This is a genomic window from Brevundimonas diminuta 3F5N (assembly GCF_900163625.1).
GTDB lineage: Bacteria > Pseudomonadota > Alphaproteobacteria > Caulobacterales > Caulobacteraceae > Brevundimonas > Brevundimonas diminuta_A.
Window position 1 is genome coordinate 1 of record NZ_FUIE01000036.1, and the last position, 107,911, is coordinate 107,911.

The window sequence follows — 107,911 nt, forward strand, 5'->3', positions numbered from 1 at the left end:
CAGGTGGAGGGCGAAGAAGGCTGGATCCTGGGGGTCTGAGTCTTCCTTCTCCCCTTGAGGGAGAAGGTGGGCGCCGGAGGCGCTCGGATGAGGGGTGTCAGCGTATCGGTTGTGAAAACCGCGCCGACGCCCGCTCACCAAACTTAGAGTAGACGGAGTCAGCACCCCTCATCCGTCAGGCTCCGCCTGCCACCTTCTCCCTCAGGGGAGAAGGATGGGATCAGCCGATCAGCACTCTCGCCGCCGCCCGCGCTTCATCGGTGATCTCGGCGCCCGACAGCATCCGCGCGATCTCTTCCTGACGGGGGCCTTCCTCCAGCACATCGATGGAGGTGCGGGTGTGGCCTTCAACGTCGGCCTTGCGGACCTTCCAGTGGGCGTGGCCGCGCGCCGCGACCTGCGGGCTGTGCGTCACCACCAGCACCTGAGCGCCGCGCGACAGGCGTTGCAGGCGCCCGCCCACGGCCTCGGCCACGGCGCCGCCGACGCCCTGATCCACCTCGTCGAAGATCATGACCGGCTGGCGCTGGTCCTCGCGGCTGGCCAGCGCCGCCTTCATCGCCAGCGCAAAGCGCGCCAGTTCGCCGCCCGAGGCCACCGTATCCAGCGGCCCGAAGGCGGTTCCGGCGTTGGTCGCCACCTCGAACCGCACCGTCTCGACGCCCAGCGGACCGCGACGGCCCTCGACCGGCTCCAGCGTCACGCGGAACCGGGCGCGTTCCAGTTTCAACGGACCAAGCTCGTCCATGACGGCGGCGACCAGACGGTCCCCCGCCGCTTCACGCGCCGAGGTCAGCAAAAGGGCGGCGACGTCATAGGCCTCCATCGCGACGGCGACGTCGCGGCGGGCCTTGGTCAGCGCCTCTTCGCCGTCTTCGATCAGGCGCAGTTGCTCACGCAGGCGCACCCGCAGCGCCGGCAGCGCCTCGACCGTCGTGTTGAGCTTGCGGGCGGTGGCGCGCAGGGCGAACAGCCGCTCCTCCGCCTTGTCCAGACGGCCCGGCTCGAAATCGAAGGCGTCAGCGGCGGCGTCGACGCAGGCCACGGCCTCGGTCGCCTCGACCAGGGCGCGGTCCACCGCCTCGGTGGCCAGACCCAGTTTGGCGATGATGGGGTTTTCGCCCTCGGCCCCGGCCTGCACGGCCCGCTGGCGCGCGTGCTCCACCGCGCGCAGGGCCGAGGCCAGACGCTGGCTCAGCTTGTCGCCGCCCAGCAGGTTGCGGGCGTCCGCCAGGTCGGCCACCGCCTTTTCCGCCGCGCCGAGAAGGGCGCGCTCGCCGGCCAGTTCGGTCTCTTCGTCGGGCTTGGGGTCCAGCGCGTCGAGGTCGGCCAGGTTCTGTGCGATTTCCTCGGCCTTGGTCGCAGCCTCGGCGGCCGAAGCCTCCAACGCGTCCAGATGCAGCTGCGCCGCCTTCAACCGCTCGGCCGCCGCGGCCACGCCCGACAGTTGCGGCTGCAGTCCGCCATAGTTGTCCAGCAACGCGCGGTGCGTCTTCCAGTCCAGCAGGCCGACCGTCTCATGCTGGCCGTGCACCTCGACCAGCAGGGCGCCGATCTCGCGCAGGGCCGTCACCCCGGCGGGCTGGTCGTTGACATAGGCGCGGCTGCGACCGTCGGCCGACACGACGCGGCGCAGGATCAGCTCCTCGCCCGGCGCCACCTCGAAGCCGCGTTCGGACAGCAGGGCGATCAGGGCTTCATCATCAGGCGCGGTGAAGACGGCCGTAGCCGAGGCCTGTTTGGCGCCGTTCCGCACCAGACCGGCGTCAGAGCGTGCGCCCAACGCCAGCCCCAGCGCGTCGAGGATGATGGACTTGCCCGCCCCCGTCTCGCCGGTCAGCACGGTCAGACCGTCCCCGACCTCCAGGTCAAGGGCGTCGACAAGGACGACGTCACGGATCGAAAGGGTGGTCAGCATGGGCGATCTGATTCGATGTTTCGCCGCATCCTAGCCGGAAACAGAACAGGAACGCAGCGCCTTAATCGCGCCGCGCCCTGCGTTCTGCGACCGGATCAGGCGCCGCCGGGGATCAGGCGTTGCAACCAGGATTCGCGCTTGCCTTCAGGCGGGACGGCCGGGTTTTCACCGCGCTCGCGCAGCAGGGCGAAGGCCTCGGCGTACCAGGGGCTGCCCGGATAGTTGTGTCCCAGAACGGCGGCGTTGCGGGTCGCCTCTTCCGTCAGGCCCAGGCTCAGATTGACCTCGACCAGACGGTACAGGGCCTCAGGCGTGTGCGAGGTGCGCTGGAAGTCGGGGTTGTTGATGACCGCCTTGTAGCGGTTCAACGCGCCCAGCGGCTGGTTGGCGCGCTGATAATAGCGGCCCACGGTCATTTCCTTGCCCGCCAGCTGGTCGTTGACCATGTCGATCTTGACCCGTGCGTCAGTGGCGTAGGTCGACCCGGGATAGCGGCGCACCACGTCGCGCAGGCCCGCCAGGGCGGCCTCGGCGTAGCCCTGGTCCCGGCCCACGTCGACGATCTGCTCGAAGTTGCAGACGGCCTTCATGTAGAAGGCGTAGCCTGCCGACGGATTGCCGGGGAACAGGGCGATGAAGCGGTCAGCCGCCGCGATCGCGTCCTGATAGTTGTTGTTCTGATAGTAGGCGTAGACCTGCATCAGAATCGCGCGACGGGCCCACTCCGAATAGGGGTGCTGACGCTCCACCTCCTGGAAATAGTCGACGGCGTCCATCCAGCGCTTGGACTGCAGGCGCTGGTAGCCGGTGTTGTAGAGGGCCTCGACCGGACGCTCCTCATAGGCCAGCTTCTGGCGCGGCTTGTTGCCTGCGCAGGCGGATAGCGACAGGGCCGCCACAGCGACCGTCAATAGGGCCAGGCCGGAACGAGACTTCGAAGCGAGCAAGAGCGACCTCATCAAGATGCCTTCGGGACGCGGACACGCGCGGCGCCCTCGTTAGCAGGATGCGTCCTCTATAACAGCGCTTGCGCCCAAGCCAATCGGCTGAAATCGAAGATACGACCGGAACACGGCTGGACGCCGCACCGTTCGCCGCCTAGAGAGCGCGTCCAGAAACGCACCCGCAACTATTGGCGGAGCGATGACGGCGAAAGGATGACCGGTCAATGAAGCTGCTTGCTGGCAATTCGAACCGGAGCTTGGCCCAGGCCATCGCTGCTCACCTGGACATGCCGCTGACCAAGGCTCAGGTGAAGCGCTTCGCGGACAATGAGGTGTTCGCCGTCGTCGAGGAGAACGTGCGCGGCGAGGATGTCTTCATCATCCAGTCGACCTCCTATCCGGCTAACGACAATCTGATGGAGCTGCTGATCATGACCGACGCGCTGGTGCGCGCCTCGGCCAAGCGGATCACAGCCGTCATGCCCTACTTCGGCTACGCCCGACAGGACCGCAAGACCGGCGGCCGCACGCCGATCTCGGCCAAGCTGGTCGCCAATCTGATCACCCGCGCCGGCGCCGACCGCGTCCTGACCATGGACCTGCACGCGGGTCAGATTCAGGGCTTCTTCGACATCCCGACCGACAATCTGGTGGCGACGCCCGTCCTGGCCCAGGACATCAAGGACAACTATCCGAAGGGCGACGACCTGATGATCGTCTCGCCCGACGTCGGCGGCGTGGTGCGCGCCCGCTCGCTGGCCAGCCGCCTGAATGCGGACCTCGCCATCGTCGACAAGCGCCGCCCCAAGGCGGGCGAGAGCGAAGTCATGAACATCATCGGCGACGTCGAAGGCCGCCGCTGCATCCTGTTCGACGACATCGTCGATTCGGGCGGCACCCTGGTGAACGCGGCCAAGGCGCTGATCGACCGCGGCGCGACCGAGGTCTCGGCCTACATCAGCCACGGCGTCCTGTCAGGTCCGGCGGTCGACCGCGTCGCCAACGGCCCGCTGAAGGAGCTGGTGATCACCGACTCCATCGAACAGCCTGACGAAGTTTTGAACTGCTCGAAGATCCGCCGCGTGCCCGTGGCGCCGCTGATGGGCGAGGCGATTCGGCGCATCGCCAACGAAGAGTCGGTCTCAAAGCTGTTCGATTAAGGTTCGGCTAACCATTCCCTCCGCGATATAAGGGACATGTCGTTCGGTAGGCGCCTCGCGCCTCCGACACCCCTCCAAGTGCGTATCGCTTAAAAACAAGGGAAGATCGCCGATGCCCCAGGCCTTCTTGCGTCGCGGCCTCTCCGTCGCCGCTGTCGCCGCCGCCGCCGTCCTGGCCAGCTGCTCTACGCCTGAGCCGGAAGCGCCGCCCCCTGCGCCGCCCCCGCCGCCGCCGCCTGCCCTGGCGCTGAACCAGAGCGTGGCCGAGGCCGCGTCCGTCTATGTCGCCTTCGTGCGCGAAGTGGGGTCGATCCAGGCCGGCTTCCCCGACGCCGAATCCATTCAGGCCGCCGTCCGCAAGGGCGCCGCCGTCGAGGCGGGGCAGTTGTCGCGCGGCATGATCGCCTACGGCGCCATCCTGGCCCTGCAATCGCCTGAGTACGTCGCCGGCGTGCGCCAATTCGCCTCCGATCCGGCCCAGCGTCAGCAGATGGTGTCGCGAATCGTCGCCGACCCGGCCTACGCGGCCACCCTGCCCGGCGCGGAAGCCGCCGCCGGTCTGATCGCCAGCACCATGGGACGCGACGCCGAGGTCATGGCCGCCCTGGCTGAAGCGGTCGAAACCGATGCCTACACCATCCAGGGGCGCAGCGACCCGCGTCGTCGCTGGGCCACTCAGCCCGTCGCGGACCGCGTCGGCCGACTGGAAGGGGCCAAGTCCCTGTCGGCCGTGCCGCGCCTGCCCTCGGCCGAGGACAGCGCCCGTCTGTTCGCCGCCGCCAACAGCGGCTCGGGCCTGAACCTGACCGCCGCCCAGCGCGGCGCGCCGTTCACGCCCGCCATCGTCAACTCCCTGGCCATCGCGGCCCTGGCGGCCCTGGGCGCCGCGGGCGAGGACGCCAAGGCGAACACCGACGCCCTGACGACCGAATCGAACAATGAGTTCTGCCTCAATCTGTCGAAGCTGATGCTGTTCCAGTGTCTGGCGGCGGCCAAGCCGAACTATGAGGACATCTTCTGCGCCGGTCGTCACGTCGTCCGCGACCTGGCCCAGTGCACCTCGCAGTACACGGGACCTATGCCCACCATCACCGTGGCCGTGCCGCCTGCGGGCGCGCCCACGCCGATGGCCCAGGCCGAGAACCAGCCCGCCACCCCAAACGGCTAGGGCTGATTATCGCTGCGGGCAGAGCCGGGGCGGTTGCGTCCGCCCCGTGTTCCGTGTAATAGCCCGCGCTCTTGAATTCGAAGGGTTCATGACCCCGCCGCGCGGGACACGGTTCTGCGCAGGCGTTTACTTGTATTGAAGGCGAGCCCGATGGCTGAGATCATTCTGAACGTTGATGTCCGCGAAAACGTGGGCACCGGCGGCGCCCGCGCCGCGCGCCGCGAAGGCGCCGTCCCCGGCGTGCTGTACGGCGGCGACAAGGCCCCGGTGGCCATCTCCGTGAACGAACGCGAGTTCCGCAAGTCGCTGTACACCGGCAAGCTGATCGGTCACCTGGTGACCCTGAAGTACGGCAAGGAAACCCAGCCGGTCATCGCCAAGGACATCCAGTTCGATCCGGTTTCCGATCGCCCGATGCACTTCGACCTGATGCGCGTCGGCGCCAAGGAAGAGATCAAGATCGAAATCCCGGTCGCCTTCGTCAACGCTGACGAAGCCCCCTACACCCGCCAGGGCGGCATGCTGGAAGTCGTCCGTCACACGGTCGAAATCCTGGTCCGCGCCGACCGTATCCCGGCTGAACTGGTCGTCGACCTGAAGGGCCGCGAAATCGGCGAGAACATCCGCATCTCGGACATCCAACTGCCGGAAGGCGCCTCGGCCACCATCACCGACCGCGACTTCATGATCGCCGCGATCAAGAACTCGGCCGCTGGTCAGTCGGACGCCGGCGACACCACGGCCGAAGCCGAAGCCGAAGAAGCCTGATCGGCTTCATGCGTCCCCTAGGGCCCTGCGTACGGCGCAGGGCTGCTTGAGGGGGATCAGGAAATCAGCCCCGCCAGGTTCGCCCGGCGGGGCTTTTCTTTGTCTGAAGCACGGGGCATGAGGACCGCATGATCATCATCGCCGGCCTGGGCAATCCCGGCCCCAAATACGAAAAGAACCGCCACAACATCGGCTTCATGGCCGTGGACGAGATCGCCAGCCGCTGGCGCTTCGGCCCCTCGCGCGCCAAGTTCCAGTCGATCGTCGCCGACGGGGAGGTCGAGGGGACAAAGGTCCTGCTGATGAAGCCACAGACCTATATGAACGAGAGCGGCCGCGCCGTCGGCGAGGCGGCGCGCTTCTACAAGGTGAAGCCCGAGCACGTCATCGTCTTCCACGACGAGATCGACCTGGCCCCCGGCCGTTTCCGCATGAAGAAGGGCGGCGGCGCGGCGGGTCAGAACGGCGTCCGCAGCCTGATCAGCCACCTGGGCGCCGACTTCCGACGCGCCCGCATGGGCATCGGCCACCCTGGCGAGCCGCAATTGGTCATGCACCACGTCCTGGGCGACTTCCACAAGGCAGATCTGCCTTGGCTGGACCCGATGCTGCAGGCCTGCGCCGACGCCCTGCCCTTCGCCGTGGCGGGCGACGACGAACGCTATCAGGGCGAAGTCATGCGCCTGGCCCCGGCGTCGAAGTTCAGCCCGAGGCAGGCGGCCAAAGGCGAATAACACAACGCCTCTCCCTCCCCGTCCCGGGGAGGGTGGCTGAGCCGAAGGCGAGGCCGGGTGGGGGCGGCTCGGCTATTCAGACGCAGAGGGCCGATCACCAAGCCCCCACCCGGTCGCTACGCGACCACCCTCCCCGGGACGGGGAGGGAGAATCACAGCCTCAATCCGTCGTCGTCCACGCGGCCGTCAACGTCGCCGCGCCGTTCGCGGGCACGCTCAGCGTCCAGACCGGATAGCCGGTGTCGTCCACCCGGCTGCGCACCGACTGGCTGCGGATGTGGAAGCCGCGCTGCATGGCGGCCGCGGCGACCAGTTCGACCGTCACCGGCTCGGATCGGGCGTTGGTGACGGTGGTCTCGACTTCGGTGCGTTCAGTCGTGACGGCGCCGCGCGTCGAACTGCCGGACTTCACCAGCCGTGTCTGCACACGCACATCCGGCGATTCGCCAAAGGCCAGCCGCACCGGCAGACCCACGCCCTTGTCCTCGAACCGGTCCTGACCAGCCAGCAGCACGCCGCCCGCCCCGTCCGGCTGCATCACCGCCACCGAGCCGCCCGGCAGAGCCACGCCCAGCCCGGCGCGCGCCTCGTTGCGCAGCTTCATGACGATGGCCGTGGGGCGAGACTCCTCGTCCGGGTTCAGCACCCCGCCCCGATAGACCCGCTCATAGGCCACGCCCTCGCGCTCCAGAAAACGCACCTGCTTGGTCTGGCGCGCCGCGACGGTCGTCGGCTCCGGCAGGGTGTAGATCTTGTAGTCGCCCAGCTCGCCCTGTTCGGCCAGCTTCGGAGCGCGGGCCATGCGGCTGCCGGTGACGACGACATCAGCCGCCTCCATCACCGCTGGCCTCGGCGGCGCCGGAGGCGGCGGAGGCGGTGGCGCCCCGCCATAGCCCGCGAACTGCCCCGAACCGAACGTCGTCGTCCCCTGCGGCCAGCACTGGTTCTGCTGATAGCGGACCAGCGGCTCGACCGGCGTGGTGCCTGCGTCCTTCCTCAGCGTGCCCGCCACCACCTGCACCGGCGCGTCGGGGAAGCCCGTGCCGCCGAAGTTGGCCAGCGTCACCCAACCGGTCAGGTCCAGCGTCCCGTCCGTCGGGTCCAGCCGCGCCACATAGTCGGCCGACCACTGCAGCCCCGTGGTCAGATAGGCCAACGTCACCGTGTGCCGCCCCGCCCGCTCGGCGCGCGTGCGCACAGACAGGGTCGGCTGGTCTCCCAGCCCCTCGGGTACGCGGTCGAAGACGACCCGCTCGGTCTGGCCCGAGCAGTCCAGCGCCTCGAACCGGCCGTCGATCTCCAGCACGGTCCCTTGCACGCCCGCGCGGATGACAGCGGCTTTCTCGACCTGTTCGCCGGTCGCGGGATTGGTGCGGACGACGCGCACCACCTCGCCGATGGACTTCTCCATCAGGCTGGCGGGCGACAGCAGGTCGAAGTCGGCGTTGCGCTCGACCACATGGGCGGGCAGGCCCTCCAGCACGGCGCTTTGCGGCACGACGCCGGTGGCCAGTCCGCGAAAACGGATGATCCCCTCGCCCGCCGGAAGATCGACCGTGCGCGTCTCGACGATCAGGGCCAGCCCCTGACGGTCCAGACGGCTCCACGGCTGGCGCGACTGCGCCATCAGTTGGACCGTATCGACTGGCTGATCACGATAGATCACCACCGTCGCCCCGTCAGGACGCGCGGAAACGCTTTCCGTCTGCGCCCATGCCGCAGGCGCCAGAAGGCTCAACGCAGTGGTGATCGCCAGAAGGCGTCGCATGAGATCAGCCGCCCGTGGTGATGGTCGCGGTCAGCTTCGTCTCGCCATTGGCGGGCACCGGCACGCGCCAGACGACGGTACGCGCGTCGCGCATCTCGCCCGTGATGCTCTGGTCCGTCAGCTCCGTGTCGCGACCCAGACCGCGCTGGCGCACCTCGACCGTCACCGGCTCCGATCGGGCGTTGCGGACCGTGTACTCCATCGCATAGCGGGTGCGGAAATAGTCGACCAACCGCTTGGACACCCGCTCGGACGACACCAGACGCGGCTGCACCGTCACATCGAAAGCGTCACCGGTCGTCACCACGATCTCGGATCCGGCAGGCGAGTGATCGACCTGGCTTTCGCCGATGAAGCGCGGCTCGCCCGCCTCATCCTTCACATAGACGCGGATCACCCCCGCCGGCAGGGCGCGCGCGGCGGCGCCCGATCCGTTGGCGAAGATGACGCCGACTTCGGCCGCGATTGGCTCCTCGGCGCTGTAGAAGCCGTCGACGACCCGTAGATAGCGCTTGGTCGCCGGCACGCCCGCCGCGTCGATCAGGCCGACCTGCTTGGTCTGATTGTTGGCGACGGTGACGGCCTCGGGCAGCGGATAGACATAGACGTCGGCCAGCGCGCCCTCGCCGCCCGACTGGGTTCCATTGCCCCGCACGCCGCCGCCACGCATGGGCTGTCGCGGATTATAGCCGCCCTCATTGATCAGATTGACGTCGCCCGCCACCACTCGCGTCTGGGCGTTGCTGAAGGTCGCGCCCGAGTTATTGGTCAGCGTCACCCAGCCCGTCAGGTCCAGCTTGCCCGCCTTCTCGTCGAAACGGGCGACATAGTCCGCCTTCCACGTCAAACCGCTGGTCAAATAGGAGAGCGTCGTCTCACGGCGCCCGGCCCCTTCGGCGTCCAGGGTGACGCTGAGCGTCGGGCGCGGGCGCAGGTTCTGCGGCACCCGGTCGAAGATGACGCGCGTGGGTACGCCGTCGTCGCGCAACACCTCGATGCGGTTGCCGATCTGCAGCACCACGCCCTGATTCGCCGCCAGAACGCGGGCGCGTTCCGTCGTCTGCGCGCCCGATCCGGGGTTGGTGCGGACGATGCCGATCTCATTGCCGACGGCGCTTTCCATCAGCTTGCCCGGCGTCAGCAGGTCATAGTCGAAGTTCTGCTCCACCACCGACAGGCCGCGCCCCGACAGGCCGACCGTTTCGGGCCGGATGCTGGCCGAAACGCCCGGAAACTCCTGACGCGAGCGCCCGGCGGGCACGTTCAGGTTCCGCACGTCCTCCACCAGGGCGATGTTCTGATTATAGACCGTCAGGGACACGCGGTCGGGACCGCCCGGCCCCTCCTCCACCTGTTGCGCGGCGGCAGGCGCGGCAAGAAGCAGGGCGAGAGCGAAGGGTCCGATGGCGCGGATCATGCGTATCCTCGATGACTGTCCAAGCGTCACGCTGCACCGCGAAGGCGGTCTTGTCGAGGCCGCGCGCGACGCCGCGTCGCCCCTTGCCGGTCTAGCTTCCCCGCCTGGGAAGGTTTAAGCCCTGCCCCGTGACCCGCTCCCAGGCTGAAAACTGGTCGACCTGGCGCTCGCTGGCCTTCCTGGCCGCGACGTTCGCCATCGTGATCGGCAGCCTGATGCCGTTCGCGGCGCTGGCGGCCTCCACGCCCGGCCAGCCCATCGTCATCTGCTCGGCCGACGGCCCCCAGACCATCCAGTCCGGCGGCGTCGACGGCCCGATCAAGGCTGAGATGGGCGCCAAATGCGCCGCCTGCGTCATGCCTCTGCTGGCCGCCCTGCCCGCGCCCGCCGCGCCCGCCGTCGCGCGCTCCGCCTCACGCCTGAAAACCAGACCCATCGACGCCGCGCGCCTGCTGAAGGCCTGCGCGGCCGCACATCTGTTTTCAGGATACAAGTTCCATGTCTCTCAAGACCGCTGCGGCGCCGTGCGCCCTGCTCATCGGCGCCTGCCTGGCGCCGTCCATCGCCCATGCCTACGACCTGTCGAAGGCTGACAGCCCCACCGTCGTCGACAGCATCATCGTCACCGGCCGTCGCAACGCCGAAGACCCGACCGTCGTGGCCGAGGCTCGTGACCGTCTCAGCCGCACCCCCGGCGCCGTCGCCGTGGTGTCGGCCGAAAGCTATTCCGACCGCTTCGTCCAGGGCTTTTCAGACACCCTGCGCAACGTCCCCGGCGTGCTGGCGCAAAAGCGGTTCGGCGAGGAAAGCCGCCTGTCCATCCGCGGCTCGGGCATCGCCCAAGGCTTCCACCAGCGCGGCGTCCTGTTCGCCCAGGACGGCGTGCCCTTCGCCGACGCCGACGGCTTTTCCGACTTCCAGAGCGTCGATTCCCTCAGCGCCCGCTATGTCGAGGTGTGGAAGGGCGCCAACACCCTGCGCTTCGGCGGGGCGCAACTGGGCGGGGCCATCAACCTCGTCACCCCGACCGGCCGCACCGCCCGCCAGCGCGCCCTGATGCAGATCGAGGGCGGCAGTTACGGCTTCGTGCGCGCCCACGGCGCCGTCGCCGAAACCTATGGCGACTGGGATGTCTATGCCGCCGCCACCGCCATGCAGGGCGACGGCTGGCGCGACCACAGCAAACAGTCACAAGGCCGCCTAACCGTCAATGCGGGCCGTTCCTTCGGCGAGGACCGCGAGGTGCGCCTGATCGCCCAGGCCGCCGACATCAAGCAGGACATGCCCGGCGCCCTGACGCTGGACGATGCGCTGAACAAGCCGCGCAAGGCCTCGAACGGCGCCCTGTCCGGCGATCAGGCACGCGACCTGACGGTCAAGCGGCTGACGCTGCAGACCCGCTGGCGCTTCAATGAATCCACCCTGTTCGAGGGCGCCGTCTGGGGCTGGGAGAAGTCGCTGTATCACCCGATCTTTCAGGTGATGGATCAGGACAGCGCCACGCGCGGCGCCTTCGCCCGCATCGACTGGACGGGCGACATCGGCGGCCTGCGCGCCGACGCCTTCTACGGCTTCTCGTGGCGCGAGGGAGAGGTCGAGGCCCTGCGCTATCTGAATCTGGCGGGCCAACGCGGCGCCAAGACCGCCGATGCGCGTCAGGACGCCTCCGGTCAGGACGTCTTCGCCGAGGGGCGGCTGTTCGTCACCGAACAACTGGCCCTGGTCGCGGGCGGCTCATGGGGGCGCGCCACGCGTGACTATCTGGACCGCATGACCCCGGCCAACGACGCCAGCCGGGACTATGAGTGGTTCTCGCCACGCATGGGCCTGTTGTGGGAAGCGGAAAGCGGCGCCCAGGTGTTCGCCAACCTGACCCGCTCGGTCGAACCGCCGACCTATGGCGCCCTGGTGCAGGCGCCGTTGACCGGCTTCACCCCGGTCGAGGTTCAGGACGCCTGGACCGGCGAGATCGGCACGCGCGGCCGTCATGGCCCTCTGGCCTGGGATCTGGTCGCCTATCGCAGCCGGATCGAGGGCGAGATGCTGAACTTCATCACCAGCCCCGACATTCCCGCCGCCACCTTCAACGCCAAGAAGACCATCCACCAGGGCATCGAGGCTGGGCTGGACTGGACCCTGCCGCTCGAACCGGCGGACGGGTCGCTGATGCTGCGTCAGGTCTATAACTGGAGCGACTTCCGCTTCGACGGCGACGCGCGCTGGGGCGACAACCGCCTGCCGGTCGTGCCGCAGCATCAGTATCGCGCCGAGCTGACCTGGCGCCACCCGACGGGCGTCTTCGTCACCCCGTCGGTCGAGTGGCGGCTGTCCAGCCCCTACGTCGACTACGCCAACACCATGAAGGCGCCGGACTACGCCGTGCTGGGCCTGACGGGCGGTTTCAACATCAACGCCAGAACCTCGGTCTACATCGACGCGCGCAACCTGACCGACAAGCGTTACGTCGGCGAGTTCTCGGCCGTGACCGACGCCAGCAAGGCGCAAACCGGCGTCTTCTTCCCCGGCGAGGGCCGTTCGGTCTCCGTCGGCCTTCGGCTGGCCTATTGATGGGCCGTTCCGCCTCAACACAGGCCAAGGCGCCGGACGTGATGTCCGGCGCCTATCGGGCCGTCTGGCGCTGGCACTTCTACGCCGGGGTGCTGGTCATGCCGTTCCTGATGCTGCTGACGCTGACGGGCGGCCTCTATCTGTTCAAGGATGAGATCGACCACGCCGTCTATCGCTCCATAATCGAGGTTCCGGCCAGCGCCCAGCAGGCTGATCCCGATCAGTGGCTGGCCGCCGCCGCCCAAGCGGGCGAAGGCCGGGCAGCGAACGTTCTGGTGCCTGACCGCGCCGATCAGGCCGTGCGCGTCCGCGTCGACCAAGCTGACGGCGCCCAGCGCACCGTCTTCGTCGATCCACACACGGCCAAGGTCACCGGCGTGACCGCCTATGGCGGCGTGACCGAGACGATCAAGAAGCTGCACTCCCTCAGCCTGTTCGGCGGCCCCATCGGCACGGCGCTGAACATTCTGGTCGAGATCGTCGCGGGCTGGGCCATCATCCTGTGCGCCACCGGCCTCTACCTGTGGTGGCCCCGCCGTCGCGTCGGCGCCGTGCTGAAGCCCAGCGAGACCGACGCCAGCCGCCGCCCCTTCTGGCGCGATATCCACGCCCTGACCGGCTTCTACGTCGGCGGAGTGATCATCTTCCTCTCGGTCACGGGGATGCCCTGGTCGGCCGTCTGGGGCGATCAGTTCATGGGCGTTATGCGCGGCACGGGACTGGGCCGTCCGCCCGCGCCCGCCGCCGCCAGCCCCTGGAGCCACGCCAAGCCCCACGACGCCCCGGCGGGCGTGGGCTGGACGCTGGAGAACGCCGTCCTGCCCGCCCATGATTACGGCGTCGCCAGTCTAACGCGCGTTCTTGATACCGCGCAGACGCAGGACCTGCCCCGCCCCTTCACCGTCAGCATCCCGCAGTCGTCCGATCTGGCCTGGACCGTCGCCCGCCAGACCCGCAAGGCCGAGGACGCCCGCAGTCTCTATGTCGACGGCGCCAGCGGGGCGGTGAAGGCCGATCTGCGCTGGAGCCAGTTCGGCGTCATGGCCAAGGGCTTTGAATGGGGCATCGCCGTCCATCAGGGGATGCAGTACGGCTGGATCAACCGCATCGTCATGCTCATCGGCTGCATCGCCGTGTGGCTGCTGGCGATCAGCGGCCTGATCATGTGGTGGAAGCGCCGCCCGCCCAGTCTGTCGCGCCGCCGCTCCGGCGCTCCGACGGCGCCGCCCGGCCCGCGCGCAAGTATCGCCGTGCTGTGCATCGTCATCCCCCTGTCCATCCTCTATCCCTTGACGGGACTGAGCCTTGTGGCCGCCCTGCTGCTCGACCGAGTGGTGCGGATGCTCACCGGGTCCAAGCCCGTCGCAGCCTCTTGATAAGGAGCTTCAACTTGAAACGTCTGTTCGCCCTGACCGCCCTGTCGGCCGCCGCCCTCACCCTCGCCGCCTGCGGCCAGCCCGCCGAGAAGTCAGCGGAAGCCGCCAAGGACGCCACGGTCGCGCCCGGCACGGTCCAGGTCGCCGACGCCTGGTGCCGCCCCACGCCCAACGGCGCCAAGGCCGGGGGCTGCTATCTGACCCTGACGGCAGGCTCCGACGACCGTCTGGTCAGCGTCTCGACCGCTCTGGCCCAGTCGGCCCAGGTGCATGAGATGAAGATGGAGAACGGGGTCATGAGCATGGCCCATCTAGCCGACGGCCTGCCTCTGCCCGCCGGAACGCCGGTCGAGCTGAAGCCGGGCGGAAACCACATCATGCTGATGGGCCTGCGCGATCCGTTGGTCGACGGCAGCGTGGCCTCCTTCACCCTGACGTTCGAGAAGGCCGGCCCCATCGGCGTCCACGCGGCTATCAAGCAGCCGCCGGTGGTGGATTCGGAGGAGTAAGAGGCTCTCTTAATGGCGCGAGCCTGACAAACCGGCCCGAACCGGCTAAAGGCTCGCGCTCACGAGGAATACCATGGCCCTGAAAGTCGCGATCGTCGGCTTGCCCAACGTCGGCAAGTCCACCCTGTTCAACGCCCTGACCAAGACGGCGGCGGCCCAAGCGGCCAACTATCCGTTCTGCACCATCGAGCCGAACACCGGCGACGTGGCCGTGCCGGAACCGCGCCTGAACGTCCTGGCGAGCATCGCCGGGTCCAAGGAGATCATCCCCTCGCGGATCACCTTCGTGGACATCGCTGGTCTGGTGCGAGGTGCCTCCAAGGGCGAAGGCCTGGGCAACCAGTTCCTGGCCAACATCCGCGACTGCGACGCCATCGCCTTCGTCGCCCGCTGCTTCGTCGACGACGACATCACCCACGTCGAGAACCGCATCGACCCGATCTCGGACCTCGAGATCATTGAGACCGAGCTGATGCTGGCCGACCTCGAGAGCCTGGAACGCCGCCGCGTCCAGATCGAGAAGCGCGCCAAGGGCGGCGACAAGGAATCCCAGCTGAACCTCAAGCTGATCGACGCCGCGCTTGAAAAGCTGCGCGACGGCAAGCCCGCGCGCCTGGCCGAGGTGTCCAAGGAGGACAAGAAGGCCTGGGACATGCTGCAGTTGCTGACCGCCCTGCCCGCCCTCTACGTCGCCAACGTCGAGGAATCCTCGGCCGACAAGGGCAATGAGCTGTCCGACCTGGTGGCCAAGCGCGCCGCCGAGGACAACGCCAACTCAGTCGTCATCTCGGCCCAGATCGAGTCCGAGATCGCCGTCCTGGACGACGAGGAGCAAAAGGAGTTCCTCGAGACCCTGGGTCTGGAAGAGCCCGGCCTGAACCGCCTGATCCGCGAGGCCTACAAGCTGCTGGGCCTGCAGACCTACTTCACCGTCGGCCCGAAGGAAGCCCGCGCCTGGACCATCCCTGTCGGCGCCACCGCGCCGCAGGCGGCGGGCGTGATCCACACCGACTTCGAAAAGGGCTTCATCCGCGGCGAAACCATCGCCTTCGACGATTACGTCGCGCTGAAGGGCGAAGCGGGCGCCAAGGAAGCGGGCAAGATGCGCGCCGAAGGCAAGGCCTATATCGTCAAGGACGGGGATGTGATGCATTTCCTGTTCAACAACTAGGCTACTTCCTCAGGGCGGTTAGAAAATCTGACCGCCCTGATAGAATTACTGAAATTCCATACCCTTGCAGGTATCGCCAAAGCCCTGGATGAATCAGCTCAATTGACGCTGAAAATTCTCCAGGGACGCCATGAAGTTCGATACCCTCGCCGTGCACGCCGGTTATTCGCCGGACCCGACCACCAAGTCGGTCGCCGTGCCCATCTACCAGACCACCAGCTACGCCTTCGACGACACCCAGCACGGGGCGGATCTGTTCGACCTGAAGGTGGCGGGCAACATCTACACCCGCATCATGAACCCGACGTCCGACGTGCTGGAGCAGCGCCTCGCGGCGCTGGAGGGCGGCATCGCGGCGCTGACCGTGGCCTCGGGTCAGGCGGCGATCACCTATGCGATCCTGACCATCGCCGGGGCGGGCGACAACATCATCGCCACCTCGACCCTGTATGGCGGCACCTACAATCTGTTCGCCCACACCCTGCCGCAATACGGCATCACGGTGCGCTTCATCGACGCCGCCGATCCGGCCACCATCGCCGCCAATACGGATGAGCGCACCAAGGCGGTCTTCTGCGAATCCATCGGCAACCCGCTGGGCAATGTCGTGGACTTCGGCGCCCTGGCCGACGCGGCGCACGCACAAGGGTTGCCGCTGATCGTCGACAACACTGTGCCGACCCCCTACCTGACCCGCCCGATCGAGCATGGGGCGGACATCGTCGTCCACTCCCTGACCAAATACATCGGCGGCCACGGCACCAGCATCGGCGGCGCCATCGTGGACAGCGGCAACTTCCCCTGGGCCGAACACAAGGCGCGCTTCCGCCGCCTAAACGAGCCGGAGGTCAGCTATCACGGCGTCGTCTACACCGAGGCGCTTGGCCCGGCGGCCTTCATCGGCCGGGTGCGCACGGTTCTGCTGCGGAACACCGGCGCGGCCATCTCGCCGTTCAACAGCTTCCTGATCCTGCAGGGGCTCGAGACGCTGGGTCTGCGCATGGACCGTCACGTCGCGAACGCCACCGCCGTCGCCCAATGGCTGAAGGCCCATCCCAAGGTGGAATGGGTCAACTACGCCGGGCTGGAAGATCATCCGTCCAACCCGCTGATTAAGAAGTATTTCGGCGGCAAGGCGTCGGGCCTGCTGACCTTCGGCGTGAAGGGCGGTCGTGAGGCGGGCGCCCGCTTCCAGGACGCGGTGAAGATCTTCACCCGTCTGGTCAACATCGGCGACGCCAAGTCGCTGGTCTGCCACCCGGCCTCGACCACCCACCGCCAGCTGTCGCCGGACGAACTGAACAAGGCGGGCGTGACCGAGGACACCGTGCGCCTGTCGGTCGGCATCGAACACATCGACGACCTGATCGCCGATCTGGACCAGGCCCTGGCCGCCGTCTGATTTTCCGACCTGTCCCAGCCAGGCGCCACCGACGCGGCGCTTGGCTGTCGACACTCGCGATCCGGCTCACTACGGTCCCGCCATCGAATTCTCCGAGGGGTGAGACTGTATGCGTATTTCATCTTCCATCGCCGTCCTGGCGTTCGCCGCGGCCCTGGCCGGCGGCGCGGCCGCCCAGGCCCAGACCGCTCAGGCCCAGACCGCGCCCGCCTTCGACGCCGCGCGCATTTCCGAGGACATCCGCGTCCTGTCGGACGACAGCTTCGAGGGTCGCGGCATCGCCACCCCGGCCGAGCAAAAGGTCATCGACTACCTGAGCCGTCAGTATGCGGCCGCAGGCTTCGCCCCCGGCGGCGAGAACGGCGGCTGGACCCAGGCCGTGGGCCTGAACCGTTTCAGCGTCTCCAACGTCTCGGGCCAGTTGAAACTGGGCGACTGGAGTCAGTCGCTGACGCAGGGTCAGGAAGTCACCATGACCACTCGCCTGCCCGGCGCGACGGTCGACCTGAAGGACAAGCCGCTGGTCTTCGTCGGCTACGGCATCAGCGCGCCCGAGCGCCAGTGGAACGACTTCAAGACCGACGTGCGCGGCAAGGTGATCGTCGTCCTGGTCAATGACGCCGATTTCGAAGACCCGTCGCTGAACACCTTCGGCGGCGAAGCCATGACCTACTACGGCCGCTGGACCTACAAGTTCGAAGAGGCAGCGCGTCAGGGCGCCGCGGGCGTGCTGATCGTGCATGAGACCAAGCCCGCCTCCTACGGCTGGACCACGGTCGCCAACTCCTGGGGCGTGCCGCAGTTCGACATCGTGCGCGCCGATCCGTCGGCCGAACGCGTGGCGATGGAAGGCTGGATCCAGCGTGATCTGGCCGTCGACCTGTTCCGCCGCGCGGGCCTCGACTTCGAGCAGGAGAAGATCAAGGCGCGCAGCCGCGACTTCCAGCCCGTCGAACTGACCGGCGCGACGCTGGACGCCAAGTTCGACGTGAAGTCCGAGCGCATCGTCACACACAACATCGTGGCCAAGCTGGAAGGCACGACCCACCCGGACGAGACCATCCTCTACACCGGCCACTGGGACCACATCGGCATGGGCGAGCCGGACGCCAACGGCGACCGCATCTTCAACGGCGCCATCGACAACGCTTCGGGCACGGCGGCCCTGCTGGAAATGTCGCGCCAATGGTCGGCCGGACCGCGGCCTGAACGCACCATCGTCATGATCAGCTTCACCGGCGAGGAAAGCGGCCTGCTGGGTTCGGAATTCTACGCCGCCAACCCGCTGTATCCGGTGGAGAAGACCGTCGGCGGCTTCAATATCGACTCGGCCGCCGTCTTCGGTCGGATGAACAAGCTGGGTGTGACCGGCTACGGCCATTCGGAACTGGACGAGCCGGTGATCGCGGCGGCGGCGGCGCAAGGGCGCGGCTTCGTCGGTGACGCCGGGGCGGCGGCGGGCATCTACTTCCGCTCGGACCACTTCCCGCTCGCCAAGAAGGGCGTGCCGATGGCCTATCTGTCCTCGACGGGCGAGTTCATCGACGCTCCGATCGAGCCGCGCCTGGCGCGCGCCGCCGACTACCGCGCCAACCGCTACCATCAGGCGGCGGACGAGTGGGAAGCCGATTGGGACTATTCGGGCATGCTCCAGGACCTGGAGGTCATGTTCAAGGTCGGTCAGGATCTGGCCAACAGCCGCGACTGGCCGGAATGGAAGTCCGGCTCGGAATTCGGCCCGGAACGCGCCAAGAGCGCCGCTCAGCGCCGCTGATCCGACCTCTCGGTCGAACATGACGAAAATGTAAGGGGCGGCCTCGCAAGGGGCCGCCCTAAGACTATGAGGAACGGCCTCCTGGGGAAGGTCGAAGGAAACGCCATGCACCACCGCTTCATTCGCGGCGTCGCCGCCGCCGCCCTGATCCTCGTCGCGGGCGCCGCCTCGGCCCAGGACTTCTCGGCCCAGCGCCTGTCCGACGACATCCGCGTCATCAGCGCCGACGACTTCCAGGGCCGCTATCCCGGCACGGAGGGTGAGAAGAAGACGCTGGACTGGCTCCAGGCCCAGTATGAAGCCATGGGCCTGGAGCCCGGCGGCCCGAACGGCCAGTGGCTGCAGGTCATCGACCTGAAGCGTCTGACGCCTAGGGGCGAGCCCGCCCTGATCTGGGCCGGAACGACTTCCGGCGGCCGCGCCCTGACGGCTGGCGCCGACTTCACCCTGCGCGCCATGAACGACGCGGCCAGGGGCCAGGTGATCGACGCCCCCGTCGTCTTCGCCGGTTACGGCATCCATGCGCCCGAACGGGGCTGGGACGACTACGGCGACCTGGACGTGACCGGCGCGGTCGTCCTGGTCCTAGAGGGAGAGCCCGACGGCGAACTGTTCAACGGCCCCTACGCCACCACCTACCAATCCGACGCCTACAAGGCCGACGAAGCCAAGCGGCGCGGCGCCCTGGCCGTTCTGACGGTCGTCGACGGAGGCGCAGGCGCCGCCGCCTGGCGACGCGAGACCTCAGGGGCCGACCGCACCCGCACCCTGACGCCCGGCTCGGCCGAGCTGAGCCTCAGCGGCGCCGTAAACCGCGACGTGGCCGCCGAAATGGGCGTGAACCTGGAGACGCTGAAGCCCCGCCTCGAGACCGGCGACTTCCGCGCCTTCCCGCTGGAGGCGCGCATCACCGCCTCGGCCGAGGAATCGGTCGAGATCCTGCGCACCCACAATCTGCTGGCCCGCATCACCGGCAAGGAGCGCCCGAACGAGGTCGTCATCTATTCCGCCCACTGGGACCACGTCGGCGTCAATGAACACGCGGCGGGCGACGACAAGGTGTTCAACGGCGCCTGGGACAACGCCTCGGGCACCATCGGCGTGGTCGAGATGGCCCGCCAGATGAAGGCCGCCCCGACGCCGAAGCGCACCCTCGTCTTCGCCCATATGGCGGCCGAGGAGATGGGCCTCCTGGGCGCCTACGCTTACGTCGCCGATCCAGTCTATCCGTTGGAGACGACGGTGGCCGACATCAACATCGACATGCTGCCCCTGAGCGGCCCGACCCGCGACGTCCCCATCTTCGGCAAGGGCCAGAACAGCCTCGAGGACGACCTTCAGGCCCTGGCCGAACAGAAAGGCCGCTATGTCTCCGATGACGGTCAGCCGGAACAGAATTTCTACTATCGCTCCGACCACTTCCCCTTCGCTCGCGCGGGCGTGCCGGCCCTGATGCCCTGGCACGGCGTGGATTGGGTCGAGGGCGGCCGCGAGGCGGGCCTGGCCGCGTGGAAGGCCAAGTTCGGCGCCGACTATCATCGCCCCAGCGACGAGTGGTCCGCCGACTGGGATCTGCGCTCGGCGGTCGAGAACCTGACCCTGCTCTATCGTCTGGGCCTGGACCTGGCCAACGGCGACCAGTGGCCCACCTGGAAGCCGACCTCCGAGTTCGGTCAGGTCCGCGATCGCAGCGAAGCCGCGCGACGTTGAACCCTCAAAAGGCAAGGGCGGCAACGCCCTCGCCGTCCAGGGCGTTGAGGCAGGGATGATCCGTCTCTCGTCTTCATTGCTCGCCGCGCTGGCGATCCTGCTAGGGGCCTGCGAACCGCCTCGGCCGGTCAATCCGCCGACCGAACCGGCTCAACCCATTCAGGGTCCGGGAACCTCAGCGCCGCCGCCCCAGCGCCCGCCGGGCATGGAACCGCTGCTGCGCGGCGCAGGCGCGACCAGCTTCATCGGCCGCTGGGCCGCCACAGCCGATTCCTGCGCCCAGGTGGGCGATCAGGTCGCGCTGGAAATCACCACGGCAGATCTGCATGGGCGCGGCCTGCGTTGCGCCATCGAAACCATCAACGAGCGCGGCCAGGGCTACGACGCCCTCCTCGCCTGCGAGACGGCTGCCGGCCGGACCGAGCGGCACGCCCGCTTCGAGGCTACGGACGACACCTTGCGTCTGATGTGGCTGGGCCAGCCATCTGAGCAGCCCATGCGCCTGATCCGTTGCACCAGTCTGGCGCGCTGACGCGCAGAACGCCGCCCACGAAAAAACCCGCCGGATCGCTCCGGCGGGTCGTTTCGTCTGCGAGGACAAAGCGCCTTAGTGGGCGACGCCCTTCCAGATGCGGCGATAGCTGGCGTAGGTCACGCCCGCAAAGGCCAGCAGGAAGATGATGACGCCGAAGCCCATCTGCTTACGCTCGACCATCTTCGGCTCGGACGTCCAGGCGATGAAGGCGGCGACGTCCTTGGACATCTGGTCCACGGTCGCCTCGGTGCCGTCGTCATAGGTGACCTGACCGGCGGTCAGCGGCGCCGGCATGGCGATGAAGCCGCCTTCCGGCACATGGCCCTCGCCTTCCCAGAACGGGGTCATGTCGCCCGCCATATAGGGGTTGTAGTGCTGGCCCGGCGCCATCTTCAGGCCCGCCGGCGGGGTCGAATAGCCCGACAGCAGCGAATAGATGTAGTTGGCGCCGTCGTGACGGGCCTTAGCCATGACCGACAGGTCCGGCGGCATGGCGCCGCCGTTGGCCGCAGCGGCCGCCGTCGGGTTCGGATAGGGGTTGGGGAAGCGGTCCGCCGTGGTGGCGTCGCGGCGCAGGTCTTCACCCGTTTCCGAGTCGATGTCGGCGACCTGGATTTCCTTGGCCAGCGCCTTCACGACCGGGTTGTCGTTCGGGTTCGGATACTTGGGATTCCAGAACGGCCCGTGCTTGTCGCCCAGGTTGCGGAAGTGCACCAGGTCCATGCCGTGGCAGGAGGCGCAGACCTCACGATAGACCTTGTAGCCGCGCTGCAGCTGGCCCTGATCGAAGGTGCCGAATGGCCCGGCGAAGCTGAAGCCGCCGTCGCGCGGATGCTTGGCGCCCCCGGCGGCCATCGCCGGAGCGGCGATGGCGACCAGGCCGACAGCGGCCGTCACGGAGACAAGGATCTTGCGGAAGGACACGGTCTTTTTCTCGTTGCTCATCATCGCGCTCAGGCCTTCTCGGCTGCGGTCGACGGGAGCACGGGCTCCGAGATCGTCGCCGGGATCGGCAGCGGCTTCTCACGCAGGCCGATGACCGGCATCAGCACCAGGAAGAAGACGAAGTAGTACGCCGTCAGCAGACGCGTCAGCCACAGGTAGGAGTTCAGCTGGCCGTCGATCAGGTTGAAGCTGGGCATGCCCGGCACGACCGGCGCGTCCGGCAGCTGAGCGCCGCACCAGCCGAGGCCGAAGCAGACGAACAGGAAGATGATGAAGAAGGTCTTCATCGTCGGGCGGTAGCGCATGGAGCGCACCTTGGACGTATCCAGCCACGGCAGGACGAACAGGACGCCGATCGCCGCGAACATGGCCACCACGCCGCCGAACTTGTCGGGGATGGCGCGCAGGATCGCGTAGAAGGGCAGCATGTACCACTCAGGCACGATGTGCGCCGGGGTCTGCAGCGGGTTTGCCGGGATGTAGTTGTCGGCGTGGCCCAGAGCGCCCGGGTTGTAGAAGACGAACACCGCGAACAGGATCAGGAACAGGATGATCGCAAAGCCGTCCTTGACCGTGAAGTACGGGTGGAAGGGCAGCATGTCCTTCTTCGCGCGGTCCTTCGGGATCAGGATGCCGACCGGGTTGTTCTGACCAGCGGCGTGCAGCGCCCACAGGTGCAGCACCACACAACCGGCGATGACGAACGGCAGCAGGTAGTGCAGCGAGAAGAAGCGGTTCAGCGTCGCGTTGTCGATCGCCGGGCCGCCACGCAGCCAGACCAGGATCGGCTCGCCGACGACCGGAATGGCGCCGATCAGGTTGGTGATGACCTCAGCGCCCCAGAAGGACATCTGGCCCCACGGCAGGACGTAGCCGAGGAAGGCGGTGGCGATCATCAGGAAGAAGATCACGCAGCCGACGATCCAGATCATCTCGCGCGGCGCCTTGTAGGAGCCGTAGTACAGGCCCCGCAGCATGTGCAGGTAGACGGCGATGAAGAACATCGACGCGCCGTTGGCGTGCACATAGCGGATCAGCCAGCCGCCGTTCACGTCGCGCATGATGCGCTCGACCGAGGCGAAGGCCATGTCGACGTGCGGGGTGTAGTGCATGGCCAGGACGATGCCGGTGATGATCTGAGTCATCAGGCAGATCGCCAGAATGCCGCCGAAGGTCCACCAGTAGTTCAGGTTCTTCGGGGTCGGCAGGTTCGCATAGTCCATACCGAAACGGATGATCGGCAGGCGCGTGTCCATCCACCGCTCGACGGCGGTTTTCGGGACGTAAGTGGATTCGTGATCGCTCATGGTTCCTCTGTCCGTCCTCAGCCGATCTTCACGCGGGTGTCGGACATGTATTCGTAGTTCGGCACGATCAGGTTCAGCGGCGCCGGGCCCTTACGAATACGCCCCGAGGCGTCGTAGTGCGAACCGTGGCACGGGCAGAACCAGCCGCCGTACTCGCCGGCGTTGAAGGTCGGCACGCAACCCAGGTGGGTGCACGAACCGATGACCACGAGGTACTTTTCGTGACCAGCCTTGGTGCGCTCGGCGTCGGTCTGAGCGGGGCTGCCCACGGCGCCTTCGTCGATGACCTTCTTCAGCTCGGCCGGAGTGCGATAGCGCACGAAGACCGGCTTGCCCTGCCACTTGATGACGACCTGCTGGCCTTCCTGGACCTTCGTCAGATCGAATTCGATCGACGCCAGGGCCAGGGTGTCGGCCGCCGGGTTCATCTGATTGATGAGCGGCCAGGCCACCATCACGCCAGCGCCGGCCGCAGCCGCGCCCGCAGCAATGTGGATGAAGTCGCGGCGAGTGGCGTCGCCACCCCCGTGTTGGCCGTCAGGCCCGTCAGCATTCACGACCGATTCGGCCACGCGTTTCACCTCTGCATCGCCGGTCGCCCGCCCCAAGATGGGACGTCAACCGAATGGAACCCTATCATGCGATGGCAAATCCCTGCCCGTCCGGCCTTGGTTTCAACTGTTCCTGACAAGTCGCGGAAGCGATTTGCGAAACAGTCGCAACAAAAGCCGCGACAAGGCCCCGCCCCGCGCGTATGAGGGCCTTAGAATGCGTCTCGCCCTTTTTCAACCTGACATCCCCCATAATGTCGGCGCCTGCATCCGACTGAGCGCCTGTTTCGGCGTGGAATTGCACGTCATCGAGCCCACGAGCTTCAATTTCGACGACCGCGCGATGAAGCGGGCGGCCCTGGATTATGGGCCTCTGTCCCATATGACGCGCCATTCCGACTGGGACGCCTTCCAGCGCGAGCGGGCGCCGGGGCGGCTGGTGCTGTTCACCACGCGCGCGGCCGAACCTCTGACCGATTTCGTTTTCCGGCCCGATGACGTTCTGTTGTTCGGCAAGGAGAGCGCCGGGGCTCCCGACTACGTCCATGCTGCGGCGGATGCGCGAATCTATATTCCGATCCGCCCGGAGACCCGGTCGCTGAACCTCTCGGTCAGCGCCGGAATCGGCCTGCACGAGGCGTTGAGGCAGATGAACGAACTGCCTATGCGAAACGCGGATTAACTAAACCCGTTCAAATCACGCCAATCCATAGACGCGTAACATCGATCCATGATGTCGGAGACGATGATGCAATCCCTGTGGCTTAAGCTTACCACCCCTGACCAACTACCCTTGCTCCTGGCCTTCGCCCTTCTGGCGGGTTTTCTAATCGGGTGGAGCGCGGCGCAGGCAAGGAAACGCCACGGGCGACGTCAAGCCAAGCCGTCGACGCCCCTAATCAAGGTCGTAGCCGCGCCTCGAAACCTCGCCACCGATCAGCTGGCGACAGTCATGAAGGCCGAGTTTCACGCCAAACGGCTCATGTCGCGAGAGGAAGCACGCCTATTCTACGCCGTAGAGCGAGGCTTGGCTAAGCACGCGCTCGGCTGGCGCGTCATGGCTCAGGTCTCTCTCGGCGAGGTTCTAGGATCGGCCGATACGGCCGCCTTCCAGGCTGTGAACAGCAAAAGGGTCGACATGCTGATCATCGCCAAGGACGGCCTGCCTATCGCGGCGGTCGAATACCAAGGCTCAGGTCACTACCAAGGTACGGCAGCCGCGCGCGACGCCGTGAAACGTGAAGCTCTCCGGCGCGCCGGCATCGAGTTCCTAGAGTTTCGTTCGGGGCACGCACCCGAAGAGCTAACCTTCGAAATCGACCGGCTCGTCCGGCGCAGAACGCCTGCCGACGAGCCGGCCTGATCGACTCTCCCCTAGCCTGAGCCTTACTCCGGCGCGCCGTCGTTCGGCAGCTTGGCCAGGCTCGGCCGCTCGGCGCTCTTCGAGGCCGCCACGCGCTCCACCGCGCGCATGACGCGCAGTAGGTTCTCGCCCGAGATCTTGCGGATGTCGGCCTCGCTCCAGCCGCGGCGCATCAGTTCGGCCAGCAGGCGCGGATAGCCGTCCACGCCCTCCAGGCCGACCGGCAGGCTGTCCACGCCGTCATAGTCGCCGCCCAGGCCCACGTGGTCGATTCCCGCCACGTCGCGGACGTGCTGGATGTGGGCGATGACGTCCTCCATCGTCGCCTTGGGCGCCGGGTTGGCGGCGTTCCAAGCGTCCATGCCCGCCTTGACCGCAGCGGGATCGCCGGGGTTGAGGGCCGTCAGCCGCGTCATCTCCGCGCCGCGCGCCGCGCCCGAGGCCCTCACCGCCTCGCTGACGAAGCCCGGCACGAAGGTCACCATGACGATGCCGCCGTTGCCCGCCATCTGGCGCAGCACGGTATCGGGCACGTTGCGCGGATGGGCCGTCACCGCCCGCGCCGAGGAGTGGGAGAAGATCACCGGAGCCTCGGACACGCGGATGGCGTCAACCATGGTGGCCTCGGACACGTGGCTGAGGTCGACCATCATGCCCAGACGGTTCATCTCACGGACCACGTCTTCGCCGAAAGCGTTCAGCCCGTTCCATTTCGGCGCATCCGTGCCGCTGTCGGCCCAGGTCGTGCTCTTGGAGTGGGTTAGCGTCATGTAGCGCGCGCCCGAATCGTAGAACTCGCGCAGCAGGCCCAGGGAGTCGTCGATCGAATAGCCGCCCTCCATGCCGATCAGGCTGGCGATCTTGCCCGCGCGGTGGATGCGGACCAGATCGTCGGCCGTGGTGGCGATCTCGAAGGTTTCGGGGTGAGCCGCGACGATGCGCTTGACCATGTCGATCTGCTCGAAGGTGGCCTTGGCGGCGTCGACCGGCGCCATGCTGGCGGGAACATAGACCGACCAGAACTGACCGCCCACCCCCCCGGCGCGCAGACGCGGGATATCCGTATGCAGACGCGTCGAAGTCGACAGATTCGCATTCAGATCAACGCCGTGCGGATCATTCCCGAAGCCCTGGCGCAGAGCCCACGGCAGGTCGTTGTGCCCATCAATCAGGGGCGTGCGCTTCAGAATCTGCATCACGCGCGCCTCTTGAGGTTGAGCCGTTTGAGCCAGGGTCGGTCCCGCCAGAACGGCGACGGAGACGGCGGCCAGCAGGCTGGCGCGCAAGGCGATGCGGATCATGATTTCCCCCTCTAAACTACAGACCCGCCCGGTCGCCCCACGGCGCCGCTTTGCGGGCGCCGCACGCTGACACAAGCGCGACGCTGAGGGAACCGTCCGTATACCGCCTCACGACAGCCCTCTTGTGATCTGGATCAAGGCCTCCTCGCCCGCGCTAAGGCATCAGGCCCGCATCCGCGCACCTCGCCGGACTGTTCAGAAAGGCCGCGTCATGGTTGAAGCCCTCATGATCCAAGCTGACCCCGCCCTGATGATTGAGCGCCGCGAGCGCGCCCGCGTCTGGTTCGAGACCCTGCGCGACAAGATCCACGCCGGTTTCGAGGCGCTGGAAGACGCCGCCCCCGCCGAACTGTTCGCCGGAGAGGCCGGCCGCTTCGTCCGCACGCCGTGGGACCGCAAGGAAGGCGGCGGCGGCGTCATGGGCATGATGAGCGGCCGCCTGTTCGAAAAGGTCGGCGTCCACTGCTCGACCGTCCACGGAACCTTCCCCGCCGACTACGCCAAGAATGTGCCGGGCGCCGAGGAAGACCCGCGCTTCTACGCCACCGGCATCAGCCTGATCTGCCACCCGGTCAGCCCGCGCGTGCCCGCCGTCCATATGAACACCCGCCTGATCTCGACGACCAAGACCTGGTTCGGCGGCGGCGGCGACCTGACCCCCGTGCTGGACGTCGATCGTCGCGACGACCATCCCGACACTGTGGACTTCCACGCCGCCATGAAGGGCGCCTGCGACGCCTTCGACCTGGCATGGCATGCCAAATACAAGCAGTGGTGCGACGAGTACTTCTTCCTGCCCCACCGCAATGAACCGCGCGGCACCGGCGGCATCTTCTATGACCACCACGACAGCGGCGACTGGGAGCGGGACTTCGCCTTCACCCAGACCGTCGGCGAAGCCTTCCTCAAGGTCTATTGCGACATCGTCGCCCGCCGGATGCACGAACCCTGGACCGCCGAGGAGCGCGAGGAGCAGTTGATCCGCCGCGGCCGCTACGTCGAGTTCAACCTGCTCTATGACCGCGGCACCATGTTCGGGCTGAAGACCGGCGGCAACGTCGAGTCGATCCTCAGCTCCATGCCGCCCGTGGTGAAGTGGCCCTAAAGGCCGAGGTTCAGGCCGAGACCTGATCGTTCGTCCGGTCCAGGGCCTCTGCGACGGCCCTGGTCAGGCCCGCCACGCTGAGCGGTTTGGTCAGATGGCCGTCGGCCCCCGCGCGATGACTGGCCTCGACGTGTTCGCTCATGGCGTTGGCGGTCAGCATCAGGATCGGCGTCGGCTCGGCGCCTGTGCGGCGCTCGTGAGCGCGCATCTCAGCCGTCGCGGTCAGCCCGTCCATGACCGGCATCTGCATGTCCATCAGCACCAGATCGAAGCCGCCCTCGCGGAAAGCGGCCAGGGCCTGAGCTCCGTCCTCGACCGTCGTCAGTTCGACGTCCAGCGGTTCGAGCATGACCTCAACCACCTTGCGGTTGGCCGGATGATCGTCCGCCAGCAGCACGCGCGGCGCGACTGAGCGATCAGCGCGCGGCAGGGCGGCGGGCGTGAAGGCAGGCTCGTCAATCTGGTCCTCGCCTCCTTCGGCAGGCGGCAACGTCAGTTCGAACCAGAAGCGCGCGCCCTCGCCCGGCGGGGATTCGCAGTCCAGCTCGCCGCCCATCAACCGCACCAGATCATCCGAAATGGCCAACCCCAGCCCGCTGCCGCCGAACCGGCGGGTGATGGAGCCGTCCTCCTGCTGGAAACGATGGAAGATGCGCGACTTGAACTCGGCGTCGAAACCGATGCCCGTGTCGGCCACGGCGAAGCGGACGCGGTCCATCTCCAGCAGGTCGACTTCCAGGGCCACTGACCCCGCCTGGGTGAACTTCAACGCATTGCTGATGAGATTGGTGAGCACCTGGCGCAGCCGCACTGCATCACCGACGACCCGTCGCGCCAGGGCGGCGTCATAATCCAGGCGCAGCTCGACCCCCTTGTCCAGGGCCAACGGCGCCCACAGGGCGACCACGTCGCGCGCCGCCTGCTCAAGGTCGAAGGGCGCCGGCTCGATCGCCAACTGGCCCGACTCGATGCGGGCGACATCCAGAATGTCCGACAGCAGCCGCTCCAGCGTGACGCCCGACGAACGGATGATGTTCACCAGCTCCCGATCCTGCTCCCGCAGGTCGCGCCCAGCCAGGGCCTCGGCCATGGCCACGACGCCGTTCAGCGGCGTGCGGATCTCATGGCTCATATTGGCCAGGAATTCGCTCTTGGCCCGGTTCGCCGCCTCGGCGTGAAGCTGGGCCCTCTTCAGGTGGCGTGACTGTCGCCTCTGCCACACCAGCACCAGCAGCACCGACAGGACAAAGACGAGGCTGATGGCCAGAATCCAGTTCTGTCCCCGGATCACCGCCTGCTGCAGCTGGGTGTTGGCGCGGGCCGTCTCCAACTGGCGACGACGCTGGGCCAGTTGTTGCTGCATGTCGCCCGTCACCTGGTGAATCCCCGCGCTGAAACGCTGGGCGGTGTGCAGGTCACGCTGCCGCTGATATTCGCGCAGGACTTCAAACGCCTCGCGCGACCGGCCTGAGCTGAACAACAGTTCGGCCTCAACTAGGCGTTCCGTTGGGTCGACCGCCCCTTCAGGCGCCAGTTCGCGCAGACGTTCCAGATCGCTGCGGGCGCCCGCAAGGTCGCCCAACCGCGCCCGCGCCACGCCCCGTATCGGCAGGATGTCCAGCGCCAGAAAGGCCTTGCCGTCGATCAACGCCTCATGGGGCGCCAGACAGTCCAGCACCCCGCGCGAATCCCGCCGCGCATCGGCCACGAAGGCGCACAAGGCGGCGTCATAGGCGCCGAGGCTGTCCAGGTTCGCGCGCTGGCTCAGGCGATGGTGGGCCGCGTAGTAAAGCTCGGCGTTCGACAGGTCTCCGACCTGAATCGCCATGCGCGTCAGATTGTAGAGGCTGTCGAAATCCGGGCGCGGATATGCAGGATTGGAATCGTCGATCTCGAAGCGACGAAAGGCGTCGGCTGCGCCCGCCACATCGCTCAGCTTCATCAAGCCCATGCCGGTGACTTCCCAAACCCCGGCTCTCGCGGTGGCGGCATAGGGATCGTGGACCGGGATTTCAGCCTCGACCGTCGTCAGCAGGCGCAGGCCTTCGCCGACGCGGTCCTGATCCATCAGAGCCAAGGCGCTCAACCGGGCCGCATGGGCCATGACGAACCAGTCGCGCGTGGTGCGAGCCGTATGCGCCATCTCATTCTCAACCGACAGGTCGCCCTGATCGTAGAGGATGGTCAGAGTGTTCAGACGCGCAATCGCCAGGTAGCGCTGGTCATTCTGGGCGCGCGCCTGCGCCTCCAGACGACTGTTCCACAAGATCGCCTTGTCGAAATCCCCCTGGTTCAGGACCGTCCAGGCGACATGATACAGCCGGTTCAACCCTTCCCGATCACGGCGCTTCATGGCCTCGAGACCGAAGCTCTCCAGCGCCGCAAAGTTCGTATTGGCGGCCCGCTGCTCGACGGCTCTGGCCAGTTCCAGGCCCTGCGTCGACTTCGCCACGGCAGGCGCAGCGGTCGCCAGCACGGCGACCGCGATCAGGGGCGCGCGAAGGAAGGTCTTGAGGCGTACGGAAGACATCCTCACGACCCTAGTCCTGTGGAAGTTGCCTAAGGCTTAGCGCCGTTCGACGAAGCGCGCCACGCCGAGAGCGTTCTTCAGGCCGAAACGCCCAGATAGGCGCGTATCCAGTCGGCCAGAACCGCCCGGTCGTTCGGCTCGGCCAGGGTGGCGTGCGCCTGGTCCACCAGGGCGTCGTCGATGCGCCCCCTGCGCCCCTCGGTCAGGCGGGCGGCGAAGGCCGGATCGAACTCGGGATGGCACTGGAAGCTGATGGCGTCCTGCCCCCAGGCCAGGCCCGCATAGGGGGTGAACGCGCTGGCGATCAGCACCCGCGCATCGGCGGGCGCGGCCACGACCTGATCCTGGTGCGAGACCGGAATGGCGATCGTCGCCGCAGCCGGCGTCATCCAGGCCTCGTCGCTCAGCACGTCATAGCGGTGCAGGCCGACGCCCCAGCCCTTGTCGGACTTCTCGACCCGACCGCCGAAGGCATGGGCCAGGATCTGGTGGCCGAAGCACACGCCCACCAACCGCGTCTTGCCGCGCGCCCCGCGCAGCCAGGCCGCCAGAGGCTCGATCCACGGCAGATCCTCATAGACGCCCGCCGCCGATCCGGTGACGATCGTCCCGGCGAAGGCTGACGGGTCTTCGGGCAGCTCTCCCGCCTGAACGTCGAAGCGATGCGTGGTCGCGCCCTCGCCCAGCATGGCGCGGAACTGGGCGGTGTAGTCGCCGAACGTCTCAGCCAGATGAGCAGGCGGGCGACCGGTTTCGAGGATGGCGATGGCGGTCATGAAATCCACTTGATCGACAGGAGTGAAGGAAGCCTCAGCGGCTGGATTGCGGTAGAAGAAGGGACAACGCAATGAGACGAACCGCCCATGCCTTCCTCCGCCGACGCCCAGGCCGATGCGCCGCTTGAGGACCTGGTCGTCCTGATCAATGTCTTCAAGTGCAATGCGCCCCATCAGGACGAACTAATGGAGCGCCTGGCGGATCTGGTGCGGGTTCAAACCGCCCTGCCCGGCTTCGTCTCGGCCACCCTGCATCGCGGATTGAACGGTCGCGTGGCGGCCAACCACGCCGTCTGGGCCGACGCTGACGCCTGGAAGGCCATGACCCGCCATCCGCAGGTCGTCGCCGCCATGGGGCCGATCCTGGCCATCGCGACGTTTGAACCCCACCTCTACGAGCCGGGCGAGGTCATCCAGGCCTAACCCGCGCGCCAGACCTCGGCTCGACCGCCCGCGTCGCCCAGCGCCTGAACCGTCCAGCCGCAGATCTCAGCCGCCGCCGCCTCTGCGCCCGACGGGGCGTTGACCACCGTCATGGCGCAGCCGTTCATCTTCATCGGATTGTTCAATGGGCGCAGCCGCGCCTCGGCCACCAGCACCCGCGACAGCCCCGCCTGCTCCAGCCGCCGGATGAAGCCGTCGAAGGTCTCCAGATCCTTCAGCGGCGTCCAGATCGCCACGCAGGCCGTCGGATCGGCGCGCAACACCGCCGCCGCCGTCTCGGCCGAGCGGACATAGTCGTCGGGCCGCTCGAACGGCGGATCGATCAGCACCAGCGGCGCCTTCAGCCCCCGCGCCGCGCGCACCGCCCCTTCATAGCCGTCGCCCGCCTGGCCCGTCGCGTTGGGCCAGGGCGCCAGCGCCTCGCGCAACAGCGCCTCGACCGGCGGGTTCAACTCGAAGCCGCGATAGGAATCTTCAGCCCGCAAGGCCCGCGCCGTCAGCACCGGCGAACCGGGATAGAAGCGCACCCCGCCCTGCGGGTTCAACGCCGCGACCTCGACCGCCAGCGTCTCGATCAGCGGCGGCCGCGCCTCGGCGGTCATAAGCCGCGCCACCCCGGCCTCGGCCTCGCGCGAGCGGACCCCATCGCCCGACAGATCATACAGACCCGCCCCGGCGTGAGTGTCCAGAACCGCGACGGGTCCCAAGGCGCCGCTTCGCGCCTGCCGCTCCTTCAACAGCCACAGCACAAGGGCGTGCTTGACCAGATCAGCGAAATTTCCGGCATGAAAGCTGTGACGATAATTCATGGCCGCTCGTCCCTCGCCCCCGTCATCAGGTCAAGTCGTATAAGAAGGGGCGACACCCCGGCCTCAGGATACGCCATGCTGATCGACCACCCCATCCTCTCCGACGAAGAGCGCACGCCCAGCGCCGCCATCGCCGAGACGGCCGAGGACGGCCTGGCCCTGCGCGAACAGCACGGACGCGGCGGCACCGAGGTCGGGGTCAGGCGCGCCGAACAGCTGATGGCGCGCACGCCGCTCAGCGATCGGGATATCAAGTCGATGTACAGCTATTTCGCCCGCCACGCGGTGGACAAGCACGGCCGCTATTGGGCCGATCCCATCAAGCCCTCGGCGGGCTATATCGCCTGGCGCCTGTGGGGCGGGGACGAAGCGCGCGACTGGATCAACATCCTGCGCGCCCGCCTGCGCGAGGTCAGCGTGTGACGCCGGGGACGCCGATCGCGCCCCCGACCTGATTCACGACGGCTCAGTCGGCCCAGTTCAGGACGACCTTGCCCGACTTGCCGGACTTCATGGCTTCAAAGCCCGCCTCGAAATCCTGATAGGACATCTGGTGGGTGATCAGCGGCGTCAGGTCCAGACCGGCCTTCAGCAGGCCCAGCATCTTGCGCCAGGTGGTGAACATCTCGCGCCCATAGACGCCCTTGATGGTCAGGGCCTTCAGGATGATCGCGCCCCAGTCCGTCTCCATCGGCTTGGACGGAATGCCCAGCAGGGCCATGCCGCCGCCCATGATCAGGGTGTCGACGCACTGCTTGAAGGCGACAGGCGAACCCGACATCTCCAGCGCCACATCGAAGCCGACCTTCAGGCCCAGCTCGTGCATGACGTCGCGCAGGTCTTCCTTGGTGGTGTTCACCGTGCGCACGCCCGGCGCAACCTTCTGTGCAAGTTCCAGGCGGAAGTCGTTGATATCGGTCAGAACCACGGTGCGGGCGCCCGCGTGGCGCGCCACGGCGGCGGCCATCATGCCGATGGGACCGGCGCCCGTGACCAGCACGTCCTCGCCCAGCAGGTCGAACTGCTGCGCCGTGTGCACGGCGTTGCCGAACGGGTCCAGGATCGAACCGATCTCATAGGGCACGTCGTCCGGCAGCTCGATGACGTTGAAGGCCGGAGCCACCACGTATTCGGCGAAGGCGCCCTGACGGTTCACGCCGATGCCGCGCGTGTCGGGGTCCAGGTGGAAGTGACCGGCGCGGGCCGCTTCGGAGTTCAGGTCGATGACGTGACCCTCGGCCGAGACGCGCTGGCCGATCTTCAGGCGGCGATCCACGTCCTTGCCGATGGCGACGATCTCGCCGGCGAACTCGTGGCCGGTGATCATCGGCACAGGCACGTTCTTCTGGGACCACTCGTCCCAGTTCCAGATGTGGATGTCGGTGCCGCAGACGGCGGTGCGGTGCACCTTGATCAGCACGTCCTCATCGCCCGCGACGGGAATGGGGGCGTCGATCAGCTCCAGCCCTTCGGCCGGTTTCGTCTTGGCCAGGGCCTTCATCATGTCAGCCATGTCGTTTCCTCAAACGCTTTCTAATTCCGGCACGGCCGGTCGCCGGCCATGACGATACAGGCGAACGCCTATTTGATGACGCCCAGTTCCTTGCCCGCCTGGGTGAAGGCGGCGACGGCGGCGTCGATCTGTTCAAAGGTATGGGCCGCCGACATCTGGGTGCGGATGCGGGCCTGGCCGCGCGGCACCACCGGGAAGCTGAAGCCGATGACATAGACGCCCAGCTCCAGCAACCGCGCCGCCATGTCCTGCGCCAGCTTGGCGTCGCCCAGCATGACCGGAATGATCGGATGCTCGCCCGGCAGAAGGCCGAAGCCCGCCTCGGCCATGGCCGAACGGAAGCGCGCGGCGTTGGCGAAGAGTTGAGCGCGCAGCTTGTCGCCCTCATCCCCTGCGGCGATGCGGATGGCCTCCAGCGACGAGCCGCAGACGGCGGGCGCCAGGGCGTTGGAGAACAGATAGGGCCGCGCGCGCTGCTTCAGCAGCTCCACCACGTTCGACCGGGCGCAGATGAAGCCCCCCATGGCGCCGCCCAGCGCCTTGCCGAAGGTGCCGGTGACGAAGTCGACCTCGACCCCGCAATGCGCGAACGAGCCCTTGCCCTTGTCGCCCAGGAAGCCGGTCGCGTGGCAGTCGTCGACCATGATCAGGGCCTGATACTGGTCGGCCAGGGCGCGGATCTGGTCGATCTTGCCGATATAGCCGTCCATCGAGAAGGCGCCGTCAGTCGCGATGATGATGTTGCGGGCGCCGGCGGCGCGCGCCTCCTTCAGCTTGGCTTCCAGATCGGCCATGTCCGAGTTGGCGAAGCGATAGCGTTGCGCCTTCGACAGGCGCACCCCGTCGATGATGGAAGCGTGGTTCAGGCTGTCCGAGACGATGGCGTCCTCGGCCCCGAACAGCGGCTCGAAGATGCCGCCGTTGGCGTCAAAGGCGGCGGCGAACAGGATGGCGTCCTCAAAGCCGAGATAGTCAGCGATCGCGCGCTCCAGCTCCTTGTGGATTTCCAGCGTGCCGCAGATGAAGCGCACCGAGGCCGTGCCCGCGCCCCACTTTTCCTGCGCCTTGATCCCGGCCTGCGCGACGCGCTCGTCGCCCGCCAGGCCCAGATAGTTGTTGGCGCAGAAGTTCAGCACGTCGCGGCCGTTGACGGAGATCACCGGCCCCTGACGGGAGGCGATGACGCGCTCGGGCTTGGTCAGCCCCTGGGCGTGAATGTCAGCCAGTTCGGCGGAGACGCGGTCGTAAAAGGCCAGGTTCGTATCTTGGGTCATGTTTGCTCCGCTACGCTGAATTCGGGCAGGTTTGAACCCCTAGTTTGCGGACGCCGAAGCAGGCTGAGACGAGGCGTCGGCGACGGACCGCAGGGGACTGACCTCAACCTGCCCGCCGCAGGGGGTAAAGGCCAGCGGCAGGGCGATCGCCGTCGCCGCGCCCGGCGCCGTGACGCGCACCGTCTTGGCCGAGGGGCAGGTCGCCTCGCCCTTGTCCTCATGCGGCACGACGGACCAGGCCAGATCGAACCAGGCGGCCTGCTGCGGGCGGATTTCGACCGGCGCCGGAGCACGGCCCTGGGCGAGGTAGCTCCCCGGCGCCTGAACCGCGCGCACGCCGGTCAGCAGCTTGCCCTCGCCGTCGAGCAGGCTGACGGACGGATAGCCGGTCACGGTGCAGGCGTCGGCGCCGGTATTGCGCAGCGCCAGGGTGGTGAGACGATGACCCATGCCCGCATCGCCGCCCTCCACCGTCAGGCGGAGGTTTTCAGCGGCGCACGGCGCGCCCGACGGCGGCGGCGCCACGGCGGCGACCGGGCGGCTGCAACGCTCGATGATGACGCCGCCCGCCTGATCCCCTTGGCCAGCGCGGCTGAGCGCGCCGCTCTCCAGCTCGCCCCGGCTGGCCGTGTGCCATTCCAACCCCTGCCCCGCATAGCGGGCGCCGCTGGCCGAGACGACGTTGGTCAGGACGTAGTCCTTGCCTTCATAGGACACGCGGGCGGTCTGGGCGTCGGGATAGGCGACGGCGATCGTCTTGCCGCTTTCGCAGGCATAGCCGACGGCGGCGGCGCTCTGAGCCGCTGGAGCCTCGATCGGCGAGGTCGGCTCAGCTGGCTTTTCCTGAGAACACCCAGCAGCCAGCAACCCGAACGCAGCGGTCATGGCGATGGTCTGGAACGTGGCGGATCTGGTCATGGAGGCCCCCTTGAAGCAGCGACCCTGCTGCAACGTCGAGGGCTTGTGAAGGCTCCGCTTGGACGAAATCGTCAGGGGGGGCGCTTGCGTAATGATATACTATAACATATCAAGCCTCCCATCATTGTAACGGGGATGCGTGACATGCGATTTCGGACCTTCCTGCTGACCGCCGCGGGGGCGGCGGCGCTGACCAGCCTGGGCGTCGCTGCGCCAGCCTATGCGGAAGAAGTCTTCGCCGAAGACGTCATGCAGCGTCAGTCACAGGGCGACCCGCATGATCACGCCCCTCGCGCCGCCGACGCCTATGAGGTGGATGAAGTCGTGGTGCGCGCCCTGCCCCTGGGCCGCGCGGGCGACGACGTCGGCTCTCACGTCGCCCTGCTGAGCGGCGACGATCTGGTCCACCGACGCCAGTCGACCCTGGGCGACACCCTGAACAGCATTCCCGGCGTCAACTCCGACACCTTCGGCGGCGGCGCCAGCCGCCCGGTGGTGCGCGGCCAGACCTCGCCCCGCGTCAAGGTGCTGAGCGAGGGCGCGGGCCTGATGGACGCCTCCGAAGTCTCGCCCGACCACGCGGTCAGCGGCGAACCTCTGCTGCTAGAAGGCGTCGAGATCCTGCGCGGCCCGGCGGCGCTGCTCTACGGCGGCGGCGCCATCGGCGGGGCGGTCAATCTGCTGGACAAGAAGATCCCGACCCGCGTCCCGGCCAACGGCGGCGAGGGCGTGGCCGAATACCGTCGCGGCTCGGTCGACAACGAGGAAGCGGGCGTGGTCGGCCTGACGGTCGGCGCCGGCAACTTCGCCGTCCGCGTCGAGGCGGCGGCGCGCAAGTCCGACGACTACAAGGTTCCCGGCTGGGACGAGCCGCGCCTGGACGGCTCCTACAACGAAACCTCGACCGCGACGCTGGGCGCCTCCTGGATCGGGTCGCGCGGCTATCTGGGCGCGGCCTATACCGAACAGACCAGCCGCTACGGCCTGGCCGGCCACAGCCACGAATATGAGGGCTGCCACCCCCACGGCGACCACCTGCACTGCGGCGGCGGGCACGACCATGGTCACGACGATCATGATCATGGCGACGACGATCACGGGCACGAACATGAGGGCGAGCACGACCACGCCGCCCCCGAGGTCCGCCTGAAGAGTCGCCGCGTCGACCTGCGCGGCGAACTGCGCGACCCGCTGCCGGGCATCGAGAACGTGCGCCTGCGCGCCGGCTACACCGACTATGAACACAGCGAGCTGGAGGAAGGCGTCGTATCGACCACCTTCACCAACAAGGGCTACGACGGCCGCATAGAGGCCCAACACCGCGAGATCGCCGGCTTCCGCGGCGTGGTCGGCCTGCAACTGAGCAAGAGCGACTTCGCCGCCGTCGGCGAGGAGAGCTTCCTGGCCCCCAGCACGACCAAGAACACCGGCCTGTTCGTGATGGAGGAGTACGAGATCGGCCTGTGGCACCTGGAAGGCGCCCTGCGTCAGGAATGGCAGGAAACCTCGGCCATCGGTCTGCCGGATACCGAGCACAAGCCCTTCTCCATCTCGGGCGCGGCGGTGTGGCACTTCACCCCCGGCTGGTCCGGCGCCCTGTCGCTGTCGCGTTCACAGCGCGCCCCCTCGGCCCAGGAACTGTACGCCGACGGCGTTCACCTGGCGACCAACACCTATGAGATCGGCGACACCAACTTAGACGTCGAGACGGCCAACTCCATCGAGCTGACCCTGCGCAAGACCGAAGGCGCCCTGACCGGCTCGGTCAGCGCCTACCACTACATCTATGACGACTACATCTTCGCCCGGACGCTGGACCAGTTCGAGGACTTCCGCCTGATCCGCTACAGTCAGGCCGACGCGACCTTCACCGGCATCGAGGGCGAGCTGACGCAACAGTTCACCTCGTGGCTGTCGGGCACGGTGTTCGGCGACTACGTCCAGGGCGAGCTGAAGGGCGACGGCGGCGCCCTGCCCCGCATCCCGGCGGCGCGGGCAGGCGTGCGCCTGGCCGCCTTCCAGGGACCGTGGTCCGGCGACGTCGAATACAGCCGCACCTTCAAGCAGACCGACATCGCCGCCTTCGAGCACGAGACGCCGGGCTACAACATGGTCAACGCCACCGTGGCCTATGACATCGACCTGGGGCCGGTGCGCTCGCAAATCTTCCTGCGTGGGACCAATCTGCTGGACGAGACGGCGTTCAACCACGCCTCCTTCCTGGCCGAGACGGCGCCTCTGCGCGGCCGCAACCTGACGGTGGGCGTGCGCGCCCGCTTCTAAGGTTTCTTCGCCGTTGCAAAAAACGAGGGGCGGGATCCGACGGATTCCGCCCCTCCGTCCGTTGGAGTCTTGTCGGTTCGGACAGGACTAAGCCCCGTATTACAGGAGTTTAATCCGGGAGAGCGAACGCGCCCCTTTTCGGCGCACATCGTTCTTTAATCGAGTCGATGCGATCGACGGGACAGGGCGTCGGTCGCGAGCGTGCCTGTTTTCCGGTTGCCTTTAGGACTCGACATGTCGCCAGTCGCCTTGCTGTTCGCCCTCGCCTCCCTGTCCCCTGCCGACACGGCGGCGCCCGCCGCTCCGCCGCAGTCCACGCCCGCCCAGACGGCGACCCCGGTCCCGCAGGAAGAGCTGGACGACGGCGCCTATGACCTGGGCACGCTGGAGACCGTCACCACCGCCCGGCGCGGCGCGGCCCTGGGCGACTATGAGCCCGAACTGACCCTCGACGAGGAGCAGATCAAGGCCTACGGCGCCAGCAGCATCGAAGAGCTGATGACCCTGCTGGAGCCGGTGACGCGCAGTTCGCGCGGCGGCTCGCCGGTCTTCCTGGTCAACGGACGGCGCATCTCGGGCTTCCGCGAGATTCGCGGCATCCCGCCCGAGGCCATCGAGCGCACCGAGATCCTGCCCGAAGAAACCGCCCTGTCCTACGGCTACAGCGCCGACCAGCGGGTCGTGAACTTCGTGCTGAAGGCCGACTTCCGCTCCGTCACCATGCAGGCCACCGCCCGTCGTCCCGACCAGGGCGGCCGCACCATGACCGACCTGGAAAGCAACATCCTGCGCATCTCGGGCAAGCAGCGTTGGACGCTGGACCTGGAGTACGAGCGCGACACCCCCCTGTTCGAAACCGAACGCAACATCACCCGCGATGGCGTTCCCTACGACCTGATGGGCAATGTCACCGCGCCCGGCGGCGGCGAGATCGACCCCGCCCTGTCGGCCCTTCTGGGCCAGAGCGTGAGCACCGCCTCGGTCGGGGCGGGCGCGGCAGGCGGCGCCGCCCTGTCCGACTTCGGCGTCGGGCCGCGCACCGACGACCTGACCGCCTATCGCACCTTGTCGCCCAAGCGTGAGAACAGCTCCATCTCCGGCTCCCTGGTGCGCGACCTGAACCAGACCATGTCGCTGACGCTCAGCGGCGAACTGGAGGACACTTCCAGCTTCTCCTACCTGGGCCTGCCGGGCCTCAGCCTAGCTCTGCCCTCGGCCAGCCCCTATTCGCCCTTCGTCGGCGACGTCCTGCTGCACCGCTATATTGATGCGCCGGGCGCCCTGGGACGACAGACGGACACCATGTCGGGCCAAATGGGCTTCCTGGTCGACGGCTATCTGGGCGACTGGCGCTGGACGGTGAACGGCGGCTACGACCGCACCGAGACCAAGACTCGCACCGGCCGGGGCCTCAACGACGACGCCCTGCAGGCGGGCGTGACGGCGGGAACCATCGACCCGTTCGGCGATCTGGGCCAGTTGCCGACCAACCCGTTCGACACGGCGCGCTCCATCTCCAGCAAGACCAGCGTCGAGGGCGTCATCAACGGCACGGCCTGGGAAGGTCCAGCCGGATCGCTGACCTCCACCTTCAAGGTCGGCTTCGACAGCCAGTCGCTGGACTCCGAGACCCTGCGCTTCTCCGAGGAGCAGCAGGCCAGCGTCTTCTCTGAACGCTCCCTGTCGCGCGACCGGACCAGCGCCTCGGGCAACTTCAACCTGCCGATCGCCAGCCGCGACCGCGAGGTGTTTGGCGCGCTGGGCGACCTGTCGGCCAATCTGAACCTGGCCTATGAAGACCTGTCCGACTTCGGCGGCCTGTCGGCATATACGGTCGGGCTGAACTGGTCGCCGTGGGAGCCGGTCAACTTCACCGCCAGCTGGGCCGACGAGCAGAAGGCCCCGTCGATGTCGCAGTTAAACGACCCGACGCTGTCGACCCCGAACGTGCCGGTCTATGACTTCGCCACCGGCCAGTCGGTCAACATCATCCGCATCGAGGGCGGCAACCCCAACCTGTCCGAAGAGACCAAGCGAGTCCTGAAGTTCGGCGTCAACCTGACCCCGCTGAAGGACAAGGATCTGCGCTTCACGGCCAACTATACCCGGACCGAGACGGAAGGCTCCATCGCCTCCTTCCCGACCATCACGCCGGAACTGGAAGCCGCCCTGCCCGAGCGCTTCACGCGCGATCTGGACGGCAACCTGCTGTCGATCGACGCCCGACCGCTGAACTTCCAGAAGGCCGAGCAGCAGGAAATTCGCTGGGGCCTGAACTTCTCGACCGCCTTCGGCAAGCCGGATCCCTCCGCCATGGAGCGCATGAACGCACGCAGCGGCGGCGGCCAGCGCGGGCCCGGCGGCGGCGCGCCGACCGTCATGCGTGTCGAGGGCGGCCCGCCTCCGGGAGGACACAACGCGGGCGGCCCGCCCCCTGGCGGCGGAATGCGGATGCAGTCAGGCGGCGGGCGCAACCGGGGCGGCGGCATGATGCCGGGTCAGGGGCGGTTCAACGTCTCGCTGTATCACACCTATCGCATCCAGGATGAGATCACGATCCGCGACGGCCTGCCGGTGCTCGACCTGCTGGACGGCGCCGCCATCGGCGCGCGCGGCGGCCAGTCCCGCAACGAGGTCCAGTTGCAGATGGGCGCCTTCAAGAGCGGTATGGGCGGCTTCCTGAACGCCAATTGGAAGGAATCCACCCGCATCAACGGCGGCGCCTCGCCCGACGATGACCTGAGCTTCTCGGACCTGACGACAGTGAACCTGAACCTGTTCGCCGACCTGTCGTCGCGCGAGAACCTGGTCTCCCGCTATCCGTGGCTGAAGGGCGCCCGCGTCAGCGTCGGCGTCGAGAACATCTTCGACCAGCGCCTAAAGGTCCGCGACGGCCTGGGCGAAACGCCGCTGTCCTATCAGCCCGACTACCTCGACCCGCTGGGCCGGACGTTCAGGATCAGCCTGCGGAAGATCCTGTACTGATCAATGAAAAGGCCCGGTCTCGCGACCGGGCCTTTGTGTTTTAGTGATCGCCCTTCGGCGTCTCCATCAGTTCGATCAGCACCCCGCCCATCTCCTTGGGATGCAGGAACACCACCGGCGTGCCGTGCGCGCCGATGCGGGGCTCGCCCGTGCCCAGAATGGTCATGCCCTTGGCGCGCATTTCGGCGATGGCCGCGTGGATGTCGGCCACCTCGAAGCAGACGTGGTGCTGTCCGCCCTTGGGGTTCTTGGCCAGAAAGCCGGTGATCGGGCTGGTCTCGTCGAACGGCTCGATCAGTTCGATCTGGGCCGTCGGCGTGTCGATGAAGCAGACCTTCACGCCCTGCGCGGGCAGGTCGAACGGCTCGCCGATCTTCGTTGCGCCCAGCACGTCGCGATACAGCTTGATCGACTCGGCGATGGAGGGCGTGGCGACGCCGACGTGGTTCAGGTTGCCGATCACTTCTTCGTCTCCACAGGTGTCGGCTGGGCGTAACCCAGACGCTGGTTCAGCTTTTCGATCAGGTCTACAGCCGTCTCGGCGATCACCGAGCCGGGCGGATAGACCGCCGCCGCGCCCATATCGAGCAGGGGCTGCACATCTGCAGGCGGGATGACGCCGCCGACCACGATCATGATGTCCTCGCGCCCCAGCTTGGCCAGTTCGGCCTTCAGCTCCGGCACCAGCGTCAGGTGCCCGGCCGCCAGCGACGAGGCGCCGACCGCGTGGGCGTTCTTCTCGACCGCATCCTTGGCCGCCTCGGCGGGCGTCTGGAACAGGGAACCGGCCGTCACGTCGAAACCGATGTCGCCATAGCCGGTGGCGACGACCTTCTGGCCTCGGTCGTGGCCGTCCTGCCCCAGCTTGGCGATCAGGATGCGCGGCGGGCCGCCGTCGTTCTCGACGAAGGCGGCGACCATTTCGCGGGCGCGGGCGATCTTGGGATCGTTCCCGGCCTCTTTCGCATAGACGCCCGAGACCGTCTTCACCGTGGCGATGTGACGACCGAAGGCGGCCTCCAGCGCGTCGGAGATTTCGCCAACGGTGGCCTTGGCGCGGGCCGCCCGCACCGCCAGCTCCATCAGGTTTTCATTGCCGCGCGCGCCCTCGGTCAGGGCGTTGAGGGCGGCCTGCGTCGCCGCCTCGTCCCGCTCGGCCTTCAGGCGTTGCAACTTCTCGATCTGGCGGGCGCGCACCTCGGCGTTGTCGACCTTCAGCATCGGAATGTCGTCGACCACGGGGTTCAGATATTTGTTCACGCCCACGACCGTCTGCTGGCCGGTATCGATGCGGGCCTGCGTCTTGGCGGCGGACTCTTCGATCCGCAGCTTGGGGATGCCCGCCTCGATGGCCTTGGCCATGCCGCCGTAGGCCTCGACCTCTTCCATCAGGGCACGAGCCTTTGTCGCCAGCTCCTGCGTCAGGCGCTCGACGTAGAAGCTGCCGCCCCACGGGTCGATGACGCGGGTCAGGCCCGTCTCGGCCTGCGCCAGAATCTGCGTGTTGCGCGCGATCCGGGCCGAGAAGTCGGTCGGCAGGGCCAGGGCCTCGTCCAGCGCATTGGTGTGCAGGCTCTGCGTCTGGCCGCCCGCCGCCGCCATGCACTCGACCATGGTGCGCGGCACATTGTTGAACACGTCCTGCGCCGCCAGCGACCAGCCCGAGGTCTGACAGTGGGTCCGCAGGGACAGGGACTTCGGATTGACGCCCCCTTCCCGCTTCACCGCCTCGGCCCACAGCAGGCGGCCGGCGCGCATCTTGGCCACCTCCATGAAGTAGTTCATGCCGATGGCCCAGAAGAAGCTCAGGCGCGGTGCGAACCGGTCGATCTCCATGCCCGCCGCCTTGCCCGCGCGCAGGTATTCGATGCCGTCCGACAGGGTGTAGGCCAGTTCGATGTCCGCGGACGCCCCCGCCTCCTGCATGTGATAGCCGGAGATGGAGATGGAGTTGAACTTGGGCGTTTCCTTCGCCGTCCACTCGAAGATGTCGGCGATGATCCGCATCGAGGGCGCGGGCGGATAGATGTAGGTGTTGCGGACCATGAACTCCTTCAGAATGTCGTTCTGAATGGTCCCGGTCAGCTTGGCGTGATCGACGCCCTGCTCCTCGCCCGCCACGACGTAGAGGGCCAGGATGGGCAGCACCGCCCCGTTCATGGTCATGGACACCGACATCTGGTCCAGCGGGATGCCGTCGAACAGGGTCCGCATGTCCAGAATGCTGTCGATAGCCACGCCCGCCATGCCGACGTCGCCCTTCACCCGCGGGTGGTCGCTGTCATAGCCCCGGTGGGTGGCCAGATCGAAGGCGACAGACAGGCCCTTCTGACCGGCGGCCAGGTTGCGGCGATAGAAGGCGTTGGACTCCTCGGCGGTCGAGAAGCCCGCATATTGGCGGATCGTCCACGGCGCGCCCGCATACATGGTCGGATACGGCCCGCGCACGAAGGGCGCGAAGCCCGGCAGTCCGTGGATGAAGTCCAGCCCGTCCAGCGCCTCCGGCCCATAGGCCGTCTCGACCGTCAGCCCCTCGGGCGTGGTCCACGGCGCGCGCTCAGGCCCGGCGTCGGTCGCGCGCAGATCAAGGGGGACCTTGGAGAAATCAGGAAAGTTCATTGAGCGGCCTCCTCGAAGGCGGCGGCGAAGCGGACAGGCGCCAGCGCCTCGAACGTCCCGATGGCGGCCACAGCGGGCGCAGGCGTCACCGGCGCGGAACGCACGTCCGGGTCGACGAATTTGGTGACGCCGATAATCTGTGCGGCGCCGTCCTTGATGGCTTTTTCAGCCATGTCGCGAGCGCGGGCGATGCGGGGTTGGATCACCCCGCCCTCCAGACAGGCGATCACGCCGCCTTCAGCCTCATAGACCTGAAACTCGGCCCAGGCGGCCTCGGCCAATTCGCGCGTGCGGGCGTCCAGATACCAGGAACCGCTGGCCGGATCGTCCACGCGGCCCAGGTTGGATTCCTCCATCAGGATCAACTGGGTGTTGCGCGCCTGACGCTTGGCGAAGTCGTCCGGCAGGCCCGCCGCGCGGGTGAAGCCGTCCAGCACCACCGCGTCAGCCCCGCCCACAGCCCCTGCGAACCCGGCGGCGGTCAGGCGCAGCATGTTCGGCCACGGATCGCGCGCCGACAGCATCCGCCGCGACGAGCGCGCCTCGATGATCGCCGGAACCTCGGCGCCGAACGCCTTGGTGACACTGGCCCAGACCAGGCGCAGCGCACGGATCTTGGCCAGAGAGTCGAAATAGCTCTGGTCCACAGCCACGCCCAGAACGACGCCCTTCAGCGCCGCCTCGGCCGACAGACCTGCTTCAACGGCCGCCTTCACATAGGCCACAGCCGACGACGCGGCGAAGGCCAGCTCCTGCGCGATGGAGCCGCCCGCCTCATGCGCTGCACGGCCCGAGGCCATGAACAGCGTCGCCTCGGGATAGGTCGCGGCATGGGTCGCCGCCGCCTTGGCCGTCTCAGCCATAACAGCTGCAAAGTCGCCCGGCGCCCCGCCTGCCTCGGCATAGGCCGAGATCGGATCGAGGTGGAAGGCCAGCTTCGCGCGGGGCGAACCCTTGGCGACCGCCGACAGGGCTTCGGCCGCCTTCACGCCCTCAAACCCGGCGTCCAGCGCCACCGGCGCCAGCTCCAGCGCCACCCCGTCCAGCGCGCGCGCCAGTCGGCCCGCGTCCGCCGCGATCGGCCCGGCGATCAGGACGGAGGCCGCCCCGTTCTCCAGATCGGTCAGAATGGCGCGGTTCAGAGCGTCAGCGTCCTCGCCCTCGTTCAGCGCCCGCACGTCCCAGGCCCGACCTTCGGAATCCGAGGGCCGGGGCGCGAATACAGGCTCGCCCCCATTCGCCGTCCCATACAGAGGCTTCGTCGCCAGCTGGTCCGCATCCAGGTGGATGAGGCTTTCCAGCGGACGCTCCTTCAGCGCCTTCACGGCGGCTTCGCGCCACTCCAGCGGGTTCGGGACGGCGAACTCGGTCATTTACTCGAACTCCACCAGCACATCGTCAGCCGCGACCGGGTCGCCGGCCTTGGCCTTGACCGCCTTCACCTTGCCGTCGCGCTCGGCCTTGAGGATGTTCTGCATCTTCATGGCTTCGATGATGGCGACGGTCTCGCCGGACTTGACCTCCTGGCCCTCGACCACGGGGATGTCGACCACCAGACCCGGCATCGGCGACAACACCAGCTTGGACGTGTCCGCCGCCTGCTTCTCGGGCAGCAGGGCATAGAGATGCGCCACGTCGGGGCGCAGCACGCGCACCCGCGCCCGCGCCGCGCGGTGGCGGATGTCGAACCCGTCGGCGGCGCGCTTCACCTCGGTGGTGAAGGCGTCCTCGTTCAGCACCGCCTTGAACAGCGACAGACCCGGCCGCCAGTCGATCTCGGAAAGGGAAATCTCCTCGCCGTCGATGGCGACGATCAGGTCTTCGGCCTCGTCATAGCCGACCTCGACCTCATAGGCCGTCTTGTCGATCAGGACGGTCCAGTCGGTGCGCTCGCTGGGATCACCGTCCTGTTCGGCGATAACCTCGTTCATGGCCACGGCCGAGGCGATCAGGATCTTCACCTGCTCGGCCGAGGGCGTCAGACCGTGGAAGCCCTCGGGGAACTCGTCCTTGATGTAGCTGGTCGACAGTTCGCCGGACTGGAAGCGTTCCTGATCCATCACCGCCGCCAGGAAGGGCACATTGTGGCCCAGACCCGCCAGATGGGTGTCCTCCAGCGCGCGGGCCATGCCGCGCACGGCGTCGTCGCGCGTCTCGCCCCAGGCGCACAGCTTGGCGATCATGGGGTCGTAGAACATGCTGATCTCGTCGCCCTCGCGGACGCCGGAATCGTTGCGGACCGTATAGTCGCCCTGATCGCCCTCTTCCGGCTGCTCATAGCGGACCAGACGGCCGATCGACGGCAGGAAGCCGCGATAGGGGTCTTCGGCGTAGATGCGGCTCTCGATGGCCCAGCCGTTGATCGACAGGTCGTCCTGCTTGATCGCCAGTTGCTCGCCCCAGGCCGAGCGGATCATCTGTTCGACCAGATCGACGCCGGTGATCAGCTCCGTCACCGGATGCTCGACCTGCAGACGGGTATTCATCTCCAGGAAGAAGAAGCTCTTGTCCTGACCGGCGACGAACTCGACCGTGCCCGCCGAGTCATAGTTCACCGCCTTGGCCAGGGCGACGGCCTGCGCCCCCATCGCCGCGCGGGTCGCCTCGTCCAGCAGGGGCGACGGCGCCTCTTCGATGACCTTCTGGTTGCGGCGCTGGATCGAGCATTCGCGCTCGAACAGGTGAATGACGTTGCCGTGCTTGTCGCCCAGCACCTGAATCTCGATGTGGCGCGGGTCGACGATGAACTTCTCGAGGAAGACGCGGTCGTCGCCGAAGGCGTTCAGCGCCTCGGCCTTCACGGCGGCAAAGCCCTCGGCCATGTCGTCGTCCGAATGGGCGACGCGGATGCCCTTGCCCCCGCCCCCGGCCGAAGCCTTGATCATGACCGGATAGCCGATCTCACGCGCGATCTTCACCGCCTCGTCCGGCGTTTCGATCAGGCCCATGTGCCCCGGCACGGTCGAGACGCCCGCCTCGGCGGCGAACTTCTTGGACGTGATCTTGTCGCCCATGGCGTCGATCGCCTCGGGGTTCGGCCCGATGAAGGCGATGCCCTCGGCCTTCAGCCGCCGCGCGAAGCTGGCGTTCTCCGACAGGAAGCCGAAACCGGGGTGCACAGCCTGCGCCCCCGTCTGCTTAACGGCGTCCACGATCTTGTCCTGGATCAGATAGGACTGGGCGGCGGGCGACGGCCCGATGTGCACCGTCTCGTCCGCCATCTCGCACGCCAGCGACCCGGCGTCGGCGTCGGAGTAGACGACCACCGTCTTGATGCCCATGCGGCGGCAGGTCTTGATGACACGAACCGCGATCTCGCCTCGGTTGGCGATCAGAATTTTATCGAACATTTCTGGGCCTTACAGCGGGATGTTGTCGTGCTTCTTCCAGGGATTTTCCTGGGTCTTGTTCTTCAGCGTCTTCAGCGCCTTGATCAGGCGACGGCGGGTGCCGTGGGGCATGATGACGTCGTCGATGTAGCCAAGCCCAGCCGCGACGAACGGATTGGCGAAGCGTTCCTTGTATTCGGCCTCGCGCGCCGCCAGGGCCTCGGGATCGCCGGCCTCCTTGCGGAAGATGATCTCCACCGCGCCCTTGGCGCCCATGACCGCGATCTCGGCGGTGGGCCAGGCGTAGTTGACGTCGCCGCGCAGGTGCTTGGAACTCATGACGTCATAGGCGCCGCCATAGGCCTTGCGCGTGATGACCGTCAGCTTGGGCACGGTGGCCTCGGCATAGGCGAACAGCAGCTTGGCGCCGTGCTTGATCAGGGCGCCGTATTCCTGCTTCGTGCCCGGCATGAAGCCCGGCACGTCGACGAACGTCACCAGCGGGATGTGGAAGGCGTCGCAGAAGCGCACGAAGCGCGCGGCCTTGCGGCTGCTGTCGATATCCAGCACCCCCGCCAGCGTCTGGGGCTGGTTGCCGACGATGCCGACCGGCTGGCCGTCCAGACGGCCGAAGCCGCAGATGATGTTCTTGGCGAAGTCGGCGCCGATCTCGAAGAAGTCAGCCTCGTCGACCGTCTTCAGGATCAGTTCCTTCATGTCATAGGGCTGGTTCGGATTGGCCGGGACCAGGGTGTCCAGCGAGGCCTCGTCGCGATCCGGCTCGTCATAGGTTTCGCGGACCGGCGGCGTCTCGCGGTTCGACAGCGGCAGGAATCCGATCAGGCGGCGCACCTCCGACAGGGCCTCCAGATCGTTCTCGAAGGCGCCGTCGGCGACCCCCGACTTGCCCGCATGGACGCGGGCGCCGCCCAGATCCTCGTGGCTGACGACCTCGTTGGTGACCGTCTTCACCACGTCGGGGCCGGTCACATACATGTAGGAGGTGTCCTTCACCATGAAGATGAAGTCGGTGATGGCGGGCGAATAGACGTCGCCGCCCGCGCACGGGCCCATGATGACCGAAATCTGCGGGATGACGCCCGAGGCCAGCGTATTCTGCAGGAAGATGTCGGCGTAACCGGCTAGCGACTCCACCCCTTCCTGAATGCGCGCGCCGCCCGCATCGAACAGGCCGATGATCGGGGCACCGGCCGTCAGCGCCATCTTCTGGATCTTGACGATCTTGGCCGCGTGGGCGCCCGACAGCGAGCCGCCGAACACCGTGAAGTCCTTCGAGAAGACATAGACCAGACGGCCGTTGATGGTGCCACGCCCGGTGACGACGCCGTCGCCGGGGATGCGCTGCTCGGCCATGCCGAAGTCGTGGCTGCGGTGCTCCACGAACATGTCGGTCTCTTCGAAGGAGCCTTCGTCCAGCAGGACGCCGATGCGTTCGCGGGCGGTAAGTTTGCCCTTGGCGTGCTGGCTGGCGATACGCTTCTCGCCCCCGCCCAGCTTGGCGGCGGCGCGACGGCGCTCGAGTTCCTCGAGGATGGCCTGGCTCATGGTTGGAGCGACTCCCTGACTTCGTTCAGGGTCCAACAAGCCGCTTCATCGCAGAAAGGCAATCGCAACTTTGCAAAACCTGCGTAAGTGCGTAAGCCTGCCAAGGCGGACAGGTGTTTTTGCAAAGTTGCAATGCCCAACAACCATGGCTGAAAAACTCTATCTCGGAACCAAGGTCCGCAAGCTGCGCGAGACGCGCGGCTGGACGCTGGAGCAGTGCGCCGGGCGGCTGGCGCTGTCGCCGTCCTATCTGTCGCAGATCGAGACCAACCAGCGCCCGGCCACGGCGCGGGTGCTGATCGCCCTGACGCGCGCCTTCGACGTGGACGCCAGCCTGTTCGATCTGGACGGCGACGCCCGCCTGATCGCCGACCTGCGCGAGGCGACCACCGACGTCGCGGGCCACGCCGAGGCGCCGACGGCCGGCGAGCTGAAGCAGGCGGCCATGAACGCCCCCCGGCTGGCGCGACAGTTCCTGGCCCTGCATCAGGACTATCGTCGTCTGGACGAGCGGCTGAAGACGCTGAACGAGACGCTGGGCCGCGACGAACACGCCGCCGACGCCGCCCCCGCCCTGCCCTATGAGGCGGTGCGCGACTTCTTCCACTATCGCGACAACTACATCGACGCCCTGGACCGGGCGGCAGAGGACTTGGCCGCACGGCTGAACCTCGGCGACGGCGCCCACCCAGAGCGCGAGTTGGAGGCCGCCCTGAACGACCTGTGCGGCGTGCGCGTCGCCACGGGTCAGGGGCGCGGCGCCATGAGGCGTTTCGATCCGGGCGCGCGCATCCTCTATGTCGACGCCAGCCTGCCGGGCGCCACCCGCGCCTTCCAGATGGCGCACCAGCTGGTGCGTCTGCGGTTCGAGGACCTGATCGAGCACGAACTGGACCGCGCCGCCTTCGACATTCCCGCCGCGCGCGACGTGTGCCGGGTCGGTCTGGCCAACTATGCGGCGGGGGCGCTGCTGCTGCCCTATCGCGCGTTTCTAGAGGCGGCGCGCGAGTTGCGGCACGACGTGGACCGCCTGCGCAACCGCTTCCACGTCAGCTTCGAACAGGCCTGCCACCGGCTGTCGACGCTACAGAGGCCGGGCTGGCGCGGCGTGCCCTTCTACTTCGCGCGGGTGGATATGGCGGGCAACATCACCAAGCGGCACAGCGCGACGCGCTTCCAGTTCGCCCGCTTCGGCGGCGCCTGCCCGCTGTGGAACGTGCATGAAGCGTTCAGCGCGCCGGACCGCATCCTGGTCAATCTGTCGGAGATGCCGGACGGCGCTCGCTACGTCTGCCTCGCCAAGAGCGTGTCCAAGCCGGGCGGGTCGTTTCTGGAGCCGGACCGGCGCTATGCGCTGGGACTGGGGTGCGAGATCGAGCACGCAGCGCAGTTGGTCTATGCGGACGGGCTGGACCTGAACGGTCCGCCGACGCGCATGGGGGTGAACTGCCGCATCTGCGAGCGAACGGACTGCACCCAGCGGGCGTTTCCGCCGATCGACCGCACGCTGGCCGTGCCGGAGAATGAGCGGGGGGTAATCCCGTATACGCTCATCTGATGTCTTTCCTCCCCACTGGTGGGGAGGGGGACCGCGAAGCGGTGGAGGGGGCGGCGCAGACGGTTGACGGGATTCGCCCCTCCGTCTCGTCGGCTGCGCCGCCGATCCACCTCCCCATTCGCTGCGCGAACAGGGAGGAAAGATGTTTAGCCCATCGTCGGAATGACGAAGCTGCTATCCGCGTGCTCCAGATCGCTATCCGGCCAGCGGGCCGTCACGGTCTTGGTCTTGGTCCAGAAGCGGACGCCTTCCATGCCGTGCTGGTTGATGTCGCCGAAGGCCGAACGCTTCCAGCCGCCGAACGAGTGATAGGCCACCGGCACCGGGATCGGCACGTTGATGCCGACCATGCCCACGTTGACGCGGGCGGCGAAGTCGCGGGCCGCGCGGCCGTTCTGGGTGAAGATGGCGACGCCGTTGCCGTACTGGTGCTTGCTCGGCAGGCTCAGGGCCTCCTCGAAGCTGGCGGCGCGCATGATCTGCAGCACCGGGCCGAAGATCTCTTCCTTGTAGGATTCCATCTCCGGCTTGACGTGGTCGAACAGTGACGGGCCGATGAAGAAGCCCTTCTCGTGGCCCTGCAGGCTGAACTCGCGGCCGTCGACGACCAGTTCAGCGCCTTCTTCCACGCCCTTGTTGATCCAGCCCAGAACCTTGTCCTTGTGGGTCTGGGTGACGACGGGGCCATAGTGGGCCTCGGCGTCGGTCGAGACGCCGAGGCGCAGGTTCGGGATTTCCGAGACCAGACGCTCGCGCAGCTCATCCGCCGTGCGCTGACCGACCGGCACCACGACCGGCAGGGCCATACAGCGTTCGCCGGCCGAGCCATAGGCCGCGCCGGTCAGATCCTTGATGACCTGATCCATGTCGGCGTCAGGCAGGACGATGCCGTGGTTCTTGGCGCCGCCCATGGCCTGGACGCGCTTGCCGTGGGCCGCGCCCTTCTGGAAGACGTAGTGGGCGATGTCGGACGAACCGACGAAGCTGACGGCGTGAACCAGCGGGTGTTCGAGGATGGAGTCGACCGCCACCTTGTCGCCGTGGACGACGTTCAGCACGCCCTTGGGCGCGCCCGCTTCCATCATCAGCTCGCCCAGACGCACCGGCAGGGACGGGTCACGCTCGGACGGCTTCAGGATGAAGGTGTTGCCCGCGGCGATGGCCACGCCGAACATCCACATCGGGATCATGCCGGGGAAGTTGAACGGGGTGATGCCCGCCACCACGCCCAGCGGCTGGCGCATGGAATAGACGTCGATGCCCGGACCGGCGCCATAGGTGTATTCGCCCTTCGAGGCGTGCGGGATGCCGCAGGCGAACTCGATCACTTCCAGACCGCGCTGGATGTCGCCCTTGGAGTCGGCGATGACCTTGCCGTGCTCGCTGGACAGCAGTTCGGCCAGTTCGTTCATGTTCGCCTCGACCAGGCGCTTGAACTCGAACATGACGCGGGCGCGGCGCTGCGGGTTGGTCGAGGACCAGCCTTCAAAGGCGGCCTGCGCCGACTGGACCGCGCGGTCCAGTTCCGACGGCGTCGCCAGTTGGACGCGGGCCTGAACCTCGCCGGTGTTGGGGTTGAAGACGTCGCCGAAGCGGCCCGACGCCCCATCAAAAGCCGCACCGTCGATGAAGTGGCGAATATCGCGCATTGAACGTCTCTCCCGATGATTATGGTTCTTCGTGAGCCTGCCCTAGCAGAGCGGGCCGGTCAGGCCCATTGCAATCTTGCAGGTGATGATGCGCATATCTGCATATGTTCGACTGGGATGATCTGAGAGTGTTTCTGGCGGCCGCCCGCGCCGGGTCGCTGGCCACGGCGGCGCAGCGGCTGGGCGTGGACGCGGCCACCGTCGGGCGGCGCGTCGCGCGGCTGGAGACGGCGCTGAAGTCGACCCTGCTGGTGCGCTCGGCGGCCGGTCTGCACCTGACGGCCACCGGCGCCCAACTGCTGGAGCGGGCGCTGGACGCCGAAAGCGCGATGGAGGCCGCCGGTCGCGTCACCCAGCCCGACCTGATCGCGGGCGCCGTGCGGATCAGCGCCTCTGAAGGCTTCGGCGGCGCGGTGCTGGCCCCCGCCCTGCCCGGTCTGCTGGCGGCGCACCCGGGGCTGAACGTCGAACTGGCGGCCAGTTCCGGCTTCCTGTCGCCCAGCCGCCGCGAGGTGGACATGGCCATCACCCTCAGCCCCGCCGCCGGGCCGCGCCTGATCGTCGAGCCGCTGACGACCTATCAACTGGCGCTCTACGCCTCGCCGCAGCATCTTCAGCAACACGGCGCGCCGCAGAGCATCGACGACCTGAGCCGCTTCGACATGGTCGGATACGTCGACGACCTGATCTATGCGCCCGAGTTACATTATCTGGACGAGATCCGTCCGCACCTGCGCCCGCGACTGGCCTCTTCCTCGATCCGGGCCCAGCGGGACATGGTGGCGGCGGGCGGCGGCATCGGCGTCCTGCCCTGCTTCCTGGCCGAGGGGCTGACGCGGGTTCTGGCGGACGAAGTGCTGATCGAGCGCCGCTTCTGGCTCAGCACCCACCGCGAGGTTCACGGCACGGCGCGACTGAAGACGGTTCGCCGCTGGATCAAGGCCCTGTGTCGGGACCAGGCCCTGCGCCTGACCCCCACGCCGGCGTCCCCGCCAAGACGCGCCGAGGGGTGACCATATTTTACATTTTACATTGCTCTAAAGCTGAGCAACCGGGGCTATGACTCCAGCGTTCTCCCCGGAGCTGCGTAACAAGTATGAAGATCGCGATATTAGATGACGATCCCGTCCAGTTGGAGTTCGTCTCCGAGGTCGTTCAGGACGCCGGGTATCGCGCCACTCTGTTTTCGCGTGGGCAGGCGCTGATCTCCGCCCTGCGCAAAGACACCTTCGACATGCTGATCGTCGACTGGAACCTGCCGGACCGTTCGGGTCTGGAGGTGCTGGCCTGGGCGCGCACCAATCTGAAACCCGCCCCGCCCATGCTGCTGGTCACCAGCCGCGCCGAGGATGAAGACGTAGTCGCCGGTCTGGACGCCGGGGCCGACGACTACCTGCCCAAGCCCCTGTCCAAGCCGGTGCTGGCCGCGCGGATCAACGCCCTGATCCGCCGCGCCTACGCTCAACCGACGACGCCGGGCGTCGAGGTCTATGACGGCCTGTCCTTCAACGAGTCCGCCGGATCCGTGACCCGCGACGGCCAGCCTGTCGCCCTGACGGCCAAGGAATACGCCCTGGCGCTGCTGCTGTTCCGCAACCTGCATCGGGCGCTGTCGCGAACCTATATTCTGGAGACGGTGTGGGGCAATGAGCCGGACCTGAACAGCCGCTCGCTGGACATGCACATCTCGCGCATCCGCAACAAGCTGGAGTTGCGGCCCGAGCGAGGCTTCCGCCTGACCCCCATTTACAGCTACGGTTATCGTCTCGAGCGCGTCGCAGGGGCCGAACCCGGCCCAGACGCCTGAACGACGGCGCAGGTGGCGAAATGAAGACGGATTGGGCGGCGGCCCTGGCGATCGCGGCGACCTTGGCCGCAGCGCCGGCCCTGGCGCAGGCTCCGGCTCGCAACGCGCCTGATCCTGCCGCTGAAACGCTCGATTATGTGGTCCGCCGCGGCGACACCCTGATCGACCTGGCGACCGCCTATATGAACCGGCCGCTCGACTATCGCCGGGTCCAGCGCGAGAACCGGGTCGCCAACCCGCGCCGCCTCTCCATCGGGCGCACCCTGGCCCTGCCGGTCGATCTGCTGCGCGCCGATCCGGACGAGGCGCGCATCGCCGGCTTCCGCGGCGCGACAAGCCTGAACCAGGACGGCCGCTCCGTCGCCCCCGCCGCCGGCCAGATCGTGCGCGAAGGCGCCGTCCTCAACACCGGCGCCAACGCCTTCGTCCGCCTGGCCCTGTCGGACGGCAGCCATGTGGTCGTGCCCTCCAACAGCCGCGTGCGCGTCAGCCGCCTGCGCCGCTACGCCATCAACGGCGCCGTCGATCACGCCCTGACGGTCGAGGCGGGTCGTGCCGAGTCGCGCGTCACGCCCCGTCGCCGTCCCGGCGGCTTCGCCATCCGCACCCCGGTCTCGGTCTCGGCCGTGCGCGGCACCGACTTCCGCGTTTCCTTCGACGATGACGCCGACCGTTCGACCACCGAGGTTCTGGAAGGCGCCGTCGCCATCGCGTCGGGCGACGCCGAAACCCTGGCCGCCGCCGATCAGGGCGTCAGCGCCGCCGCCGGCGCGGTGCGCCTGCTGCCCCTTCTGCCCGCGCCCGCCCTGGTTCGCCCCGACGCGCCGCAGACCCAGGCCCAGGTCGCCTTCGACATCCAGTCCCTGCCCGGCGCCGAACGCTATCGCGGCCGCGTCGCCCAGGACGCGGGCATGATCGAAGCCTTCGCCGAGGCCGACAGCGCGCCCGGCGGCCCGCTGGTCTTCGGCGAAATGGAGGAAGGCGCCTACTTCCTGCGCCTGACCGCCCTGTCGCCCGAGGGGCTGGAGGGCAAGGCCACGACCTACAGCTTCATCCGCGCCCGCAACGGCGTCGGCGGTCTGGCCTCGGCCCTGGATCAGCGCGACCGCCGCCGCTTCTACCGCTTCCGCTGGGAGGCCGAGGGCGTCGGCGCGGCGACCTTCCGCTTCCAGCTGTGGCGCGAGGCCGAGGATGGAACCGCCGACGGTCCCCTGCTGATCGACCAGCCCGGCCTGACCGACGAGGCCTTCACCCTCAGCGACCTGCCGCCGGGCGTCTACAGTTGGCGGGTGCAGGGCGCGCGCCATCGTTTCGGCCGCCTGCTGGAAGCCTGGTCCGAGCCGCAACAGCTTCGTATCGGGCGATAAGGCCGTGCCCGCGTCCGCAGGGCCGAAAGACGGCTGGAGAGGCTGGCTCGGCGCCCGCCTGACCGGCCGTCGCGCCCTGGTCGAATGGGGGCTGGTGGCGGCGCTGTCCGCCCTGCTGGTCAGCTGGATGGCGCTAACGCCCGTCGCCGACGGCGCCGACCACCTGGTCTATGACGCCCTGATGCGGGCCGAGGCGGGACCGGCGGATCAGGACATCGTCATCATCGCCATCGACGACCGCAGCCTGGAGGCGCTGGGCCAATGGCCCTGGCCGCGCGACCTGCACGCCCGCCTGATCGACCGCTTGACTCAGGCGGGCGCGGGGCCTGTCGCCTACGACGTCCTGTTCACCGAAGCTTCCCCGCAAGACCGCGCTCTGGCCGACGCCCTGGCGCGCAACGGCAAGGTCCGCCTGCCCGTGGTGCTGGACGCCCCCGGCCTGAACGGGGCCGCCTTCCGCGAGGACGCCCCCGCGCCCGGCCTGACCGAGGCGGCGGCGGGCCTGGGCCACGTCAATCTGACGGTCGATGACGACGGCGCCGTGCGCCGCCTGCCCCTCTATCTTCAAGCGGGCCAGCAGACCTGGCCGCACCTGATCCTGCCCCTGGCCGCCGCCAGGGGCGTCGTCCCCGCCTCGCCCGCACCGCACGACAACGGCGACCTGTTCGCCGCCGCGCCCGAGGCCCTGATCTATCGCGGCCCGCCCGGCGCATTCCGCACCCTGTCCTTCGCCGACGTGCTCAGCGGCGAGACGCCCGCCGCCTTCCTGAAGGACAGGTTGGTGCTGGTCGGAGCGACCGCGCCCGGCCTCGGCGACCGCTACGCCACCCCGGCCACGCCCCACGGCGAACTGCGCCCCGGCGTCGAGGTGCAGGCCGCCCTGCTCCAGACCCTGATCGAGGGCGGCGGCCCGCGCAGCCTGTCGCCCGGCTGGGTTCTGGCCCTGTCCCTTCTGCCGCTCGGCCTGCTGGTCGCCGGCTTCCTGGTGCTGCGCCCGGCGGCCAACATGGCCCTGGGGGCCGGCTTGATCATCGTGACGCTGATCGCCGCCGCTTTCGCCTTCCTGGCTTGCGGCCTGTGGTTTCCGCCCTCGGCCGCGGTGGCCGGGTTGGCCCTGGCCTATCCGCTGTGGAGTTGGCGCCGTCTGGCCGCCGCCTCGGCCTATATGCAGAGCGAAGTCGACGCCTTCGAACGCGACGGCGTGCGCCTGATCGGCCGCGCCCAGGGCGGCGACGTCGTGGCCCGTCAGGTGGACGCCCTGCGCGCCGCCGTGCGCCAGGTGCGCGATCTGGAACGCTTCATCTCCGACGCCCTGCGAAGCCTGCCCGACGCCACGGTGGTGGCCGACCCTCACGCCCGCATCATCCTGTCCAACGACCGGGCCGAGGCCCTGTTCGGCGAACGGCTGAAGGACGGCGCCGACCTGCCCCTTCTGTTCCAGTCGCTGGGCGAACCAGCCTGGCGCCGCTTTCTCGATCTCGAGGGCGACCCCGGCGACATCACCACGCCCGACGGCCGCATCCTGAAAGCCGCCGCATCCGTGCTGACCGACGCCGAGGGGCAGCCCGTCGGCCATATCGTACGCTTCGCCGACATGACCCGTTTCCGCGCCGCCGAGCGTCAGCGCGCCGAGGCCCTGCAACTGCTCAGCCACGACATGCGCGCGCCCCAGGTGTCGATCCTGACCCTGCTGGACGGCCCAGCCCCGCGCCTGGATCCTATGGTCGAGCGCCGCATCGCCGACTACGCCCGCCAGACGCTGGACCTAGCTGAAGGCTATGTTCAGTTGGCCCGCGCCGAAAGCCAGCCCTATCGCTCGGAGCTGCTGGATCTGGGCCAGGTGGCGATGGACGCCGCCGACATCCTGTGGCCCCAGGCGTCGAAGAAGGGCGTTCGCATCCTGACGCCCGACGGCGAAGAAGAGTTCCTGGTCCAGGGCGACCCCGCCCTGCTGCGCCGACTGACCACCAATCTGCTGGACAACGCGCTGAAATACGGCCCCCAAGGCGGCGTCATCCAGGTCAGCCTGACCGGCGCCGAGGAAGACAGTCGTCCGGTCTGCATCCTCAGCGTCAGCGACCAGGGACCGGGCCTGTCCGAAGAGGCCGCACGTCGGCTGTTCCAGGCCTTCGGTCACGGCGGCGCCGATCATCGCGGCGCGGGTCTGGGTCTCGCCTTCGTCCGCACCGTCGCCGAACGCCACGGCGGAACCATCCGCCACCAGCCCGGCTCGCCCGGCGCGACCTTCATCCTGACCCTGCCCAGGGTCATGGAAGGGGAATGAAGCTGCAGGCGGCCTGCTCTAGTCCGCCGTTTCCAACTGCGCCACCGCCGCTTCGGCCAGCAGGCCCGGCGCGCTCTCCACCTGACGCCGCCCCAGGATCGCCACGGCCGAGGCGCGATAGGCTCCCGCTTCATCTCCCGGTCCGGTCAGGATCACGGTCAGGCTGTGCGATTGGCGGCCCTGGCTCCACCATTGCGGCAGGCGCGGCGCATCCGTCCACTCGCCCTGGCGCGCGTCGACATCGGTGAAAACGCCGGTCTTCTGGGGCCGCACCGCATAGGCCGTCTCGACCCGCCAGGCGGCCTTGTCGTCCACCTCGCGCCAGCCGCGCGCGGCCAGCGCCTGACGCACCGCCTCGGCCGCCGCGCGGTCGGCCTCGCTCGGCGTCTCGGCCTCCAACAGGCGATAGACGGTCACGTTCGCGGGCACGGCGGCGGACAACTGCGTCTCGACGCGAGGCGCAGAGACGCAACTCGCCAGGACGACCGCGCTGACCAGGGGAAGAACCAGACGAGAGATCATGGCTGCGATACCTGCCTCGCCGCGCCCTCCAAGTCTACAACCGACGACCAGCCTCGACCGAAAAGCGCGGCCCGATCAGCCGCCGGACGCCAGCGCGCCCGTCACGCCCAGCGTCCCGTCCGGGCTCTCGACCACGCCCAGTTCCTCGATGCGCGCCCCGCCCTGCTCCAGCGCCGCCAGCCAGCCGAAGGCCTGGGCGGTCGTCACACGATCCAGCCGGAAGCCCAGCCGCCCGCCCTCGGACATGCCCAGCGTCGGCTGCACCCCCGTCGCCGTCGCGGTGGAAGCGACCAGAGCCTGAAGATCGACCGCCGCCGTCGGCGTCTCGCCGCGTTGGACCACCGCCGTCTCGATCTGCCCCAACTGCCGCTCGGCGGCGACGCGAGCGCGCGCCTGATCCGCCTGCCAGCCGTCCAGCGGCCGCACCACGCCCAGCCAGCCGACGACGCCCAGCACCAGCGCGCCCATGACCGCCAGCATCCGCCGCTCGCGCAGCGACCGGCCGTCCCACCAGGCGACGACGGAAGAGAACAGGGCCTTCATCGGGCGGCTCCGATCGTGAGGGTGCTGACCATGCGACCGGCTTCCTCGGCCGAGGTTTCGTCGACCACCGCCAGACCCGCCTCGGCCAGATCGGCGCGCACGGCGTCCAAATCATTGAACGTCGGATGGGCCAGGGTGACGCGCAGCCCTTCGCCGCCCAGTGTCGCGTCGTCCACTTCGGCGCCCGGCACACGCTCGACGGCGACGAAGACGGCGGCCAGGGCGCGCGCGGTTCCGCCCGGCGGCGCTCCGGCGTCGAGGCGGCGCAGGGCCTCCGGCGCCGGGTCGTCCGCCGTCGCCAGTTCGGGATAGAGCTTCACCGCTCCGGCCTTGGCGTCCGCTCCGGCGCGCTCAGCCGCCGCCCGGTCGCGCAGCCCCTCCGCCGCCATCAGCACCAAAGGCGAGATCAGCAGCGCCGCCGCCAGACCGGCCGCCAATCGCCAGCCCTTGACCGCCTGCCCCCGCTCACGCCGGTCATGGACCTGCAACAGGTCGACCGGCGCCCCCAGCGCCCCTGCCGCCAGCGCTGCGTCCAGCGCCTCGCCCTCCAGCCAGTCCAGAGCGCGCCCGGTCGCAATCGCCTCCGCCAGATCGGCCTGCACGGTCGCGGCGAAGGCTACGCCGCGCAGCGCCACGTCAGCGCCGACCTGCGCGGCGGTCAGGGTCTCGGCCTCCAGCGGCGCAGGCAGGCACAGATTATCCGGCACGACGGCCTCGGGACGAATGTCGAAGGTCTCCATCCAGCGCAGCCACGCCTGCAGCAGCTTGGCCGACACCGCCGCCGTCAGCCGCGGGCCGCCGTCTGCAGGCGCGCCCAGCGCAACGTCCAGCCCCTCCACCTCGCCCGCCGCTTGATCGCGCAAGGCCCAGCGCGCGGCGGCTCTGGCCTGCGCCATATTGCCCGGCGGCAACTCCAGCCAGCGCGTCATGACGTCGGCGCCCGGCGCTACGGCGATGGTCCGCAGCGGCGGTGGCGCCTCGGCCTGATGCGGGTCCAGCTCGCCACGTCCGACGACACGGCCCTCGCGATCGACCAGCAGGAAACGCGCGGGCAAGGTTGCGTTAGTCGGGATGAACAGGATGCGGGCGTGGCTCATTCTTCCATGCTCATTCTTCAGGCGTCCAGCGACGGATGACGGTGCGCGCCACGCCGTCGGGCGCGACGTGGATCAGGGCGGTGCGGACGGCGCGGGCGTCGCCGTGCTCGATCTCGACCCTCAGGTCGAAATAGCGGGTGGCCAGGGTGATCTGGCCCTTGGTCTCTTCGTCGACGACCACGCCGGACAGGGCGGGCTGTGCCCAGAAGGCGTCAGGACTGCTCCAGCCGGTCGCCGGGCGCGCGGCGATAGCCGCCTTGGCCGCATTCAGCCCCACCACGCCTCGACTGATGGCGACCAGCAGCACAGCGTCCTGCGCCTCCAGCGTGTTGACGTTCAGAGGCGACAGGCGCGCCTCGGGCAAGGCGCACAGATAGGGCCTCAACCGGCGATAGAGTTCATCATCCACCCCCGCCACGGCGCGCAGTTCACTGACCTCAGCCAGCATGACTCCGCCGGTGCGATAGGGCGTAGGGCGGCTGGCGTAGGCGGCGTCCTCCGCCCCCTGCGGCGACACCACATCGTCGCCGTCCATCCAGTCGGTCAGGGCCGCCGCGACCGCCGCCATCCGCCCGCGAGGCGCGCCCAGCGCCTCGCCCAGGGCGATGAACTGCGCCGCGCCTTCGGGTCTGGCCATCAGATCCTCCCCCTGCCCCAGCACCAGACTGTTCAGGTTGAAGCAGGCCTGACCGTCGCGGATCACCGCCCGCCCCTCGCCGTCTTCCAGCGGCAGGGCGAAGACGCGGCCGTTCCACTGTGGCTGAAGCGGCGTGCGCGCGGGATCGGCGCGGACCAGGTCGGACAGCCGCCGCCGCGCCAGCGCTTCGGCTCCCGCCGCATAGGCTTGCGCCTGCGCCTGGCTCTCCGCGTTGGTCGTGCGCCGCACGGAGAAGCGCACATCGTCCAGCAGCACCACGCACAGCGCCGCCATCACCGCCACCAGCAGCAGGACGGTCAGCAGGGCCATGCCTCGACGATCGCGCGCGCCCGGCTTCATGCGGCGGCGACCAGAAACAGTTGCTCGACCGGGCCGAAACCGTCGAGCGTCAGCGTCACCCGCACCGCGTCCGGCAGGGGTCGGTCGCTGCTGGCGGAGAAGGCGGGCGCCTCGGACCCGTTCTGGATGAAGGCGATGCGGGCGTCCTTCACCCCGCGATACAGCACCTGCGGCGGCCCGGCCCGCGCCCCGTCCAGATAAGGGGCCACGCGGCGCTCCAGTCGATCCTCCACCAGCCGATATTCGACCCTTTGAACCGAGGCGCGCGGCGCGCCGTCCGGGTTGCTCCAGCCGCTGCGGGCCAGCACCAGCAGCGGATCGCCCGGCGACTGCGGCCCCATGATCGCCTGAGGCGCCGGACGCCCCGTCGGCCCGCGCACCCGCCGTCCCGTCGCCTGCGCCAGATCGGCGCGCAGCAGCGCGCGGGTGCGTTGCAGCGCCGCCACGCGGTCGGCGTTCGCCTTCACTGCGAACCGATTGTCGATCGACTGCCCCAGCACCAGCGCGCCCGCCCCCGCCAGCAGGGCGAAGATCAACAGGGCGATCATCACCTCGACCAGTGTAAATCCGGCTCTCTTTCTTCCACTACCGCTAGCCGCGCGGCGGCTCGCTGCTTGAGCAGATAGGCGATCTTTCCTCATGCCCCCGCCGCCCGAAACAGCACGCGCTCGGCGGCCTGTTCCTCATCGGCGAAGACGCGCACGTCGATGCGGCCGACGCCCGGCATATCCGTCGCACTGACCACCCGCACCCAGCGCCACTCGCGCCCGCCCAGCGACGCCTGACCGCCCGTGCTGCCGCTGGGCAGGTCGCGCGCGATCATCGCCTCGGCGGCCACATTGTCGGCGACGATGCCGCCCAGCGTCCGCGTCTCGACCCGCGCTGCCGAACGCGTGCTCTCGCCAGACAGGTTCAGCAGCGCCATGGCCGCCAGACCGAACACAGCCAGCGCCACCAGACACTCGATCAGGGTGAAGCCCGCGCGGGACGAACCCTCACTCATGGATCGTCACCTCGCCCGCCCCGTCAATGGCGACGGTGACGGATCGGCCATCGCGTTCCAGCCGCACGCTGGCGGCATCGGCCCCGCCGGTAGGGTCGAACACGGCGCGGGCGGCTCCGGCGGCGGCGGCGCCCTCGCCCCACGCCTTGGGCGCCAGCACGCCGGTCAAAGGCGTCCAGACGGCGCCGTCGAAACTCTCGAAACCATAGCCCGCCGCATCGGCGCGCAGAGCCACCGGGCGATTTGTCATCACCGCCTCCTCCCGCGCCAGCGTCAGGCGCGCGGCGAACCGCTCGGCTTCGACGGCCAGCGTCGGGCGCGGGTCCGGCATGGACAACATCACCGCCCCCGCCGCCACGCCGATGATGGCGATGACCACCATCAGTTCGACGAGGGTGAACCCCATTCTTTGTTCGCTATCGCGCGCGCTTCGGGCGCGCGCTGCTTGAGCGAGTTGTCGTGCGCTACCGCTCACCGCGCGGCGGCTCGCTACTTGAGCGCGTTTGGGCGTTTCCACGGCTACCGATGAAGCCGAGTAGGCGCGAGCCTCAGCCCTGCCAGTTGCCGATGTCGGCGTCATTCCCCTCGCCCCCTTCCTGGCCGTCGGCGCCGAAGGACCAGATGTCAAACTGGCCTCCGTGGGCGCTAAGGCGACGGTACTGATAGGGATTGCCCCACGGGTCTTCCGGCAGGCGGCGCACATAGCCGCCCTGGCGATAACGTTCCGGCCGCGCCAGATCGGCGGGCGGCGCGGTCAGGGCCTTCAGCCCCTGCTGGTCCGTCGGGAAGGTCAGGTTGTCGAGGCGATAGGTCTCCACCGCCTGCTCCAGCACCGAGATGTCGGCCCGCGCCTTGCCGACCATGGCCTTGTCCTGACTGGGCAGAACATTGATCGCCACCACCGTCGCCAACAGGCCGATGATGACGATCACGACCATCAGTTCGACAAGGGTGAAGCCCTGACGTTTCTGATGTTTATCCTGAGTATCTTCGCTACGCATGGAAGGTCTCCTCACCCCAGGGCCAGGGTGTTGATCTGAAGAATGGGAAGCAGGATCGACAGCACGATCACGGCGACGATCCCGCCCATGACCACGATGATCGCCGGCTCCAGCAGGCTGAGCATAACGGCGGTGAAGTTGGAGAATTCGCGCTCCAGATAGTCGGCTGCTCGCTCCAGCATGGGCTCCAGCCGACCGCTGCTTTCGCCGGAGGCGGTCATGTAGACGAGGATGGGCGGGAAGACATCGGCGCGGCGCATGGCGGCCGACAGGCCCCCGCCTTCACGCACGGCCTCAGCCATCTGTTCGGTGGCGCGGCGCAGGGCGCGGTTGGAGACGGTGCGGGCGGTGATGGTCAGCCCCTCCAGCACCGGCAGGCCCGCCGCGATCATGATCGACAGGGTGCGGGCCATGCGCGCCCCGTGCAGGTCGCGCGTCAGCCGCCCGACCAGAGGCAGCCTGAGCACCCAGGCGTCCATCTTCAGCCGCACCGCCTCGCGCCGTCGCGCGATCAGCCCTGCGGCGACCACGGCCGCGAGCATCAACAGCATCAGCCAGCCCCAGTCGCGCATCAGGGCCGACAGACCGATGACCAGCCGCGTCAGCAGCGGCAGGGTCTGGCCCATGCTCTCGAACTGATCGACCACCTTGGGCACGATGTAGGTCATCATGGCGACGATGACGCCCAGCGCCACCACCGCCAGCACGCACGGATAGACCAGCGCCGTCAGCACCTTGCCGCGCACCACCTCGTCCCGCTCCAGCCCGTCGGCCAGCCGTTCGAGAATGGGTTGCAGCGCGCCTGACTGCTCGCCCGCCGCCGTCATGGCGCGATACAGCGGCGGAAAGGCCGCGCCCTGCTGGCCCATGGCGTCAGACAGGCGCCGCCCCTCGATCACCCCGGCGTGGACGCCTTCCAGCACGCGGCGCAGGTTCGGCCGGTCGGCCTGAAGCATCAGGTTCCGCAACGCCTCCTCCAGCGGGGAGACGGAGATCAGCGTCGCCAGTTGCCGCGTCGTCAGCGCCAGCGCCTTGGGCGACAGCCGCCCGGCTTTGCCAGCCTTCGCCGACGTCGCGACCGTCCCCGAGCGACCGGGCGACAGTTGCAACGGCGCCAGCTGACGCTTCGCCAGCGCCTTGCGCGCAGCCGCCTCGTCGGCGGCGGTCACAGAGCCGCTGACCGTCCGCCCGGCCGCATCGGCGGCGATGTAGTCGAAGGCCCCCATCAGGCCGCGACCTCTTCGGCGGCGGTCTCCTGACGCGCCACGCGCAGGGCCTCCTCGACCGAAGTAACGCCTTCCAGCACCAGCGTCCGCGCCCGGTCGGCCAGCGTCCCGCCGCGCGCGAAGGCTGCGTCGAACACCGCGTCCTCATCGGCGCCCGAGGCGATCAGGCGGCGCACCTTCTCGTCCACCGTCAGCGTTTCATAAAGGCCGATGCGTCCGACATAGCCGGTCGAACCGCAGTCGGCGCAGCCATGCGGCCGCCAGACGCGCACGCCTTCCTCGGCGCCGATCAGCCGCGCCGTCGCCTTGTCCGCCATCTCCTCGATCCGGCAATGCGGGCACAGGCGCCGCACCAGCCGTTGCGCCACCACCAGCCGCAGGGTCGAGGCCAGCAGGAAGGGCTCGACCCCCATGTCGCGCAGGCGCGTCACAGCCCCGGCCGCGTCATTGGTGTGGACCGTCGACAGCACCAGGTGGCCGGTCAGCGACGCCTGAACGGCGATAGCCGCCGTCTCCGTGTCGCGGATTTCGCCGACCATGACCACGTCCGGATCCTGACGCAGGATGGCGCGCAGACCGGCGGCGAAGGTCATGCCGACCTTGGGGTTCACCTGCGTCTGGCCCACGCCTTCGATGGCGTATTCGACCGGGTCTTCGACCGTCAGTATGTTGCGCGATCCGTCGTTCAGCGGCGCCAGCCCGGCATAGAGGCTGGTCGTCTTGCCCGAGCCCGTCGGGCCGGTGACGAGGATGATGCCGTTCGGCTCGGCCAGCGCATGGCGGAAGGCCTCCAGCGCGGCCGGGTCCATGCCCAGCCGATCCAGCGTCAGCCCGGCCTGATCCTTGTCCAGAATCCGCAGCACCACCCGCTCGCCCGCCCGCGACGGCAGGGTCGAGACGCGCACATCCAGAGACTTACCGCCCAGCGTCAGGGGAATACGTCCGTCCTGCGGCTTGCGCTTCTCGGCGATGTCCAGCCGCGCCATGACCTTGATGCGCGACACCAGCAGCGGCGCCACGCGCGGGTTCAGGCTCAGCGCCTCGCGCAGCACCCCGTCCACCCGCATCCGCACCAGCAGGCGCGTCTCATAGCTTTCCAGATGCACGTCCGAGGCGCCGATGCGGGCGGCCTCGGCGATGACGCCGTTGATCAGGCGGATGACCGGCGCATCGTCCGTCGCGTCCAGCAGGTCCGCCGCCGCCGGAATATCGTCCACCAGACTGTCGAGGCCGACCGGCAGGGACAGGTCGTCGCCGTCGGCCGCCGTCAGTTGCTCGCCCGCATAGACCTCTGACAGCTTGCGATCGAAGGCGGCGGCGCTGAGAGGCGTCGCCTCCAGCGGACGGCCCAGCGCGCGGCGCGCCTCGACCAGCGCCAGCGGATCAGCGCCCTCGCGTACGCCCACCGCCATCACCTCCCCCGCCGCCAGCAGCAGCACGCCGTGGGTCTTGGCGAAGCCGTAGGGCAGACGCGGATCGACGACGGTGATCACCGGGCGGCCCCCGCCACGGGCGGCAGCGGCTGGGCCGCGACCGGCGCCACGGGAGCGATGACCAGAGGTTCGCCCGCCACGGGAGCCGCGGGCGGCTGCGCCTGCATATAGTCACGCAACAGGGCGTCCAGGCTCGGCTCGCGGTCCGGGTGAACCCGCTGCTGCTCGCCGCGCATATAGCCCCAGCGATCCGCCGCCAGACCCTGCGCATCCGCCGTGGTGCGCAGGATGGTCGGGCGAAGGAAGACCATCAGATTGGTCCGCCCCCGCTCGCGACTGGTCGAGCGGAACAGGACGCCGACGCCCGGAATGTCGCCCAGGCCGGGAACCTTGCTCGTCTCCAGCCGGTCGTTCTGATCCAGCAGGCCGCCCGCTACGGCGATGTCGCCGTCATCGACGACCAGCGTCGTCTCCAGCTCGCGCTTGTCCAGGATCAGGTCGTTGGCGCCGCTGGTCAGCAGACCGTTGATGCTCGACACCTCCTGCCGCAGCGTCAGGGTGATGGAGCCGCCCGCATTGATCTGGGGCCGGACCGTCAGGCGCACGCCGATGTCCTTGCGCTCGGTCGTGGTGAAGGGGTTGGAGTTGCCGTCCAGGATGGTCTGGCCGGTGGTGATCGGCACCTCCTGCCCGACCAGGAAGGTCGCCTCTTCATTGTCCAGCGTCATGATCGACGGGGTTTGCAGCAGGTTGGAGCCCGCGTCCGTCTTGGCCGCATTGATGATGAAGCCGAACAGGCCGTCGCCCCATTTGCCGCCCGCCCCGCCGACAAAGCCGTTGGCGCCCAGCAGGCTGTTGAGGGCCAGGTTCTGCAACCGCTCGCGCAGGGGATCGTCCTTGTCCAACTGCCCCGCCGCCGCCCCGCCCGCAATGGGAACCAGCGGCGCCGCACGATCGGAATAGTTGGTCAGGCCGACGCCCTGCTCGCCCGCCATCAGCCACTGCACGCCCAGGTCGCGAACGGCCTTGTCGCTCAGTTCGACGACGATGGCTTCGATCAGCACCTGCTGGCGGCGCACGTCCAGTTGGCGGATCACTTCGGTCAGGGTGCGTTGCAGGTCCGCCGGGCCGGAGATGACCAGGGCGTTGGCGCCGGGGAAGCGGGCGATGGTGGCGCGCTGGCCGGTGGCGGTGACGGTGGTCGAGCCGATCGGCCCGCTGTCGGGCTCGCTCGTCGTGGTCAGGCCGCCCTGCCCCATGCCGCTGGTCGTATGGGCCGCTCCGGCGCGGGCGGTGCGAAGACGCGGCGAGGAGGCCGCCGCCGCATCGGCGGGCTGGCCGACGATCTGTTGCAGGACCGGCAGCAACTGCTCGGCGTCCGCATGCTCCAGAAAGACGACGTTGACGTCCTGACTGGCCCGCGCCCGGCCGTCCAGATCGGCGATCAGGCCGCGCACGCGCGACAGCGCCTGACCGTCGCCGCGCAGCACCAGGGCGTTGGAGCTTTCGACCGGGGTGATCGTCACCAGGCTGGGCCCGCCGGGACCGCCCGTCACCTGTTGCAGCACGCCCGCGATCTCACGCGCCGAGGCGTTCTCCAGCGCCACCACCTCATAGGCCGAACGGTCCACGTCGATGCGACCGACCAGCGCCCGGATGCGCGACAGATTGTCGGCGAAGTCGGCCACCACCACGCTGTTGGCGCCGGGATTGGCAAGCACCTGCCCCTGCGCCCCGACCAGAGGCCGGATCGTCTCGGCGGCCGAGGCGGCGTCGATGTGGCGAAGGGTGAAGACCTCGGTCGAGAACCGCTCGGCGCCGACCGTGGCCGGCCCCTGCGCCGCCCCCTGGGCCGGACTGATGCGATAGGCGCCGGACGACGTCGGCGTCACCACCAGACCATTGGCCCGCAGCGTCGACAGGAAGACCTCGAACAACTGGGCGCGGGTCAGGGGGCGCGGGCTGGACACCGTCACCGTACCCGTCACCGCCGGATCGACGATGAAGGTGCGCCCCGTCGTGCGCGCCACATCCTGCACGAAGGCGCGGATGTCGGCGTTCTGGACGTTCAGCGTCTGACGCGCCTCCTGCGCGATCACCGGCGCAGCGGCCAGCGGCTGGACCGCCAGAACAGCGGCCAGAACACCGGTGAGCAGTGAACGGTTACGGGCCTTCATGGGCGCGTCCTTACGGTGGTGGAGCGGACTTGACCGTCGCGCTCGAACTGGATCTGGGCCGAAGGGGCGTCGGCCAGCTGGCTGCGCAGGGCGGCGAGCGCCTGCGGGCTGTTCAGGGCCGTGCCGTTGACCGACACGATGACATCGCCCGAGCGCAGGCCGGCGTTGCGAAGCTCGCCCCCGTCGCCCGAGGCGGAAATGGTCAGGCCGTTGACGCCCAGCCCCTGAATGCGCGGCCGCAGCCCCGCCTGGGCGATCAGACGCTGGGGGTCGACCGCCACGCCTTCGGCCGGGGTCGGTTCAGGCGTCGCAACGGCCGGTTGGGCCGTTGTCGCGGGCGCAACAGAAGCTGCGCCGGACATCATGTCGGGAAAATCGAGGCGGAACGGCGCGCCGCCGCGCGACAGCATGACGTGATCGGGGGCGACGGCGCTCAAGGTCAGCCCCGGCTCCAGTTCCTCGCCCGCCCCGACCGAAACCTGACGCCCGTTCGACAGGCCGATGATGGCCGATCCGCCGCCCGCGCCGTCCGCGCGCACCCCGAACAGGGTCAGGCCGCCGCCGTCCGACGACGCCGCCTCGGCCCCGCCACCGCCGTTGCGGAAGAAGGCGTCGAAGCGCGACAGCACGCCCAGATCGATCTCAGATAAAGGTTGGGCCTGGACGCCTTGCGGCATGGGCGCCGCGAACAGCCAGACCAGTCGCCCGGCCTGCACCAGAAGAAGCAGGATCAACGCCGCCTCGACCACGCGCCGCAGCGGCGGACGGCGAAGGGACAGGCCGCCCTCGCCCAACGAAACGGCGCTCAGTTTGCGAAGGCCAGCGAGCAAGGAAGACATCCCCCACGGCCTCTCGCGGCCGCACCGCCTCCCTAGGCGGATGCTCCGTACCCGGCTCGCTCCGAACCATGACAGCGCCGAGAAGTTGTCGCGACAGATGCGGCGGGTTCGGAGAGAATGACGCGAAACATTCACCCTGCCCCGACGGCAGGCATAAAAAAGCCGGGAGACCACTGGGGTCTCCCGGCTCAAATGTCAGGCGCAGTCTGCGCTTAGAAACGCGCCGTCAGGCTGACCGAGGCGCTCTGACCCAGGTCATACTGGTTGATGCGGATCTTGTTGCCCTTCTCCTGATACTCTTCGAAGTCCGTCCCCAGCAGGTTACGCAGCTCCAGGGCGAAGCCCAGGTCGCGCCCCTTCACGGTGAAGTCCTTGCGATAGACGAAGTCGAGAACGGCGCCCGGCTCCTGCAGGTAATTAGGCTCGCGCGCCGTGCCGACGCCCGCACCGCGTGCGGTGATCCGCTCCGAGACGTAGTTCAGGATGAGGGTCGCCTGCGAGCGAGCCGTGTCGTCTTCCCAACCCAGTTGCAGGTTGGCGACGTGCTCCGACTGGCCCTGCATACGGCTGCCGTCCTGAATGAAGAAGGACGCCTGCTCAGGACGGCCGCCGCCGCCCAGGGTGATAACGGTGTCGCCCTCGCCGACCGAAACCTCGGAGTCCGACCAGGTGTAGTTGGCCTGCACCAACCAGCGCTTGTTGGAGATGAAGGCCGCCTGGTCGGCGAACTCGAAGTATTTCTTCACCTCGGCCTCGACGCCCATGACGGTCGCTTCCGGCGCGTTCAGGAAGGTCTGCTGGCGCTGGTTGCCGACGTCGACGATCACGGCTTCAACCGGCTTGTCCAGCTTCTTGTAGAAAACGCCCGCCGTGACGAACTGCTGGCGGCCGAAATACCATTCCCAACGCGCGTCCAGGTTCAGGATCTCGGTGTCGGTCAGATAGGGGTTGCCGATGAAGACGCGGTCGCTTTCCGGGTCGGTATAGGCCTGGGGCGCCAGTTCGCGGAACTGCGGACGGCCGATGGTCTTGGACGCGCCGAAGCGCAGCTGCTGATCCTCGGTGAAGTTCCACGTCGCGGTGAACGACGGCAGCCAGTACTGCTCCTCGATCTCGGTCGCCTCATAGGACGAGGTTCCGCCGAACAGGTCGCGCGGGGTCACGCTTTGCTGACCGTCCTCGAAGCGGACGCCGAAGGTGGTGCGCACGGTCGGCACGAACTCGGCGTCAACCATGGCGTAGACGGCGTTGACCTTGAGGTCGGCATCGTAGGCGTTGGCGCCGTTCGAGCCGGCGATCTCGCGCAGCTGCAGGGTCCACGGATTGATGTTGAAGTCCGAGAACAGATAGTCGATCCGCGAATGCCGCTGGCTATCGGTCAGGCCGTTGACGGCCTCGAACTGCAGGTCGTGACGTTCGGCCGAGCGGGTGTTGTCCAGAGTCGAGGCACCGACGCTGATGGTCGCCTCACGGCCCGCCGCCATCGGCAGCTTATAGGCCAGGTCCACGCCGCCGGACCAGATTTCGTCGTCCAGCTCGCTGAACGAGATCTGGTTGCCCTGGACGTTGTGGATGAAGCGGTCCTGGGCGTCGACGCCGTACTGGAAGCGCGATTCATAGGGGGCGTCGCGCGAGGTCTTGGCGTAGGCCGCGCGCCAGTCCAGCTTCCACTCGCCGTCGGCGCCGAAGTAGTGCTCGCCCGCCAGTTGGCTGGTGAACAGCTGACGCACGAACCACTCGGTGTAGTCGTTGCGGATCACGCTGCCGCCGGCGTCGAAGTCCGGCCCGGCCGAGGTGCGCGCGCGCTTGGTCGTGGTGCGGACGTAGAGGTTGGTCCACTTCACCTCATGATCGTCGGTCGTCAGCGACAGGCCGCCCAGGAAGTTCAGGCGCACGTCGTTCTGGTTGGACTCGACGTCGAAGGTCGAGACCGGCACCAGGTCGTCGCCCTGGAACTGGCCTTCTTCCTGGATCGCCTGGCGGGTGCGCCAGGAGTTGTCGTAGCCGGCCACGGCGATGACGCCCAGGTCGCCGATCTCGGTCGGAGTGCGGAAGCCGCCCGCCAGCTCCAGGCTGCCGTCGACCGGCGTCTGCTGACGCTGCATCAGGCGCAGCGGCGCATTGACCATCGATCGGCCCATCCGCTGCAGCTCGGCGGCCGAGAAGTTGGCCATGTTGATCTGCTTGCCGGTGCGGAAGGCCAGATCGATCGGCCCCGGAACCTTGCGAGTCTCGTCGTCGAAGCCGGTCCAGTCGGTGTCCGAGCCGTAATAGACCAGGTTGTCGCGGCCCGTCGTCTCGGTGTTGCCGCCGATGCCCGCCTTGAAGGTCAGGAAGGGCTCGGCCGGGGCGTCCACGGTGCGCAGGTCGATGACCCCGCCGCCGAACTCGCCCGGATAGTTGGGGGAATAGGACTTCTGAACCGTCATGCCCGCCAGGATGCTGGAGGGGAACAGGTCCAGCGGCACCACGCGCTGCAGCGGCTCGGGGCTGGGCAGCGGCGAACCGTTCAGCAGGGCCGAGGAATAACGCTCGCCCAGGCCGCGCACATAGACAAAGCGGCCTTCGACGATCGACAGGCCGGTCACGCGGGTCAGGGCGGCGGCGGCGGTGGAGTCGCCGGTGCGCTGCAGGTCTTCCGACGTCAGGAAAGCGGCCACTTCGGCGCTCTGACGGTTCTGCTGCGGGATATTGCGGCCCAGGACGACGATGTCGCCCAACTGGGTGGCCGGGGTCTGCGACACCTGATCCGGGCTTTCCGGATCGGCGGGCAGTTCATTGCTCAGCGCCACGGCGGCGACGGGGGCGGCCGCCTGGGCGAGCGCGAGGCTGGGCGCGCCGAAAGCGGCGACCAGGGCGCTGCTGGCCAGCAGCAGCCCGTTACGGGTCAGGGTCTTGTTCTTCATGTTCGGCTGCCTTGCGTAGGTCGAGAGAGGCTGGACGCTCAAAGGGTCGGCGGCGGCCCTTTCGGACCGCCGCCTCGCCAGAGGGTTCATCAGCACTTCGCGTTGGCGGTCAGGCCGCAGGTCCAACCCTGCCACCAGGTGTCCGAAGCGTTCTTCACGGCGCCGATGTAGTCGGTGTCGGTGAAGGCGGCGTGGACACTCGAAGCCTTGGCCGGAGTCACGGCGGTTTCGTTGGCGCCGTTGATGAAGGTCAGGACCTGATTGGTGATCGTCACGCCCGCGGCCGGGGCGGTCAGGGTCGAGGTTCCCTTGGCCGTGTTGTTCGTGCCGGCCGTGAAGATCGGCTCCGAACGGGTGGCGTTGCTCGGGCGATACGAAATCCCGCAGGACATGAAGACCGAGTTGAACACCGGGTTCACGCTGGCCGTGTCGGCGTCGGCGATGTCCAGGCAGCCGGCCAGCGAACCGGCGGCGCTGGTGAAGACCGAGTTGACCACGGTCGCCTTCGTGCCCGTGTCGAAGTGGGCGACGGTGTGGGCGTCGGTCGGCGAGTTGCGGCCCACCATCGTCCAGTTGGCGATCTTGGGCTGCGAGTTGTAGCGCTGGGCCAGCGGCGTCGAGGCCGGGGCGGCCGAGAACTCGAAACCGGCCGAGCGGCTGGTCGCGTTCGGGGCGCGCTGGGTCACGATGCCGAACTGGGCGCCGCCGCGCCAGCCGGTGTCGGTGTCGAAGGCGTCGTCGTCGGCGCCGTTGATGACGATGCGCTTCAGGTTGACGTTGCCGCCGAAGATTTCGATGCCGTCGTCCGACGAGTTGTAGGACTGGACGTATTCGATGGTGGTGCCCGCGCCGACGCCGGCCAGGGTCAGGGCCTGCAGCTCGTTGCCGGTCGAGATCTCAAAGCCCGAGTAGCGGATCTGGACGTAACGCAGACGGCCCGAGTTGTCGTTGACGTTGCCGCCGCCGTAGAAGGCGTTGGTGCCTTCCACCTGGCCGGTGCAGGTGACCGGTGCGGTCAGCTGGCAGTTGGCCTGGGGCGCGCGGCCGGCGATGACGATGCCGCCCCACTGACCGTGCGAGTTCTCGTTGGTCGCGCCTTCGACGTTCTGACGGCTGGTGAAGACGATCGGCTGCGAGGCCGTGCCTTCAGCGTAGATCTGCGAGCCGCGGTTGACCAGCAGATAATCGCCGCCGCCCGAGGCGAAGATGGTCACGCCCGCTTCAACCGTCAGGATGCCCTGCGTGCCGGTGTTGGCCGAGGCGTCGACGCCGCCGTCGGTGCCGACGGCCGTGCGGCCCGAGATGGAGTAAATGGTGCCGGCGCGCAGCGGCACGGTCAGCGCGCCGTTGATCTGTTGCGGCAGTTGGCAGTTGCGCAGCGTGCCGTTGGCCATGGTGCCGACGTTGGCGAAACCGGCCGGGCAGTCAGCGGCGGCCTGGCCGTTGCCGCCATTGCCATTCCCGTTGCCATTCCCGTTGCCGTTCCCATTGCCGAAGTCGCCTTCGCCGGGCGAGGCCACCTCGGCCGATCCGCCGCAGGCCGCCAGGGCGAGCGCGCTGGCCGCCACGGCGAGCATGGTCTTGAAGCTGCTGTTCATCGTCATCCACCGGTCTGGTCAAAAGATGCGACAGTGGGCGGCCTATCCGTCACGGATGGCCCTGCTTCCCTCCTGCCTCGGCGGCATGGATAGCGGCTGCGGTTTCCGAAGCTTGCGTGCTTCAGTGACGGATCGGCTTAGGTTTCTTGCCGTTTTATCGCCGCCCGAGTGACAAAATGTCCGGTGACGGAGGTAGCCGTCCGCCCTGCCGCGCCTCAAAGCCGCGCTTCAGACCCGCGTGACGCTTGTATCCAGGGCGCGTCTGGCGCAACACAGCGCGCCGGTCTTCCCGCCGGTCCCGACACACAAGAAGATGAGAGACCGTATGGGCGGCTGGAACGTGCGCAAGCGCATCACGGTCAACGCGCAGGAACGCAGCCTGACCCGCAGCCTCAGCTGGCCGCACCTGATGGCGATGGGCGTGGGCGCCATCGTCGGCACCGGCATCCTGACCCTGATCGGCATCGGCGCGGACAAGGCCGGTCCGGCCGTCCTGCTGTCCTTCCTGATCGCGGGCTTCGTCTGCGCCTGCGCCGCCCTGGCCTATGCCGAGATGGCCTCGACCATCCCCGCCTCGGGCAGCGCCTATACCTACAACTACGTCGTCATCGGCGAGGTCGTCGCCTGGATCATCGGCTGGAGCCTGATCCTGGAATACAGCCTGGTGGTCAGCGCCGTGGCCGTCAGTTGGTCCGGCTACGCCGCGCCCCTGCTGCACGACTGGCTGGGACTGCCCATGGCCCTGATGCAAGGGCCGCACGCGGGCGGCGTCGCCAATGTGCCCGCCCTGTTCATCATCCTGGTCATCGCCGGAATGCTGATCATCGGCACCCGCAAGAGCGCCACGCTGAACCTGGCCCTGGTGGTCGTGAAGCTGTCGGCCCTGGTTCTGTTCGTCTGGTTCGCCCTGCCCCACTTCAACGCCGCCAACCTGGAGCCGTTCAGCCCCTTCGGCTTCGGCCGCACCATGGGCGAGGACGGGGTCGAGCGCGGCATCATGGCGGCCGCGGCTATCATCTTCTCGGCCTTCTACGGTTTCGACGCCATCGCCACGGCGGCCGAAGAGACCCGCAACCCCAAGCGCGACCTGGCCATCGGCATCGTCGGCTCCATGCTGGTCTGCGCCGCCATCTATACGGTGATCGCCACGGCCGCCCTGGGCGCCGCGCCCTTCACCCTGTTCGCCAATAGCCCCGAGCCGCTGGCCCTGATCCTGCGCGAGATCGGCCAGCCGGGCGCCGCCCACTTCCTGGCGGTGACCGCCGTGCTGACCCTGCCGACCGTCATCCTGGCCTTCTTCTACGGCCAAAGCCGCATCTTCTTCGTCATGGCCCGCGACGGCCTGCTGCCGCGCGGCCTGTCGCAACTGTCGGCCAAGGGCGCGCCGCTGCGCATCACCGCCTTCACGGCCGTCGTGGTGGGGACCATCTCCCTGTTCTTCCCGCTGGACGAGATCGTCGCCCTGGCCAACGCCGGAACCCTGGTGGCCTTCAGCTCCGTGGCCCTGTGCATGCTGATCCTTCGCCGCCGCGCGCCCGAGCTGCCGCGCGGCTTCCGCACGCCGCTGGCCTGGATCATCGGTCCCGTGGCCATCGCCGGCTGCCTGTATCTGTTGGCCAGCCTGCCGCAGAAAACCCAGCTGTGGTTCCTGATCTGGAACGTCATCGGCGTCGGCGCCTATCTGCTCTACGGCCGTCGCTTCAGCGTCGCCCGTCGTGAGGCCAAGGAAGCCGAACAGGCCGCCACCGACTGATCCATGGGGGGCGCTGCAACCGGCGCCCCCTCAAATCCGCAACCGGCCCAGGCGACGTCCGACGTCGCCTGCTACCCAGACGCCTCGCCCCGATGGCCGGATGGCGGAGCGGTTACGCGGCGGAATGCATATCCGCCCAGCCTGGTTCGATTCCAGGTCCGGCCTCCATCGGGGCGCCCTGCCGTTCAGGAGCCGCCTCCATGCACCGTCTCGCCCCTCCGATCGACGCCGTGGAGTGGTTGAACACGCCCGAACCCGTCCGTCTGGAAGACCTGCGCGGCAAGGTCGTCTGCATCGCCTTCCTGCAACGCCTCTGCCCCGGCTGTTCCCACTATGCCCTGCCCCAGGCCCGGCGCGTGGCCGAGACCTTCACCTCCGGCGAGGTCGCCGTTCTGGGCGTCCACAGCGTGTTCGAGCATCACGATCAGCAGTCGGACCGCGCGGGCCTGACCCGATGGCTGGCCGAGCACGGCTGCCGTTTCCCGGTCGCCGTCGACGCGCCTTCGGCCGACACCACAGCGCCGCGCACCATGACCGCCTTCAATCTTCAGGGCACGCCCAGTCTGGTGCTGGTCGACCGGCTGGGCCGGATGCGGATGCGCCGCTTCGGCCCCGTCTCGGACATGATGCTGGGCGCCGAGATCATGGCCCTGCTGCTGGAGCCTGCAACCGCCGCCTAGGCCAAGGTCGAGCGCCTGCTTATTCCGGCTCAGAACGCTCATTTTAATGAGCACCACGAACACAAAATCAGTCACTTAGGTCAAAACCATAAAGGGCTTGGCGCCTGATCCGTTATCGTGCCCACTATCCTGGACGGCGAACCAGAGGGGATCGCCTTCGCAGTGAGCAGACGATATGGCCGCCCCCTTCTCCACGGATAAGGTCTTCATCGGCGGCGTCTGGCGCCCCGCAGGGGGTGACGCGACCCTGCCGATCGAGAACCCGTCGACGGGCGAAGTCATGGGCCGGCTCGCCGCCGGGACCGCCGCAGACGTCGACGCCGCCGTCCGCGCCGCGCGCGCCGCTTTCGAAGGCGACTGGGGCCGCATGACGGCGGTCGAGCGCGGCCGCATCCTGGCCCGCATGGGGCGCGAGGTCGAAGCCCGCATCGACATGCTGGCCGAGCTTGAGGCCCTCGACGTCGGCAAGCCGCTGAAGCAAGCGCGCAACGACGTGATCGCCCTGGCCCGCTATCTCGAATTCTACGCGGGCGCGGCGGACAAGCTGCACGGCGAGACCATTCCCTTCCAGGACGGCTACACCGTCTACACCCTGCGCGAGCCGCACGGGGTGACGGGCCACATCATCCCCTGGAACTATCCGATGCAGATCATCGGCCGCTCGGTCGTGGCGGCCCTGTGCGTCGGCAACGCCGTGGTGCTGAAGCCTGCAGAGCAGGCGTCTCTGACCGCCCTCGCCTTCGCCCACATCGCCGCCGACTGCGGCCTGCCCGCAGGCGCGCTGAACGTCGTGACCGGCACAGGCGCCGAGGCGGGCGCGGCGCTGGCCGCCCATCCGGGGATCAACCACCTGTCCTTCACCGGCTCGACCGGCGTGGGCGTCGCCATCCAGCAGGCCGCGGCGGTCAACGCCGTGCCGGTGACGCTGGAGCTAGGCGGAAAGTCGCCTCAGTTGGTGTTCGACGACGCCGATCTGGACAAGGCCCTGCCCTTCCTCGTCAACGCGGGCGTCCAGAACGCAGGCCAGACCTGCTCGGCCGGATCGCGCGTGCTGGTTCAGCGCGGCGTCTATGACGAAGTCGTGCGCCGCATGGCCGAACGCTTCGCCGCCCTGACCGTCGGTCCCGCCATGGATGACCGTGATGTCGGGCCGCTGGTGTCGAAGAAGCAGCAGGCCATGGTCGAGAGCTTCATCGACAAGGGCCGCGCCGACGGCCTGATCGTGGCGCAGGCCACGCTGGCCGACCTGCCGTCCGGCGGCGCCTATGTCGCTCCGACCCTGTTCGCCAATGTCGCGCCCGACCACCCGCTGGCGCAGCAGGAAATCTTCGGCCCCGCCGTCGTCGTCATCCCCTTCGACACGGAAGACGACGCCGTCGCCATCGCCAACGGCACCGATTACGGCCTGGTCGCGGGCGTCTGGACCGCCGACGGCGGGCGGCAGATGCGGCTGGCGAAACGGCTGCGGGCCGGACAGGTCTTCATCAACAACTACGGCGCAGCGGGCGGGGTGGAACTGCCCTTTGGCGGCGTCGGCAAGTCGGGCCACGGTCGCGAGAAGGGGTTCGAGGCGCTGTACGCCTTCACCACCCTGAAGACCGTCGCGGCCCATCACGGATAGCGCAAGGGAGTAGCGTCTTGGGGGAGAACAGATCGAAGCGGCTGGAGGGCGAGCGAGCGATCGTCACGGGCGGAGCCTCCGGCTTCGGCGCCGGAATCGCGCGCCGCTTCGCCGAGGAAGGCGCCCGCGTCATCGTCGCCGACCTGAACTTTGAGGCCGCCCGCACGCTGGCCGCTGAACTGGGCGACGCCGATCTGGGCGTGAAGGTCGACGTATCCAGCGCCGCTGACGTCGCTGCTCTGGCCGAAACCGCGAACCGCCTGCTGGGCGGGGTCGATATCGTGGTCAACAACGCGGGCGTCGGCCACACGCCCCAGCCGCTGGACGAGCTGTCGGACGAAGTCTTCGACCGCATCGCCAACGTCAACATGCGCGCCATCTATCTGATGTCGAAGGCCTTCGTCCCGGCGATGAAGGCGCAAGGGTCCGGCGCCATCCTGAACATCGCCTCGACCGGCGGAGTCAGCCCCCGCCCGAACCTGACCTGGTACAACGCCTCCAAGGGTTGGGTCATCACGGCGACGCGGGCCATGGCGGTCGAGCTGGCGCCTTTCCAGGTGCGGGTGAACGCGCTGAACCCGGTGGCGGGCGACACCCCCCTGCTGAAGACCTTCATGGGCGCCGACACGCCCGAGATGCGGGCGAAGTTTCTGGCCTCCATCCCCATCGGCCGCTTCTCGACGCCCGAGGACATGGGCGCCGCCGCCGCCTTCCTCTGCTCCGACGACGCCTCGATGATCACCGGCGTGGCCATGGAGGTCGACGGTGGCCGCTGCATCTGACCGCGTGTTCAAACTGCTGGTCCTGCCGGGCGACGGCCTCGGGCCCGAGATCATCCGCGAGACCCTGCGCGTCGTCGACTGGGCCCGGAACGCCGGGCTGCGAATTGAACTGAGCGAGGCGCTCGCAGGCGGCGCCAGCATTGACGCCGTGGGCGCGCCCATCGCCGAGGACGTGGTGCAACAAGCGCTGGCGTCAGACGCCGTCCTGTTCGGCGCCGTCGGCGGCCCCAAGTGGGATCACCTGCCCCGCGCCCAGAGGCCCGAGATGGGCATACTGCGCCTGCGTCAGGCGCTGGATCTCTACGCCAACCTGCGACCCGCCGTCTGTTTCGACGAACTGCTGGACGCCTCGGCGCTGAAGCCCGAGCTGATCCGGGGCCTCGACATCCTGATCGTGCGCGAGGCGACGGCGGGCGTCTATTTCAGCCTGCCCCGCGCCAATGAGGTCGACGCCAACGGCCAACGCCGCGCCTATGACACCCAGGCCTATACCGAGGCCGAGATCGCCCGCGTCTGCCGCACGGCCTTCGAACTGGCCCGCACCCGCCAGCGCCGCGTCTGCTCGGTGGACAAGGCCAATGTCATGGAGACCGGCGCCCTGTGGCGGGCCGTCGCCACCGAGGTCGCCGTCGACTATCCCGACGTGGAGCTGTCGCACATGTACGCCGACAACTGCGCCATGCAGTTGGTCCGCCGCCCGGACCAGTTCGACGTCATCGTCACCGACAACCTGTTCGGCGACATCCTGTCCGACGCGGCGGCGGCCCTGACGGGCTCGCTGGGCCTGCTGCCCTCCGCCTCCCTGTCCGGCCTTGGGCAAGGCGGCAACAGCCGGGGCCTGTATGAGCCGATCCACGGCTCGGCACCCGATATCGCGGGCCAAGGCGTCGCCAACCCGATCGCCACCATCCTGTCCTTTGCCCTGTGCCTGCGCTGGTCGTTCGACCGCGCCGATCTGGCCGACCGGCTTGAGCGCGCCGTTCGGCACGTCGTGTCCAGCGGCGTCCGTACCCCCGATATCGCCCACCCCGGCGTCGCCGCCGTCTCCACCATTGAGATGACCGACGCGGTTCTGGCCGCCTTGGCCGCCGAGTGAGGATCAACCGATGAGCGCCCCGACCCTGCAGACCGTGATGGACCTGATCGACGGCCGCGCCGACGAACTGGTCGCCCTGACGCAGGACCTGATCCGCTTCCCCACTATCAACCCGCCGGGCGAGGCCTATCGTCCCTGCGCCGAATACATCGGCGAGCGGCTGAAGAAGCGCGGCTTCACCGTCGAATATGTGCGCGGCGAAGGTTCGCCGGGCGACAGCGATCAATACCCCCGCACCAACGTCATCGCCCGCTGGACCGGCTCTGAACCGGGGCCTTGCGTCCACTTCAACAGCCATATCGACGTGGTCGAGGTCGGCGCCGGCTGGACCGTCGATCCCTTCGGCGGCGAGGTGAAAGACGGCAAAGTCTACGGTCGCGGCGCCTGCGACATGAAGGGCGGGCTGGCCGCCTCCATCATCGCGGTCGAGGCCCTGATCGATTCCGGCCTGCCCCTGCCCGGCGCGCTCGAAATTTCCGGCACCGTGGACGAGGAATCCGGCGGTTACGGCGGCGTCGCCTATCTGGCCGAACGCGGCTGGTTCTCCGAGCCGCGCGTCAACCACGTCATCATCCCCGAGCCGCTGAACGTGGACCGTGTCTGCATCGGACACCGCGGCGTCTGGTGGGCCGAGATCGAGACCAAGGGCCGCATCGCCCACGGCTCCATGCCTTTCCTGGGCGATTCCGCCATCCGCCACATGGGCGCGGTGATGGAGGAGTTCGAGAGCAAGCTCTATCCCGCCATGGCCGCCCGCCATTCCGACATGCCGGTTGTGCCCGAGGGCGCCCGCCAGTCGACGATGAACATCAACTCCATCCACGGCGGCCAGGCCGAGGGCTTCGACGGCCTGCCCGCGCCCTGCGTCGCCGATTCCAGCCGCATGGTCATCGACCGCCGCTTCCTGATCGAGGAGTCTCTGGAGGACGTGAAGGGCGAGGTAAAAGCCATCCTCGACGGTCTGGCGGCCCAGCGTCACGGCTTCCGCTATGAGATGCGCGACCTGTTCCAGGTTGCGCCCAGCATGGCCGACCGCGACGGCCCCGTCGCCAGCACGACGGCCGCCGCCATCGAGACGGTGCTGGGCAAAAAGGCCCAGTTCGTCTGCTCGCCCGGCACCTATGACCAGAAGCACATCGACCGCATCGGCAAGCTGAAGGACTGCATCGCCTACGGCCCCGGCGTGCTGGATCTGGCGCACCAGCCGGACGAATGGGTGGGCATCGACGACATGACCAACTCGGCCAAGGTCATGGCTCGCGCGGCCTATGACCTGCTGACCCGCAAACGGAGCTAGCGAGATGGCGCGTGGCGATATGGAAGAAGAAAACATCATCGGCCCGCGCCTGCGCGCCCTTCGCGACCGCCTCGGCCTGTCGCAACGCGCGCTGGCTCGAAAGGCGGGCGTGCCGTCCAGCACCGTCAGCCTGGTCGAGAGCGGCCGCACCAGCCCCTCCGTCGGCTCGCTGAAGCGGCTGCTGGACGCGGCGGGCATATCGCTGGGCGACTTCTTCAGCTCGGAGTTCGAGACCCCGACCAAATACTTCTATCGGCACGACGAACTGACCGACATCTCGCGCGGCGAAGTCTCCTATCGCCAGCTGGGGTCCAGTCAGGATTCCAGCCTGCAGATCCTGTATGAGACCTATCAGCCCGGCTCGGACAGCGGCCGGGTCATGCTGTCCCACGAAGGCGAAGAGGGCGGCATGATCATCTCGGGCCGTCTGGAAGTCACCGTCGACGGCCAGTCGCGGGTGCTGAAAGCGGGCGAAGGCTATCTGTTTCCCAGCGTCCTGCAGCATCGCTTCCGCAACATCGGCGATGTCCCCTGCGTGGTCATCAGCGCCTGCACGCCGCCCACCTTCTGACAGTGTCGTTGCAAACGATCAGTATTCCGATCATTGGAATATTTTTCCTTTAGCCGACAGAGACATAGACAAAACAAGAAACAGCCTTGCTCAATCTTACCCCTGAGCGACTACTAATCCCCAAGGGAAGAGGGTTCCCCGTCGTCGATCATCGCAACCGCACACACGTGCTGCATTGCACAAAGCATCGACAGCGGAGATAGTTCGGCGACCGGGCTGTCCCGGTCGCGACGGCTGAACGCGGCTTCAGACTGCGGCGGCCTCATGGGGAGGAAAGACGATGAATCGTCTGATGGTCAGCGTTTCCGCCGGGGCCTTGTTCGCCCTGTCCGCCACCTCCGTCGCCGCGCAACGCGCGCCCGACGAACCGGCCGCCACCACGGTCGACGAGGTCATCGTCACCGCCCAGCGCCGCGAACAGGCGGCCCAGGATGTCGGCATCGCCCTCAGCGTCCTCAGCGGCGAAAGCCTGACGCAGCAGGGCGTCACCAACGTCAACCAGCTTCAGAACGCCACGCCCAACCTGGAGGTCGAACCGGCCTTCGGCGGCGGCGCGGCCCAGTTCCGGATGCGCGGCGTGGGCTTTCAGGACTACGCCTCAAACAACTCGCCCACCGTCGGCGTCTATGTGAATGAGGTCGCCTATCCGGTCCCGGTCATGACGCAGGGACTGATCTTCGACATCGACCGTGTCGAGGTGCTGCGTGGGCCGCAGGGCACCCTCTATGGCCGCAACACCACCGGCGGCGCCATCAGCTTCGTCACCAAGCGCCCGACCGAGGAACTGGCCGCCGGGCTGATGACCGAATGGGGCAGCCACAACCTGTTCCGGGGCGAGGGCTATGTCTCCGGCCCGCTGGCCGAAACCCTGCGCGGCCGTCTGGCCGTCTCGACCGAACAGGGCGGCGCCTGGCAGCGCAACCGCGACACCGGCGAAAGCCTGGGCGACGCCGACCGCACCGGCGCCCGCGCCCTGCTGGAATGGACGCCCAATGAAACCTTCACGGCCCTGCTCGACGTCCACGGCGGCGTCGACAAGTCCGAGAACCAGGGCCTGTATCTGATCAGCGACCTGCACACCCGACTGGGCGCGGGTCCGGTCATCCCCGCCGACAAGGATCGCTCCAAGACCGGCTGGGGTCTGTCGCAGCGTTTCGCCGACGCCATCGGCCGCGATGTGAACGCCAAGCCGGGCCGAGACAACTCCTCCTGGGGCGCCTCGCTGAACGCCAATCTGGCGCTCAAGGGCATGAACCTGTCCAGCATCACCAGCTATGAAACGCTGGAGCGCAGCGAATACGGCGACTGGGATTCCAGCGCCTCGGTCGAGGCCGACACCTTCTTCGGCAGCGATGTGAATGTCCTATCGCAGGAACTGCGTCTGGCCTCGGACAACGATAGCCCCCTGACCTGGGTGGCCGGTTTCTACTATTCGAAACAGGATCTCGACGAGCGTTACTTCTCGGACTTCATCGACATCTACGGCACCTACGCCCAGGTCACCTATGACCAGAAGGTCGAGTCCTGGAGCCTGTTCGGTCAGGCCGAATACGCCTTCTCCGAGCGATGGAAGGCCATCCTGGGCCTGCGCTACGAGGAAGAGACGCGCGAGCTCGAAGGCTTCGGCTCGGCCTTCGGCGGCGCCACCGCCCTGCCCCCGACCAGCGTCGACACCAAGATGACCCCGCTAACCGGCAAGGCGGCGCTGGAGTTCAAACCCGCCGACAATGTCCTGATCTACGGCTCGGCCAGCCGGGGCGCCAAGTCGGGCGGCTTCACCACCTACAACACCGGCGACAGCAGCGGCATCGAACCGTTCGACCCGGAAATCCTGTGGGCCTATGAACTGGGCTTCAAGGCCGATCCGTCGCGCGCGGTCCAGATCAACGGCGCGGCCTACTACTACGACTACAACGGCCAACAGGTGCTGTCGGCCGTCTGCGGCGTCAACGGCCCGGTCGGGCGCTTCACCAACGCCGATTCCAAGATCTACGGCGCCGAACTGGAGGGCGTCTTCCGCCCCGCCGCCGGTCTGCGGATCAGCCAGAACCTCAGCTACAAGAAGGGCGAGTACACCGACTTCATCGACCTGGACATCGGCGCCTGCCAGCAGACGCCGCGCGCCACCGTCTACATCGACAAGTCGGGCCAGAAGATTCCCTTCCCTGCCTGGTCCTACGGCGGCTCGGTCAGCTATGACTGGACGGTCGGCGGCTTCGCGGTCACGGCCGAGGCCAACTACAGCTATCGCGACGAATACCCGTCCTGGCTGGGCGCCAAATACGATGTCGAGGCCTATTGGCTGGCCAACGCCAGCATCACCGTCGGACCAGAAGACGCCGACTGGTCCATCGCCTTCTGGGCGCGCAACCTGTTCGATGAAGACTACGACCTGACGCGCAACTTCTTCACCAGTGCGGACATCGCCCAGCCTGGCCGTCCGCGCACGATCGGGGCGCGGCTGACCCTGCGTTACTGATCGATCAACCCGCTCAGTAAATCGAGCGCGCAGATAAAATATCTCTTTTTATCTGCGCGTTGCGCCCAACAAGTAACAGTCTTCCCTTTCGTCGCGGTTCAGCCGCTACTGGCGAAAGACAGAGGATGACCGCATGACCGCTGCAAACGCCGGCAAGGCCGCAAACGACCTTGATCCTTTCTGGATGCCCTTCACGGCGAACCGCGCCTTCAAGGCGCAGCCGCGCCTGTTCGCCTCGGCCAGGGACATGCACTACTTCACGCCCGACGGTCGGGCCGTGCTGGACGGGACGGCCGGTCTGTGGTGCGTCAACGCCGGCCACGCCCGCAAGCCGATCGTCGAGGCGATCCAGCGTCAGGCCGAGATTCTGGACTACGCCCCGACCTTCCAGCTGGGCCATCCGCTGGCGTTCGAGCTGGCGTCGCGTCTGGGGATGCTGCTGCCCGGCGACCTGAACCACGTCTTCTTCGCCGGTTCGGGGTCAGAAGCGGTCGACACCGCTCTGAAGATCGCCCTCGCCTATCAAAGCGCCAGAGGGTTCGAGAACCGCACCCGCCTGATCGGCCGCCAGAAGGGCTACCACGGCGTCGGCTTCGGCGGCATTTCCGTCGGCGGGCTGGAGAACAACAAGCGCGGCTTCCCCACCCTGCCCGGCGTCGACCACCTGTCGCACACGCTGAACCTGGACGAGGCCGCCTTCACGCGCGGCCAGCCGGTCTGGGGCCTGCATCTGGCCGATGAGTTGGAGGCTCTGATCGAGACGCACGGCGCCGAAACCATCGCCGCCGTCATTGTCGAGCCCATGTCCGGCTCGGCCGGAGTGATCGTGCCGCCGATCGGCTATCTGGAGCGTCTGCGCGAGATCACGGCGCAACACGGCATCCTGCTGATCTTCGATGAGGTCATCACCGGCTTCGGGCGCCTGGGCGCCCTGACGGCGGCCGAGGCGCTGGGCGTCACGCCCGACCTGATGACCTGCGCCAAGGGGCTGACCAACGGCGCCGTGCCGATGGGCGCCGTGGGCGTCAGCAGCGCCGTCTATCAGGCCGTGGTCGAGGGCGCGGCCGGGCCGGGCATCGAGTTCTTCCACGGCTACACCTATTCCGGCCACCCGCTGGCGGCGGCGGCGGGCCTGGCTACGCTGGACGTCTATGAGAGCGAAGGCCTGTTCCAGCGCGCGGCCGAGCTGACGCCTTACTGGCAGGACGCGGTGCACAGTCTGAGGGGGCTGCGCCACGTCATCGACATCCGTGATCTGGGCCTGGTCGCAGGGATCGAGCTGGAGCCGCGCCCCGGCGCGCCAGGCGCCCGCGCCACGGAAGTCTTCCACCGCGCCTTCGACGAAGGCCTGCTGATCCGCGTCACCGCCGACGTCATCGCCCTGTCGCCGCCCCTGATCATCAGCCACGCCCAGATCGACGAACTGATCGACCGTCTGGCCGCCATTGTGCGCGACACGCCCTGACGCCGTGGCCGATTTGAGCGATGCTGCGATCAGGACGGGAGGCGTGACCGCGTGACATCGGGCATGGGACGACAGGTTTGGCGACGCGCCCGGCGCGCGCTGGCGGCCGCCGCGCTGATGTTCGGCCTGGCGGCGGCCCTGCCCGGCGCCGTCGAGGCGCAGGCCCCACGCGACCGTCTGATCCTTGGCCTGCCGCTGGAGCCGCCGAACCTCGATCCGACCTCGGGCGCGGCGGCGGCGGTGGATGAAGTCGTCTACGCCAACGTCTTCGAGGGCCTGACCCGGCTGACCCAGAACGGCGCCGTCGCGCCGTCTCTGGCCGAGTCGTGGGAAGCCGCCCCCGACGGCCTGACCTGGACCTTCCACCTGCGGCGCGGCGTGACGTTTTCAGATGGCTCGCCGTTCGACGCCGCCGTCGCGAAATTCTCTCTCGACCGCATCACCGCCGAAGGCTCGACCAACGCCCAGAAGGCCCTGTTCGTGCCGATCCGCAACGTCGAGGTCGTCGACCCGGCGACCCTGCGCATCCACCTGTCCCGACCCATGGCGACCCTGCCATACGTTCTGGCCTGGGGCGATGCAGTCATGGTGTCGCCAAAGAGCGCCGCGACCAACGCCGTCACACCCATCGGCACCGGCCCGTTCAAGCTGCAAGGCTGGCAGCGCGGCAGCCAGCTGGCCCTGATCCGCCGCGACGGCTACTGGGGCGCAGCGCCGCGCCTGAACAGCGTCGTCTTCCGCTTCATCAGCGATCCGACCGCCGCCTTCGCCGCCGTCAGCGCGGGCGATGTGGACGCCTTCCCCAACTATCCCGCGCCCGAGAACGTGGCCCAGTTCCAGCGCGACCCGCGCTTCCGCGTCGTCGTCGGCGCCTCCGAGGGCAAGGTTATCCTCGGCATCAACAACACCAAGGCGCCGTTCAATGACGTGCGGGTGCGCCGCGCCCTGTCCTACGCCATCGACCGGGACGCCCTGATCCAGGGCGCCATGTTCGGCTTCGGCCAGCCGATCGGCAGCCACTATTCGCGTCAGGCGCCGGGCTATGTCGACCTGACCGGCCTGTCTCCTCACGACCCAGCCAAGGCGCGCGCCCTGCTGGCCGAGGCGGGCTATCCCAACGGCATCGACGTGACCCTGCGCCTGCCGCCGCGCCCCTACGCCCGGCGCAGCGGCGAGGTGCTGATCTCGCAACTGGCGCAGGCGGGCATCCGCGCCAGGATCGAGAATCTGGAATGGGCCCAGTGGCTGGATCAGGTGTTCAAGCGCCGCCAGTTCGACCTGACCATCGTCGAGCACGTCGAGCCGATGGACTACGACATCTACGGCCGCAAGGACTACTATTTCGGCTACGACAGCCCCGCCTTCGACGCCCTGCTGGCCGAAGTAAACGCCGCCCCGGACGAACCGACGCGCAACCGCCTGCTGGGCGATCTGCAACGCCGCATCGCCGATGACGCGGTCAACGGCTTCCTGTTCCAGTCCTCGCGCATCGGCGTGTGGAAGGCGGACGTGAACGGCCTGTGGATCAACGGCCCCATCGCCGCCAACGACGTCACCGGCGCCTACTGGACCGGCGCAGGCGCAGCGGGCGCCGCGACCGCCGAGCGCACGAGCGGCGGCCTGCCGTGGGGCTGGATCAGCCTGATTGCGGGCGCGGCCCTGCTGGCCTTCGTCGCCTGGCGCTTCGGCGCGGCCTGGCTGCTGAAGAAGCTGGGCGGTCACGCGCTGACTCTGCTGGCGGCGACCGTGGTCATCTTCCTGCTGCTGCAGGTCGTGCCGGGCGATCCGGCCAGCTATATGATGGGGCTGAACGCCAGCCCCGAAAGCATCGCCGCCCTACGCCAGCAGATGGGCCTCGAAGGCTCGGGCCTTGAGCGCTACCTCGCCTGGCTCGGCGACCTGCTGACCGGCAAGTTCGGGACCAGCTACACCTATCAGGTGCCGGTCGGCGGCCTGATTGCGGAACGTCTGGCCGTGTCGGCGCCGTTAGCCCTGATGGCCACCGTCCTGTCGTTGGTGGTCGCCTTGCCTATCGGCGTCACCGCCGCCAGCCGCAGGGGAACCGCCGTCGACACCGGCCTGATCAGCGTGACGCAGGTCGGCGTCGCCCTGCCCAACTTCTGGATCGCCATGCTGCTGATCCTGCTGTTCTCGGTGAACCTGGGCTGGTTCTCGGCGGGCGGCTTCCCCGGCTGGGGTTCAGGTTTCTGGCCGGCTTTCAAGGCCCTGGTCCTGCCCGCCGTGGCGCTGGCCGCGCCGCAGGCCGCCATTCTGGCGCGCGTGCTGAGGACCGCCCTGCTCGACACCATGAACGAGGACTATGTCCGCACCGCCCGCGCCAAGGGTCTGTCGGTCAATCAGGCCCTGTGGCGTCACGCGCTGCGCAACGCCTGGATCCCGGTCCTGACCATTCTGGGTCTTCAGTTCCCCTTCCTGCTGGCGGGCGGCATCATCATCGAGAACGTCTTCTCCCTGCCCGGCCTCGGCCGACTGGTATTCCAGGCCATCACCCAGCGCGACCTGATCGTGGTGCAGAGCGTGGTGGTGGTTCTGGTCTTCGCCGTGGTTCTGGTCAGCTTCCTGATCGACCTGGCCTACCTGTTCGCTGATCCGCGCCTGAGGGGGCGCCGCGCATGACCGACGCCTCCGCCATCACCGCCCCCGCCAAGCCCCGCGTGCGCTGGCCCCTGTCGCTGATCGTCGGCGCAGGCCTGACCGCCATAGTGCTGGCGACGGCCCTGCTGGCCTTGGCATGGACGCCCTACGACGTCGAGGCGGTCGACATCGCCGCCAAGCTGACCGCCCCCTCCGCCGCCCACCCGTTCGGCACGGACCACTTCGGCCGCGACGTGCTGTCGATGATCATGGCGGGAGCGCAGAACTCCCTCGTCGTGGCCTTCGTCGCCGTCGGCATCGGGGTCGCGATCGGCACGCCGCTAGGTCTGACGGCGGCGGCGCGCGGGGGCTGGATCGACGAACTGGTCATGCGCGGCAACGACCTGATCTTCGCCTTCCCCGCCCTGCTGCTGGTCGTGATGATCACCGCCGTCATGGGGCCGGGCGCGATCAACGCCGTCATCGCCATCGGTGTCTTCAACATCCCCGTCTTCACCCGCGTCGCGCGCGGTGCAGCGCAAGGGCTGTGGACTCGCGAATACGTTCTGGCCGCCCGCACGGCGGGCAAGTCCAAGGCCCTGATCTCGCTCCAGCACATCCTGCCCAATCTGATGAGTCTGCTGGTCGTGCAGGCCGCCATCCAGTTCGCCGTCGGCATCGTCGCCGAGGCCGGCCTGTCCTACGTCGGCCTGGGGGCCCAGCCGCCTGCGCCCAGCTGGGGCCGGATGCTGGCCGAGGCCCAGACCATGATCGGTTTCGCGCCGTGGCTGGCCATCATGCCGGGCCTCGCCATCTTCGTGACCGTGCTGGGCCTCAGCCTGACCGGCGACGGCCTGCGCGACCTGTTCGACCCGCGCGTGCGGCGGGAGCGTTGACCATGACCGTCCTCGATATCCGCGACCTCAGCCTGTCGATCGGCCAGACGCCGATCCTGAAGAACGTCAGCCTGTCCGTCGCCCCCGGCGAAATCCTCGGCCTCGTCGGCGAGAGCGGCTCGGGCAAGTCCATGACCGCGCTGGCCGTGCTGGGCCTGACGCCGCCACGCGCGACCCTGACCGGCGAAATCCGTCTGAACGGCCAGGTCGTCTCGAACGCCCCAGACGCCGTGATGCAGCAGGTGCGCGGCCGCGACGTGGGCATCATCTTTCAGGAGCCGATGACGGCCCTGAACCCGGTCATGACCATCGGCGATCAGGTCGCCGAGACCGTGCGCCTGCACAAGAAGGCGTCTCGCAAGGAGGCCCTCGCCGTCGCCCGTTCCGTGCTGGAGCGCGTCGGCCTGCCCGCCGAGCGCTTCCCTTTGACGCGCTATCCGCACGAACTGTCTGGCGGCCAGAGACAGCGCGTCGCCATCGCCATCGCCATCGCCCTGACGCCCAAGCTGCTGATCGCGGACGAGGCGACGACGGCGCTGGACGTGACGACGCAGTCTCAGGTGCTGGACCTGCTGAAGCGGCTGGTGCGCGAGGACGGCATGGGCCTGATCCTGATCACCCACGACCTCGCCGTCGTGGCCGAGACCGCCGACCGGCTGGCGGTGATGAAGGACGGCGAACTGGTCGAGGAAGCGCCCGTCGACCGTATCCGCACCGGCATGGGCCACGCCTATTCCCGGCGCCTGCTGGCCAACGCGACCCACGCCCCCACGCGCCTCAGCCGCCCGCAGGCCGACGCCGCCCCCGTGCTTCAGGTCGAGGGTCTGGTGCGCGAATACGGCGGCGCGCCCGCCCTGTTCGGCAAGTCGAAAGCCTTCCGCGCCGTCGATCAGGTCAGCCTGTCGATCCAGCCGGGCGAGAGCCTCGGCCTCGTCGGCGAGAGCGGCTGCGGCAAGTCCACCCTGCTGCGCGCCATCCTCGCGCTGGAGACGCCGCAGGCGGGCCGCGTCCGGGTCAAGGGCCGCGACATCACCGCCGCGCGCGGCGCCGCCCTGAAGGCCATCCGCCGCGACATCCAGGTGGTGTTTCAGGACCCCTACGGCAGCTTCGACCCGCGCTGGAAGGTCAGCGATCTGGTGGCCGAAAACTTCCACCTGCTGGACGCCCGCCCCTCCCCCGTCGAGGCCCGCCGCCGCGTCGATGAAATGCTGGAGCGCGTGGGTCTGAACAGCGCCGCCGCCGACCGCTATCCGCACGAGTTTTCGGGTGGCCAGCGCCAGCGCATCGCCATCGCCCGCGCCCTGATCACCGAGCCGTCGGTCATCTGTCTGGACGAGGCGGTCTCGGCGCTGGACGTCTCGGTGCGGGCCCAGGTGCTGGACCTGTTGGCCGATCTGTCGGATCGCCTCGGCCTGTCCTACCTCTTCGTCACCCACGACCTCAGCGTCGTGCGCACGGTGACGGATCGCCTGCTGGTCATGCAGGCCGGAAAGATCGTCGAACAGGGCGAGACGGCCGCCGTCTTCGCCGCACCATCGCACCCCTATACGCAGAAACTTCTGGCGGCGACGCCAGATCTGGTCCGCAATAAAGCTCTGGAAAAGGAAACCGCCGGATGAACCGCAGAACCGTCCTCGGCTCGGCCCTGATCGGCGCCGCAGCCTCCGCAGCGGGCGCCGCCAGCGCCAAACCGGCCGCCCAGAGCGCCGCCCGCGCCTCAGGCCGCACCGGGCCGCTGAACCTGATCACCGACGTCGAGGGCCTCAAGGTCGGTCAGGCCCATGACGCGGGCGTCCGCACCGGCGTCACCGTCATCCTGGCCGAAAAGCCCGCCACGGCTGCCGTGGACGTGCGCGGCGGCGGCCCCGCCGGGCGCGAGACCGACGTGCTGCGCCCTGAAAATCTGGTGCAGGAGGTGGACGCCATCATCCTGTCGGGCGGGTCGGTCTATGGCCTCGGCTCGGCCGACAGCGTCGCCGCATGGATGGGGATGCGCGGGCGCGGCTACGGCATGGGCGGGGCGCCGGGCGTGCCCCCCTCGCCCATCATCCCGACCGCCTGCCTCTATGATCTGGCCAACGGCGGGAACAAGCAATGGGAGATGGAGCCGCCCTATCGCCGCCTGTCGGTTCAGGCGCTGGAGGCCGCGGGCGACCGCTTCGACCTCGGCACGGCGGGTGCCGGCTATGGCGCCGAGGCCGGCGCGCTGAAGGGCGGCATCGGCTCGGCCTCGGCGGTCATGGCCTCGGGCTGGACGGTCGGCGCCATCGTGGCGGTCAACAGCGTCGGCTCGGTCGTGGCGCCCGGCGGCAAGAGCTTCTGGGCCGCCCCCTATGAGATCGGCGACGAGTTCGGCGGCCTCGGCTCGTCCGCCCTGCACGCCTCGGCCGAGGACTGGGGCGCATCCAAGTTCCGCCCTCAACCGCGCGAGAACACCACCATCGCCTGCATCGCCACGGATGTGGCCCTGACACGCGTGGAGCTTCAGCGCGTCGCCATCATGGCGCAGGACGGCATGGCCCGCGCCATCCGCCCGGCCCATGCGCCCTTCGACGGCGACACCCTGTTCAGCCTGTCGACCGGCAAAAAAATCATCGAAGACCCCGCCGCCCGTCAGGTCGCCGTGGCGCAACTGGGCAACGTCGCGGCCGATGTGCTGGCCCGCGCGGTGGCGCGCGGCGTCTATCACGCCACCAACTATGAAGGCGTCACCGGCAAGACCTGGCGGGAGATGTAACCAACGCCCCTTCTCCCCACCGGGGGAGAAGGTGGGCGCCGGAGGCGCTCGGATGAGAGGGACGCCTCAAGGCTCTCGACGTCCGCGTTTGCAGACCTAGCCCCTCATCCGTCATGCTTCGCCTGACACCTTCTCCCCCGGTGGGGAGAAGGGCCTTTAGATCGGTGCCCCCGGCGGCACCGCCTGCGCCACCGGCAAAGTCTCGCTCAGCGCCTTCAGCCCCTCGACCGGCCCGGTCAGAGCTTCCGCCAGATAGGCGCACTGGGCCGTTTCCAGCCGGTCGCCGCGGCAGCGCTTCAACTGCTCGCCGAACCGCCGCGCGCTATCGCGCACCGCGCCCTGCGCCGTCGAGGACAGATCCTTGCCCTGGATCAGGGCGGCCAGATGGGCGGCGTAGCGGGCGCGGGCCACACGACGCAGCTCGGCCTGACGCGGGCTCAACGCCGCGCCCGACCCGACGGCGGTCGCCACCCGGTCCAGCGTCTCGACCAGACCCAACTGCCCCGGATCACGACGCTCCTGCTCGACCAGACGGTTCAGGCGTTCGGGCGCCAGCAGGGTTTCGAACACCACCTGGGTCGCCGCCGCCGCCGCCGAAGACGGATCGAACACGGCGTCGGTCTTGCCCTCGAACAGCTCGATCTGGGTCTGGCGGTCGGGATTGCCCGACTGGACCGAGGACAGCAGGTCGATCAGGTCGTCGCGCAGGTCCAGTTCGGCCGGCGACAGCGCCAGCATCAGCGCCTCCAGCGCCGCGCGCTGTTTGTCAGCGGGCACGACGTCGGCCCGCTCATGCCCGGCGCCGCTGACGGCGTAGCTGTAGTCGACGCCGCCGATCTGACGTCCGACCGCCGTGGTCTGATAGCGGTGATAGAGGTAGATCGGCACGATCACCCGGCGCAGGTCCGCCGCCGGAGCCCCGGCCGGCAGATTGACCAGACCGAAGCGCGACAGGGCGATGCGCCGCACCGCCAGGGTGTTGGCGAACTCGGCGGTCGGGTCGGTCCCATTGTCCCACATGGCGCCATAGGGCTGCAGGCTGCCCAGCGGGCGGGTGTCGCCGTCGCCGACGAAGCGATAGCCCTTCGCTTGCGCCTCCGCGGCCAGGGCCAGGCGACGCGCTTGCGGATCCTGCCCCGGCGTATCGCCATACAGCCAGTCGATGGCGTAGCGGTCCCAGGCGCCGACGCCGGTCGTATAGGCCTGGCTGAAGTCCAGCCGATCCCCGTCCGCGATCACCCACGGCGCCGGATAGTCCATGACCGAGGCCCGCCCCTCATAGGTCGAGGCGGCGAAGTTGTGGGCCAGGCCGATGGAGTGGCCGATCTCGTGCGCCGACAGGTGGCGCAGGCGGTGATAGGCGAGACGGTCGGGATCATCTTCACCGCCCGTCCCGGCGCGCGCGGCGCCGACCAGGCCCTCGATGATCATCTTGTCCTGCCGGTCCCGCAGCGAGCCCAGTTGCACCACGCCGCGCACGATCTCGCCGGTGCGCGGATCGCTGACAGTGCTGCCGGTGGACCAGCCGCGCGTCTCGCGGTGAACCCAGGCGATGATGTTGTAGCGGGCATCCATCGGATGCGCGCCCTCGGGCAGCAGTTCGACCCGGAAGGCGTTCAGATAGCCTGCCTCTTCAAAGGCCTGCGCCCACCAGTCGCCGCCCTCGATCAGGGCCTCGCGGATGGCGACGGGCGCGGCGCGATCGACGTAGAAGACGATCGGCTTCTTCACCGCCGACCGGGCGGCGGTCGGATCGGTCTTCTCCAGGCGGAAACGGCGCGCCATCCGCTTCATGACCGGCTGGTCCAGCGGCGCGGCGAAGTCCACCGCCATCGCCTGGCTGATGCTGCCGCCGCGCGGATCGTGCGGCACGGTCTGGAAGCCGTCGTCCGGCAGACGGATGAAGGAGTGCTGGACCGTCAGGGTGACGGCGCGCGCATCCGGCGCGATGCGCGACAGCTCGCCGCCCGGCTCGTCGCTGGTGAAGGTCTGGACGGTCTGCAGCTCGATATTGTCCGGGAAGACCAGGGTCTGATCCAGCGCCAGATGGCCCAGGTCCGGCGCCGCCTTGAACGTCCCCAGGCTCGCCCGCTTCAGCCGCCCTGCGATGTTGACCGCGTCGCGCGTCAGGAAGCCCGTCAGATCGACGACGACCGAGCCGTCGGCGCCCGTCTCGATCACATCCGTCGCCCAGACGGTCGAGGGGGCGAAGGAGGCGGCGACCGCGTTCTGCTCGTCCGCGCTGGCGTCGATGGCGCGGAAGCGATGGTTCTCGAACCGGGCGAACACCCGGCCGCCGACCTTGTGGAAGGCCACGATCTGCGCCTGCCCCAGGCCCGAGCGGTCCAGCCCCGCCCCATCCATGCCCAGCCCCGCCGACAGGCCGGGCTGATACAGGTAGCGGCCGATCACCCCCTCCGCGTCTGGGGCCGACAGGCGCGCCAGGACGCGGCCCTTCTCGCGATCCAGCCGAACGTCGAACAGGCCGTCCTGCCACGCCGCCGAGGCGGCGGGACGGCTCGTCGAGCCTCCCGCCTGAGCGTGAACCACAGGCGCCGCTCCGGCGGCCAGAACCAGGCCGGCGACGCCCGCCAGCAGAACCTTACGCATCATCGGTATTCCCCCTCCGAGCCCCGATAGTTTTAGCGGCCGCTTCCCAGGTCAGCGAACGCCCAACGCCAGGGCGTCCGGCCGACGGGTGTCGGCGGCGCCCAGGAATCGATCTCCCTCGACCATGATGGACTGGGTGCTGCCCATTGTCATGGACGGACGCACCGTATGGCCGCGCTCGCGCAGCAGACGCTCCACGTCGGGCGAGAAACCGCCCTCCAGCTCCAGCGGGCTGTTCCCGGCGCCCTGGTTCAGGCGCGGGCGCATGGCCGCCTCGGCCACGTTCAGTCGGTGATCGATGACGTTGGAGATCAGTTGCACCATGGTGGCGATGATATAGCCGCCGCCCGGCGTGCCCGTGACCAACCAGGGCTTGTCGTCCTCGAACACGATCATCGGCGTGATGGTCGAGCCCAGCCGCTTGCCCGGCGCGGGCGAGTTCGGCTGCCCTTCGGAGCCCCAGTAGAAGTTGTCCATGTGGTTGTTCAGCAGGATGCCCGTCCCCACCGGGGCGACGTGCGCGCCATAGGAGTTGGACAGGGTGTAGGTGTTCGACACCGCATTGCCGAAGGCGTCCGCGACCGAATAGTGGGTCGTGTCCTTGCTCTCATAGGGATAGGGGTTGCCCTCGGGGATGTCGGCGGCCTTCAGCGTCTTGTCCGGCGAGATCAGCCGGACCCGTTCGGCGGCGAATTCCTTGCTCGCCAGGCCGTGCGCCGGGGTGGTCCACTGCGGCGCCCCGCCGATCAGGCGACGATCCGACGAGGTGATCTTCATCGCCTCGGAGATCAGGTGCAGGCTGTCCACGCTGCCCCACCCCATCGACCGCAGGTCGAAATGCTCCAGCAGGTTCAGCGCCTGGGCGACGCTGACGCCCGAGGCCGTCGGCGGCATATAGGCGATCCGGTGGTCGCGATAGCTGCCCCAGATCGGCTCGGACACATCGGCGCGATAGGCGGCCATGTCGGCCATGGTGATGACGCCGCCGCCCGCCTGGACTCCCGCCACGATCTGACGCGCCAGCTCGCCCTTGTAGAACTCGTCCGCCCCGCCGCGCGCTACCTTGCGCAGGCTTTCGGCCAGCAGCGGCTGGCGGAAGATCTCGCCCGCGCGATACGGGGTTCCGTCCGCCTTCAGATAGGCTTCACGCGCGCCCGGATCGGTCGCGAGCACCTGCGCCCGACCCGCCGTGGCGTCGGCCTCGCCGTCCGACAGGACATAGCCTTCCTCAGCCAGCTTGACCGCCGGCGCGACCAGATCGGCCCAGGGCATGGAGCCGAAGCGCGCGTGCGCCTCCCACATGCCCATGACCGTGCCCGGCACCGAGACGTTGATGAAGCCCGACGGCTTGGAGCGGTCAAACCGGCCGCTGTCGTCCAGCAGCAGGTCCGGCGTCGTCGCCGCCGGCGCCGTGCCGTAATAGTTGATGGCGATGGTCTGGGCCGGGCGCTCGGCCGTGGCCGCCATATGCAGGACCATATAGCCGCTGCCGCCGATGTTGCCTGCGCGCGGCAGGGTCACCGCCTCGGCGAAGGCGACTGCGACGGCCGAGTCCACAGCATTGCCGCCCTGGCGCAGGATCTCGACGCCGACGCGGGTGGCCAGGTCGCTCTGGCTGACCACCATGCCGCCGCGGCCCACCACGGGGCTGTGGATCTGGCCGTAGTTGACGATGTCGCCGCCGCTGCCGGTGGCGGGCCGGACCTGGGCCGCCGCCTCCTGGGCCAGAACAGGCCCCGCCAGCAGCATCAGGGCCGCCGCAGAAACCGCCGTCGCCGACTTCATCAAACCGATACGCATACCAAACCCCGCCACAAATCCCGTCCCACCGCAGCGGTTACAGTCTCCCGCCGCCCCAAAAAGACAGAACACATTGCCAATAAACTCTGCGATAGCATTGCGGAAAACAGCAGTTCAAGGGCGTTCATCTGCGATTATTGCGCTCATTATCTTGAATATCCGCAATATTTATCCCGAAAAGGTTGACGTTCCCTTCTGTGGCCGCTTCAAGTCCGAACCGAGGCGGAATCTCCGTTCTGCGCCCAATTTCGATCCATCGAAGCGGCGGACGAAGGCCAAGCCTGTTCACAACACATAACGGTCAGAGGCGTCACAGAGCGCCGACCACAGGGGATGCCCAGTCTAATGAGTTCAGTATTCGCGCGTCGCAGCATCAGAACGGCCCTGCTGGCCACAACCGCCCTGTTCGGCGCGACGACCGCCGTCGCTCAGGAAGCCGGTCAGGAAGCGGGCGGTGAAATCACCCAGCTCGAAGAGATCGTCGTCGTCGGTTCTCAGATCAAAGGCGCCAAGGTGACGGCCGCCCTGCCCGTGACGGTTCTGGCCGAGGAAGACATCATCGCCGCCGCGCCGGTTTCGGGCGATGACCTGTTCCGCTCCATCCCCCAGATGGGCGATGTGACCTTCAACTCGTCCTACCAGCCGAACACCTCGAACTCGGCGCGCGGCGACACCGGCTCGGTCAACCTGCGCAGCCTGGGCATCGGCAACACCCTGGTGCTGCTGAACGGCCGCCGCGTGGTGGGCCACCCGACGTCGCAGGCCAACGAGCACCTCGTTCCGGTCCTGACCTACAACACCAACGCCATTCCGGTATCGGGCCTGAAGCGCCTTGAAGTCCTGCGCGACGGCGCCGCCGCCATCTACGGCGCCGACGCCGTGGCCGGCGTGGTCAACACCGTCCTGCGCGACGACATGAACAGTTGGACCATGTCGGCCCAGCACGGCGGCGCCGAAGGCACCGGCATGCGCGAAACCAACCTGTCACTCTACGGCGGCAAGGACTTCTTGGACAGCCGCGCCAACCTGTCGCTGTTCTTCAACTACGATCACCGCAGCGAGCTGAGCACGCTGGACCAAGACTACACGTCCAGCAACGACAAGCGTAGCCTGTTCGCCGGCACCGGCTTCGAGGACCACTCCAGCCTGAACGCCACCTCGCAGCTGGCACCCTGGGGCCGCTTCACGGTGCGTAATGCGAACGGCTCCGCCGGCCAGGGCTTCACGATCGTCCCGCAGGGTCACGCCAGTTGCGTCACCCCGACCCAGGACGGCGTGTGCCTCGCCAACGGCACGAACCTGCCTGCGGACCTGAACGCCGACACGGCCCGCATGGGCCTGTCGGTCATGCCGGAAGTGGACCGTTTCAACGTCTTCACCACCGGCCGCTATCAGATCAACGACGCCGTGGAGGCTTTCGGCGAACTGGGCTTCTACCACGCCAAGTCGCAGGCCTATCAGGAACCGATCGCGACCGCTTCGGGCGTCAGCTTCATCATTCCCGGCTCGAACCACTACAATCCGATCGCCGGTGATCCGAACATCACCCTGACCGGCTACCGCTTCTCGGACATGGGTCCGATCAGCGTCGAAGTCACCAACAAGCAGTTCCGCATCCTCGGCGGCGTGCGCGGCGAGTGGAACGGCTGGAACTGGGAATCGGCCCTGATGTGGTCGGAAGCCTCGGCCAAGGACGTCTCGGATAACATCTCGGCGACCCGTCTTCAGGAATGGGCCGCCAAGTCCACGCCCGACGCCTACAATTTCTTCAACGGCGGCACGATCGGCAACCCGCAGGTCAGCGATGGCGCCCCGTCGAACCAGGCAGCGCTGGACGCCATCCGCGTCGACATGGTCCGCAAGACCAAGACCGAACTGGGCCTGTGGGACTTCAAGATCTCGCGCCCGGACATCTATCAGCTGCCGGCCGGTCCGGTCGGCGTCGCGGCCGGTATCGAACTGCGCACCGAGACCCAGCACGACGACCGCGACGATCGTGTCGACGGCACGATCCGCTACACCAACCTGGCCGGCGTCAAGTCGTCGGACCTGATCAACCAGTCGGAAAACCCGGACACCTACGGCGAGCGTGACGTCTTCTCGGCCTATGTCGAAATCGCCGCGCCCCTGGTGTCGCCAGAGATGGGCGTTCCGCTCGTCCACAACCTCGAAATCCAGCTGGCCGGCCGTTTTGAGGAATATTCGGACTTCGGTTCCGTCACCAAGCCGAAGATCGCCGGCGCCTGGGACATCGTCGACGGCTTCCGCATCCGCGCTTCGTGGGCCGAGGGCTTCCGCGCCCCGAACCTGGAACAGATCAACGCCACCCAGATCACCCGCTCGAACCAGTCGGTCGATTGGCTCTACTGCGAGGCCCTGAACCGTCAGGGCGCGCTCGCCAACGGCATGCGTGACTGCGGCGCCTCGATGGCCTCCAAGGTCGCCCAGCCGTGGCGCGCGGACTTCAATCAGAACCACGCCCGCAAGTCGACGCAGGAACGCCGCGCCGGCAATCCCGACCTGCAGCCGGAAGAGTCGGAAACCTTCTCAGTTGGCCTGGTCATCCAGCCGCGCTTCATCCCGGCAGAACTGGGCGACTTCACCCTCACCGCCGACTGGTGGCAGGTCGAGCAGACCGGCATGGTCGGCCTGTTCCGCGGCCAGAACGCCCTGACGCTGGACTATTTGCTGCGCAAGAACGGCTCGTACAATCCGAACGTGGTGCGCGCCGACGCCACCGCCGCCGACGGCCGCATCTTCGCCGGCACCGGCCTGGATGCCGCGGGCGAGGTTCTCTACATCACCGACGCCTACACCAACCAGCAGCCGCAGACGGTTGAAGGGCTGGACCTGGGCGTGATGTGGCGTCTGCGCGGAACCCAGTATGGCGACTTCAGCGCCAACCTGAACGTCTCGCACCTGCTGAAGTACTATCTGGACATGGCGCCGGACACGCAGAAGCTGTCGGACGCCGTCGCTTCGGGCGAGTTGGACTCCAACATCTGGGTTTCTGGCTCGATGGGCGACATGATCGCCGACCTGGGCCGTCCGGAATGGAAGTGGTCGCTGTCGGCCACCTGGCGCAAGGACGCCTGGACCGTCGGCGCCTTCACCCAGTACATTTCGTCGCTGTACGATGACAGCATCACCAACTCGGCGGGCGACTACTGGACGGTGGATTCCACCCTCACCGCCAATCTGTACGCCGAATACGAGTTCGGAGCCGACCGGTTCGGCGGAATGCTGTCCGACACCGCAGTGCGCGTCGGCGTCCGCAACATCACCGATGAGCAGCCCCCGCTGTCCTCCGACGGCTACGTCGGCACGGTGTATCAGCCCTACGGCCGCTACTGGTACGCCAGCGTCCGCAAGGCCTTCTGATCGGTCTGATCTAGACAAGGGGGCGGGAGGCGGCGACGCCTTCCGCCCTTCTCTTTTGAACACGAGGGAGACCCCCGAGATGAAACCCGTATCCCTGCGCGCCCTTGCCCTGGCCGCCGCCCTCGCCGCGCCGCTGGCCGCCCTGCCCGTCCAAGCCGCCGAACTGTCGGCCCAGGACAAGCAGAGCCTGATCGCCACCGTCGACCGCAACCAGGCCGCCCTCGACCACGCCGCGCTGGAAATCTGGAAGTTCGCCGAGCTGGGCTATCAGGAGACCCAGAGCGCGGCGCTGCTCCAGGGCCAGCTGCGCGACGCCGGCTTCACCGTCACACCCGGCATCGCCAATGAGCCGACCGCATTCCTGGCCAGCTTCAAGACCGGCGAAGGCCCCGTGGTCGCTGTCCTGGCCGAGTACGACGCCCTGCCCGGCCTGTCCCAGACGCTCAGCCCGATCCAGGAATCCGCGGGCGGCCATGCGGGCCACGGCTGCGGCCACAACCTGTTCGGCGCCGCCTCCATCCACGCCGCCATCGCGGTCAAGGACTGGATGGTCGCCAACAACATCAAGGGCGAGCTGCGCGTCTACGGCACCCCGGCCGAAGAAGGCGGCTCGGGCAAGGTCTACATGGTCCGCGACGGCCTGTTCGACGATGTCGACGTGTCGCTGCACTGGCACCCCGGCAATGTGAACTCGGCCCGTCAGGGCGACACCATGGCCAATGTCTCGGGCAAGTTCCGCTTCTACGGCACGGCCTCCCACGCCGCCGCCGCGCCCGACAAGGGCCGCTCCGCCCTGGACGGCGTCGAGGCCATGAACGCCATGGTCAACCTGATGCGCGAACATGTGCCCGACCGCACCCGCATCCACTACGCCATCACCGACGGCGGCAAGGCGCCCAACGTCGTCCCGGCCTACGCCGAGGCCTATTACTACGTCCGTCACAACAACCCGGAGATCGTCCGCGACGTGCTGGAGCGGGTAAAGCTGGCGGCCGACGGCGCAGCCCTGGGCACCGGCACCCGCGTCGAGTTCGAGGCCATCGGCGGCGTCTATTCCATGCTGCCGAACGAGGCCCTGATGCACGTCATGGACCGCAACCTGCGCCACGTCGGCGGCATCACCTGGACGGCCGAGGAAACCGCCCTGGCGTCGGAAATCCAGAAGACCCTGACCACCAAGCCGGACCTGGCCTCCGTCGGTCAAATCGAGGACGCCGTGATCGGCGGCGACTTCGGCGGCTCGACCGATGTGTCGGACGTGTCGTGGGTCACGCCGACGGTCGGCCTGTCGACAGCGACCTTCGTGCCGGGTTCTGCCGGTCACTCGTGGCAGAACGTGGTGGCGGCGGGCACGAGCATCGGCCTGAAGGGCGCTCATCTGGCGGCCAAGACCCTGGCCCTGACCACCGCCGAACTGTTCCAGAGCCCCGAAACGATCGAGGCCGCCAAGGCCGAGTTCGAGCGCCGTCGCGGCCCGAACTTCGAATACCGCGCCCTGCTGGGCGACCGCGCCCCGGCGCTGAACTACCGCGACTAAGGTCGCCGAGCCGGACGGATGAGGGGTGCGAGGACACGGGCTGGCGACATCCGTTCAAGCGCCGCGCCGACACCCCTCATCCGGCCCTGACGGGCCACTTCTCACACAAGGAGAGAAAGAAACTCAGCTGCGCGTCTTGTCCCAGGTTCCGAACTCGTGGGCGATGCAGCGGTCGATCAGCAGGCGCCAGACCGGCTCGGCGATGTCAGGCGACAGGCCGGCGGGCTGGGCCGCCTTCAGCACCTTTTCCACCACGTCGTCGATGCGGGCCTGATCGAAGACGGCGTCGCGGTTCGGCTTGATGCGAGCGGCGGCGTCCATATAGCGCTGGCGCTCGGCCAGCAGGGTCACCAGGGCGCGGTCCAGGGCGTCCACGCCCTGACGCACGTCAGCCATGGTGGCGCAGTCTTCCGGGGCCTTGCGGTCGTCGATGGCGACGGCGGCAGGAGAGGTCATCAGGTCAGCCGACAAAGGCGCGCTCCAGAACATAGTCGCCGGGTTCGGCGTTCGAGCCTTCTTTCAGGCCGTAGGATTCCAGCAGTTCGCCGGTCTCCTTGATCATGGCCATCGAGCCGCACAGCATGACGCGGTCGCTGTTGGGCGAGAAGCCGATGGGCAGTTGCAGGTCGGCGAAGACGTCGCCCGACTTGATGCGGTCGGTGATGCGGCCCGGCGTCTCGAAGCGCTCGCGGGTCACGGTCGGATAATAGGTCAACTGAGCCTTGGCCTCGTCGCCGACCAGCGGATCGTCGTGGATCTCGTGGCTGAAGAAGTCGCGATAGGCCAGGTCGGCGACGTTGCGCACCGTGTGGCAGACGATGACCTGTTTGAAGCGGGAATAGGTTTCCGGATCGCGCGCGACCGACAGCCAGGGCGCCAGGCCCGTGCCGGTGCCGATCAACCACAGACGCTCGCCGCCGGTCAGGGCGTCCAGAACCAGGGTGCCGGTCGGCTTCTTGCCCATCAGGACGCTGTCGCCTGCGACGATCTTCTGCAGACGCGAGGTCAGGGGGCCGTCCTCGACCTTGATGGAGAAAAACTCCAGTTCCTCGGCCCAGAAGGGCGACGCGATCGAATAGGCACGCAGGATAGGCTTGCCGCCGTCTTCGCCGGGCAGGCCGATCATGACGAATTCGCCCGAGCGGAAGCGGAAATCCTCGGGCCGCTTCACGCCGAAGCTGAACAACTGGTCGTTCCAGTGGCGGACCCACAGGACTTCCAACTCATGAAACGGACTGGCCTTGACGGGCGGCGCGGAGAGGGAGGCGTCAGACATGGCGACTACCTAGGCCGTCGCGGGCGGTTGCGAAAGGGTGGTGCGGCGATCCTTCTCCCCTTGCGGGAGAAGGTGGCCCGCGCAGCGGGTCGGATGAGGGGTTTCTCCGCGGTCGAATGGAACGATGAGAATTCGATTGTAAAACCCCTCATCCGTCAGGCTTCGCCTGCCACCTTCTCCCACAAGGGGAGAAGGGAGAAAGAAGGGATGACGACGTAAGATTCCGTCTCTAGCTTCACCGCCATGCGCACTTTTCTTCTCGCTTCGACGATCCTGATGGCTGCGACCTCGGCCTTCGCCCAATCCTCGCCGCAGCCGGCGGCTCCGCCCGCCGCCACGGCGCCCGCGTCCTCGGTCCTGACGGTCGAGCGGGTGTTCGCCAATCCGTCGCTGGCCGGGCCGGTGGCCAAGGGCGTCAGCCTGTCGCCCGATGGCGAACTGGTCGCTTTCCTGCGCTCGCGCGAGGATGACGTGGACGTGCTGGATCTGTGGGCCGCGCCGGTGAAAGGCGGCGAGCCGTTCAAGCTGATCGACGCCCGCGCCCTGGTTCCCGACGCGGGCGAACTGTCCGAGGCCGAGAAGGCGCGGCGCGAGCGGATGCGGATTTCGCAGCGCGGCGTGGTCGAATATTCGTGGGACGAGCAGGGCCGCTATATCCTGGCGCCGCTGGAAGGCGACGTCTTCCTGGCCAATCGCGCTGACGGCTCGGTGCGGCGCCTGACCGAGACGGCGGCGGATGAGATCGACGCCAAGGTGTCGCCCAAGGGCGCCTTCGTCAGCTTCGTGCGCGATCAGAACCTGTTCCTGATCAACCTGGAGACGGGCGCCGAGCAGGCGATCACCACGGACGGCAAGGATCTGATCACCTGGGCCACGGCCGAGTTCATCGCCCAGGAGGAACTGGACCGCGACACCGGCTATTGGTGGAGCCCGAACGAACGCTACATCGCCCTGCAACGCACGGACGAGAGCACCGTCGACGTCATTCCGCGCCTGGACATCACGGGCGGCGGGGCCTCGGTCATCTCGCAACGCTATCCGCGCGCCGGACGGCCCAACGCCGTGGTCGAGCTGTATGTCCAGGACGTGCAGAGCGGCCAGCGAGTCAAAGTCGATCTGGGCGCCGATACCGACATCTATCTGGGCCGGGTGAACTGGGCGGCGGACGGTTCGGTCGCCTACGTCCAGCGCCTGTCGCGCGACCAGAAGCGGCTGGATCTGCTGAGCGTTGATCCGGCCACGGGCGCCAGCCGGGTTATCGCCAGTCAGACCTCGAACGCCTGGGTCAATGTCACCCACGACTTCAAGGCGCTGAAGGACGGCAACTTCATCTGGTCCAGCGAGGAGAGCGGGTGGCGTCACCTGTATCTCTACAACAAGGACGGCCGTCGCCTGCGGGCGATCACGCGCGGCGACTATCCGGTGAAGTCGCTGGACGGCGTCAACCCGGAGACGGGCGAGGTCTTCTTCACCGCCTCCATGCGCGACGGCCGAGAATATCCGATCGAGCAGCAACTGTTCCGCGCCAGCTACAAGCGGACGCTGAACCCGACGGAAGTCACCCCGCGCGGCGGCTGGTGGAGCGCCAAGGTCAACGGCACGGGCACGGCCTATGTCGGCAACTATACCGACGTGAACACCCCGGCGCAGTCGGCGCTCTATTCGATCAACGGCCAGCGCGTGCGCTGGATCGAGGAGAATAAGCTCCAGCCCGGCCACCCCTTCTGGCCCTATGCCGAGCGCCAGCAGAAGCCGACCTTTGGAACCCTTCAAAGCCACGGCGAGACCCTGGTCTGGCAGATGACCACGCCGCCGGGCTTTGATCCGTCGAAGCAGTATCCGGTGGTGATGCAGGTCTATGGCGGTCCTTCGGGGGGCGGGGTGAAGAACGCCTGGCAGCCGGCGACGACGCAACTGCTGACCGAGGCGGGCTATATCGTCTTCCGCCTGGACAACCGGGGCGAGGGCGATCGTTCGGCGGCCTTCAAACAGGCCCTCTATCTGAAGATGGGCCAGCCGGAGATCGCGGATCAGGTCATCGGCGCGGACTATCTGCGCTCGCTGCCCTATGTCGACGATAGCCGCATCGCCATGATGGGCTGGTCCTACGGCGGGTTCATGAGCCTGATGGCGCTGACCGAGCCGAAGATGGGTCTGGCTTCTGCTCTGGCGGGGGCGCCGCCGACAGAGTGGAGCCTGTACGACACCGCCTATACTGAGCGGTACATGTCGACGCCGCAGGGCAATGTGGCGGGGTATGCAGCCTCGGACGTGGTGAACCGGCTCGACAATCTGACGGGGCGTCTGCTGCTGATGCACGGCATGGCCGACGACAACGTCATCTTCGAGAACACCACGCGGGTTCTGAACGCCCTTCAGGAAAAGAGCATCCCCTTCGAGACCATGCTCTATCCGGGCCAGCGCCACGGCATCCGGGGCAATGATCGTCAGCTGCATCAGTGGCGGACCTATCTGGACTTCCTGGACCGCACCATCGGGACGCGGGCGGCCCAGAAAGCGGACTGAGGCGACCACTGATCCGGCGGAACCCGGCCCTGCGGCCGCCGTTCCGCCGGAATGGAAAAGCTGTTCAATCATCTGGCGAACGCGACGGCCAAGCTGGCGGGGCGGCCGTGGACCTTCATCGTCTGCGTGGCGGTGGTGCTGGTCTGGGCCGTGACCGGACCGGTGTTCAGTTTCAGCGAGACGTGGCAACTGGTGATCAACACCGGCACGACCATCGTCACCTTCCTGATGGTGTTCCTGATCCAGAACACCCAGAACCGCGACGCCGCCGCCATGCACGCCAAGATGGACGAGCTGATCTATGCGGTGAAGAAGGCCGACGCGGGCTTTATCGGCATCGAGCATCTGACCGACAAGGAGTTGGCGGTCATCCTGCAGGAGGTCGAGCGGCGCGGGCGCGACATCCATGCCGGGCGGCCCGCGCGGGCAGTTAGAAGCCGCCCCGCGTCACGCGCCGAGGCCTAACGAGGCGCCGAAAAAACAGAGTCCAATTCGTCTGAATCGTCTGAAATCTCTCCGCGCCGCTGGTGGATCGCACATCATGGCGAACGGACGAGAGGCGGCGGACTGATCGCGGTAAGACACGCGCAATCGCCATGTTTTACCGGTATTGCAGCGGTGCGATAGGCGACGTTCGATCATTCTCCCCTTGCGGAAGAAGGTGTCTACGCCACAGGAAAAAGGGGCTGCAGGACACGTCGTCCAGCAACCCCTCATCCGTTCGACTTCGCCGTCCACTTTTTCCCGCAAGGGGCAAAGGGCGCGGCTTCAGCCCTTCAGGCTCTTCAGCGCCAGTTCGTGACGATAGGCCGCCACATCCGCCAAGGCCGCGTCCAGCGCCGTGCGAACCCGCTCCAGCCCGGCGGGCGCAGAAGCCTGTTCGCCGAACTCAACCTCTTCACAGACCTGAGCCAGGGTCTTGGCCCCGATACCCGCCCCGGCGCCGCGGATGGTGTGAACGGCGTCGCGCCAGCCTTCGCTGGACGCGTCCAGCATGGCCGACCACATGCGGGCCTGTTCGACGAACAGGCCCAGCACTTCTTCCGTCACATCATCCATGCCCGCCGTCATGGCTTCGAGGACGGTGAAATCCACCGCCCCCGACAGGTCGCGCCTGGCCATCAGGCCTCGGCCTCTTCACCCTTGGCCAGGCGCGAGTTGCGCGACGACCACAGCAGGTAGAGCGCCAGACCAAACAGGTTCCACAGCAGGAAGTAGAGCTGCGTCGAGGTCTTCAGGCTGAAGAAGAAGATGATGCAGCCGACGATGGCGATGCCGCCGACCAGCCACCACAGCGGCGCCTTGAACTTGCGCTCGCGGTTCGGTTCGCGCACGCGCAGCACGATCAGGCTGACGCCCACGGCCATGAAGGCCATCAAGGTGCCGGCGTTGGCCAGCGACGCCAGTTCGTCCAGACGCATGATGCCGGCCAGGAAGGCGACGACGACGGCGGTGAACACCGTCACCACAGCCGGAACGCCGCGCTTCGAGATCTTGGCGAGGCGGTTGGGCAGCAGGCCGTCGCGCGACATGCCCAGGAAGATGCGGCTCTGGCCGAACAGGAAGGCCAGCAGCACGGTCGGCAGGGCGATCACGGCGGCGGCGGCGATCCACTGGGCGGCGACGCCCTGGCCCAGACCACGCATGATGTGCGCCAGCGGCTCGGGGCTGTCGGCGAAGCTGGCGACCGGAGCGGCGCCGATCGCCGCGGCGGCGACGGCGATATACAGAACGGTGCAGACCACCATCGAGCCGACGATGCCGATGGCCAGGTCGCGCTCAGGCTTCTTGGTCTCCTCGGCCGCCGTGGCGATGGCGTCGAAGCCGTAGAAGGCGAAGAAGATGATGGCCGCCGCCGCCATGACCCCCGTCTGTACGAAGGGCGCGCCGAAGCCGTGCGGCATGAAGGGGGTGAAGTTGGCCGTATCGAAGTGCGGCATGGCGATGGCCACGAACACCACCAGGGCGGCGATCTTCACGAACACCAGGATGGCGTTCAGCGTCGCGCTTTCCTTCGTGCCCAGCAGCAGCAGGCCGGTCACGATGGCGATGATGAAGATGGCCGGCAGGTTGATCAGCCCGCCCTCGACATGCGGCCCCACGGTCAGGGCGAACGGCAGGTCGATGCCCAGTCCCGCCAGGAAGGGCACGGCGTAGCCGGACCAGCCGACGGCGACCGTCGACACGACCAGCGAATATTCCAGGATCAGGCTCCAACCCACGACCCAGGCGAAAATCTCGCCCAGCGCGGCGTAGGAATAGGTATAGGCGCTGCCCGAGGCGGGCATGATCGTCGAAAGTTCAGCGTAGGCCAGGGCGGCGCAGGCGCACACTAGGCCGGCCAGGGCGAAGCTGATCAGCACCGCAGGGCCCGCCAGACCCGCCCCGACCCCGATCAGGGTCAGGATGCCAGTGCCGACGATGGCGCCGACGCCCAGGGCCATAAGGTGCGGCCAACCCAGGGTTTTCTTGAGCCCCGGCCCCGAATGCGGGGCCAGCATCGCGTCGATCGAGCGACGACGGTTCCAGAACGCCATAATCTTTACTCCCCCTCGCCGCGTCTTTTCGGCGGCTGATTCAAGGCGCGACCTTAGCGCGCGATGCAATCGCGATAAAAGATGCATTTGACGCTTGCACCCGACACCGGTCCTGAGTAATAGGAGCGCCCTTCGCCGAGGCCATCAACGCCGCCGCGAAGGACCGGCGCCACACCAAGGGCGCAGACGACGGTACGGGTGATTAGCTCAGTTGGTAGAGCAGCTGACTCTTAATCAGCGGGTCCACAGTTCGAACCTGTGATCACCCACCATCGTCTCATTTCTTTGCATCGTTGGATGGTTGTCGCTTCGGCGCGAAACCGTCCTGCCGCGTCCGGTTTCTGCTAGAAGACGCGCATGTCTGACGCCCCTTCGATTCCCGTCCCCCCCTCCTCCCACGGCCCGCTGACGGGCGTGCGCGTTCTGGACCTGTCGCGCGTGCTGGCCGGACCGTGGGCGACGCAGACGCTGGCCGACCTGGGGGCCGAGGTGATCAAGATCGAGCGGCCGGGCGCGGGCGACGACACCCGCCACTGGGGTCCGCCCTTCACCACGGCGGCGGACGGTCGGCCGGGCGACGCCGCCTATTTCATGTGCGCCAACCGGGGCAAGAAGTCGGTCGAGCTGGACATCGCCAGCCCTGAAGGCGCCGAGACCGTGCGCCGCCTGGCCGCGACCTGCGACGTGGTGGTCGAGAACTTCAAGACCGGCGGGCTGAAGAAATACGGCCTCGACTACGCCTCGCTGGCGGCGATCAATCCGAAGCTGGTCTATTGCTCCATCACCGGCTTCGGCCAGGACGGGCCGGACGCGCATCGGGCCGGCTACGACTACATGATCCAGGCCATGGGCGGGCTGATGTCCATCACCGGCCAGCCGGACGACGCGCCGGGCGCCGAGCCGATGAAGGTCGGGGTGGCGGTCGTGGACCTGTTCACCGGCCTGTACGCCTCCAACGCCATCCTGGCGGCGCTGTGGCACGCACGGACGAGCGGCGAAGGCCAGCACGTCGACATCGCCCTGTTCGACGTTCAGGCGGCCATGCTGGCCAATCAGGCGACCAACTACTTCGTGTCGGGCAAGGCGCCGACGCGGATGGGCAACGCCCACCCCAACCTGGCCCCCTATCAGCCCTTCTCGTGCTCGGACGGCATGGTGATCATCGCCGTGGGCAATGACGGCCAGTTCCGCGCCCTGTGCGGCGCCCTGGGGCTGGAGGTCGAGGACCGCTTCGCCACCAACGCCCTGCGGGTCGCCAACCGCGAGGCGCTGGGACCGCTGATCGCCGCGCAGACGCAAGGCTTCACCATGCAGGGGCTGATGCAGGCGCTGGAGGCGGCGGGCGTGCCCTGCGGCCCGGTCAACACCATCGACCAGGTGTTCGAAGAGCCCCAGGCGATCCATCGCGGCCTGACGGTCGAACAGACCCGGCCCGACCTGGCCGCGCCCGTCCGCACCGTGGCTTCACCCATCCGCCTGTCGAAGACGCCGGTGCGCTACGACGCCCCGCCGCCGAAACTGGGGCAGGATACGGAAGCGGTGTTGGGGGCGTTGAAGACGGAGAGGTGACGCCTCCCCCCTCTCTCAGGCCGTCATTCTCGGGCTTGACCCGAGAATCCAGCAAGCACGACGGCGACCGCATCGACCCATGCCTGTTCAAAGGTTGAGGGGCTGGATTCTCGGGTCAAGCCCGAGAATGACGGCGAGGTAGGGATGAGCGCGGTG

At 68.0% G+C, this 107,911-nt stretch carries 83 protein-coding genes and 2 tRNA genes; 45 read left to right on the forward strand and 40 right to left on the reverse strand.

The features are described 5' to 3' along the window. Nucleotides 1-220: 220 nt before the first annotated feature. Together recN and FM111_RS06670 are read right to left on the reverse strand one after the other, a co-directional pair. Nucleotides 221-1,918 carry a DNA repair protein RecN gene (gene recN / locus FM111_RS06665; RefSeq protein ID WP_087140191.1) on the reverse strand — a complete coding sequence of 566 codons (1,698 nt, stop codon included), beginning with the start codon at nt 1,916-1,918 and terminating at the stop codon, nt 221-223. Nucleotides 1,919-2,013: 95 nt separating this feature from the next. Then, the gene (locus FM111_RS06670; RefSeq protein ID WP_087140192.1) at nt 2,014-2,877 is read right to left on the reverse strand and encodes an outer membrane protein assembly factor BamD; all 864 of its coding nucleotides are present in this window, start codon (nt 2,875-2,877) and stop codon (nt 2,014-2,016) included. 209 nt (nt 2,878-3,086) lie between these two features. Here FM111_RS06670 and FM111_RS06675 point away from each other — a divergent pair, with 209 nt between their 5' ends. The 4 genes from FM111_RS06675 (at nt 3,087) to pth (ending at nt 6,692) form a co-directional block, all read left to right on the forward strand. Beyond that, entirely contained in the window at nt 3,087-4,022 is a 936-nt protein-coding gene (locus FM111_RS06675) for a ribose-phosphate pyrophosphokinase (RefSeq protein ID WP_003165551.1), read from the forward strand. Nucleotides 4,023-4,134: 112 nt separating this feature from the next. After that, entirely contained in the window at nt 4,135-5,190 is a 1,056-nt protein-coding gene (locus FM111_RS06680) for a hypothetical protein (RefSeq protein WP_087140193.1), read from the forward strand. A 150-nt stretch (nt 5,191-5,340) separates the two neighbouring features. After that, a complete protein-coding gene (locus FM111_RS06685; RefSeq protein WP_087140194.1) occupies nt 5,341-5,958 on the forward strand; it encodes a 50S ribosomal protein L25/general stress protein Ctc in 618 nt (205 codons plus the stop codon). Between the two features lie 128 nt (nt 5,959-6,086). After that, complete coding sequence (pth, locus tag FM111_RS06690) at nt 6,087-6,692, forward strand: aminoacyl-tRNA hydrolase (protein WP_087140195.1); 606 nt, start codon at nt 6,087-6,089, stop codon at nt 6,690-6,692. 160 nt (nt 6,693-6,852) lie between these two features. Here the strand turns inward: pth and FM111_RS06695 are convergent, their stop codons facing one another. Both FM111_RS06695 and FM111_RS06700 read right to left on the reverse strand, forming a co-directional pair. Next, nucleotides 6,853-8,460, reverse strand: a complete 1,608-nt coding sequence (locus FM111_RS06695) for a DUF4139 domain-containing protein (protein ID WP_087140196.1) — start codon at nt 8,458-8,460, stop codon at nt 6,853-6,855. 4 nt (nt 8,461-8,464) lie between these two features. After that, the gene (locus FM111_RS06700) at nt 8,465-9,877 is read right to left on the reverse strand and encodes a DUF4139 domain-containing protein (RefSeq protein WP_087140197.1); all 1,413 of its coding nucleotides are present in this window, start codon (nt 9,875-9,877) and stop codon (nt 8,465-8,467) included. A gap of 128 nt (nt 9,878-10,005) precedes the next feature. On the opposite strand from FM111_RS06700, the gene FM111_RS16530 reads away from it, so the two are divergent. The 9 genes from FM111_RS16530 (at nt 10,006) to FM111_RS06745 (ending at nt 20,919) form a co-directional block, all read left to right on the forward strand. Beyond that, on the forward strand, nt 10,006-10,470 hold the full coding sequence (locus FM111_RS16530) for a hypothetical protein (protein ID WP_256968123.1): 465 nt from the start codon (nt 10,006-10,008) through the stop codon (nt 10,468-10,470). Beyond that, nucleotides 10,376-12,445: a TonB-dependent receptor family protein gene (locus tag FM111_RS06710; RefSeq protein ID WP_087140198.1), complete on the forward strand. Its 2,070-nt coding sequence runs from the start codon at nt 10,376-10,378 to the stop codon at nt 12,443-12,445. The genes FM111_RS16530 and FM111_RS06710 overlap by 95 nt, the downstream gene beginning before the upstream one ends. Next, nucleotides 12,445-13,821: a PepSY-associated TM helix domain-containing protein gene (locus tag FM111_RS06715; protein WP_087140264.1), complete on the forward strand. Its 1,377-nt coding sequence runs from the start codon at nt 12,445-12,447 to the stop codon at nt 13,819-13,821. Before FM111_RS06710 ends, FM111_RS06715 begins: the two co-directional genes overlap by 1 nt. Nucleotides 13,822-13,835: 14 nt before the next feature. Then, entirely contained in the window at nt 13,836-14,330 is a 495-nt protein-coding gene (locus FM111_RS06720; protein WP_087140199.1) for a copper chaperone PCu(A)C, read from the forward strand. Between the two features lie 73 nt (nt 14,331-14,403). Further along, nucleotides 14,404-15,501, forward strand: a complete 1,098-nt coding sequence (ychF, locus tag FM111_RS06725; RefSeq protein WP_087140200.1) for a redox-regulated ATPase YchF — start codon at nt 14,404-14,406, stop codon at nt 15,499-15,501. 130 nt (nt 15,502-15,631) lie between these two features. Then, entirely contained in the window at nt 15,632-16,903 is a 1,272-nt protein-coding gene (locus FM111_RS06730) for an O-acetylhomoserine aminocarboxypropyltransferase/cysteine synthase family protein (RefSeq protein ID WP_087140201.1), read from the forward strand. A 109-nt stretch (nt 16,904-17,012) separates the two neighbouring features. Further along, complete coding sequence (locus FM111_RS06735) at nt 17,013-18,677, forward strand: M28 family metallopeptidase (protein ID WP_087140202.1); 1,665 nt, start codon at nt 17,013-17,015, stop codon at nt 18,675-18,677. Between the two features lie 105 nt (nt 18,678-18,782). After that, a complete protein-coding gene (locus FM111_RS06740) occupies nt 18,783-20,387 on the forward strand; it encodes a M28 family peptidase (protein WP_256968124.1) in 1,605 nt (534 codons plus the stop codon). Nucleotides 20,388-20,442: 55 nt separating this feature from the next. Further along, nucleotides 20,443-20,919, forward strand: a complete 477-nt coding sequence (locus tag FM111_RS06745) for a hypothetical protein (RefSeq protein ID WP_143276055.1) — start codon at nt 20,443-20,445, stop codon at nt 20,917-20,919. Nucleotides 20,920-20,994: 75 nt separating this feature from the next. On the opposite strand, the gene FM111_RS06750 is transcribed toward FM111_RS06745, so the two are convergent. From FM111_RS06750 to petA, 3 genes are read right to left on the reverse strand one after another with little or no spacing between them, the layout of a single operon-like run. After that, complete coding sequence (locus tag FM111_RS06750) at nt 20,995-21,870, reverse strand: cytochrome c1 (RefSeq protein WP_087140204.1); 876 nt, start codon at nt 21,868-21,870, stop codon at nt 20,995-20,997. 5 nt (nt 21,871-21,875) lie between these two features. After that, the gene (locus FM111_RS06755; protein WP_087140205.1) at nt 21,876-23,174 is read right to left on the reverse strand and encodes a cytochrome b; all 1,299 of its coding nucleotides are present in this window, start codon (nt 23,172-23,174) and stop codon (nt 21,876-21,878) included. 17 nt (nt 23,175-23,191) lie between these two features. Next, nucleotides 23,192-23,746 (reverse strand): ubiquinol-cytochrome c reductase iron-sulfur subunit, encoded by a 555-nt coding sequence (petA, locus tag FM111_RS06760; protein ID WP_087140266.1) that lies wholly within the window; start codon nt 23,744-23,746, stop codon nt 23,192-23,194. 196 nt (nt 23,747-23,942) lie between these two features. On the opposite strand from petA, the gene FM111_RS06765 reads away from it, so the two are divergent. Beyond that, a complete protein-coding gene (locus FM111_RS06765; RefSeq protein ID WP_087140206.1) occupies nt 23,943-24,407 on the forward strand; it encodes a tRNA (cytidine(34)-2'-O)-methyltransferase in 465 nt (154 codons plus the stop codon). A 63-nt stretch (nt 24,408-24,470) separates the two neighbouring features. Next, nucleotides 24,471-25,088, forward strand: a complete 618-nt coding sequence (locus FM111_RS06770) for a DUF2726 domain-containing protein (RefSeq protein ID WP_179205044.1) — start codon at nt 24,471-24,473, stop codon at nt 25,086-25,088. A 23-nt stretch (nt 25,089-25,111) separates the two neighbouring features. On the opposite strand, the gene FM111_RS06775 is transcribed toward FM111_RS06770, so the two are convergent. Further along, nucleotides 25,112-26,389: a dipeptidase gene (locus FM111_RS06775; RefSeq protein WP_087140208.1), complete on the reverse strand. Its 1,278-nt coding sequence runs from the start codon at nt 26,387-26,389 to the stop codon at nt 25,112-25,114. Nucleotides 26,390-26,639: 250 nt separating this feature from the next. Here FM111_RS06775 and hemF point away from each other — a divergent pair, with 250 nt between their 5' ends. Beyond that, complete coding sequence (gene hemF, locus FM111_RS06780; protein ID WP_373407962.1) at nt 26,640-27,494, forward strand: oxygen-dependent coproporphyrinogen oxidase; 855 nt, start codon at nt 26,640-26,642, stop codon at nt 27,492-27,494. 10 nt (nt 27,495-27,504) lie between these two features. Here the strand turns inward: hemF and FM111_RS06785 are convergent, their stop codons facing one another. Continuing rightward, the gene (locus FM111_RS06785) at nt 27,505-30,024 is read right to left on the reverse strand and encodes a hybrid sensor histidine kinase/response regulator (RefSeq protein WP_087140210.1); all 2,520 of its coding nucleotides are present in this window, start codon (nt 30,022-30,024) and stop codon (nt 27,505-27,507) included. A 77-nt stretch (nt 30,025-30,101) separates the two neighbouring features. Continuing rightward, nucleotides 30,102-30,800 (reverse strand): type 1 glutamine amidotransferase, encoded by a 699-nt coding sequence (locus FM111_RS06790; RefSeq protein ID WP_087140267.1) that lies wholly within the window; start codon nt 30,798-30,800, stop codon nt 30,102-30,104. A gap of 87 nt (nt 30,801-30,887) precedes the next feature. Here FM111_RS06790 and FM111_RS06795 point away from each other — a divergent pair, with 87 nt between their 5' ends. Beyond that, nucleotides 30,888-31,223 carry an antibiotic biosynthesis monooxygenase family protein gene (locus FM111_RS06795; protein WP_087140211.1) on the forward strand — a complete coding sequence of 112 codons (336 nt, stop codon included), beginning with the start codon at nt 30,888-30,890 and terminating at the stop codon, nt 31,221-31,223. Here the strand turns inward: FM111_RS06795 and rlmJ are convergent. Next, a complete protein-coding gene (gene rlmJ / locus FM111_RS06800) occupies nt 31,220-32,053 on the reverse strand; it encodes a 23S rRNA (adenine(2030)-N(6))-methyltransferase RlmJ (RefSeq protein WP_087140212.1) in 834 nt (277 codons plus the stop codon). The genes FM111_RS06795 and rlmJ overlap by 4 nt on opposite strands. A gap of 75 nt (nt 32,054-32,128) precedes the next feature. On the opposite strand from rlmJ, the gene FM111_RS06805 reads away from it, so the two are divergent. Beyond that, a complete protein-coding gene (locus tag FM111_RS06805; protein WP_087140213.1) occupies nt 32,129-32,476 on the forward strand; it encodes a hypothetical protein in 348 nt (115 codons plus the stop codon). Nucleotides 32,477-32,519: 43 nt separating this feature from the next. Here the strand turns inward: FM111_RS06805 and tdh are convergent, their stop codons facing one another. From tdh to FM111_RS06820, 3 genes are all read right to left on the reverse strand, one after another. Continuing rightward, nucleotides 32,520-33,566 (reverse strand): L-threonine 3-dehydrogenase, encoded by a 1,047-nt coding sequence (gene tdh / locus FM111_RS06810; RefSeq protein ID WP_087140214.1) that lies wholly within the window; start codon nt 33,564-33,566, stop codon nt 32,520-32,522. Between the two features lie 68 nt (nt 33,567-33,634). Continuing rightward, entirely contained in the window at nt 33,635-34,840 is a 1,206-nt protein-coding gene (locus tag FM111_RS06815; RefSeq protein WP_087140215.1) for a glycine C-acetyltransferase, read from the reverse strand. A 39-nt stretch (nt 34,841-34,879) separates the two neighbouring features. Continuing rightward, nucleotides 34,880-35,758, reverse strand: coding sequence for a DUF4232 domain-containing protein (locus tag FM111_RS06820; RefSeq protein ID WP_087140216.1), 879 nt, complete (start codon nt 35,756-35,758; stop codon nt 34,880-34,882). A gap of 144 nt (nt 35,759-35,902) precedes the next feature. On the opposite strand from FM111_RS06820, the gene FM111_RS06825 reads away from it, so the two are divergent. Beyond that, the gene (locus FM111_RS06825) at nt 35,903-38,041 is read left to right on the forward strand and encodes a TonB-dependent receptor domain-containing protein (RefSeq protein ID WP_256968126.1); all 2,139 of its coding nucleotides are present in this window, start codon (nt 35,903-35,905) and stop codon (nt 38,039-38,041) included. Between the two features lie 234 nt (nt 38,042-38,275). Beyond that, nucleotides 38,276-41,026, forward strand: a complete 2,751-nt coding sequence (locus FM111_RS06830; protein ID WP_087140218.1) for a TonB-dependent receptor — start codon at nt 38,276-38,278, stop codon at nt 41,024-41,026. A 40-nt stretch (nt 41,027-41,066) separates the two neighbouring features. Here FM111_RS06830 and mce read toward each other — a convergent pair whose 3' ends face one another. From mce to FM111_RS06855, 5 genes are read right to left on the reverse strand one after another with little or no spacing between them, the layout of a single operon-like run. Continuing rightward, complete coding sequence (mce, locus tag FM111_RS06835) at nt 41,067-41,489, reverse strand: methylmalonyl-CoA epimerase (protein WP_087140219.1); 423 nt, start codon at nt 41,487-41,489, stop codon at nt 41,067-41,069. Then, nucleotides 41,486-43,645, reverse strand: a complete 2,160-nt coding sequence (gene scpA, locus FM111_RS06840; protein ID WP_143276056.1) for a methylmalonyl-CoA mutase — start codon at nt 43,643-43,645, stop codon at nt 41,486-41,488. Before scpA ends, mce begins: the two co-directional genes overlap by 4 nt. Next, complete coding sequence (locus FM111_RS06845; RefSeq protein WP_087140220.1) at nt 43,642-45,018, reverse strand: methylmalonyl-CoA mutase family protein; 1,377 nt, start codon at nt 45,016-45,018, stop codon at nt 43,642-43,644. The genes scpA and FM111_RS06845 overlap by 4 nt, the downstream gene beginning before the upstream one ends. After that, nucleotides 45,019-46,995, reverse strand: a complete 1,977-nt coding sequence (locus FM111_RS06850) for an acetyl-CoA carboxylase biotin carboxylase subunit (protein ID WP_087140221.1) — start codon at nt 46,993-46,995, stop codon at nt 45,019-45,021. It abuts the gene before it with no gap. Nucleotides 46,996-47,004: 9 nt separating this feature from the next. Beyond that, the gene (locus FM111_RS06855) at nt 47,005-48,540 is read right to left on the reverse strand and encodes an acyl-CoA carboxylase subunit beta (RefSeq protein WP_087140222.1); all 1,536 of its coding nucleotides are present in this window, start codon (nt 48,538-48,540) and stop codon (nt 47,005-47,007) included. Nucleotides 48,541-48,685: 145 nt separating this feature from the next. On the opposite strand from FM111_RS06855, the gene FM111_RS06860 reads away from it, so the two are divergent. Further along, nucleotides 48,686-50,098, forward strand: a complete 1,413-nt coding sequence (locus tag FM111_RS06860; protein ID WP_087140223.1) for a short-chain fatty acyl-CoA regulator family protein — start codon at nt 48,686-48,688, stop codon at nt 50,096-50,098. Between the two features lie 146 nt (nt 50,099-50,244). On the opposite strand, the gene FM111_RS06865 is transcribed toward FM111_RS06860, so the two are convergent. Further along, nucleotides 50,245-51,747, reverse strand: coding sequence for a CoA-acylating methylmalonate-semialdehyde dehydrogenase (locus FM111_RS06865; protein WP_087140224.1), 1,503 nt, complete (start codon nt 51,745-51,747; stop codon nt 50,245-50,247). Between the two features lie 104 nt (nt 51,748-51,851). Between FM111_RS06865 and FM111_RS06870 the strand changes: the two genes are divergently transcribed. From FM111_RS06870 to FM111_RS06885, 4 genes are all read left to right on the forward strand, one after another. After that, nucleotides 51,852-52,760 (forward strand): LysR family transcriptional regulator, encoded by a 909-nt coding sequence (locus FM111_RS06870; RefSeq protein ID WP_087140225.1) that lies wholly within the window; start codon nt 51,852-51,854, stop codon nt 52,758-52,760. A gap of 83 nt (nt 52,761-52,843) precedes the next feature. Then, nucleotides 52,844-53,554, forward strand: a complete 711-nt coding sequence (locus FM111_RS06875) for a response regulator transcription factor (RefSeq protein WP_087140226.1) — start codon at nt 52,844-52,846, stop codon at nt 53,552-53,554. A gap of 20 nt (nt 53,555-53,574) precedes the next feature. Further along, on the forward strand, nt 53,575-54,921 hold the full coding sequence (locus FM111_RS06880; protein WP_087140227.1) for a FecR domain-containing protein: 1,347 nt from the start codon (nt 53,575-53,577) through the stop codon (nt 54,919-54,921). Between the two features lie 4 nt (nt 54,922-54,925). After that, the gene (locus FM111_RS06885) at nt 54,926-57,205 is read left to right on the forward strand and encodes a CHASE2 domain-containing protein (RefSeq protein WP_087140228.1); all 2,280 of its coding nucleotides are present in this window, start codon (nt 54,926-54,928) and stop codon (nt 57,203-57,205) included. A gap of 18 nt (nt 57,206-57,223) precedes the next feature. On the opposite strand, the gene FM111_RS06890 is transcribed toward FM111_RS06885, so the two are convergent. The 14 genes from FM111_RS06890 to FM111_RS06955 all read right to left on the reverse strand — a co-directional run bounded on the left by FM111_RS06890 (nt 57,224) and on the right by FM111_RS06955 (nt 72,547). After that, nucleotides 57,224-57,727: a hypothetical protein gene (locus FM111_RS06890; protein WP_087140229.1), complete on the reverse strand. Its 504-nt coding sequence runs from the start codon at nt 57,725-57,727 to the stop codon at nt 57,224-57,226. 75 nt (nt 57,728-57,802) lie between these two features. Then, nucleotides 57,803-58,270: a type II secretion system protein GspM gene (gene gspM / locus FM111_RS06895; protein ID WP_087140230.1), complete on the reverse strand. Its 468-nt coding sequence runs from the start codon at nt 58,268-58,270 to the stop codon at nt 57,803-57,805. Then, nucleotides 58,267-59,367, reverse strand: a complete 1,101-nt coding sequence (gspL, locus tag FM111_RS06900) for a type II secretion system protein GspL (protein ID WP_087140231.1) — start codon at nt 59,365-59,367, stop codon at nt 58,267-58,269. Before gspL ends, gspM begins: the two co-directional genes overlap by 4 nt. A 10-nt stretch (nt 59,368-59,377) precedes the next feature. Beyond that, the gene (gene gspK / locus FM111_RS06905) at nt 59,378-60,334 is read right to left on the reverse strand and encodes a type II secretion system minor pseudopilin GspK (RefSeq protein ID WP_256968127.1); all 957 of its coding nucleotides are present in this window, start codon (nt 60,332-60,334) and stop codon (nt 59,378-59,380) included. A gap of 26 nt (nt 60,335-60,360) precedes the next feature. Next, nucleotides 60,361-61,005, reverse strand: a complete 645-nt coding sequence (gene gspJ / locus FM111_RS06910) for a type II secretion system minor pseudopilin GspJ (RefSeq protein ID WP_087140233.1) — start codon at nt 61,003-61,005, stop codon at nt 60,361-60,363. Continuing rightward, nucleotides 61,002-61,367 (reverse strand): type II secretion system minor pseudopilin GspI, encoded by a 366-nt coding sequence (gspI, locus tag FM111_RS06915; RefSeq protein WP_087140234.1) that lies wholly within the window; start codon nt 61,365-61,367, stop codon nt 61,002-61,004. The genes gspJ and gspI overlap by 4 nt, the downstream gene beginning before the upstream one ends. After that, nucleotides 61,360-61,773, reverse strand: coding sequence for a GspH/FimT family pseudopilin (locus tag FM111_RS06920; RefSeq protein WP_087140235.1), 414 nt, complete (start codon nt 61,771-61,773; stop codon nt 61,360-61,362). Before FM111_RS06920 ends, gspI begins: the two co-directional genes overlap by 8 nt. A gap of 142 nt (nt 61,774-61,915) precedes the next feature. Next, nucleotides 61,916-62,368, reverse strand: coding sequence for a type II secretion system major pseudopilin GspG (gene gspG, locus FM111_RS06925; RefSeq protein ID WP_087140236.1), 453 nt, complete (start codon nt 62,366-62,368; stop codon nt 61,916-61,918). A gap of 11 nt (nt 62,369-62,379) precedes the next feature. Beyond that, a complete protein-coding gene (gene gspF / locus FM111_RS06930) occupies nt 62,380-63,594 on the reverse strand; it encodes a type II secretion system inner membrane protein GspF (RefSeq protein ID WP_087140237.1) in 1,215 nt (404 codons plus the stop codon). Beyond that, nucleotides 63,594-65,087, reverse strand: a complete 1,494-nt coding sequence (gene gspE / locus FM111_RS06935; RefSeq protein WP_087140238.1) for a type II secretion system ATPase GspE — start codon at nt 65,085-65,087, stop codon at nt 63,594-63,596. Before gspE ends, gspF begins: the two co-directional genes overlap by 1 nt. Continuing rightward, nucleotides 65,084-67,204 (reverse strand): type II secretion system secretin GspD, encoded by a 2,121-nt coding sequence (gspD, locus tag FM111_RS06940; protein WP_087140239.1) that lies wholly within the window; start codon nt 67,202-67,204, stop codon nt 65,084-65,086. The genes gspE and gspD overlap by 4 nt, the downstream gene beginning before the upstream one ends. After that, a complete protein-coding gene (locus FM111_RS06945; RefSeq protein WP_087140240.1) occupies nt 67,201-68,043 on the reverse strand; it encodes a type II secretion system protein N in 843 nt (280 codons plus the stop codon). The genes gspD and FM111_RS06945 overlap by 4 nt, the downstream gene beginning before the upstream one ends. A gap of 212 nt (nt 68,044-68,255) precedes the next feature. Next, nucleotides 68,256-70,949, reverse strand: a complete 2,694-nt coding sequence (locus FM111_RS06950) for a TonB-dependent receptor domain-containing protein (RefSeq protein WP_087140241.1) — start codon at nt 70,947-70,949, stop codon at nt 68,256-68,258. 89 nt (nt 70,950-71,038) lie between these two features. Further along, on the reverse strand, nt 71,039-72,547 hold the full coding sequence (locus tag FM111_RS06955; protein ID WP_256968128.1) for a hypothetical protein: 1,509 nt from the start codon (nt 72,545-72,547) through the stop codon (nt 71,039-71,041). Nucleotides 72,548-72,872: 325 nt separating this feature from the next. Between FM111_RS06955 and FM111_RS06960 the strand changes: the two genes are divergently transcribed. The 14 genes from FM111_RS06960 to FM111_RS07025 all read left to right on the forward strand — a co-directional run bounded on the left by FM111_RS06960 (nt 72,873) and on the right by FM111_RS07025 (nt 90,519). Beyond that, a complete protein-coding gene (locus FM111_RS06960; RefSeq protein WP_087140243.1) occupies nt 72,873-74,300 on the forward strand; it encodes an amino acid permease in 1,428 nt (475 codons plus the stop codon). A 94-nt stretch (nt 74,301-74,394) separates the two neighbouring features. Further along, nucleotides 74,395-74,468 (forward strand) — tRNA-Cys (locus FM111_RS06965). 32 nt (nt 74,469-74,500) lie between these two features. Beyond that, nucleotides 74,501-74,980 (forward strand): redoxin family protein, encoded by a 480-nt coding sequence (locus FM111_RS06970; RefSeq protein WP_087140244.1) that lies wholly within the window; start codon nt 74,501-74,503, stop codon nt 74,978-74,980. A gap of 175 nt (nt 74,981-75,155) precedes the next feature. Next, the gene (locus FM111_RS06975) at nt 75,156-76,601 is read left to right on the forward strand and encodes an aldehyde dehydrogenase family protein (protein ID WP_087140245.1); all 1,446 of its coding nucleotides are present in this window, start codon (nt 75,156-75,158) and stop codon (nt 76,599-76,601) included. A gap of 17 nt (nt 76,602-76,618) precedes the next feature. Then, on the forward strand, nt 76,619-77,383 hold the full coding sequence (locus FM111_RS06980) for a glucose 1-dehydrogenase (protein WP_087140246.1): 765 nt from the start codon (nt 76,619-76,621) through the stop codon (nt 77,381-77,383). A 4-nt stretch (nt 77,384-77,387) separates the two neighbouring features. Next, on the forward strand, nt 77,388-78,479 hold the full coding sequence (gene leuB / locus FM111_RS06985) for a 3-isopropylmalate dehydrogenase (protein ID WP_179205046.1): 1,092 nt from the start codon (nt 77,388-77,390) through the stop codon (nt 78,477-78,479). Between the two features lie 10 nt (nt 78,480-78,489). Next, nucleotides 78,490-79,776, forward strand: a complete 1,287-nt coding sequence (locus tag FM111_RS06990; protein WP_087140248.1) for an acetylornithine deacetylase/succinyl-diaminopimelate desuccinylase family protein — start codon at nt 78,490-78,492, stop codon at nt 79,774-79,776. Between the two features lie 4 nt (nt 79,777-79,780). Then, nucleotides 79,781-80,347: a cupin domain-containing protein gene (locus FM111_RS06995; RefSeq protein WP_087140249.1), complete on the forward strand. Its 567-nt coding sequence runs from the start codon at nt 79,781-79,783 to the stop codon at nt 80,345-80,347. 280 nt (nt 80,348-80,627) lie between these two features. Next, nucleotides 80,628-82,826, forward strand: a complete 2,199-nt coding sequence (locus tag FM111_RS07000; RefSeq protein ID WP_256968129.1) for a TonB-dependent receptor — start codon at nt 80,628-80,630, stop codon at nt 82,824-82,826. 133 nt (nt 82,827-82,959) lie between these two features. After that, nucleotides 82,960-84,291 (forward strand): aspartate aminotransferase family protein, encoded by a 1,332-nt coding sequence (locus tag FM111_RS07005; RefSeq protein ID WP_087140250.1) that lies wholly within the window; start codon nt 82,960-82,962, stop codon nt 84,289-84,291. A 63-nt stretch (nt 84,292-84,354) separates the two neighbouring features. Continuing rightward, nucleotides 84,355-86,928: an ABC transporter substrate-binding protein gene (locus FM111_RS07010; RefSeq protein WP_087140251.1), complete on the forward strand. Its 2,574-nt coding sequence runs from the start codon at nt 84,355-84,357 to the stop codon at nt 86,926-86,928. Further along, nucleotides 86,925-87,782: an ABC transporter permease gene (locus tag FM111_RS07015; protein WP_087140252.1), complete on the forward strand. Its 858-nt coding sequence runs from the start codon at nt 86,925-86,927 to the stop codon at nt 87,780-87,782. The genes FM111_RS07010 and FM111_RS07015 overlap by 4 nt, the downstream gene beginning before the upstream one ends. Nucleotides 87,783-87,784: 2 nt before the next feature. Further along, complete coding sequence (locus FM111_RS07020; protein WP_087140253.1) at nt 87,785-89,401, forward strand: ABC transporter ATP-binding protein; 1,617 nt, start codon at nt 87,785-87,787, stop codon at nt 89,399-89,401. After that, nucleotides 89,398-90,519 carry a P1 family peptidase gene (locus tag FM111_RS07025; protein ID WP_087140254.1) on the forward strand — a complete coding sequence of 374 codons (1,122 nt, stop codon included), beginning with the start codon at nt 89,398-89,400 and terminating at the stop codon, nt 90,517-90,519. The genes FM111_RS07020 and FM111_RS07025 overlap by 4 nt, the downstream gene beginning before the upstream one ends. 156 nt (nt 90,520-90,675) lie before the next feature. Here FM111_RS07025 and FM111_RS07030 read toward each other — a convergent pair whose 3' ends face one another. Next, complete coding sequence (locus FM111_RS07030) at nt 90,676-93,132, reverse strand: zinc-dependent metalloprotease (protein WP_087140255.1); 2,457 nt, start codon at nt 93,130-93,132, stop codon at nt 90,676-90,678. Nucleotides 93,133-93,180: 48 nt separating this feature from the next. After that, nucleotides 93,181-94,929 carry a gamma-glutamyltransferase gene (gene ggt, locus FM111_RS07035; RefSeq protein ID WP_087140256.1) on the reverse strand — a complete coding sequence of 583 codons (1,749 nt, stop codon included), beginning with the start codon at nt 94,927-94,929 and terminating at the stop codon, nt 93,181-93,183. A 345-nt stretch (nt 94,930-95,274) separates the two neighbouring features. On the opposite strand from ggt, the gene FM111_RS07040 reads away from it, so the two are divergent. Beyond that, nucleotides 95,275-98,310, forward strand: coding sequence for a TonB-dependent receptor plug domain-containing protein (locus FM111_RS07040; RefSeq protein ID WP_087140257.1), 3,036 nt, complete (start codon nt 95,275-95,277; stop codon nt 98,308-98,310). 79 nt (nt 98,311-98,389) lie between these two features. Beyond that, nucleotides 98,390-99,847 (forward strand): amidohydrolase, encoded by a 1,458-nt coding sequence (locus FM111_RS07045; protein ID WP_179205045.1) that lies wholly within the window; start codon nt 98,390-98,392, stop codon nt 99,845-99,847. 123 nt (nt 99,848-99,970) lie between these two features. Here the strand turns inward: FM111_RS07045 and FM111_RS07050 are convergent, their stop codons facing one another. Together FM111_RS07050 and FM111_RS07055 are read right to left on the reverse strand one after the other, a co-directional pair. After that, on the reverse strand, nt 99,971-100,303 hold the full coding sequence (locus FM111_RS07050) for a chorismate mutase (RefSeq protein WP_087140271.1): 333 nt from the start codon (nt 100,301-100,303) through the stop codon (nt 99,971-99,973). Nucleotides 100,304-100,307: 4 nt separating this feature from the next. Continuing rightward, complete coding sequence (locus tag FM111_RS07055; RefSeq protein WP_087140258.1) at nt 100,308-101,123, reverse strand: ferredoxin--NADP reductase; 816 nt, start codon at nt 101,121-101,123, stop codon at nt 100,308-100,310. 243 nt (nt 101,124-101,366) lie between these two features. On the opposite strand from FM111_RS07055, the gene FM111_RS07060 reads away from it, so the two are divergent. Then, nucleotides 101,367-103,649, forward strand: a complete 2,283-nt coding sequence (locus FM111_RS07060; RefSeq protein WP_087140259.1) for a S9 family peptidase — start codon at nt 101,367-101,369, stop codon at nt 103,647-103,649. Nucleotides 103,650-103,700: 51 nt separating this feature from the next. Next, a complete protein-coding gene (locus tag FM111_RS07065) occupies nt 103,701-104,114 on the forward strand; it encodes a low affinity iron permease family protein (RefSeq protein WP_087140260.1) in 414 nt (137 codons plus the stop codon). Nucleotides 104,115-104,417: 303 nt separating this feature from the next. On the opposite strand, the gene FM111_RS07070 is transcribed toward FM111_RS07065, so the two are convergent. Together FM111_RS07070 and FM111_RS07075 are read right to left on the reverse strand one after the other, a co-directional pair. Then, nucleotides 104,418-104,771 (reverse strand): Hpt domain-containing protein, encoded by a 354-nt coding sequence (locus tag FM111_RS07070; protein WP_087140261.1) that lies wholly within the window; start codon nt 104,769-104,771, stop codon nt 104,418-104,420. Next, nucleotides 104,771-106,186, reverse strand: a complete 1,416-nt coding sequence (locus tag FM111_RS07075; protein WP_087140262.1) for an amino acid permease — start codon at nt 106,184-106,186, stop codon at nt 104,771-104,773. The genes FM111_RS07070 and FM111_RS07075 overlap by 1 nt, the downstream gene beginning before the upstream one ends. Before the next feature lie 196 nt (nt 106,187-106,382). On the opposite strand from FM111_RS07075, the gene FM111_RS07080 reads away from it, so the two are divergent. Then, nucleotides 106,383-106,458, forward strand: a tRNA-Lys gene (locus tag FM111_RS07080). Nucleotides 106,459-106,543: 85 nt separating this feature from the next. Then, the gene (locus FM111_RS07085) at nt 106,544-107,755 is read left to right on the forward strand and encodes a CaiB/BaiF CoA transferase family protein (RefSeq protein WP_087140263.1); all 1,212 of its coding nucleotides are present in this window, start codon (nt 106,544-106,546) and stop codon (nt 107,753-107,755) included. Nucleotides 107,756-107,911 lie beyond the last annotated feature (156 nt).

Coding starts and splice junctions, on each gene's coding strand:
- recN (WP_087140191.1), bottom strand. CDS start 1,918: ATGCTGACCACCCTTTCGATCCGTGACGTCGTCCTTGTCGACGCCCTT.
- FM111_RS06670 (WP_087140192.1), bottom strand. CDS start 2,877: ATGAGGTCGCTCTTGCTCGCTTCGAAGTCTCGTTCCGGCCTGGCCCTA.
- FM111_RS06675 (WP_003165551.1), top strand. CDS start 3,087: ATGAAGCTGCTTGCTGGCAATTCGAACCGGAGCTTGGCCCAGGCCATC.
- FM111_RS06680 (WP_087140193.1), top strand. CDS start 4,135: ATGCCCCAGGCCTTCTTGCGTCGCGGCCTCTCCGTCGCCGCTGTCGCC.
- FM111_RS06685 (WP_087140194.1), top strand. CDS start 5,341: ATGGCTGAGATCATTCTGAACGTTGATGTCCGCGAAAACGTGGGCACC.
- pth (WP_087140195.1), top strand. CDS start 6,087: ATGATCATCATCGCCGGCCTGGGCAATCCCGGCCCCAAATACGAAAAG.
- FM111_RS06695 (WP_087140196.1), bottom strand. CDS start 8,460: ATGCGACGCCTTCTGGCGATCACCACTGCGTTGAGCCTTCTGGCGCCT.
- FM111_RS06700 (WP_087140197.1), bottom strand. CDS start 9,877: ATGATCCGCGCCATCGGACCCTTCGCTCTCGCCCTGCTTCTTGCCGCG.
- FM111_RS06710 (WP_087140198.1), top strand. CDS start 10,376: ATGTCTCTCAAGACCGCTGCGGCGCCGTGCGCCCTGCTCATCGGCGCC.
- FM111_RS06715 (WP_087140264.1), top strand. CDS start 12,445: ATGGGCCGTTCCGCCTCAACACAGGCCAAGGCGCCGGACGTGATGTCC.
- ychF (WP_087140200.1), top strand. CDS start 14,404: ATGGCCCTGAAAGTCGCGATCGTCGGCTTGCCCAACGTCGGCAAGTCC.
- FM111_RS06730 (WP_087140201.1), top strand. CDS start 15,632: ATGAAGTTCGATACCCTCGCCGTGCACGCCGGTTATTCGCCGGACCCG.
- FM111_RS06735 (WP_087140202.1), top strand. CDS start 17,013: ATGCGTATTTCATCTTCCATCGCCGTCCTGGCGTTCGCCGCGGCCCTG.
- FM111_RS06740 (WP_256968124.1), top strand. CDS start 18,783: ATGCACCACCGCTTCATTCGCGGCGTCGCCGCCGCCGCCCTGATCCTC.
- FM111_RS06745 (WP_143276055.1), top strand. CDS start 20,443: ATGATCCGTCTCTCGTCTTCATTGCTCGCCGCGCTGGCGATCCTGCTA.
- FM111_RS06750 (WP_087140204.1), bottom strand. CDS start 21,870: ATGATGAGCAACGAGAAAAAGACCGTGTCCTTCCGCAAGATCCTTGTC.
- FM111_RS06755 (WP_087140205.1), bottom strand. CDS start 23,174: ATGAGCGATCACGAATCCACTTACGTCCCGAAAACCGCCGTCGAGCGG.
- FM111_RS06765 (WP_087140206.1), top strand. CDS start 23,943: ATGCGTCTCGCCCTTTTTCAACCTGACATCCCCCATAATGTCGGCGCC.
- FM111_RS06770 (WP_179205044.1), top strand. CDS start 24,471: ATGATGCAATCCCTGTGGCTTAAGCTTACCACCCCTGACCAACTACCC.
- FM111_RS06775 (WP_087140208.1), bottom strand. CDS start 26,389: ATGATCCGCATCGCCTTGCGCGCCAGCCTGCTGGCCGCCGTCTCCGTC.
- hemF (WP_373407962.1), top strand. CDS start 26,640: ATGATTGAGCGCCGCGAGCGCGCCCGCGTCTGGTTCGAGACCCTGCGC.
- FM111_RS06785 (WP_087140210.1), bottom strand. CDS start 30,024: ATGTCTTCCGTACGCCTCAAGACCTTCCTTCGCGCGCCCCTGATCGCG.
- FM111_RS06790 (WP_087140267.1), bottom strand. CDS start 30,800: ATGACCGCCATCGCCATCCTCGAAACCGGTCGCCCGCCTGCTCATCTG.
- FM111_RS06795 (WP_087140211.1), top strand. CDS start 30,888: ATGCCTTCCTCCGCCGACGCCCAGGCCGATGCGCCGCTTGAGGACCTG.
- rlmJ (WP_087140212.1), bottom strand. CDS start 32,053: ATGAATTATCGTCACAGCTTTCATGCCGGAAATTTCGCTGATCTGGTC.
- FM111_RS06805 (WP_087140213.1), top strand. CDS start 32,129: ATGCTGATCGACCACCCCATCCTCTCCGACGAAGAGCGCACGCCCAGC.
- tdh (WP_087140214.1), bottom strand. CDS start 33,566: ATGGCTGACATGATGAAGGCCCTGGCCAAGACGAAACCGGCCGAAGGG.
- FM111_RS06815 (WP_087140215.1), bottom strand. CDS start 34,840: ATGACCCAAGATACGAACCTGGCCTTTTACGACCGCGTCTCCGCCGAA.
- FM111_RS06820 (WP_087140216.1), bottom strand. CDS start 35,758: ATGACCAGATCCGCCACGTTCCAGACCATCGCCATGACCGCTGCGTTC.
- FM111_RS06825 (WP_256968126.1), top strand. CDS start 35,903: ATGCGATTTCGGACCTTCCTGCTGACCGCCGCGGGGGCGGCGGCGCTG.
- FM111_RS06830 (WP_087140218.1), top strand. CDS start 38,276: ATGTCGCCAGTCGCCTTGCTGTTCGCCCTCGCCTCCCTGTCCCCTGCC.
- scpA (WP_143276056.1), bottom strand. CDS start 43,645: ATGAACTTTCCTGATTTCTCCAAGGTCCCCCTTGATCTGCGCGCGACC.
- FM111_RS06845 (WP_087140220.1), bottom strand. CDS start 45,018: ATGACCGAGTTCGCCGTCCCGAACCCGCTGGAGTGGCGCGAAGCCGCC.
- FM111_RS06850 (WP_087140221.1), bottom strand. CDS start 46,995: ATGTTCGATAAAATTCTGATCGCCAACCGAGGCGAGATCGCGGTTCGT.
- FM111_RS06855 (WP_087140222.1), bottom strand. CDS start 48,540: ATGAGCCAGGCCATCCTCGAGGAACTCGAGCGCCGTCGCGCCGCCGCC.
- FM111_RS06860 (WP_087140223.1), top strand. CDS start 48,686: ATGGCTGAAAAACTCTATCTCGGAACCAAGGTCCGCAAGCTGCGCGAG.
- FM111_RS06865 (WP_087140224.1), bottom strand. CDS start 51,747: ATGCGCGATATTCGCCACTTCATCGACGGTGCGGCTTTTGATGGGGCG.
- FM111_RS06870 (WP_087140225.1), top strand. CDS start 51,852: ATGTTCGACTGGGATGATCTGAGAGTGTTTCTGGCGGCCGCCCGCGCC.
- FM111_RS06875 (WP_087140226.1), top strand. CDS start 52,844: ATGAAGATCGCGATATTAGATGACGATCCCGTCCAGTTGGAGTTCGTC.
- FM111_RS06880 (WP_087140227.1), top strand. CDS start 53,575: ATGAAGACGGATTGGGCGGCGGCCCTGGCGATCGCGGCGACCTTGGCC.
- FM111_RS06890 (WP_087140229.1), bottom strand. CDS start 57,727: ATGATCTCTCGTCTGGTTCTTCCCCTGGTCAGCGCGGTCGTCCTGGCG.
- gspM (WP_087140230.1), bottom strand. CDS start 58,270: ATGAAGGCCCTGTTCTCTTCCGTCGTCGCCTGGTGGGACGGCCGGTCG.
- gspL (WP_087140231.1), bottom strand. CDS start 59,367: ATGAGCCACGCCCGCATCCTGTTCATCCCGACTAACGCAACCTTGCCC.
- gspK (WP_256968127.1), bottom strand. CDS start 60,334: ATGGCCCTGCTGACCGTCCTGCTGCTGGTGGCGGTGATGGCGGCGCTG.
- gspJ (WP_087140233.1), bottom strand. CDS start 61,005: ATGAGGAAAGATCGCCTATCTGCTCAAGCAGCGAGCCGCCGCGCGGCT.
- gspI (WP_087140234.1), bottom strand. CDS start 61,367: ATGAGTGAGGGTTCGTCCCGCGCGGGCTTCACCCTGATCGAGTGTCTG.
- FM111_RS06920 (WP_087140235.1), bottom strand. CDS start 61,773: ATGGGGTTCACCCTCGTCGAACTGATGGTGGTCATCGCCATCATCGGC.
- gspG (WP_087140236.1), bottom strand. CDS start 62,368: ATGCGTAGCGAAGATACTCAGGATAAACATCAGAAACGTCAGGGCTTC.
- gspF (WP_087140237.1), bottom strand. CDS start 63,594: ATGGGGGCCTTCGACTACATCGCCGCCGATGCGGCCGGGCGGACGGTC.
- gspD (WP_087140239.1), bottom strand. CDS start 67,204: ATGAAGGCCCGTAACCGTTCACTGCTCACCGGTGTTCTGGCCGCTGTT.
- FM111_RS06945 (WP_087140240.1), bottom strand. CDS start 68,043: ATGTCTTCCTTGCTCGCTGGCCTTCGCAAACTGAGCGCCGTTTCGTTG.
- FM111_RS06950 (WP_087140241.1), bottom strand. CDS start 70,949: ATGAAGAACAAGACCCTGACCCGTAACGGGCTGCTGCTGGCCAGCAGC.
- FM111_RS06955 (WP_256968128.1), bottom strand. CDS start 72,547: ATGAACAGCAGCTTCAAGACCATGCTCGCCGTGGCGGCCAGCGCGCTC.
- FM111_RS06960 (WP_087140243.1), top strand. CDS start 72,873: ATGGGCGGCTGGAACGTGCGCAAGCGCATCACGGTCAACGCGCAGGAA.
- FM111_RS06970 (WP_087140244.1), top strand. CDS start 74,501: ATGCACCGTCTCGCCCCTCCGATCGACGCCGTGGAGTGGTTGAACACG.
- FM111_RS06975 (WP_087140245.1), top strand. CDS start 75,156: ATGGCCGCCCCCTTCTCCACGGATAAGGTCTTCATCGGCGGCGTCTGG.
- FM111_RS06990 (WP_087140248.1), top strand. CDS start 78,490: ATGAGCGCCCCGACCCTGCAGACCGTGATGGACCTGATCGACGGCCGC.
- FM111_RS06995 (WP_087140249.1), top strand. CDS start 79,781: ATGGCGCGTGGCGATATGGAAGAAGAAAACATCATCGGCCCGCGCCTG.
- FM111_RS07000 (WP_256968129.1), top strand. CDS start 80,628: ATGAATCGTCTGATGGTCAGCGTTTCCGCCGGGGCCTTGTTCGCCCTG.
- FM111_RS07005 (WP_087140250.1), top strand. CDS start 82,960: ATGACCGCTGCAAACGCCGGCAAGGCCGCAAACGACCTTGATCCTTTC.
- FM111_RS07010 (WP_087140251.1), top strand. CDS start 84,355: ATGGGACGACAGGTTTGGCGACGCGCCCGGCGCGCGCTGGCGGCCGCC.
- FM111_RS07015 (WP_087140252.1), top strand. CDS start 86,925: ATGACCGACGCCTCCGCCATCACCGCCCCCGCCAAGCCCCGCGTGCGC.
- FM111_RS07020 (WP_087140253.1), top strand. CDS start 87,785: ATGACCGTCCTCGATATCCGCGACCTCAGCCTGTCGATCGGCCAGACG.
- FM111_RS07025 (WP_087140254.1), top strand. CDS start 89,398: ATGAACCGCAGAACCGTCCTCGGCTCGGCCCTGATCGGCGCCGCAGCC.
- FM111_RS07030 (WP_087140255.1), bottom strand. CDS start 93,132: ATGATGCGTAAGGTTCTGCTGGCGGGCGTCGCCGGCCTGGTTCTGGCC.
- ggt (WP_087140256.1), bottom strand. CDS start 94,929: ATGCGTATCGGTTTGATGAAGTCGGCGACGGCGGTTTCTGCGGCGGCC.
- FM111_RS07040 (WP_087140257.1), top strand. CDS start 95,275: ATGAGTTCAGTATTCGCGCGTCGCAGCATCAGAACGGCCCTGCTGGCC.
- FM111_RS07045 (WP_179205045.1), top strand. CDS start 98,390: ATGAAACCCGTATCCCTGCGCGCCCTTGCCCTGGCCGCCGCCCTCGCC.
- FM111_RS07050 (WP_087140271.1), bottom strand. CDS start 100,303: ATGACCTCTCCTGCCGCCGTCGCCATCGACGACCGCAAGGCCCCGGAA.
- FM111_RS07055 (WP_087140258.1), bottom strand. CDS start 101,123: ATGTCTGACGCCTCCCTCTCCGCGCCGCCCGTCAAGGCCAGTCCGTTT.
- FM111_RS07060 (WP_087140259.1), top strand. CDS start 101,367: ATGCGCACTTTTCTTCTCGCTTCGACGATCCTGATGGCTGCGACCTCG.
- FM111_RS07065 (WP_087140260.1), top strand. CDS start 103,701: ATGGAAAAGCTGTTCAATCATCTGGCGAACGCGACGGCCAAGCTGGCG.
- FM111_RS07070 (WP_087140261.1), bottom strand. CDS start 104,771: ATGGCCAGGCGCGACCTGTCGGGGGCGGTGGATTTCACCGTCCTCGAA.
- FM111_RS07075 (WP_087140262.1), bottom strand. CDS start 106,186: ATGGCGTTCTGGAACCGTCGTCGCTCGATCGACGCGATGCTGGCCCCG.
- FM111_RS07085 (WP_087140263.1), top strand. CDS start 106,544: ATGTCTGACGCCCCTTCGATTCCCGTCCCCCCCTCCTCCCACGGCCCG.